This window comes from Pseudomonas sp. EB271-G4-1 (assembly GCF_058791355.1).
This window is the reverse complement of the sequence record NZ_JBYTEO010000002.1, coordinates 1-115,343: the sequence shown is the minus strand read 5'-3', so window position 1 is coordinate 115,343 and position 115,343 is coordinate 1. Positions and strand designations below refer to the sequence as shown.

95 protein-coding genes and 3 pseudogenes (1 of these 98 running past the window's edge) are annotated in these 115,343 nt (G+C 59.9%); 40 read left to right on the top strand and 58 right to left on the bottom strand.

All coding sequences use genetic code 11. The features are described from left to right. The 6 genes in view from AC3WWR_RS01555 to AC3WWR_RS01530 are tightly spaced (at most 46 nt apart) and all read left to right on the top strand, a layout consistent with a single transcriptional unit that may run on beyond the window. A protein-coding gene (locus AC3WWR_RS01555) for an NAD(P)/FAD-dependent oxidoreductase (RefSeq protein WP_020796179.1) crosses the window boundary here: on the top strand, positions 1–1,189 show its 3' portion. Its footprint begins 59 nt before the window's first position; 1,189 of the gene's 1,248 nt are visible here — the last part of the coding sequence; the start codon falls outside the window, past its left edge; the stop codon is at positions 1,187–1,189. Positions 1,190–1,235: 46 nt separating this feature from the next. Beyond that, complete coding sequence (locus AC3WWR_RS01550) at positions 1,236–1,718, top strand: hypothetical protein (protein ID WP_020796178.1); 483 nt, start codon at positions 1,236–1,238, stop codon at positions 1,716–1,718. Continuing rightward, positions 1,715–2,908 (top strand): beta-ketoacyl-[acyl-carrier-protein] synthase family protein, encoded by a 1,194-nt coding sequence (locus tag AC3WWR_RS01545; RefSeq protein ID WP_033044226.1) that lies wholly within the window; start codon positions 1,715–1,717, stop codon positions 2,906–2,908. The genes AC3WWR_RS01550 and AC3WWR_RS01545 overlap by 4 nt, the downstream gene beginning before the upstream one ends. Beyond that, positions 2,905–3,366 (top strand): hotdog family protein, encoded by a 462-nt coding sequence (locus tag AC3WWR_RS01540; protein ID WP_020796176.1) that lies wholly within the window; start codon positions 2,905–2,907, stop codon positions 3,364–3,366. The genes AC3WWR_RS01545 and AC3WWR_RS01540 overlap by 4 nt, the downstream gene beginning before the upstream one ends. After that, a complete protein-coding gene (gene fabG / locus AC3WWR_RS01535; RefSeq protein WP_020796175.1) occupies positions 3,363–4,091 on the top strand; it encodes a 3-oxoacyl-ACP reductase FabG in 729 nt (242 codons plus the stop codon). Before AC3WWR_RS01540 ends, fabG begins: the two co-directional genes overlap by 4 nt. Continuing rightward, positions 4,091–5,317 carry a beta-ketoacyl-ACP synthase gene (locus tag AC3WWR_RS01530; RefSeq protein ID WP_033044227.1) on the top strand — a complete coding sequence of 409 codons (1,227 nt, stop codon included), beginning with the start codon at positions 4,091–4,093 and terminating at the stop codon, positions 5,315–5,317. The genes fabG and AC3WWR_RS01530 overlap by 1 nt, the downstream gene beginning before the upstream one ends. 154 nt (positions 5,318–5,471) lie before the next feature. Here the strand turns inward: AC3WWR_RS01530 and AC3WWR_RS01525 are convergent, their stop codons facing one another. Together AC3WWR_RS01525 and AC3WWR_RS01520 are read right to left on the bottom strand one after the other, a co-directional pair. Then, complete coding sequence (locus AC3WWR_RS01525) at positions 5,472–5,735, bottom strand: DUF6124 family protein (protein WP_492598416.1); 264 nt, start codon at positions 5,733–5,735, stop codon at positions 5,472–5,474. A 475-nt stretch (positions 5,736–6,210) separates the two neighbouring features. Further along, entirely contained in the window at positions 6,211–7,113 is a 903-nt protein-coding gene (locus AC3WWR_RS01520) for a LysR family transcriptional regulator (protein ID WP_020796172.1), read from the bottom strand. Between the two features lie 119 nt (positions 7,114–7,232). Here AC3WWR_RS01520 and AC3WWR_RS01515 point away from each other — a divergent pair, with 119 nt between their 5' ends. After that, on the top strand, positions 7,233–8,513 hold the full coding sequence (locus AC3WWR_RS01515; RefSeq protein ID WP_033044055.1) for an MFS transporter: 1,281 nt from the start codon (positions 7,233–7,235) through the stop codon (positions 8,511–8,513). On the opposite strand, the gene AC3WWR_RS01510 is transcribed toward AC3WWR_RS01515, so the two are convergent. The 23 genes from AC3WWR_RS01510 to AC3WWR_RS01400 form a co-directional block, all read right to left on the bottom strand. Then, positions 8,506–8,967, bottom strand: coding sequence for a type II secretion system protein M (locus AC3WWR_RS01510; protein WP_020796170.1), 462 nt, complete (start codon positions 8,965–8,967; stop codon positions 8,506–8,508). The two genes, AC3WWR_RS01515 and AC3WWR_RS01510, sit on opposite strands and share 8 nt — an antisense overlap. After that, positions 8,964–10,070, bottom strand: coding sequence for a type II secretion system protein GspL (gspL, locus tag AC3WWR_RS01505; protein ID WP_033044052.1), 1,107 nt, complete (start codon positions 10,068–10,070; stop codon positions 8,964–8,966). The genes AC3WWR_RS01510 and gspL overlap by 4 nt, the downstream gene beginning before the upstream one ends. Continuing rightward, positions 10,067–10,897 (bottom strand): type II secretion system protein GspK, encoded by an 831-nt coding sequence (locus AC3WWR_RS01500; protein WP_033044050.1) that lies wholly within the window; start codon positions 10,895–10,897, stop codon positions 10,067–10,069. The genes gspL and AC3WWR_RS01500 overlap by 4 nt, the downstream gene beginning before the upstream one ends. After that, positions 10,894–11,436 carry a type II secretion system minor pseudopilin GspJ gene (gspJ, locus tag AC3WWR_RS01495; RefSeq protein ID WP_020796167.1) on the bottom strand — a complete coding sequence of 181 codons (543 nt, stop codon included), beginning with the start codon at positions 11,434–11,436 and terminating at the stop codon, positions 10,894–10,896. The genes AC3WWR_RS01500 and gspJ overlap by 4 nt, the downstream gene beginning before the upstream one ends. Further along, a complete protein-coding gene (gene gspI / locus AC3WWR_RS01490) occupies positions 11,429–11,812 on the bottom strand; it encodes a type II secretion system minor pseudopilin GspI (RefSeq protein ID WP_033044049.1) in 384 nt (127 codons plus the stop codon). Before gspI ends, gspJ begins: the two co-directional genes overlap by 8 nt. Beyond that, complete coding sequence (gene gspH / locus AC3WWR_RS01485; RefSeq protein WP_492598415.1) at positions 11,805–12,272, bottom strand: type II secretion system minor pseudopilin GspH; 468 nt, start codon at positions 12,270–12,272, stop codon at positions 11,805–11,807. The genes gspI and gspH overlap by 8 nt, the downstream gene beginning before the upstream one ends. A gap of 3 nt (positions 12,273–12,275) precedes the next feature. After that, on the bottom strand, positions 12,276–12,725 hold the full coding sequence (gene gspG, locus AC3WWR_RS01480; protein WP_020796164.1) for a type II secretion system major pseudopilin GspG: 450 nt from the start codon (positions 12,723–12,725) through the stop codon (positions 12,276–12,278). A gap of 2 nt (positions 12,726–12,727) precedes the next feature. Next, positions 12,728–13,936: a type II secretion system inner membrane protein GspF gene (gene gspF, locus AC3WWR_RS01475; protein WP_020796163.1), complete on the bottom strand. Its 1,209-nt coding sequence runs from the start codon at positions 13,934–13,936 to the stop codon at positions 12,728–12,730. A gap of 3 nt (positions 13,937–13,939) precedes the next feature. Beyond that, complete coding sequence (gene gspE, locus AC3WWR_RS01470; RefSeq protein ID WP_020796162.1) at positions 13,940–15,418, bottom strand: type II secretion system ATPase GspE; 1,479 nt, start codon at positions 15,416–15,418, stop codon at positions 13,940–13,942. Next, a complete protein-coding gene (gene gspD / locus AC3WWR_RS01465; protein ID WP_492598414.1) occupies positions 15,415–17,343 on the bottom strand; it encodes a type II secretion system secretin GspD in 1,929 nt (642 codons plus the stop codon). Before gspD ends, gspE begins: the two co-directional genes overlap by 4 nt. An 8-nt stretch (positions 17,344–17,351) precedes the next feature. After that, entirely contained in the window at positions 17,352–17,870 is a 519-nt protein-coding gene (locus AC3WWR_RS01460; protein ID WP_020796160.1) for a type II secretion system protein N, read from the bottom strand. A 109-nt stretch (positions 17,871–17,979) separates the two neighbouring features. Further along, positions 17,980–19,446: an N-acetylglucosamine-binding protein GbpA gene (gene gbpA / locus AC3WWR_RS01455; protein WP_033044044.1), complete on the bottom strand. Its 1,467-nt coding sequence runs from the start codon at positions 19,444–19,446 to the stop codon at positions 17,980–17,982. A gap of 287 nt (positions 19,447–19,733) precedes the next feature. Beyond that, on the bottom strand, positions 19,734–20,801 hold the full coding sequence (gene hemE, locus AC3WWR_RS01450) for a uroporphyrinogen decarboxylase (protein WP_432668899.1): 1,068 nt from the start codon (positions 20,799–20,801) through the stop codon (positions 19,734–19,736). Positions 20,802–21,053: 252 nt separating this feature from the next. After that, a complete protein-coding gene (locus AC3WWR_RS01445; RefSeq protein ID WP_020796157.1) occupies positions 21,054–22,472 on the bottom strand; it encodes an FAD-dependent oxidoreductase in 1,419 nt (472 codons plus the stop codon). 32 nt (positions 22,473–22,504) lie between these two features. Beyond that, positions 22,505–26,950, bottom strand: a complete 4,446-nt coding sequence (gene gltB / locus AC3WWR_RS01440; RefSeq protein WP_020796156.1) for a glutamate synthase large subunit — start codon at positions 26,948–26,950, stop codon at positions 22,505–22,507. Positions 26,951–27,300: 350 nt separating this feature from the next. Then, positions 27,301–28,890, bottom strand: a complete 1,590-nt coding sequence (locus AC3WWR_RS01435; protein ID WP_492598413.1) for an ExeA family protein — start codon at positions 28,888–28,890, stop codon at positions 27,301–27,303. Positions 28,891–28,900: 10 nt separating this feature from the next. Further along, entirely contained in the window at positions 28,901–30,001 is a 1,101-nt protein-coding gene (aroB, locus tag AC3WWR_RS01430; RefSeq protein WP_020796154.1) for a 3-dehydroquinate synthase, read from the bottom strand. Positions 30,002–30,152: 151 nt separating this feature from the next. Then, positions 30,153–30,671, bottom strand: a complete 519-nt coding sequence (gene aroK / locus AC3WWR_RS01425) for a shikimate kinase AroK (RefSeq protein WP_032831512.1) — start codon at positions 30,669–30,671, stop codon at positions 30,153–30,155. Between the two features lie 4 nt (positions 30,672–30,675). Then, the gene (locus AC3WWR_RS01420; RefSeq protein WP_432668897.1) at positions 30,676–32,727 is read right to left on the bottom strand and encodes a type IV pilus secretin PilQ; all 2,052 of its coding nucleotides are present in this window, start codon (positions 32,725–32,727) and stop codon (positions 30,676–30,678) included. Between the two features lie 13 nt (positions 32,728–32,740). Further along, on the bottom strand, positions 32,741–33,265 hold the full coding sequence (locus AC3WWR_RS01415; RefSeq protein ID WP_033042554.1) for a pilus assembly protein PilP: 525 nt from the start codon (positions 33,263–33,265) through the stop codon (positions 32,741–32,743). Beyond that, positions 33,265–33,885, bottom strand: coding sequence for a type IV pilus inner membrane component PilO (locus AC3WWR_RS01410; protein WP_033042556.1), 621 nt, complete (start codon positions 33,883–33,885; stop codon positions 33,265–33,267). The genes AC3WWR_RS01415 and AC3WWR_RS01410 overlap by 1 nt, the downstream gene beginning before the upstream one ends. Further along, a complete protein-coding gene (locus AC3WWR_RS01405; RefSeq protein WP_020796150.1) occupies positions 33,882–34,448 on the bottom strand; it encodes a PilN domain-containing protein in 567 nt (188 codons plus the stop codon). Before AC3WWR_RS01405 ends, AC3WWR_RS01410 begins: the two co-directional genes overlap by 4 nt. Further along, the gene (locus AC3WWR_RS01400) at positions 34,448–35,509 is read right to left on the bottom strand and encodes a pilus assembly protein PilM (RefSeq protein ID WP_020796149.1); all 1,062 of its coding nucleotides are present in this window, start codon (positions 35,507–35,509) and stop codon (positions 34,448–34,450) included. The genes AC3WWR_RS01405 and AC3WWR_RS01400 overlap by 1 nt, the downstream gene beginning before the upstream one ends. A 214-nt stretch (positions 35,510–35,723) precedes the next feature. On the opposite strand from AC3WWR_RS01400, the gene AC3WWR_RS01395 reads away from it, so the two are divergent. Further along, positions 35,724–38,165 carry a penicillin-binding protein 1A gene (locus tag AC3WWR_RS01395; protein ID WP_033042561.1) on the top strand — a complete coding sequence of 814 codons (2,442 nt, stop codon included), beginning with the start codon at positions 35,724–35,726 and terminating at the stop codon, positions 38,163–38,165. A gap of 241 nt (positions 38,166–38,406) precedes the next feature. On the opposite strand, the gene AC3WWR_RS01390 is transcribed toward AC3WWR_RS01395, so the two are convergent. Both AC3WWR_RS01390 and rpmE read right to left on the bottom strand, forming a co-directional pair. Further along, entirely contained in the window at positions 38,407–39,675 is a 1,269-nt protein-coding gene (locus AC3WWR_RS01390; protein WP_020796147.1) for a malic enzyme-like NAD(P)-binding protein, read from the bottom strand. Between the two features lie 286 nt (positions 39,676–39,961). Then, entirely contained in the window at positions 39,962–40,180 is a 219-nt protein-coding gene (gene rpmE / locus AC3WWR_RS01385; RefSeq protein WP_008047849.1) for a 50S ribosomal protein L31, read from the bottom strand. A gap of 175 nt (positions 40,181–40,355) precedes the next feature. Here rpmE and AC3WWR_RS01380 point away from each other — a divergent pair, with 175 nt between their 5' ends. The 10 genes from AC3WWR_RS01380 (at position 40,356) to AC3WWR_RS01335 (ending at position 53,345) form a co-directional block, all read left to right on the top strand. Further along, positions 40,356–42,575 carry a primosomal protein N' gene (locus AC3WWR_RS01380; protein WP_020801245.1) on the top strand — a complete coding sequence of 740 codons (2,220 nt, stop codon included), beginning with the start codon at positions 40,356–40,358 and terminating at the stop codon, positions 42,573–42,575. 236 nt (positions 42,576–42,811) lie between these two features. After that, complete coding sequence (gene argS / locus AC3WWR_RS01375) at positions 42,812–44,548, top strand: arginine--tRNA ligase (RefSeq protein ID WP_033044373.1); 1,737 nt, start codon at positions 42,812–42,814, stop codon at positions 44,546–44,548. A 1-nt stretch (position 44,549) separates the two neighbouring features. After that, a complete protein-coding gene (locus AC3WWR_RS01370) occupies positions 44,550–45,260 on the top strand; it encodes an SPOR domain-containing protein (RefSeq protein WP_008058118.1) in 711 nt (236 codons plus the stop codon). Between the two features lie 232 nt (positions 45,261–45,492). Continuing rightward, positions 45,493–46,023 (top strand): ATP-dependent protease subunit HslV, encoded by a 531-nt coding sequence (gene hslV, locus AC3WWR_RS01365; RefSeq protein ID WP_020801247.1) that lies wholly within the window; start codon positions 45,493–45,495, stop codon positions 46,021–46,023. Positions 46,024–46,077: 54 nt separating this feature from the next. Beyond that, positions 46,078–47,415, top strand: a complete 1,338-nt coding sequence (gene hslU / locus AC3WWR_RS01360; protein ID WP_020801248.1) for an ATP-dependent protease ATPase subunit HslU — start codon at positions 46,078–46,080, stop codon at positions 47,413–47,415. A gap of 115 nt (positions 47,416–47,530) precedes the next feature. Continuing rightward, positions 47,531–47,908 carry a gamma-butyrobetaine hydroxylase family protein gene (locus AC3WWR_RS01355; protein ID WP_008058116.1) on the top strand — a complete coding sequence of 126 codons (378 nt, stop codon included), beginning with the start codon at positions 47,531–47,533 and terminating at the stop codon, positions 47,906–47,908. A 258-nt stretch (positions 47,909–48,166) separates the two neighbouring features. Continuing rightward, positions 48,167–49,846 (top strand): class II poly(R)-hydroxyalkanoic acid synthase, encoded by a 1,680-nt coding sequence (phaC, locus tag AC3WWR_RS01350; protein WP_020801024.1) that lies wholly within the window; start codon positions 48,167–48,169, stop codon positions 49,844–49,846. Between the two features lie 158 nt (positions 49,847–50,004). After that, positions 50,005–50,859 (top strand): poly(3-hydroxyalkanoate) depolymerase, encoded by an 855-nt coding sequence (phaZ, locus tag AC3WWR_RS01345; RefSeq protein ID WP_020801023.1) that lies wholly within the window; start codon positions 50,005–50,007, stop codon positions 50,857–50,859. A 128-nt stretch (positions 50,860–50,987) separates the two neighbouring features. Continuing rightward, positions 50,988–52,670, top strand: coding sequence for a class II poly(R)-hydroxyalkanoic acid synthase (phaC, locus tag AC3WWR_RS01340; RefSeq protein ID WP_083350021.1), 1,683 nt, complete (start codon positions 50,988–50,990; stop codon positions 52,668–52,670). A 57-nt stretch (positions 52,671–52,727) separates the two neighbouring features. Next, a complete protein-coding gene (locus AC3WWR_RS01335; protein ID WP_020801021.1) occupies positions 52,728–53,345 on the top strand; it encodes a TetR/AcrR family transcriptional regulator in 618 nt (205 codons plus the stop codon). A 141-nt stretch (positions 53,346–53,486) separates the two neighbouring features. Here the strand turns inward: AC3WWR_RS01335 and AC3WWR_RS01330 are convergent, their stop codons facing one another. The 3 genes from AC3WWR_RS01330 to AC3WWR_RS01320 form a co-directional block, all read right to left on the bottom strand. Further along, positions 53,487–54,344, bottom strand: coding sequence for a phasin family protein (locus tag AC3WWR_RS01330; protein ID WP_020801020.1), 858 nt, complete (start codon positions 54,342–54,344; stop codon positions 53,487–53,489). Between the two features lie 10 nt (positions 54,345–54,354). Continuing rightward, positions 54,355–54,777: a phasin family protein gene (locus AC3WWR_RS01325; RefSeq protein WP_020801019.1), complete on the bottom strand. Its 423-nt coding sequence runs from the start codon at positions 54,775–54,777 to the stop codon at positions 54,355–54,357. A 245-nt stretch (positions 54,778–55,022) separates the two neighbouring features. Next, positions 55,023–55,298, bottom strand: coding sequence for a polyhydroxyalkanoic acid system family protein (locus AC3WWR_RS01320; protein ID WP_033045330.1), 276 nt, complete (start codon positions 55,296–55,298; stop codon positions 55,023–55,025). 155 nt (positions 55,299–55,453) lie between these two features. Between AC3WWR_RS01320 and ubiE the strand changes: the two genes are divergently transcribed. From ubiE to AC3WWR_RS01260, 12 genes and pseudogenes are all read left to right on the top strand, one after another. Then, positions 55,454–56,224: a bifunctional demethylmenaquinone methyltransferase/2-methoxy-6-polyprenyl-1,4-benzoquinol methylase UbiE gene (gene ubiE, locus AC3WWR_RS01315; RefSeq protein WP_007989286.1), complete on the top strand. Its 771-nt coding sequence runs from the start codon at positions 55,454–55,456 to the stop codon at positions 56,222–56,224. Further along, a complete protein-coding gene (locus AC3WWR_RS01310; protein WP_020801016.1) occupies positions 56,224–56,847 on the top strand; it encodes a ubiquinone biosynthesis accessory factor UbiJ in 624 nt (207 codons plus the stop codon). The genes ubiE and AC3WWR_RS01310 overlap by 1 nt, the downstream gene beginning before the upstream one ends. Further along, the gene (gene ubiB, locus AC3WWR_RS01305; protein WP_020801015.1) at positions 56,844–58,448 is read left to right on the top strand and encodes a ubiquinone biosynthesis regulatory protein kinase UbiB; all 1,605 of its coding nucleotides are present in this window, start codon (positions 56,844–56,846) and stop codon (positions 58,446–58,448) included. Before AC3WWR_RS01310 ends, ubiB begins: the two co-directional genes overlap by 4 nt. 80 nt (positions 58,449–58,528) lie before the next feature. Further along, a complete protein-coding gene (hisI, locus tag AC3WWR_RS01300; protein ID WP_033045332.1) occupies positions 58,529–58,930 on the top strand; it encodes a phosphoribosyl-AMP cyclohydrolase in 402 nt (133 codons plus the stop codon). Beyond that, positions 58,923–59,255: a phosphoribosyl-ATP diphosphatase gene (locus AC3WWR_RS01295; protein ID WP_020801013.1), complete on the top strand. Its 333-nt coding sequence runs from the start codon at positions 58,923–58,925 to the stop codon at positions 59,253–59,255. The genes hisI and AC3WWR_RS01295 overlap by 8 nt, the downstream gene beginning before the upstream one ends. A gap of 25 nt (positions 59,256–59,280) precedes the next feature. Beyond that, the gene (locus AC3WWR_RS01290; RefSeq protein WP_020801012.1) at positions 59,281–59,553 is read left to right on the top strand and encodes a twin-arginine translocase TatA/TatE family subunit; all 273 of its coding nucleotides are present in this window, start codon (positions 59,281–59,283) and stop codon (positions 59,551–59,553) included. A gap of 10 nt (positions 59,554–59,563) precedes the next feature. Further along, positions 59,564–59,989, top strand: coding sequence for a Sec-independent protein translocase protein TatB (gene tatB / locus AC3WWR_RS01285; protein ID WP_033045334.1), 426 nt, complete (start codon positions 59,564–59,566; stop codon positions 59,987–59,989). Continuing rightward, the gene (gene tatC / locus AC3WWR_RS01280; protein WP_008058092.1) at positions 59,986–60,780 is read left to right on the top strand and encodes a twin-arginine translocase subunit TatC; all 795 of its coding nucleotides are present in this window, start codon (positions 59,986–59,988) and stop codon (positions 60,778–60,780) included. The genes tatB and tatC overlap by 4 nt, the downstream gene beginning before the upstream one ends. Further along, positions 60,777–61,484 carry a 16S rRNA (uracil(1498)-N(3))-methyltransferase gene (locus AC3WWR_RS01275; protein WP_033045335.1) on the top strand — a complete coding sequence of 236 codons (708 nt, stop codon included), beginning with the start codon at positions 60,777–60,779 and terminating at the stop codon, positions 61,482–61,484. Before tatC ends, AC3WWR_RS01275 begins: the two co-directional genes overlap by 4 nt. A gap of 180 nt (positions 61,485–61,664) precedes the next feature. Continuing rightward, a pseudogene (locus tag AC3WWR_RS01270) lies at positions 61,665–62,726 on the top strand (methyl-accepting chemotaxis protein); the annotation flags it as partial. Then, on the top strand, positions 62,718–63,581 hold the full coding sequence (locus tag AC3WWR_RS01265; RefSeq protein ID WP_404821818.1) for a methyl-accepting chemotaxis protein: 864 nt from the start codon (positions 62,718–62,720) through the stop codon (positions 63,579–63,581). The pseudogene AC3WWR_RS01270 and the gene AC3WWR_RS01265, both read left to right, overlap by 9 nt. Before the next feature lie 228 nt (positions 63,582–63,809). Beyond that, on the top strand, positions 63,810–67,430 hold the full coding sequence (locus AC3WWR_RS01260) for a fibronectin type III domain-containing protein (protein ID WP_492598412.1): 3,621 nt from the start codon (positions 63,810–63,812) through the stop codon (positions 67,428–67,430). A gap of 122 nt (positions 67,431–67,552) precedes the next feature. Here AC3WWR_RS01260 and AC3WWR_RS01255 read toward each other — a convergent pair whose 3' ends face one another. From AC3WWR_RS01255 to hutC, 18 genes are all read right to left on the bottom strand, one after another. Then, positions 67,553–68,287 carry an amino acid ABC transporter ATP-binding protein gene (locus tag AC3WWR_RS01255; protein WP_020798521.1) on the bottom strand — a complete coding sequence of 245 codons (735 nt, stop codon included), beginning with the start codon at positions 68,285–68,287 and terminating at the stop codon, positions 67,553–67,555. Beyond that, positions 68,280–69,239, bottom strand: a complete 960-nt coding sequence (locus tag AC3WWR_RS01250; protein ID WP_033045447.1) for an amino acid ABC transporter permease — start codon at positions 69,237–69,239, stop codon at positions 68,280–68,282. Before AC3WWR_RS01250 ends, AC3WWR_RS01255 begins: the two co-directional genes overlap by 8 nt. Before the next feature lie 139 nt (positions 69,240–69,378). Beyond that, the gene (locus AC3WWR_RS01245) at positions 69,379–70,176 is read right to left on the bottom strand and encodes a transporter substrate-binding domain-containing protein (protein WP_020798519.1); all 798 of its coding nucleotides are present in this window, start codon (positions 70,174–70,176) and stop codon (positions 69,379–69,381) included. 242 nt (positions 70,177–70,418) lie between these two features. Next, the gene (gene mdoH / locus AC3WWR_RS01240) at positions 70,419–72,989 is read right to left on the bottom strand and encodes a glucans biosynthesis glucosyltransferase MdoH (RefSeq protein WP_492598411.1); all 2,571 of its coding nucleotides are present in this window, start codon (positions 72,987–72,989) and stop codon (positions 70,419–70,421) included. After that, positions 72,982–74,799, bottom strand: coding sequence for a glucan biosynthesis protein G (locus tag AC3WWR_RS01235; protein WP_432668891.1), 1,818 nt, complete (start codon positions 74,797–74,799; stop codon positions 72,982–72,984). The genes mdoH and AC3WWR_RS01235 overlap by 8 nt, the downstream gene beginning before the upstream one ends. A 320-nt stretch (positions 74,800–75,119) precedes the next feature. After that, complete coding sequence (dtd, locus tag AC3WWR_RS01230; RefSeq protein ID WP_020798516.1) at positions 75,120–75,557, bottom strand: D-aminoacyl-tRNA deacylase; 438 nt, start codon at positions 75,555–75,557, stop codon at positions 75,120–75,122. Further along, positions 75,554–76,525, bottom strand: coding sequence for a prolyl aminopeptidase (gene pip / locus AC3WWR_RS01225; RefSeq protein ID WP_033042745.1), 972 nt, complete (start codon positions 76,523–76,525; stop codon positions 75,554–75,556). Before pip ends, dtd begins: the two co-directional genes overlap by 4 nt. Before the next feature lie 221 nt (positions 76,526–76,746). Beyond that, positions 76,747–77,550 (bottom strand): N-formylglutamate deformylase, encoded by an 804-nt coding sequence (gene hutG, locus AC3WWR_RS01220; RefSeq protein WP_492598410.1) that lies wholly within the window; start codon positions 77,548–77,550, stop codon positions 76,747–76,749. Between the two features lie 10 nt (positions 77,551–77,560). Further along, positions 77,561–78,766, bottom strand: a complete 1,206-nt coding sequence (gene hutI / locus AC3WWR_RS01215) for an imidazolonepropionase (RefSeq protein ID WP_492598409.1) — start codon at positions 78,764–78,766, stop codon at positions 77,561–77,563. A gap of 62 nt (positions 78,767–78,828) precedes the next feature. Next, the gene (gene hutH / locus AC3WWR_RS01210; protein WP_492598408.1) at positions 78,829–80,361 is read right to left on the bottom strand and encodes a histidine ammonia-lyase; all 1,533 of its coding nucleotides are present in this window, start codon (positions 80,359–80,361) and stop codon (positions 78,829–78,831) included. A gap of 118 nt (positions 80,362–80,479) precedes the next feature. Beyond that, a complete protein-coding gene (hutH, locus tag AC3WWR_RS01205; protein WP_033042749.1) occupies positions 80,480–82,003 on the bottom strand; it encodes a histidine ammonia-lyase in 1,524 nt (507 codons plus the stop codon). 157 nt (positions 82,004–82,160) lie between these two features. Beyond that, a complete protein-coding gene (locus AC3WWR_RS01200; RefSeq protein ID WP_020798509.1) occupies positions 82,161–82,991 on the bottom strand; it encodes a quaternary amine ABC transporter ATP-binding protein in 831 nt (276 codons plus the stop codon). Continuing rightward, positions 82,988–83,839, bottom strand: a complete 852-nt coding sequence (locus AC3WWR_RS01195; RefSeq protein ID WP_008058061.1) for an ABC transporter permease — start codon at positions 83,837–83,839, stop codon at positions 82,988–82,990. The genes AC3WWR_RS01200 and AC3WWR_RS01195 overlap by 4 nt, the downstream gene beginning before the upstream one ends. 70 nt (positions 83,840–83,909) lie before the next feature. Further along, a complete protein-coding gene (locus AC3WWR_RS01190; protein ID WP_020798508.1) occupies positions 83,910–84,878 on the bottom strand; it encodes an ABC transporter substrate-binding protein in 969 nt (322 codons plus the stop codon). A gap of 69 nt (positions 84,879–84,947) precedes the next feature. Next, on the bottom strand, positions 84,948–86,420 hold the full coding sequence (locus tag AC3WWR_RS01185) for a purine-cytosine permease family protein (RefSeq protein ID WP_492598407.1): 1,473 nt from the start codon (positions 86,418–86,420) through the stop codon (positions 84,948–84,950). Between the two features lie 169 nt (positions 86,421–86,589). Next, positions 86,590–88,272, bottom strand: coding sequence for a urocanate hydratase (hutU, locus tag AC3WWR_RS01180; RefSeq protein ID WP_083350018.1), 1,683 nt, complete (start codon positions 88,270–88,272; stop codon positions 86,590–86,592). A 445-nt stretch (positions 88,273–88,717) separates the two neighbouring features. Then, positions 88,718–89,287, bottom strand: a complete 570-nt coding sequence (locus AC3WWR_RS01175) for a HutD/Ves family protein (RefSeq protein ID WP_492598406.1) — start codon at positions 89,285–89,287, stop codon at positions 88,718–88,720. Further along, positions 89,284–89,994, bottom strand: a complete 711-nt coding sequence (gene hutC, locus AC3WWR_RS01170) for a histidine utilization transcriptional repressor HutC (RefSeq protein WP_162135916.1) — start codon at positions 89,992–89,994, stop codon at positions 89,284–89,286. Before hutC ends, AC3WWR_RS01175 begins: the two co-directional genes overlap by 4 nt. Positions 89,995–90,140: 146 nt before the next feature. On the opposite strand from hutC, the gene AC3WWR_RS01165 reads away from it, so the two are divergent. Then, the gene (locus AC3WWR_RS01165; RefSeq protein ID WP_020797440.1) at positions 90,141–91,505 is read left to right on the top strand and encodes a formimidoylglutamate deiminase; all 1,365 of its coding nucleotides are present in this window, start codon (positions 90,141–90,143) and stop codon (positions 91,503–91,505) included. Between the two features lie 120 nt (positions 91,506–91,625). Here the strand turns inward: AC3WWR_RS01165 and AC3WWR_RS01160 are convergent, their stop codons facing one another. After that, the gene (locus tag AC3WWR_RS01160; RefSeq protein WP_492598405.1) at positions 91,626–92,195 is read right to left on the bottom strand and encodes a lipocalin family protein; all 570 of its coding nucleotides are present in this window, start codon (positions 92,193–92,195) and stop codon (positions 91,626–91,628) included. Positions 92,196–92,226: 31 nt separating this feature from the next. Continuing rightward, positions 92,227–92,481, bottom strand: a complete 255-nt coding sequence (locus AC3WWR_RS01155; protein WP_020797438.1) for a hypothetical protein — start codon at positions 92,479–92,481, stop codon at positions 92,227–92,229. 280 nt (positions 92,482–92,761) lie between these two features. Between AC3WWR_RS01155 and AC3WWR_RS01150 the strand changes: the two are divergent. Then, positions 92,762–93,796: pseudogene (locus AC3WWR_RS01150) on the top strand (HAMP domain-containing protein); the annotation flags it as partial. Positions 93,797–93,889: 93 nt separating this feature from the next. Next, positions 93,890–94,654: a methyl-accepting chemotaxis protein gene (locus AC3WWR_RS01145; protein WP_370628229.1), complete on the top strand. Its 765-nt coding sequence runs from the start codon at positions 93,890–93,892 to the stop codon at positions 94,652–94,654. 133 nt (positions 94,655–94,787) lie between these two features. Here the strand turns inward: AC3WWR_RS01145 and AC3WWR_RS01140 are convergent, their stop codons facing one another. The 5 genes and pseudogenes from AC3WWR_RS01140 to AC3WWR_RS01120 form a co-directional block, all read right to left on the bottom strand. Continuing rightward, a complete protein-coding gene (locus AC3WWR_RS01140; RefSeq protein WP_492598404.1) occupies positions 94,788–95,390 on the bottom strand; it encodes a DUF924 family protein in 603 nt (200 codons plus the stop codon). Between the two features lie 3 nt (positions 95,391–95,393). Continuing rightward, positions 95,394–96,404, bottom strand: coding sequence for a class 1 fructose-bisphosphatase (locus AC3WWR_RS01135; protein WP_020797435.1), 1,011 nt, complete (start codon positions 96,402–96,404; stop codon positions 95,394–95,396). A gap of 273 nt (positions 96,405–96,677) precedes the next feature. Next, positions 96,678–98,057, bottom strand: a complete 1,380-nt coding sequence (locus tag AC3WWR_RS01130) for a DUF3999 domain-containing protein (RefSeq protein WP_020797434.1) — start codon at positions 98,055–98,057, stop codon at positions 96,678–96,680. Then, a pseudogene (locus AC3WWR_RS01125) lies at positions 98,054–101,261 on the bottom strand (DUF2339 domain-containing protein). Before AC3WWR_RS01125 ends, AC3WWR_RS01130 begins: the two are co-directional and overlap by 4 nt. A 157-nt stretch (positions 101,262–101,418) precedes the next feature. Then, positions 101,419–103,869 (bottom strand): glycogen/starch/alpha-glucan phosphorylase, encoded by a 2,451-nt coding sequence (locus AC3WWR_RS01120; RefSeq protein ID WP_033042247.1) that lies wholly within the window; start codon positions 103,867–103,869, stop codon positions 101,419–101,421. 258 nt (positions 103,870–104,127) lie between these two features. Between AC3WWR_RS01120 and AC3WWR_RS01115 the strand changes: the two genes are divergently transcribed. Beyond that, complete coding sequence (locus AC3WWR_RS01115; RefSeq protein WP_008058557.1) at positions 104,128–104,565, top strand: YkgJ family cysteine cluster protein; 438 nt, start codon at positions 104,128–104,130, stop codon at positions 104,563–104,565. A gap of 196 nt (positions 104,566–104,761) precedes the next feature. Here the strand turns inward: AC3WWR_RS01115 and typA are convergent, their stop codons facing one another. Further along, positions 104,762–106,582, bottom strand: a complete 1,821-nt coding sequence (gene typA, locus AC3WWR_RS01110; protein WP_008058555.1) for a translational GTPase TypA — start codon at positions 106,580–106,582, stop codon at positions 104,762–104,764. Between the two features lie 139 nt (positions 106,583–106,721). Next, a complete protein-coding gene (gene thiI, locus AC3WWR_RS01105) occupies positions 106,722–108,176 on the bottom strand; it encodes a tRNA uracil 4-sulfurtransferase ThiI (RefSeq protein ID WP_020797429.1) in 1,455 nt (484 codons plus the stop codon). A 328-nt stretch (positions 108,177–108,504) separates the two neighbouring features. Between thiI and glnA the strand changes: the two genes are divergently transcribed. The 5 genes from glnA (at position 108,505) to ntrC (ending at position 113,821) form a co-directional block, all read left to right on the top strand. Beyond that, positions 108,505–109,911: a type I glutamate--ammonia ligase gene (gene glnA / locus AC3WWR_RS01100; protein WP_020797428.1), complete on the top strand. Its 1,407-nt coding sequence runs from the start codon at positions 108,505–108,507 to the stop codon at positions 109,909–109,911. A gap of 177 nt (positions 109,912–110,088) precedes the next feature. Further along, positions 110,089–110,511, top strand: a complete 423-nt coding sequence (locus AC3WWR_RS01095) for a cupin domain-containing protein (protein ID WP_020797427.1) — start codon at positions 110,089–110,091, stop codon at positions 110,509–110,511. A 26-nt stretch (positions 110,512–110,537) separates the two neighbouring features. Beyond that, positions 110,538–111,053: a DUF4124 domain-containing protein gene (locus AC3WWR_RS01090; protein ID WP_492598403.1), complete on the top strand. Its 516-nt coding sequence runs from the start codon at positions 110,538–110,540 to the stop codon at positions 111,051–111,053. A 249-nt stretch (positions 111,054–111,302) separates the two neighbouring features. Then, the gene (gene glnL, locus AC3WWR_RS01085) at positions 111,303–112,388 is read left to right on the top strand and encodes a nitrogen regulation protein NR(II) (RefSeq protein WP_020797424.1); all 1,086 of its coding nucleotides are present in this window, start codon (positions 111,303–111,305) and stop codon (positions 112,386–112,388) included. Then, positions 112,385–113,821 (top strand): nitrogen regulation protein NR(I), encoded by a 1,437-nt coding sequence (ntrC, locus tag AC3WWR_RS01080; RefSeq protein ID WP_033041319.1) that lies wholly within the window; start codon positions 112,385–112,387, stop codon positions 113,819–113,821. Before glnL ends, ntrC begins: the two co-directional genes overlap by 4 nt. A 551-nt stretch (positions 113,822–114,372) precedes the next feature. Here ntrC and AC3WWR_RS01075 read toward each other — a convergent pair. After that, positions 114,373–114,813 carry a hypothetical protein gene (locus AC3WWR_RS01075; RefSeq protein WP_033044422.1) on the bottom strand — a complete coding sequence of 147 codons (441 nt, stop codon included), beginning with the start codon at positions 114,811–114,813 and terminating at the stop codon, positions 114,373–114,375. Here AC3WWR_RS01075 and trmL point away from each other — a divergent pair. Beyond that, positions 114,812–115,267 carry a tRNA (uridine(34)/cytosine(34)/5-carboxymethylaminomethyluridine(34)-2'-O)-methyltransferase TrmL gene (gene trmL, locus AC3WWR_RS01070; protein ID WP_020797421.1) on the top strand — a complete coding sequence of 152 codons (456 nt, stop codon included), beginning with the start codon at positions 114,812–114,814 and terminating at the stop codon, positions 115,265–115,267. The two genes, AC3WWR_RS01075 and trmL, sit on opposite strands and share 2 nt — an antisense overlap. Positions 115,268–115,343 lie beyond the last annotated feature (76 nt).

Sequence of the window (115,343 nt, the reverse complement as noted above, 5' to 3'; positions counted from 1 at the left end):
CGCCATCGTCGCCGCGCTGCTCAAGCGCAAGGGACATGATGTACTGGTGATCGAGCGCCAGCATTTCCCGCGCTTTTCCATCGGCGAAAGCCTGCTGTCCCACTGCCTGGATTTCGTCGAAGAAGCGGGCATGCTCGATGCCGTCAATGCCGCGGGCTTCCAATTGAAAACCGGGGCCGCGTTTGCCTGGGGCGAGCGTTACAGCACGTTCGATTTCGGCGACACTTTCACTCAGGGCAAGCCGACGACTTTTCAGGTGCAGCGCGCGGATTTCGACAAACTGCTGGCCGATCAGGCCGCACTGCAAGGCGTTGAAATCCGCTATGGCGAAACCATCGTCAGCGTCGATATCGACCAGGCCAAACCGCTGCTTGGCGTACGTCGCGAAGACGGCAGCGAGTACCACATCGACGCTGACTTCATGCTCGACGCCAGCGGATACGGTCGCGTCCTCCCGCGCTTGCTCGACCTTGAAGCACCGTCGAATTTCCCGGTGCGCCAGGCGGTGTTCACCCATGTCGAAGACCGCATCGTCCACCCGAACTTCGATCGCACCAAGATCCTCATCACCACCCATCCTGTCCAGCGTGACATCTGGTTCTGGACCATTCCTTTCAGCGGCGGCCGCTGCTCGGTCGGCGTGGTGGCCGCCGCGGAACATTTCGAAGGTCGCAGCGATAACCTCGACGATTGCCTGCGCGGCTTCATTGCCGAGACGCCCAGCCTGGCCGGGGTACTGGACAACGCCGTATGGGACACGCCAGCACGCACCATCGGCGGTTACTCCGCCAACGTGAAAACCCTGCACGGGCCTGGTTTTGCGTTGCTGGGTAATGCGGCGGAATTCCTCGACCCGGTGTTTTCCTCTGGCGTGACCATCGCCATGCGCTCGGCGAGCATGGCCGCGGGGGTGCTGCACCGTCAGCTGCAAGGCGAGTCCGTGGACTGGCAGCGTGAATTCGCCGAACCGCTCAAGCGCGGGGTCGATACGTTCCGCTGCTACGTCGAGAGCTGGTACGCCGGGACTTTCCAGGACGTGATTTACTACCCGGATGGCAATGCGGAAATCCGCCGCATGATCAGCTCGATCCTCGCCGGCTATGCCTGGGACGAGCGCAATCCATTCGTCGCCGAACCGAAACGTCGCCTGCGGATGTTGTCAGAACTCTGTGCAAGGGATGCGACATGAGCGACTTGAGCAACGTGCTGCGCAAGCCCGTTGAAGGGTGTGCCTGATGATTCGAGTTCTGCTGCTCGGCTGCATCCTGCTGCTGAGCGCCTGCGCGAGCCAGGCGCCACTGCCCGCGCAGACCCCAAGCATGGCGTTGCCGCTGCAATTGCACATCCAGCGCCTGCAGGCCGAACAACGCCAGGACTGGGTACTGGTCATCCAGCGTGAAGGCCCTGCCATACGCTGGTCGATGATGGACTTGCTGGGTATTCCGCAGGCCCGCCAGAAACTGGTCGATAGCCATTGGCAAGCCGATGGCCTGTTGCCGCCTAACCCGGAAGCCCGTGAGCTGTTCGCCGCGTTGCTGTTTGCACTGACCCCCAGGGATGAACTGCCTGGCAACTATCCAAAGGCGTGGCAATACGGGGCGCAACGCTCGCTGCCAGCGCGCTGGGACGTCCGTTATTCACAACCATTGAGCTTCGAATTGAATTTGCCCAAAGGCCCGAAATATCTAATCACCCCCCTGAGCGGTGACGCACCATGACGGCTTACCTCAATGCCCTCGGGGTCGTCTGCGCCCTGGGCCGTGACAAACAAGAAGTCGCCCGCCACCTGTTCGCCGGCGATTGCTCAGGCATGCGCAGCGAAGCCGGCTGGGTGCCAGAGCGTTCATTACCGGTAGGCGCGGTGCGTGGCGATCTCGTGCCGATTCCCGCAGAACTGGCCTGCCAACGCAGTCGCAACAATCAATTGCTGATGGAGGCCACGCTGCAAATTCGCGGTGACATCGATCAGGCCATCCAGACCTACGGCCGCGATCGCATCGGCATCGTGCTGGGCACCAGTACGTCGGGCATCGACGAAGCCAGCCAGGGCCTGGCTCGCTACGTGCGCGAACAGCAATTTCCGGCGCAATACGACTATCAGCAACAGGAACTCGGCGCACCGGCAAACTTTCTCGCCGACTGGCTGCAAGTAAGCGGCCCGGCCTATGTGATTTCCACTGCCTGCACCTCCAGCGCACGCGCATTGATGAGTGCCCAGCGCCTGCTCGATCTGGGCATGTGCGATGTGGTGCTGTGCGGTGGAGTCGACACACTGTGCAAGCTGACGCTCAACGGCTTCTCGGCACTCGAAGCCGTGTCCGGGCAGCGCTGCAATCCGTTTTCAGTGAACCGCAACGGCATCAATATCGGCGAAGCAGCCGTGCTGTTCCTGATGAGCAAGCAGCCTGGCGACCAGCCGATTGCCCTGCTTGGCAGTGGCGCCAGTTCCGATGCGCACCACATTTCCGCGCCAGAACCCACCGGCCGCGGCGCCCAACAGGCAATGCGCAAGGCCTTGAGCCGGGCCAGACTGCGGCCTGAGCAAATCGCCTACCTGAACCTGCATGGCACCGCCACCCAACACAACGACGCCATGGAAAGCCACGCAGTGGCGGCGGTGTTCCCGGCCGGCGTGCCCTGTTCTTCGACCAAGCCCATGACCGGCCATACCCTTGGCGCGGCCGGCGCGCTGGAAGCCGCCTTCTGCTGGTTGAGCCTGAGTGACGACAACCGCGAGCACCTCCTGGCCCCGCATGTCTGGGACGGCCAAGCCGATCCCGAGCTGCCCACCCTCAAATGGGTGACTCCCGCCGATCGCCTGGCGTCCACTGGACCTCGCTACCTGATGAGCAACTCCTTCGCCTTCGGTGGCAACAACGTCAGCCTGATTATCGGAGACGCCCCATGATTGATTGGCCGCTCGCCGAACTGCTGCCCCATGCTGGCGACATGATTCTCATCGAGCAGATCCTGGCATTCGATGAAGAGCAGATTCATACACGCCTCAGGGTCAAGCCCGACGGTCTGTTCAATTTGCCCGACGGCAGCCTGCCGGCCTGGGTCGGGATTGAACTCATGGCCCAGAGCGTCGCGGCCTTCGCCGGTTGCCATGCGCGCCAGCGCGGCGATGCAACGCAGCTGGGCTTTTTGCTCGGCTCTCGCAAGTTCGAATGCAACGTCGACCGTTTTCCCGCCGGCACCGAACTGACCCTGCATGGCATCCGCTCCCTGGAAGATGACAACGGCATGGGCGTGTTCGAGTGCCACATCAACGCACCCGGCATTCACGCCAGCGCCCGCCTGAACGTGTATCGCCCGCCTCAGGCGGCTCAATATCTTGATGAATCCGAAGGAGTCCAGTCATGACTGAATTCGTACTGGTCACCGGTTCCAGCCGTGGCATCGGCCGCGCCATCGCCCTGCGCCTGGCCCAGGCCGGGCATGACATCGTGCTGCATTGCCGCAGTGGCCTGGCGGATGCCCAAGCCGTACAAGTCGAAATCGAGACCCTGGGTCGCACTGCGCGCATCCTGCAATTCGATGTGTCCGACCGCGCCGGCTGCAAAGCCATCCTTGAGGCCGACGTCGAAACCCATGGCGCCTACTACGGCGTGGTGCTCAACGCCGGGCTGACACGTGACGGTGCTTTTCCGGCGCTGAGCGAGGATGATTGGGATGTGGTGATGCGCACCAACCTCGACGGTTTCTACAACGTGCTGCACCCGGTGATGATGCCGATGATCCGTCGTCGCGCTGCCGGGCGAATCGTTTGCATCACGTCGGTGTCCGGCTTGATCGGCAATCGCGGCCAGGTCAACTACAGCGCCTCGAAGGCCGGGTTGATCGGCGCGGCGAAGGCGTTGGCGATCGAGTTGGGCAAGCGCAAGATCACCGTCAACTGTGTCGCACCCGGCCTGATCGACACAGCCATGCTCGATGAAAACGTGCCGGTGGAAGAACTGATGAAAATGATCCCCGCACAACGCATGGGCACCCCGGAAGAGGTGGCCGGCGCGGTGAATTTCCTGATGTCGGCGGAAGCCTCGTACATCACCCGGCAGGTGCTGGCCGTCAACGGAGGCCTGTGCTGATGAAACGTGTCGTCGTCACCGGCATGGCCGGCATCACCTCGCTGGGCAGCGATTGGGCAACCATCGCCGACCACTTCGCAGCCAACCGCAGCGGCATTCGCCGCATGGACGAATGGGACCGCTTCACTGAACTCAATACGCGCCTGGCCGGGCCCATCGATGACTTCATCGTGCCGAGCCACTGGACGCGCAAACAACTGCGCAGCATGGGCCGCGTTTCGCGACTGGCCGTCGGCGCAGCGGAGCGGGCGTTGGCCGATGCCGGATTGCTCGGTGACGAATCGATCAAGGACGGGCGCATGGGCGTTGCCTGCGGGTCCTCCACGGGCAGCACCGACGAGATCAAGGCCTTCGGCAACATGTTGCTGAACTCGGTGGCCGAAGGCCTGAACGCCAACTCCTACGTGCGCATGATGCCGCACACCACCGCGGCCAACATCAGCATCTTCTTCGGCCTCACCGGCCGCCTGATCCCCACCTCCAGCGCCTGCACCAGCGGCAGCCAAGGCATCGGCTACGCCTACGAAGCCATCAAGTTCGGCCGCCTGCCGTTGATGCTCGCTGGCGGTGCCGAGGAACTGTGCCCGACCGAAGCCATGGTGTTCGACGCACTCTACGCCACCAGCCTGAAAAACAACGCCCCGCACACTACCCCGCGTCCCTATGACAAAGGGCGCGACGGCCTGGTGATCGGTGAAGGCGGCGGCATGCTGGTGCTCGAAGAACTGGAACACGCGCTGGCGCGAGGTGCCCGTATTCATGCCGAACTCGTTGGTTTCGGCAGCAATGCCGACGGCCAGCACACCACCCGCCCGGAGCAAGTCACCATGCGCCGGGCCATGGAGTTGGCCCTGGAAGATGCGGGCTTGAGCCCTGCCGACATCGGCTACGTCAACGGTCACGGCACGGCCACCGAACAGGGCGACATCGCCGAAACCCTGGCCACCAGCAGCCTGTTTGGCGAACACATGCCGATCAGCTCACAAAAGAGCTTCCTCGGCCACACGCTCGGCGCCTGCGGTGCGCTGGAGTCCTGGTTCAGCATCGAAATGATGAACAGCGACCTGTACGCCCACACCTTGAACCTTGACGAAGTCGACCCGCATTGCGGCAAGCTCGACTACCTGCGCGGCGAGTTCCGGCAGATGAGCAATCAGTACGTGATGAACAATAATTTTGCGTTTGGCGGGGTGAATACGTCGTTGATTTTCAAACGCTGGGCGTAGGCGCTGCCGCAGGCGAGCGCACTTCAATCCCCTGTAGGAGCGAGCCTGCTCGCGATGGATGTCAACGATAACGCGTGCTGCCTGAACGAACGCGTTGTTCGGACGTTTTTCGCGAGCAGGCTCGCTCCCACAAGGTCCCTGCCTCCCGGACAGGTCATGGCGGATCGAGGTTATCCAGGACCCTATTGACCGCCAGTTCTCCCAGCATGATTGATTGCTGAATCCCCAGCATTGTGTAGCTCTGCACTCCGTTCAGGCTCCTCGCGAAGTCGCTCGCCATGACATTGGCTGACGCCAGTGAAACGCAGGCGTACTCCAGCAGGGTGTGGTTATCGGTTTCGGGGGCGATGAGGAAGAGGGTGCTGGGTTGGTGTGGCGCGTCTGGGTCGGTATCCGGAGAGTTTGAGGCATTGGTCATGATTCAGCGTCCTGACAATGGGGGCCACACCGAATCGCTACTGATCAAAGGGTGGCGGCTGTACGCAGGTTAGTAGACCGGGCAAACCGAAAACCGGCGCGCCCGAAGGCGCCCTGCGCACAGCCACCGTCAAGGGCAGGTACGGACATACCTGCCTATCAGGAGCGCCAATGCGCTTCGGTTTACTACGGGCTACTAAACCCGATCACTGACAATCAGTGACCCGGATCAAGCTACCGATGGCCCCCAAAGCGCACAAGCCGGCGGATTCTGGAGTAGTTGTAGGCAACGCCGCAAGGCGTTGTAGCCTCTCCGGGATAGTTCAGAAATATCCCACCAGCAGCGGCGAAAACTCTGACCTGTAGGAGCGAGCATGCTCGCGATGGACTAAAGAACGCCGCGTGTCACCAGGAAACAAGCGTCATCGTTGACGACCATCGCGAGCATGCTCGCTCCTACAGGGACGGTGCAGCCTTCATGACTTTAACGGCTCAACCTTCCTCGTCAACAACTCCACGAACGCCCGCGCCATCGGCGACTTCTGGTCCTTGCGCTGCACCAGCCACACCGCCGACACCGCCGCCGGGTCGAGCAACGGCCGATAGACCACCCCGTCGATGCGCATTCGCTGATAAGACGCCGGCAGCACCGACACACCCAATCCTGCGGCTACCAGGCCAATGATAGTCATCGCTTCGCCGGCCTCTTGGGCAAAGTGCGGACTGAAGCCGGCATCACGGGCCAGACTGAGTAATTGTGCGTACAGGCCACTGCCATAGCTACGGGGGAAAAATACGAAAGGCTCCAGTGCCAGGGCGGACAGGAACAGGCCTTCTTCACTGCCCTGCGCCAAAGGGTGCTTGGAACTGAGCACGGCCACTAACGGCTCACGCATCAACTCGACGACGCTCAAGCAATCCGGCAGCCCCAGCGGCCGCATGATCCCGACTTCGATCGACTCATCCACCAGCGCATCGGCCACCTGGGTGCTGCTCATTTCCCGCAAATTCAAATGCACTGCCGGAAAACGCTGGCGAAACGAAAAAATCGCCTGGGGAATCGTTGAGTTGAACGGTGCCGACGATGTGAAGCCGATTTTCAGTTCGCCCAACTCGCCCAACTGCGCCCGCCGCGCAACATCCGCCGCCTTGTCGACCTGCGCCAGCACCAGCCGTGCCTCTTCCAGGAACAGTCGACCGGCCTCGCTCAGCTCGACCCGACGATTGGTACGCTCGAACAATCGCGCACCCACTTCCTGCTCCAGGGCCTGGATCTGCTGGCTCAGCGGCGGCTGCGAGATACCAAGCGCCTGCGCAGCGCGGCCGAAGTGCAGTTCTTCGGCGACAGCGATGAAGTAACGCAGATGACGCAATTCCATGAAAACCCCATTAGGTCGTTAAAGCTATCAAACAGGTCGAACAATATATTGGATTGAATCATTAGCCAGCTATATGCTTTTTTCATTGCCTGACGGGCTGCGCTCCTCCGAGGTCCACCGTGAAAACTGCTGTCGCTCCACTTACCCATGAAGTTCCTCCCGCCACACCAGACGATGTGGCTGCCGAGCTGGAAGAGATCTACATCGAAAAAGGCACGCCAGCCTTCATGCGCACGGTGCTGGCGCTGTTCTGCGGCGGCTTCGCGACGTTCGCCCTGCTCTACTGCGTGCAACCGATGATGCCGCTGCTGTCCAACGAATACTCGATCAACGCGGCGCAGAGCAGCCTGATTCTCTCGGTAGCCACGGGCATGCTTGCCATTGGCCTGCTGATCACCGGCCCGATCTCCGATCGCGTCGGGCGCAAAACGGTGATGGTGGCGGCGCTGTTTGCCGCCGCACTGTGCACCATGGCCAGCGCGATGATGCCGAGCTGGCACGGTGTCCTGGCGATGCGCGCGCTGATTGGACTGTCGTTGAGCGGCCTGGCGGCGGTGGCGATGACCTATTTGAGCGAAGAGATTCACCCGCAGCACATCGGCCTCGCCATGGGTTTGTACATCGGCGGTAACGCCATCGGCGGGATGAGCGGGCGTCTTATCACCGGCGTCTTGATCGACTTCGTCAGCTGGCACACGGCAATGCTGGTGATCGGCGGCCTGGCACTGATTGCGGCAGCGGTATTCTGGAAAATCCTCCCCGAATCGCGCAACTTCCGTGCCCGCTCGTTGCACCCGCGCAGCCTGGTCGACGGTTTCACCATGCACTTTCGCGACGCCGGGCTGCCACTGCTGTTCCTCGAAGCCTTTGTGTTGATGGGGGCGTTCGTCACCCTGTTCAACTACATCGGCTACCGCCTGCTGGCCGAGCCTTACCACATGGAACAGGCCTTTGTCGGATTACTCTCGGTGGTGTATCTCTCGGGTATCTACAGTTCGGCGAAAATCGGCTCGCTGGCCGACAAAATCGGCCGCCGCAAAGTGCTCTGGAGCACTATCGCGCTGATGATCGGCGGTCTCGCCCTGACGATGTTTACGCCATTGCCGCTGGTCATCATCGGCATGCTGGTCTTCACCTTCGGTTTCTTCGGCGCCCACTCCGTCGCCAGCAGCTGGATCGGCCGTCGTGCCACCAAGGCCAAGGGCCAGGCATCGTCCTTGTACCTGTTCAGCTACTACGCAGGAGGAAGCATTGCTGGCACGGCGGGCGGCGTGTTCTGGCACTTGGCTGGCTGGAATGGAATCGGCTTGTTCATCGGTGGACTGCTGGCCGTGGCATTAATGGTCGCCTTGAAGCTTTCAAAGTTGCCGCCACTGCCAGGCACCGGTGCGACTATCTGAGCACTATCTGCGCCTCCAGTACCGCGTTGCGCTTTTCCAGGGTCAAGGATTGCAGCGCGGTGCCATCACGTTCGATGCGGTCCAACCATGCCAGTAATGCCTTGGCGTCACCGCTGAGGTTCAGGCGCAACTGATCACCGTCGGTGTTGACCTGATGCAGTTCGAGTCCGGCCTCGGTAGCACTTTCGCTGACGTGCAGTGACAGCGGCTGAGTGACAGGCTCGCGCATGCTGCGCGGACGCGCCAGCTGCAGTTGCGCCGTCAGTGCCAGCTGCTGCTGATACTGACGCTCGGCCGCTGCAAGACGCTGTTGCGTCGGTTGCCAGACCAGGCTGAATGCCGCTACACCAAAGACAAACGCGACCAACACCAGCAACAATCGTTGTTCGCGCAGCGACAGGCGCTGCCAGCGCTGCAGCAGCACCGGCCATGTGACCAACCCGCTCAGCTTCATGCGCCTTGCTCCAGGGTCAGGGTCGCCTGCACCCGATCGCCTTCCTTGCTCGCGCTGTCGAGTCGCACAGGCAAACCTTGCTGGCGGCCACGCTCACGCAGTAATTCCAGTTCGGTAAAACTATTGGCGGTCAGCCGGACTTTCCAACCATCGCTTTCGCGAAATTCAATGCGCTGGACATCGACATTGCTGGCGCCGATGACTTGTTCGACGAGTTTGACCAGCCCGGCGATATGGCCGTCCTGAGGGGCCGCATTTTGGCTTTGCATTACATTGAGTTGTAACGCCAGGTCAACGATGCGGGTCTGCTCCGGGTAAAGCCCTTTGAATTGCTCCACGTTGCGACTGTAGAGCTGGCGGGTCTGGTTTTCGAGAAAGCCGATACGTGCCGCGCTGGCACCCCAGTCGAGCAGCAGCAGCGACAACACGACCAGCCCGCCGAAACGCCAGGGCAGGCGCTTTCGAGGCGCCGCGAAATCGCCGTGCAACAGATTGATTGCCGGTCCATGCACCGGGATCAGCCACTGATCGATATCAGTGGCATCCTTACGCTCGTCACGCCACTGAACGTCCCTGGGCAAGCCTGGCTCGAGCGCCACCAGATCTTCATCCGACAACGTCAGGCGTGCAGGCAAGCCTCCACCGAGCAACCAGCGGCCAAACCACCAGATGCCGAGTGCCTGGTCACGAGGCAACACATCGGCATCGACGAACACAGATCGCACCTTAATACTCACTTCGGCCAGCAGCGCGAGGACAACGGCAAATCGTTCGCGGTCGATCACCATCACCGGATAGCGACCTTGTGGATCGCGCGCACCGGTACTCAGGTGCAGCTTTTCCAGGGCTTGGCTCAACTGCTCTTCGACAGCGTAAGCGATGGCCTGGGCATCAGGTTGGCGCCTGGATGGCCATGGATCGCTGAGCAACCAACTGCACAGTTCCATGGGCAACAGCACATCGACCGCCTGCCCAGCCAGTGACTGTGCCGCTTGATCCAAGGGCAAGCGCTGCCGTTCGCCGGTCGAAGTCCATAGACAACAAGGCCAGGCGAGCGTGGGCAGGCCCAAGCCTTCGGCTGTTAGATAAAGCCAGGTTTTCATTGCTGGATCTCGCTTGCATTCGAGGGGAGAACACGCCGTTGCAGGATCTTCAACTGACGCGTCTTGGGGTCGCGTTCGACATCGGTTGCCAGCCGCAGATGCCCCTGCCCCTGGGTTACTTGAACGGTGATCCGGTACCAGCGGCTATCAACGCCCAGGCCATGGCCGCTCAAGCCCAAACCGGATATCAGCGGGTCCTGGGTAAAGGCCTGAACGCTTGGCCAGCCTGCCGGGGAACGCTGGCGTACCAAGGTTTCGGCCGTGGTGCGCTCGATACCGTCGAGCGTACGCAATACCAGCGCTGGCGCTGTGTTGATGTTCATCGTGGCCTTTGCCGGCAACAGCGCGACCCAGGGCGCCAAACGACGCAACAGCTCAGCATCGACACCAGGAAGCAGTCGCAGCTGGCTGAGCTCGAGCAGCGGCCCTACTTGCTGCAGTTGCAACGACGGCAGTTCGAGCAGCGTCAGCAAACGCATCCAGCGCTTGAGCGTGACTTGATCGATCTGCCCCTGAATCAACAGGGTATTGAGATTGAAACGACCGGCCAGATCCTCGATCTCGACGCGTATCTGCGCATCTTCAATGGCAAAAGCGCTGGAAGGTTCGGCCATCGGCTCGCTGTCTTTTTGCTGAGCCTTGAGCAACACCAGGCCCCAGGTTTCCCCGGCTACACCGAGTTGCCGCAGGTGCATCTGCTGTAACTGCTGCCCGGTGCTTTGCAGCAATGCGCGATGGCTGCGCAGCATGCCGCCGATGATCAATAACGCCAGGCTCATGACCAGCAACACACTGATCAGAGCAACGCCGCGTTGACCGGCCCTCATGGCAGTGCTCCCGGCAATAACAGCACCCGACGGATCGCCTCGAAGCGCCCTGCCGACATTTGCATTTCCACCGCCAAGGGCGCCTTCGGGCTCTGCCCGGACGGCCAATCGCCGCGCCAACCAACCTGGCTGTCGTACAGACGCCAACGCACCTCTCGAACATCGTCGAGCAGTTTTTGCCGCTGCACGCTCTGCGCCCCTTCCGCCCGGCTGTCACGCCAAAGCGCGCCGTTGTCGAGTCGATAAGTCAGCAACTGCCGCTCACTGCGCGGTAAGTCCAGCGGATTACGCCAATTGCCGCGCAGCAGTTGCAACTGCGACGGGTCTTGCACGACAGGCGGCTGCGCGATGTGCATAAGGTCACGTTCGATTACTGCCACGGCGCGTTGCAGGTTCCTGAGTTCACGTTCGTGGCTCAGGGTGCCCCGCTGCACGCGCACCACACTGTCGAACAGCGTCCAGCTGGCCAGCCCCAGCAAGGCAAAAATCGAAATGGCAATAACCAGTTCGAGCAGGGTAAATCCGCCTTGCTCATTCATGACGATTGGCTATCCAACCGGTGGCGCGGAACAGGGTCTGGTCACGTCCGGCAAGGCCGACCTCGACTTCGACCAACAACCCGGGAGGATCGCGCGTCGGGTCGACGTTTTGACGTACAACCCAGTCGCGTTGACCCAGGCTCACCATCCGTTGTGGCTGCGCAAGCACGGGGGACGATTGCAGTCGCAGCTCGCTCAGCTGATTGTCTGCCACCCAGGCCGCGAGAAGACGCTCTTCGGCAGCGCCTGCCTGCCTGACCACGTATTGGCTTGCGGACAGCACCGCCGTCGCCAGGGTCGCGAAAATCGCCAGGGCCACCATGACTTCAAGCAAGGTGAATCCACTCATGCGAACAATGGCCGGTGGCTCACTCATCGATCATGAACTCGCCCATGCCATCACCGGACAGGGTCGCCCAAATCTTGTCTTTGCCAGCGAACGTCAGTGTGAAGTTGCTGGTTTCATCGCTGCTGTACAGCAGAATCTGCGGAGGGCCGACGTCAGCGCCCAGCCTCAGGGCATACCCCTCCTGCTCAAGGCTCAGTTGCAAGCTCTCGGGCCATCGGTTGAAGGCGGCCAGCGGTTCCCAGCCACGCCCATCCAGACGCATCGACCGGTACCCCAGGACGCTCAGCCGCAGACCGTATTCGCGCCCCTCCAGCACTGCCTGTTGCCGCAGCTGGCGGATGACGCCACCCAGGGCGCTCGCTTCCTGCCTCGCTTGCTGTGCCGGGTGGATGCCCGTGGCCAGACTCACCATGCCCAACAGCACGCCGATCAGGACGGTCACGATCATCATTTCCAGCAAGGTAAATCCCCGACTACGGCGCGGCATGGTTCAACTACCCCAATTGCCGATTTCCGCTGCGTGCCCTTCGCCACCCGCTACGCCATCGGACCCGAGGGAATACAAGTCATAGCCGCCATCCGCCGATTTAACACCGGGATTGAGGTACTGATAGGGCGTGCCCCACGGATCAACGGGCAAGGATTTCAGGTAACCCTGAGGGTTCCAGCTCCTCGCCGCCGGCATTCCGGAAGGTCGCTTGCTCAAGGCCTCCAGCCCCTGTTGCGTGGAGGGGTAGTGGAAGTTGTCGAGACGATACATTTCCAGGGCGGTGCCGATGGCCTGGAGATCGACTTTGGCCGCGGTGACTTTGGCCTGATCGGGGCGGCTCATGAACTGCGGCACCACGATTGCCCCCAAAATGCCGATGATGACTACCACCACCATGATCTCGATCAGGGTAAAGCCGTGCTGGGAAGTTCTGTGACGTAAAGCGTGCATGGTCAATTCACCAATTGGTTGAGGCTGAGAATCGGAAGCAGAATGGCCAGGACGATCAGCAACACGACGCCGCCCATCAGCACGAGCATCGCGGGCTCGAACAGACTCACCACCAGGGCAATTCGCGCCGCCAGGCTGCTTTCCTGTTGTTCGGCGGCGCGGGCCAGCATGCGATCGAGTTCGCCCGCCCGCTCGCCACTGGCGATCATGTGCAGCATCATCGGCGGGATATCGCCGCTCAATTCCAGGCCATGGGTCAGGGTTGCGCCTTCGCGGACCGAGCGGGCGACATCGGTCATTCGCGCACGGATGGTCAGGTTGCCGATCACGGCAGCGGCAATTTCCAATGCGTCGACCAAAGGCACGGCGCTTTTGCCGAGGATGGCCAGGGTGCTGGCAAATCGTGCGGCCTCCATTGCGCGCAGCACGTCGCCAAAAACCGGGACGTTCAACGCCAGGCGATGCCAGCGCAGGCGCCAGGCTCTTTGACTCAAGCTCCAGCGCCAGAGGGCGACCAGCAGCGCCAGCGCAGCTATCAACAACAAGCCATGGCTACGCAACCCGTCACTGGTACGTATCAATGCCCGCGTCAGCCACGGCAGCGGTTGGCCGCTGTCGACGAAAATCTTCACTACGTCGGGCACCACGTAACCGAGCAGAAAGCCGACGATGACCACGCTGGCCGACATCAGGATCAACGGATACACCAACGCCATCTGGATCTTTTGCCGTGAGGCCTGGCGAGCCTGGGTATACGCGGCCAATTGCTCCAGCACATGGCCCAGATGGCCGGAACGTTCGCCAGCGGCCACGGTGGCACGGAACAGGTCGGGAAACGCCTTGGGAAACTGCGCCAGCGCATCGGCGAGGGCATGCCCTTCCATGACCCGACTCCTGACCATCGACAGCAAACTGGCAACCCGACGCTTGGCACTCTGTTTCGCCACGGCCTCAAGAGATTCCTCCAAGGGCAATCCGGCCTGAACCAGCGTGGACAATTGCAGTGTCAGCAGTGCCAGGTCGGCGGCACTCAAACGCCCTGCGCTGCCTGGCTTGTTTGTGCCACCAACGACCCGGATTTCCTTCAAGTCCCGCGGCCACAACCCGCGCTCACGCAACAGTTGCCGAGCATGACGGGGGTTGTCTGCCTCCAGCCGTCCCTTGCAACGGCGACCCTGACCGTCATCGGCCCGGTAATCGAATGTCGGCATGACCTAGTCCTCCCGCGTCACGCGCAACAACTCGTCGAGACTGGTCAGCCCGTCCAGCACCCGTTGGCGGCCGTCCTGGAACAGACTGCGCGACATCTGGCGGGCCTCGTTGGCCAAGGCTTGTTCACTGGCCCCCTGGTGAATCAGCGATGCCAGTGACGGTGTCACGCAGATCAACTCATAGATGCCGACGCGCCCGCGATAGCCGTGCTGACACTGCTCACACCCCACGGCCCGGAACAGCTGCAGCGATGCGGTGCCGAGCCCCAGGCGCTGGCAAGCTGTTGCATCGGCGCTGTAGGGCACCTTGCAATGAGGGCACAAGGTGCGCAGCAATCGCTGGGCTAGAACACCCACCAGCGACGATGCCAACAGGTAGGCATCGACACCCATGTCCGCCAGGCGAGTCACCGCACCGACCGCACTGTTGGTGTGCAGCGTCGAGAGCACCAGGTGACCGGTCAGCGAAGCCTGGACGGCAATTTCAGCAGTCTCGCGGTCACGGATTTCGCCGACCATCACCACATCCGGATCCTGACGCAGGATCGCTCGCAACCCCCGGGCAAAAGTCATGTCCACTTTGGGGTTGACCGGCATCTGCCCCACGCCCGGCAGGTGGTATTCGATGGGATCTTCGACCGTAAGGATATTGCGGGTCTGGTCATTCAGACTGTTGAGCGCGGCGTAGAGGCTGGTGGTCTTGCCTGAGCCGGTGGGCCCGGTCACCAGCAAAATGCCGTGCGGTTTGCCCAGCAGGTGGCGCAGGTTCCGGAGGATGTCCTCCGGCATGCCCAGACGCGACAACTCAAGGCGCCCGGCCTGCTTGTCGAGCAAGCGCAGTACCACCCGTTCGCCGTGTGCCGAGGGTAGGGTCGAGACCCGCACATCGACTTCATGCCCGGCCAGGCGCAAGGCCATTCGACCATCCTGGGGCACACGCTTTTCAGCGATATCCAGGCGCGCCATGACCTTGATGCGCGATACCAGCAGCGTTGCCAATTCACGTCGGGGCCGGAGCATTTCGCGCAACTGCCCGTCGACCCGCATGCGCACCGACAGGTACTGCTCGAACGTTTCCAGATGCACGTCCGAGGCGTGTTCGCGCATGGCCTCGCTGAGTAATGCATTGATCAAACGGATGATCGGCGCATCGCCCTGCTGCTCCAGCAAATCGGCGGTTTGCGGTACCTTGTCCACCAGGCTGAGCAAGTCCAGTTCTTCGTCCAGCCCTTGGGCGACCTGCTCGGCGGCGCTCTGGCCTTCGCGGTAGGCGGCGGCCAGGCGGGTCGCAAAAATATCAGGGGTGAGCACCTGCAGCGACAGCTCGCGAGCGCATGTCCGGCGAGCTTCCGCCAGGGCGGTGAGCGGCGTATCGGCCCGCACCGCAAGGCTCGCCTTGTCGCCTTCGCTCTCCAGCAGCACGCCGAAACGACGGGCAAAACCGAAGGGCAGTGGTGGGCAACCATCGCTCGAATGGGTCATGGCGTCTGCGGTGCCGGCTTGCGCAGGTCGAACACGGGCGCCTTGGAAACCGGTTCGAACAGCTGACGCGAATCTGACGGCAGCAGCAACGAGTTGTTATCCCGCGCCCCCGCCTGGCTCAAGTCGCGCAGTGCGTTGTAACGCTGCTGGCTGATACCGTTCAGGTCTTCCTTGCTGCGTACAATCGTGGGCCGCAAGAACACCATGAGATTGCTTTTACTCTGGGTGTCTCGGTTCCAGCGAAACAGAGCACCCAGGTAAGGAATATCCCGCAGTAACGGCACCCCGCTTTTTTGTGTTCTTACGCTGTCTCTGATCAGCCCGCCAATGACGATGATTTCGCCATCGTCGGCCAGGATGGTGCTCTTGAGTGCACGCTTGTTAGTGATCAGGTCCGAAGAATCGATGCCTGATACCGACGGCGCGATGTCCGACACTTCCTGCTCAACCTCCAGCCGCAGCGTCGAGCCTTCGTTGATGTAGGGCTTTATCTTCAGGCTGATTCCCACGTCCTCGCGGGTGACTGTGGTAAACGGATTATCCGCCCCATTACTGTTTGTGGCGTAGGAGCCGGTCTTGAACGGGACGGTCTGGCCGACGATGATGTGCGCTTCCTGATTATCCAGCGTCAACAGGCTGGGCGTAGAAAGCAGGTTGCTGTGGGTATTGCTGGCCAGGGCCGAAATCAATGTGCCAAAGCGATCACTGCCCAGGCGTAACAGCGCGCCTTCGGGTGCGGATTTCTTCTCGTCGAAATCCAGGCCGCCGACAATCGGGATATCGGTGCCGGGGAAGTTGATGAAGCCTTTCGCGTCGCCGGTACTGAAGCCCCATTGCACGCCAACCGCTTCAGCGATGTCCCCGGAAATCTCGACGATGGCGGCATGGATCAGCACCTGCGCGCGCGGCTGGTCCAACTGACGCACGATGCTTTCAATGGTCCTGACCTGCTCCGACTCGGCGATCAGCACCAGCGCATTCTGGCTTTCGTCAGCCTTGATCATGAAGGCAGTCCCGGTTGGTGCGTCCTTATTGCTGCCAAGGGTTGGGGCCGTTTTTCGGCCCTGCCCCATGCTTTCCAGAATCTCGGCCAATTGCTTGGCGTCGCTGTGACGCAGGCGGATCACCCGAGCGTTGTCCGGAGCCGCCGTGGCAGGAACATCGAGACCGCGCGCCAGTTCGGCCAAGCGTTGGCGAACGGCTGACGGGCCAATCAGGATCAGCCGATTGGTTCTGCTGTCGGCCAATACCTGGACCGCGTTCTCGGCAGTGCGCTTGCCCAGGGAGGCTTCCATGACGGAGGCCACGTCACTGGCCTGGGCGTGACGTAACTGCACTACGGCGTGCATATTGTTTTGTCCAGAGTCCAGCTGGCGGATGACTTGGACGATGCGTTGCGCATTGGCTGCCGTTTCCGTGACCACCACTGCATTGGCCGACACGGACGGCCCGACATAGCCGTTGACCGAGACCAAAGGCCGGACCAGCCCGGCGATATCGGCGGCACTGCCATTGTTCAGCTCGATCACTCGAGTGACAAATTGCGAGGGCGTAGCGTTCTTTGCAGCGCTGCTGCCAGCGCGAGTCCTGGCTTCTGTCACTGGCGTGATCAGGATGCGGTCACCTTGGTCGATCACCGTGAAGTTGTGGGCGTCGAGCACCCCGTAGAACAAGCGGCGCACGCCTTCGCGATCAAGGGCTTGCCGAGACACAACGGTGATGCGTCCGGAGACCCTGGGATCGAGCACCACGGTGGTCCCCAGAATGCCGGAGATTTCTTCAACGATGTCGCGCAACTCAGCGTTGTTCATCGCCAGCTGCCACTTTTCCTCAGCTGCCTGCAACGCGCCCGGCAAAGCCAGACTCGCCAACACGACAAGGAAACGCATCGAGCGCAAGGCCTGCGCGCCAATGAAACTGTTCATTATGTTGATTACTCTGACGGCCCGGAAACCGGGCGTAGAAAACGCGTGGAAACAGCGGGAGCCTGTGTGTCGCCGGGTGACTCGAGCTTTCGCAGGAACCGCGCAACGGACGGTCGCAGCGTTAGTCGCTCTTCGCGCCCCTTGTTCCACAGCACCACTTGATTGGCCTCGACGCGACGCAGCACGCTGCCACCGGGCAAACGTTCGCCCACCTGATACACACGTGAACCTTGATCATCGGCGAGCAACGCTCTGGACACGCCGCCGCTCAAGACAAAACTGGCCTGCAAGGTCAGCGGTTCGGCACTGGCGAGCAATGAGGCTCCTTGGGTCAGGCCGAGCACCGACGCCACCGCACCAGCATCCAGCGGTACATGGGCGGGACCAGGGATTGGCGCCGCCATGGGTAGCGGCGGCGCGGCAAGGCGCTCCCGAAAGTGCCACTCCTGCCAGATCAGCAGCGCTGCATAACCCAACGGCATGACTACCAGGCCGAAACGGCTCAGCACCCGCCACGAATTCTTCATGAGTAGTTCACTCGAGCCGTTCGATAACCTGAATCCGTCATTTGCAACTCGAAAAAAAGAGAACCTCCAGGCGACCTTCACAGATCACCTGGAGTACTGCGCGATAGACTTAGAGTTTGTCCCAGGCCATGTGCCAATGCGCACCGATGCCAGGTTCAAAACCATTGGCAGTCGGGCTGTATTGCTTGCAATAACCGGACTCAGGGAATGGCTTGCACTCAAAGACTTCGTTGGTCTTCGGCTGCAGTACCTTGGTACCGGCGGTGTACTCGCCAAGGCCTTGCGGGAACACAAAGTCGTAATCGGCGCCCGCGCCTTCGCCGGTCAACTGGGTTACCTGGGTGTCCTGGCGGGTGGTCCGGCCATCCAGGGTGGTGCCGACCAGGGTCAGGGTGTGCTTGCCAGGATTGCTGCGAACATCCATCGCCAACCAGGTCGGGCCGCTGCCCACTTGTGTGGAAGTGGAGCCGACCGGCTTGTTGCTCTCATCGAACAGCGTCGCTTCGACGTTCATCTTGCGATTGGACAGGATGCTGAACTCGATCTTGGCCAAGCCTTTGTCCAATACGTACTCAGCTTGCTGGGAAGCTACCGACAGACGAGCCGCGGCATCTTCCTGCATGTTCAGTTGCACTTCGTAGCGTGTCACGCCGCTGTCTTTTTGCGCGTACACGCTGTTGTTGCCCTTGACCGGCTCGATCTTGCCGTTTTCATCTCGAACGCCCGCACGCACAAGTGTGTGCGCTTCATTGATGGCTTCTGCCAACTTGAACGACCAGTTGTTTGGCGAGCCTTCCTCGGCACTATTGATGGGGATCTCTATGCTGTATTCCGGGCTCTCGCCATTGGCGGAGAATGCACGGGCCCTGACCTTGTCACCGACCAGCAACGAAGTCGATGGGGCGATGCTGCCTACGGAAGACCAACCACCCGGAAGCTCCGGCTCTGCAAGGATGTTTACATCCCCCACGTTATAAAACGCTGCATCGGTATCACCGACCGTCCAGATCGCCAGGATGACATGCTGCCCGGATTTGTCCGCGGGGATGTTGCAGTTGTGTTTGGCTCCCGACTCCGGTTTCTGGTTGCCGCCGTCAATGGTGCAGAACGGCGCACTTTCAAAGGTGGCACGCTTGAGTGCTTCGTTCGGGTTCCAGCCGTTTCGGGTGATGAAATACTCATGTTTTGTGGCTGGATGCACAGCGGTGTAGCGCCACTGGAAATCGATGTTGCGTTCCTTGATTTCCGTCATATGCCAACGGGTGGCTGATTGCGCGTCCAGCGCGGAAAACAGCGAGTGACCGCCACTCGGGATCTTGCCATCCACCGGCCCTTGCAGAGGCGCGCCGCCCACTCCCGCTGGAAAACCCTTGAAGGTTTCACCAACGCTTTGCGGTTCGTATTGGGCGCCACCGCACTGGGTGTTCAAGCCTTTCTGGCAGGCTAATGCGCGCGAGGGTGGCACTTCCAGATAGCCATGCGCGGAAACACTTTGAGAGGCGAACATTGCCGATAACAGGATCATTGAAGAAGTGCAGGCGGCCAGCGCACTTCCCTTGTAGTAAGCATTTTTCATCCAATAAATTCCAGACTGCTTATCGAAATAAGGCGTGCATTGCAGACGCCTTTAATTGCAATTCTGCTCACCACGGGGGAGCACGAACCGTTCAATCTACTTGGATGAAAGAACTTTATATGTAGGGAAAATCTCTACTTCCTGCAGGATTAATCCGCTTAGACGTTATCTGATACAGAATGAGAAAAAACCTTACAGAGAAAATATTTAAACTAGTTACGAAACTAAAAGTATAAAAAAACCCGTCCTGCGCTAGGCCGGACGGGTTTTAAACAACTTAAACGCAGTTATTCGTGATACTGCGCCGACATCTCATGCACGGCGCGCAAGAACGCACCCGCATGTTCCGGATCGACTTCCGGAGTAATGCCATGGCCGAGGTTGAACACGTGGCCGCTGCCTTTGCCGTAGCTGGCCAGGATACGCCCGACCTCAGCGCGAATGGCTTCAGGCTTGGCGTAGAGCACGGTCGGGTCCATGTTGCCTTGCAGGGCAACTTTGCTGCCGACACGCTCACGGGCGCTGCCGAGGTCGCACGTCCAGTCCAGGCCCAGCGCGTCGGCGCCAGCGTCGGCAATGCTTTCCAGCCACAGGCCGCCGTTCTTGGTGAACAGGATGACCGGAACCTTGCGGCCTTCGTGCTCGCGGATCAGGCCGCTGACGATTTTGCGCATATAAGCCAGGGAGAATTCCTGGTACGCCGCCGCCGAGAGGCTGCCGCCCCAGCTGTCGAAGATCTGTACCGCTTGCGCGCCGGCCAGGATCTGGCCGTTGAGGTAGCTGGTGACCGTCTGCGCGAGCTTGTCCAGAAGCAGGTGCAAGGCTTGCGGGTTGTCGTAGAGCATGGTTTTGGTCTTGCGGTAGTCTTTCGACGACCCGCCTTCGACCATGTAGGTAGCCAGTGTCCATGGGCTGCCGGCGAAGCCGATCAGCGGCACGCGGCCGTTCAGTTCACGGCGAATGGTGCTGACCGCGTCCATCACATAACCCAGGTCTTTCTGCGGATCAGGAATCGGCAGGGCTTCGATGTCGGCCAGGGTGCTGACGACTTTCCTGAAGCGCGGGCCTTCGCCCGTTTCGAAATACAGGCCCTGGCCCATGGCATCGGGAATGGTCAGGATGTCGGAGAAGAGGATCGCCGCGTCCAGTTGCGGATAGCGGTCGAGCGGCTGCAGTGTGACTTCGCAAGCGAACGCCGGGTTCATGCACAGGCTCATGAAATCGCCGGCCTTGGCACGGCTGGCGCGGTATTCAGGCAGGTAGCGACCGGCCTGACGCATCATCCACACGGGAGTGACGTCTACGGGTTGCTTGAGCAGGGCGCGCAGGAAACGGTCGTTCTTCAGGGCAGTCATGTCGGCATCCGGAAAAAAAGTGCGGGCATTTTCTCAGAGCCGGACGCAAAAGGCACGAATGCACGTCAGCCTTTTGTCTATCGGGTCAATTTGTCGCGCTGAAACGCGACATTCGTATCACCACCAAACGACTGTGGGAGCGAGCCTGCTCGCGAAGGGGCCTGTAACATCCAACATTGATGTTGACTGACAGACCGCTTTCGCGAGCAGGCTCGCTCCCACAGGGGTATTGCTTTTGGCTCTAGAGCGGGCTTAGACGCCCAGGTAATCCAGGATCCCTTCGGCTGCATTACGGCCTTCGAAGATCGCCGTCACCACCAGGTCAGAGCCGCGAACCATATCGCCACCGGCGAAGATTTTCGGGTTGCTGGTCTGGTGCTTGTACTGACCCTGTTCCGGAGCTACTACACGGCCCTGGCTATCGGTCTGGATGCTGAACTGCTCGAACCACGGCGCAGGGCTCGGACGGAAACCGAAGGCGATGACCACGGCGTCGGCCGGGATGATCTCCTCGGAGCCCGGGATCGGCTCGGGGCTGCGACGGCCACGGGCGTCCGGCTCGCCGAGACGGGTCTCGACCACCTTCACGCCTTCGACCCTGTCTTCACCGACAATCGCGATCGGCTGGCGGTTGTAGAGGAATTTCACGCCTTCTTCCTTGGCGTTCTTCACCTCTTTGCGCGAGCCCGGCATGTTCGCTTCGTCACGACGATAGGCACAGGTCACCGACTTGGCGCCCTGGCGGATCGAAGTACGGTTGCAGTCCATCGCGGTGTCGCCACCGCCCAGTACCACGACCTTCTTGCCTTTCATGTCGACGAAATCTTCCGGCGACTTTTCGAAGCCCAGGTTGCGGTTGACGTTGGCAATCAGGAAGTCCAGGGCGTCGTACACGCCCGGCAGGTCTTCACCGGCAAAGCCGCCCTTCATGTAGGTGTAGGTGCCCATGCCCATGAATACGGCATCGTATTCTTCGAGCAGTTGCTCCATGGTCACGTCCTTGCCCACCTCGGTGTTGAGGCGGAACTGGATGCCCATGCCGGTGAAGACTTCGCGGCGATTGCTCAGCACGGTCTTTTCCAGCTTGAACTCGGGGATGCCGAAGGTCAGCAGGCCGCCGATTTCCGGGTTCTTGTCGAACACCACCGGCGTCACGCCACCGCGTACCAGCACGTCGGCACAGCCCAGGCCCGCCGGGCCCGCGCCGATGATCGCGACACGCTTGCCAGTCGGCTTGACCTTGGACATATCCGGGCGCCAGCCCATGGCGAACGCCGTGTCGGTGATGTACTTCTCCACCGAACCGATGGTGACCGCGCCGAAACCGTCGTTCAGGGTGCAGGCACCCTCGCACAGACGGTCTTGCGGGCACACGCGGCCGCAGACTTCCGGCAGGGTGTTGGTCTGGTGGGACAGCTCGGCGGCCTGGAGGATATTGCCCTCGGCCACCAGTTTCAGCCAGTTGGGAATGAAGTTGTGCACCGGGCACTTCCATTCACAATACGGGTTACCGCAACCCAGGCAGCGGTGGGCCTGGTCGGCCGACTGCTGGGGTTTGAACGGTTCGTAGATTTCCACGAACTCTTTCTTGCGTTGACGCAACAGTTTCTTCTTCGGATCCTTGCGCCCGACCTCGATGAACTGGAAGTCATTATTCAGACGTTCAGCCATTTTAAAACCTCATCAAACTCTTCAGGCGCATATCACTGCGGGTTGGCACGGGTGCTGGAAAGCAACGATTTCAGGGAGGCAGCCTTGGGCTTGACCAACCAGAAACGACGCACGTAATCATCGAGGTTCTCGGCGAGTTCACGACCCCACTCGCTGTCGGTTTCCTCAACGTACTCGTTCAGCACGCGTTGCAAATGGCTACGGTAGGCTTCCATCGCCTCGCCGCTGATCCGCTGGATTTCCACCAGTTCGTGGTTGACCCGGTCAACGAAGGTGTTGTCCTGGTCGAGCACGTAGGCGAAACCGCCGGTCATGCCAGAGCCGAAGTTATAACCGGTCTTGCCCAGGACGCAGACGAAACCACCGGTCATGTACTCGCAGCAGTGATCGCCAGTGCCTTCCACGACGGTGTGGGCACCGGAGTTACGCACGGCGAAACGCTCGCCCGCGGTACCGGCGGCGAACAACTTGCCGCCCGTGGCGCCGTACAGGCAGGTGTTGCCGATGATGGCACTGTCCTGGGTCTTGTAGATGCTGCCCTTTGGCGGAACGATCACCAGCTTGCCGCCGGTCATGCCCTTGCCGACGTAGTCGTTGGCGTCACCTTCCAGGTACATGTTCAGGCCGCCGGCGTTCCATACACCGAAGCTCTGGCCGGCCGTGCCCTTGAAGCGGAAGGTGATAGGCGCATTGGCCATGCCCTGGTTGCCGTGCTTACGGGCGATGTCGCCGGAGATCCGCGCGCCGATGGAACGGTCGCAGTTGCAGATATCCAGTTCGAACTCCGCGCCGCTCTTGTCGTTGATCGCCGAGGTGGCCATTTCGACCATTTTCTCGGCCAGCAGGCCTTTGTCGAACGGCGGGTTACGCTCCACACCGCAGAACTGTGGCTTGTCCGCCGGCACGTGGTCGCTGCCCAGCAACGGGGTCAGGTCGAGGTGATGCTGCTTGGCGGTCTGGCCTTCGAGGACTTCCAGCAGATCGGTACGACCGATCAGCTCTTCGAGGGAGCGCACGCCCAGCTTGGCCAGCCACTCACGGGTTTCTTCGGCGACGTAGGTGAAGAAATTCACCACCATGTCGACGGTACCGATGTAGTGATCCTTGCGCAGCTTCTCGTTCTGGGTCGCGACGCCGGTGGCGCAGTTGTTCAGGTGGCAGATGCGCAGGTATTTGCAGCCCAGGGCGATCATTGGTGCGGTGCCGAAGCCGAAACTTTCAGCGCCGAGGATGGCTGCCTTGATCACGTCGAGGCCGGTCTTCAGGCCGCCGTCGGTCTGCACCCGGACTTTGCCGCGCAGGTCGTTGCCGCGCAGGGTCTGGTGAGTTTCGGCCAGGCCGAGTTCCCACGGAGCGCCCGCGTATTTGATCGAGGTCAGTGGCGATGCGCCGGTGCCGCCGTCGTAGCCGGAGATGGTGATCAAGTCCGCGTAGGCCTTGGCCACACCGGCAGCGATGGTGCCGACGCCCGCTTCCGCTACCAGCTTCACCGAGACAAGCGCCTTCGGGTTGACCTGCTTGAGGTCGAAAATCAGCTGCGACAAGTCTTCGATCGAATAGATGTCGTGGTGCGGCGGTGGCGAAATCAGGGTCACGCCCGGCACTGCATAACGCAGCTTGGCGATCAGGCCGTTGACCTTGCCGCCTGGCAGTTGACCACCTTCGCCAGGCTTGGCGCCTTGGGCAACCTTGATCTGCAGCACTTCAGCGTTGACCAGGTACTCCGGGGTCACACCGAAACGGCCGGTCGCAACCTGCTTGATTTTCGAGCTCTTGATGGTGCCGTAGCGCGCCGGGTCTTCACCACCTTCACCGGAGTTGGAACGCGCACCGAGGCGGTTCATGGCTTCGGCCAGGGCTTCGTGAGCCTCAGGCGACAGGGCGCCCAGCGAGATACCGGCGGAGTCGAAGCGCTTGAGCACCGATTCCAGCGGTTCGATTTCGCTCATGTCCAGCGGGGTATCGAGGGTCTTGACCTTGAGCAGGTCACGGATCATCGACACCGGGCGGTTATCCACCAGCGAGGTGTATTCCTTGAACTTGCTGTAGTCGCCCTGCTGCACGGCGGCTTGCAGGGTGTTGACCACGTCCGGGTTGTACGCGTGATATTCGCCACCGTGGACGAACTTCAGCAGGCCGCCTTGCTGGATCGGCTTGCGCGGGCTCCAGGCTTCGGTGGCCAAGGCTTTCTGCTCGGCTTCGATGTCGACGAAACGCGCGCCCTTGATGCGGCTCGGCACGCCCTTGAAGCTCAGGTTGCAGACTTCCTCGGACAGGCCGATGGCTTCGAACAACTGTGCGCCACGGTACGAAGTGATGGTCGAGATGCCCATCTTCGAGAGGATCTTGAGCAGGCCCTTGGTGATGCCTTTACGGTAATTCTTGAACACCTCGTAGAGGTCGCCCAGCACTTCACCGGTACGGATCAGGTCGCCCAGCACTTCGTAGGCCAGGAACGGATAAACGGCAGAGGCACCGAAACCGATCAACACGGCGAAGTGATGCGGATCGCGAGCAGTCGCGGTTTCCACCAGGATGTTGGAGTCGCAACGCAGGCCCTTCTCGGTCAGGCGGTGGTGTACCGCGCCGGTGGCCAGGGAGGCGTGGATCGGCAACTTGCCCGGGGCAATGTGACGGTCACTCAGGACGATCTGCGTACGACCGGCGCGCACGGCTTCTTCAGCCTGATCGGCGACGTTGCGGATGGCTGCTTCGAGGCCGACGCTTTCGTCGTAGTTGAGGTCGATGATCTGGCGTTCGAAGCCTGGACGATCGAGGTTCATCAGCGAGCGCCACTTGGCCGGGGAAATGACCGGCGAGCTGAGGATCACGCGCGACGCGTGTTCCGGCGACTCCTGGAAGATGTTGCGCTCGGCACCGAGGCAGATCTCCAGCGACATGACGATGGCTTCACGCAGCGGGTCGATCGGCGGGTTGGTCACCTGCGCGAACTGCTGGCGGAAATAGTCGTAAGGCGTACGCACGCGCTGGGACAGCACGGCCATCGGCGTATCGTCGCCCATCGAGCCCACGGCTTCGTAGCCTTGCTCGCCAAGCGGGCGCAGCACCTGGTCGCGCTCTTCGAACGTGACCTGGTACATCTTCATGTATTGCTTGAGCTGATCGACGTCGTAGAACGCCGAACCGTGGTCGTTGTCTTCCATGGTCGCCTGGATGCGCAGGGCATTCTTGCGCAGCCATTGCTTGTACGGATGACGTGACTTGAGACGGTTGTCGATGGCATCGGTGTCGAGGATCTGACCGGTCTCGGTGTCCACGGCAAAGATCTGGCCAGGCCCCACTCGGCCCTTGGCGATCACGTCTTCAGGCTGGTAGTTCCAGACACCGATTTCCGAAGCCAGGGTGATGAAACCGTTCTTGGTGGTGACCCAACGCGCCGGACGCAGGCCGTTACGGTCGAGCAGGCACACCGCGTAGCGACCGTCGGTCATAACCACACCGGCCGGGCCATCCCACGGTTCCATGTGCATCGAGTTGTACTCGTAGAACGCACGCAGGTCCGGGTCCATGGTCTCGACGTTCTGCCACGCAGGCGGAATGATCATCCGCACGCCGCGGAACAGATCGATACCACCGGTGACCATCAGCTCGAGCATGTTGTCCATGCTCGATGAGTCGGAACCGACACGGTTGACCAGCGGGCCGAGTTCTTCCAGATCCATCAGATCGTTGGCGAACTTGGTGCGACGGGCCACGGCCCAGTTGCGGTTGCCGGTGATGGTGTTGATCTCGCCGTTGTGCGCCAGGAAGCGGAACGGTTGGGCCAGCGGCCATTTCGGCAGGGTGTTGGTGGAGAAGCGCTGGTGGAACACGCAAATCGAGGTTTGCAGGCGCTCATCGCTCAGGTCTGGATAGAAGGCGGTCAGGTCCGCCGGCATCATCAGGCCTTTATAGATAATGGTCTTGTGCGAAAAGCTGCAGACGTAGTGGTCGGTATCGGCGGCGTTGGCCACCGATGAACGACGACGGGAGGTGAACAGCTTGACGGCCATGTCCTGGTCGCTCAGGCCTTCGCCACCGATGAACACCTGCTCGATCTGTGGCAGGCGCTCAAGGGCCAGGCGGCCGAGGACGCTGGTATCGATCGGCACTTTGCGCCAGCCGACCAACTGCAGGCCGGCAGCCAGGATCTCGCGGTTCATGTTCTCGCGAGCGGCTTCAGCCTTGACCGGGTCCTGGTTGAAGAAAACCATGCCCACAGCGTATTGCTTGGGCAGTTCGACGCCGAAGGTTTCCTGGGCGATCGCTCGCAGGAACACGTCCGGCTTTTGAATCAGCAGACCGCAACCGTCACCGGTCTTGCCGTCAGCATTAATCCCACCGCGGTGGGTCATGCAGGTCAGGGCCTCGATGGCCGTTTGCAAAAGGGTATGACTGGGCTCGCCCTGCATATGGGCAATCAGGCCGAAACCGCAGTTATCCTTGAATTCATCTGGTTGGTACAGACCTGCTTTCATAGACACTTTCTCACCAGGCTGCCCCTTATCGAGGCAAATTTCTTTTCAATTCAACCACTTACCATCCGCACCGAACGTACGCCAGCTTTGCGGGGGCAAAAGGGAGGTCATTGTACACACCGACACTTGGCCTCACAAATTTGGCGACGAAATGTCGCAAATCTATGTCGCATTCGTGAAAGGTTTAAAGCGATCTGCTGTGCTAGTCAAAACTTTTTTTAATTTTGACCGCTACGACTCAAAGACTACTGTGACGCAGACACCACAAGGCACGCAGCCCGAAAGGTTGCGCGCACTTGTAGAAATTTTGAGGTGCTTGGAGAGGCGGCCTGGGTAAGGCCGCCGAATCTTCAGCGAGTTGTTGCCAGTTCCTGTTGGACGCTGGCGACAGTGCGAGGCCAAGGTTTACCAGCCTGGACCTTCGCTGGCAAGGCCTTGATGGCGGAAACGGCTGCATCACGATTGGCGAAGTTGCCGTAGGTGATCACGTAGAGCGGTTTGCCGTTGAGGACTTTCTTGAAATAACGGTACTCGCCGCCTTGCTCCTTGACGAAGTTTTGTGCGGCGGTTTCCGAGCTGGTGCCGAGGATCTGCACCACGTAATTACCCGGTGCCTGACCGGCGTACCAGGTGCCACCGGCAGCCTTGGCGACGGTCGCTGGCTTCTCGGCCGGCTTGGCAGCAGCGGCGGCTGGCTTGGCTGGCGCCGGAGCTGGAGCCGGCTTGGCAACCGGAGCAGGCGCTGGCTTGGCGGTAGCGACCTGGGTCGGTGCAGGCGTCGGCTTGGCGGTTGGCGTTGGCGTTGGCGCAGGACCAGCCGGAACGCCCGCTGGCGGTGCGATCGTAGTCACGGTCGGTGGCGTTGCGCTGGAACCCTCGACCGGCACGCCGTCATCGCCCTCGGTAATGCCACCCGCTGCTTCGGCCAATGGAGCACGCATGACCGGTTGCGAATTGCCGACCAACGGCAATGGCGTAGGCTGCGTGTTGCCGGCGAATTCGACGGCCGGAGCACCGCCCGCCGAGCCCTGGCCAAGCGGCAGTTGCGCCTGTTCGTTGGCAGGCGCACCGGTGGTCGGTGTCTTGCTGCGACCAGGCATCAACCAGGCGGCGGCTACCGCGACCACAACGACGGCGGAAATCGCCAATACGTGTTTCTTCGGCATATTGAACCCCATACTTGGACGCTTCACCGCTGAGCGGCTGGCAATCATGGCTTCGATCATCGCATCGCGGGCAGCCTGGTTGATGTTGCCAGGCCAACCCTCGGAGCTTTCGTGAATATCAGAGATCTGATTTACAGTGAAAAGTTCGATACCCCGGCCGGCGCCTTCAAGCCGCTGCTCCAGGTATTCACGCGTTTCCTCTTCGGTGTAAGGCTGCAGCTCGATGACGTGGAAGCGTTCTTCCTCGAGTTGCAAAGCCTCAAGCTGAGCGATCATCGAGGACTCGCCGAACAGGAACACATGCGGACGGCCTTCCGGCGCACCCGCGCCCAAGGCCATCAAGGCTTCAAGCGCGGACTCGTCGAGCTGCTCGGCATCATCGACCAGCAGATAGACTTCCTGCCCAGTCAGAGCAAGCTGCACCACCTGTTTCAGAATTGCCCCGATCTCAGCCTGGGCAACGTCCAGTGCCTGGGCAACCTGGCGCAACACGCCAGCCGAATCACCCGCACCACGGGCGGAAACCACCACGCTTTGCACGGTCTGCTTGTTGGTACTGGCCACCAGGGCCTGGCGCAGCAGGGTCTTGCCACTGCCATGCGGACCTGTGACCACCAACAGCAACTGGCTGTAACGCGCCAGATGGTGCAACTGCCCCAGCACCGGCTTGCGCTGGGCAGGGAAAAACTTGAAGCCAGGGACCCGTGGAGCAAAAGGGTCATGACTCAACTGGTAGTGGCCGAGGAAAGCCTCGTCGGCATGCAAACTAGTCATCGCGTTCTTATTAACCTTTAAGCTGAGCCAGGGCGCGGTAATCCGCTCCCAGCGTGGCCTGTAGAACCTCTTTCGGATAATCGTCGGTCACTACCGCTTCGCCCATGTGGCGCAGCAGCACCAGGCGCAAACGACCGTCGATCACTTTCTTGTCAATTGCCATGTGTTCGAGAAAATCGGCCGGGGTCATCTCTTCAGGCGGAATAACCGGCAGGCCGGCACGCTGGAACAGGCGAATGCCGCGGTCGCGCTCCTGTTCGCTGATCCAGCCCAGGCGCGCGGACATCTCCAAAGCCATGACAGTGCCAGCAGCCACCGCTTCACCATGTAGCCAGACACCATAGCCCATGTGGGTCTCGATGGCGTGACCGAAGGTGTGCCCCAGGTTGAGCGTTGCCCGTACACCAGTTTCTTTCTCGTCGGCGCCGACCACGGCCGCCTTGGCCGCACAGGAGCGCTCGATGGCATAGGTGAGGGCTTGCTGATCCAGGTTGCGCAGGCGGTCGACGTTGTCTTCGAGCCAGGTCAGGAACGGCTCATCGCAGATCAACCCATACTTGATGACTTCGGCCAGGCCGGCGGACAGCTCGCGGGCCGGCAGCGTATTGAGGGAGGCGGTGTCGATAAGCACGACGTTCGGCTGATAGAAGGCGCCGACCATGTTCTTGCCCAGCGGATGATTGATACCGGTCTTGCCACCCACCGAAGAGTCAACCTGCGACAGCAGCGTGGTCGGAACCTGGATAAAATCGACACCGCGCTGGTAGCAGGCTGCCGCAAAGCCGGCCATGTCGCCAATCACGCCGCCACCCAGGGCGATCACCGTGGTGCGCCGATCGTGCCGCGCGGTCAGCAGACCGTCGAAAATCAGTTGCAGGGTTTCCCAGGTCTTGAAGGCCTCGCCGTCGGGCAACACCACGGAAATCACCGAGAACTGCGCAAGGCTGCGGGTCAGGCGTTCGAGATAGAGAGGCGCAACGGTTTCATTGGAAATGATCGCCACTTGCCGTCCGCGAATGTGCGGGGCCAGCAGCTCAGGCTGGTCCAACAAACCTTCGCCAATATGAATCGGGTAGCTGCGCTCGCCTAGATCGACCTTGAGTGTCTGCATGTGTCCCCACAGTGAAGATGGAATCAGGCAACCTGCCTTGGGTTAACGAATGTCTACGGCCACCGCGGGTGTGACGTCGCTCGATGGCCATTCGCCACAACCTCGAGCGGTCATGGCAGGAGGCCGAGGATAGCGCATTTCGTGCGACGCTTTAACGGGGCGGCAATTGCTGCAAACGCTCCAGGATATCGAGCACGACCATTCGCGGCGGTCGTTCATCCGTTTCCACCACCAGATCGGCGATTTCCCGATAAAGAGGGTCGCGAATGGCCAAAAGGTCCCTGAGGGTCTTGGCCGGATCGGCTGTACGCAACAATGGCCGATTGCGGTCGCGTGAAGTGCGGCCGACCTGCTGCTCGACGGAGGCATGCAGATAGACCACACGTCCGCCAGCGCGCAGCGCCCGACGATTGGCCTCGCGCATGACCGCGCCACCGCCTGTCGCCAGCACCACGCCGTCGTAATCGCACAGCTCGGCAATCATTGCCTGCTCGCGCTCACGAAAGCCCGGTTCGCCTTCCTTGTCGAAGATCCATGGGATATTGGCGCCCGTGCGTAATTCAATTTCCTTATCGGAATCTTTGAATGGCAAGCGCAGCTCTTTGGCCAGCAATCGGCCGATGGTGCTTTTTCCAGCCCCCATCGGTCCTACAAGTATCAAATTTCGCACAGAATCAACGACTCACAGCAATCGCCTGGTTATTCATGATACGCGGTGTGAGAAACACCAACAGCTCGGATTTTTTCTCCGAAACCACGTCACGCCGGAAAAGGCGGCCAAGATACGGCACATCGCCAAGAAATGGCACCTTATCTACAACCTTGCTTTGAGTATTTGAGAAAACACCACCAATGACGATGGTCTCGCCATCGTTGACCAGGACCTTGGCATTGACTTCGTTTTTCTTGATCGGCGGCACATCCTGGACCTTGTTCAGGTAATCCGGCTCATCCTTGGTGACCTTGACCTCCATGATGATCCGGTTGTCCGGCGTGATCTGCGGCGTCACCTCCAGCGATAGCGAAGCCTCTTTGAACGAGACCGAAGTAGCGCCGCTGGAGCTGGCTTCCTGGTAGGGAATCTCGGTGCCCTTGAGGATCTTTGCGGTTTCCTTGTCGGAAGTGACGACCTTGGGTTGCGAGACGATTTCGCCATTGCCGGTCTTTTCCATGGCCGTCAATTCAAGGTCCAGCAAGACGTTGTCGGTGATGAAGGCGATGCCGATGCCCGATGTGTTGTTGGCGACCCCCAGGTCGACGAACGGCGAGCTGGTGCTACCGCCGTCGCTGGTGCCGTTACCGACTCCCGAGGCATTCCAGTTGCCTTTGTTCTGTATTGAGCCTCCCCAACGCACGCCAAGGCTCTTGTCGTAGTCAACGTTGGCTTCAACGATACGCGCCTCGATCATCACCTGACGTACCGGAATATCCAGCTGCGCAACGATGCGCCGCAGTTCGTCGAGCCGGTCCTGGGTCTGGTAGGCAATGATGTTGTTGGTGCGTTCATCGACCGTGATCGATCCCCGTTCGTCGGCTTTCGCCTCGGCGTTGGTCACCGACTGGAACAGTTTGGCGATATCGGCCGCCTTGGCGTAATTGACCTGCAACAGTTCCCGACGTAGTGGTGCCAGGTCGGCAATCTGCTTTTGCGACTCCAGCTCCTGGCGTTCACGGGCGGCAATTTCGTCGGCCGGAGCGACGAGCAACACATTACCCAGCTTGCGCTTGTCCAGGCCCTTGGTTTTCAGTACCAGGTCCAGCGCCTGGTCCCAGGGTACGTTTTGCAGGCGCAGGGTAATTCCCCCCTGGACCGTGTCACTGGCGACGAGATTGAGGTTGGTGAAATCGGCGATCAGTTGCAGTACCGAGCGCACGTCGATGTCCTGGAAATTCAGCGAAAGCTTTTCACCGCTGTAGGCATTGCGATCGGCGTTGCGCTTTTGCAGGTCGTCGACCGTCATCGGACGAATGCTGACAGTCAGCTTGTTGTCGGTCTGGTAGGTCGAATAGTCAAAGGCACCGTTGGGTTCTATGGTGATGGTCGCCTTGTCCCCCGTGGCACTGGCATTGACGAATTGCACCGGTGTGGCGAAATCCTTCACATCCAGGCGCACACGCAACGGCTCGGGCAATCGGGTCTTGTTGAAGCCGAGAACGATCTTGCCTTCGCGCTCCTGGATATCGGGTGCAATGGACGGATCCGACAAGTCGATCACGACATTGCCTTCGCCCTCGGTACCCCGCTGGAAATCCACCGCACGAATCGCTTTGCCTGTCGGTGCAACCGCGCGCGCCGGAACCGGGACCGGTACAGCAGCAGCGGCCGCTCTTGGCGCACGGCTTTTACCTCCCTGCCCGACGACCACAAACAGGTTATTGCCTTCGACCCGCATGTCGTAGGGGCTCAACTGGGTCAGGTTGATGATCAGCCGCGCACGATCCTTGGCCTCCACCACGGTCGCGCTGCGGGCATTGCCACTGCCCAGGTCGCGAGTTTTGCTCGCCAGCTGACTGACGACACCGGGCAAATCCAGGGCAATCCGGGCAGGAGAGTCCGTTGTATAACCACGGGGCGTCGGAGGCGGTTGGTCGAACACCAGCTTCAACTCGACGCGATCTCCCGGCAATGCGGCGACATCCAGCGCCTTGAGGTTGGCCGCTTGTACCATCGGTGACAGCAACGCTATCCATAGCGATACTCCGAGGGTGGAGAAAATCCTGTTCATTGTACGAGTTCCACTATGAGTGCTCTTTCAAAGGAAGGATCCGCGGCCGCTCCAGCCAGGCACCTTCGCCGTCAGGAACGATTTCTACCACTTCGACTTGCGAGCCACTGATGGCGACAATCCGGCCGTCGTTACGCCCCAGGTAATCACCGACTTTCAGCCGATGCACCCCACCAGCGCCGCGCAGCAGTGCAAAGGAGCCTGCCGCATTGGAAATCGTGCCGACCATTTCAAACTGCTCGATATTGAAACCCTCGAGGTACTGCTTGACCCGGCTGGGGTCAGGCTTGACGTTGCGCGCACCTTGTTGGTGTGCCAGATCGACCTTGACCTGCCGTGAAAACGGGCTACGCAAGTTGGCGGCGTTGTAGGTGAACGTCGGGTAAGACCGAAATGTCGGCGTTGGTTCAATTTTGCCCGGCGCCCGAAGGCGCATTTCGTTCATGTAGGCGTCCAGGTCGCTGAAATCATCGCCGCCGTCACAGCCAGCCAATAAGGCGACCAAAACCACTATCGAACAACCACGTAGCGGGCTCATCAATTCAGTCCCTTGTCGTTGTAGCGGTAAGTCCTGGCCAGGATGCTCATGCGCAATTTCGGTCCGTCGTCTGGATTGACCGGCGCGAGGTCGAAATCATGCAGGGTGACGATACGCGGCAACCCGGCCACGCCACTGACAAAAGTGGCCAGGTCGTGATAGGCACCGGTGACCGTGATCTTGATCGGCAGTTCGATGTAGAACGGCTGGGTGACCTCCGGCAACAGCTTGATCTCTTCGAACTCCAGGCCGCTGCCCAGCCCTGTTCGAGTGATATCTTCCAGCAGGCCTGGGACTTCAGTGTCGCTGGGGAGTTGCCGTAGCAGAACACCGAAGGCATTCTCCATCTCCTTCATCTGCTGGGAGTAAAGTTCCAGATTCGCCGCCATTTGGGATTTGCTGGCAAATTGCTCCTTGAGGGTCGACTCCTCCTCTCGCTTGAGCTCAAGCTGGTTTTCAAGCTCGCTCGTGGAAAAGTTGTAGCCGATCGACAGCACCAGGACCGCGACCACAATGCCCATCAGGACTTTAATCGCGGGTGGCCAGGCCCCCATGTTGTGAGTATCCAGATCGTTGATATCGATCCTGCGCAACCCGTCGAGCCATTCGGACGGACTCATTCGCCATCCTCCACGGCCGCGGTCCGGGTTTGACGAACGGTCAACTGAAAAACATTGGCCTGGTCCAGTTGGCCCGAGGTCGTCGCCTTGACTTCAGTCAGGCTGGGCGCATCGAACCAGTCGGACGCCTCCAGGTTTCGCATCAGGTCTGAAACACGGTTGTTCGATTGCGCCGCCCCAGTGATGGACAAGGTCTTGCCCGTCATTTTGACTTCGGTGAAATACACCCCATCGGGCAAGGTCCGCGCCAGTTGATCAAATATTCGCCCGCTGATCGGGCGATTACCTTGCAAGTCCTGGATGATGCTCATGCGCTCGACCAATTGTTGGCGACGAGCCTTGAGATCGCTGATCTGCTTGATCCGCTCGTCGACCATGGCGATCTGTCTGCCGATGTAGTCGTTACGTGCAATCTGCCGCTCGATAGCTCCGCCGATGACCTGGTTGAGCACGAGCAAGGCGCCTGCCGAACCCAGCACTACAGCTGCCAGCACCACGAGGAAGCGCTTGCGCCGCTCTTCCCGTCGCTCTTCGCGCCAGGGTAATAGATTGATCCGCGCCATCAGTCGAAACTCCTGAGGGCCAACCCGCAGGCAATCATCAGCGCCGGCGCATCGCTGGCCAGGGCCACGGCATTGACCTTGCTGCCCAACGTCATGTCGCAAAACGGGTTGGCCACCAGCGTTGGCGTTCCCAATTGCTGCTCGATCAACCGCTCCAGACCGGGGATTGACGCAGTACCGCCGGCCAGCAGAATCTGGTCGACCGCGCTGTACTGGCCCGAAGCGAAGAAGAACTGCAATGAGCGCGATACTTGCTGTACCAGCGCTTCGCGAAACGGCTGCAGCACTTCGCCGACATAATCATCCGGCAAGCCGCCTTGTCTCTTCGCCAAGCCGGCCTGCTCAACGGTCAGGCCATATCGGCGCTGAATTGCCTCGGTGAGCTGACGGCCGCCGAACAATTGCTCTCGGGTATAGATAATCCGCCCCTCAAGCAGCACGCTCAGGGTGGTCATGGTTGCTCCGACATCGACTACTGCCACCAAGCGCCCTTGAGCGCCTCCCTGCTGGATCTTGAGCAAACCGAACGAACGCTCCAGGGCATAGGCCTCCACGTCGACCACGCGCGCAGTCAAGCCCGCCAGGGCCAGTGCGGCCTCACGGACCTCGACATTTTCCTTGCGACAGGCGGCAAGTAACACGTTGACCCGCTCAGGATTGCGCGTGGAAGCGCCCTGGACTTCGAAATCGATGGCGACATCGTCCAGCGGATAAGGGATGTACTGGTCGGCCTCGATCTTCAACTGGTCTTCCATCTCGTCATCGGTAAGGCCGGCATCCATTTCAATGGTCTTGGTGATCACTGCAGAACCGGCCACGGCCACCGCTACGTACTTGAGGTCGGTCCTGGCCTTGACCAGCACGCGCGCCAGCGCCTGGCCCACCCCATCGAGCTCGGCGATATTTTTCTCGATGACCGCCTTGGCGGGCAACGGCTCGACTGCGTAGGCTTCGACCCGATAGCCATTGCCCTGGCGGCTCAGTTCCAGCAACTTCACCGAAGTGGAGCTGATATCGATTCCCAGGAGCGACCTGGCTTTTTTATTGAAGAGTCTTAGCACTACCAATTCCCTATGACTTTCCGTGAGTTACGGACTCCATAACGGGTGTTGCGTTCAATCCACCCGTCTTGACAGCTAGCGCAAATAACGCCTTGGACGGAAAAATGCTTATAATGCCCAGCGTTTTTTTCCGGTTTTTCTCAAGCGCGGGTCGTTCTCCTTTAGCCTGAACCCTGATGCCAAATTCATTTTTTGCCCTGGATGTCCAAAAGCCTTGATTCGTCTGCTGAAATTTTTCGGTTGGTCCATCGTCGCCGTATTCTGCGGACTGCTTCTGGGTCTGAGTGGGGCGTTTCTTTACCTTAGTCCTGGATTGCCCTCCGTTGAGGCACTGAGAAGCATCCAGTTGCAGATTCCCCTGCGGGTCTACAGCAGCGACAACAAGTTGATCGCAGAATTTGGCGAAATGCGCCGTACACCGATCCGTTTCGCCGACATTCCCCCCAACTTCATTAATGCGTTACTAAGTGCTGAAGACGATAACTTCGCCAATCACTACGGCGTCGATCCCAGCAGCCTGATGCGCGCTGCCACTCAACTGGTCAAAAGTGGCCATATCCAGTCCGGCGGCAGCACCATCACCATGCAGGTGGCAAAAAACTTCTTCCTGACCAGCGAACGCAGCTTCTCGCGTAAAACCACCGAAATCCTCTTGGCCCTGCAGATCGAACGGCAGCTGACCAAGGATGAAATCCTTGAGCTGTACGTCAACAAGATCTATCTGGGCAACCGCGCCTACGGCATCGAGGCAGCGGCGCAGGTGTATTACGGCAAGTCGATTCGCGACATCAGCCTGGCGCAGATGGCGATGATCGCCGGCTTGCCCAAAGCGCCTTCGCGATTCAACCCGCTGGCCAACCCGGCCCGTAGCAAGGAGCGTCGCGACTGGATCCTGGGGCGCATGTACAAGCTGGGCAAAATCAGCGAAGCCGACTACACCACTGCCGTCAACGAGCCGCTGAACGCCAGCTATCACGTACCGACTCCAGAAGTGAACGCGCCCTACATCGCCGAGATGGCCCGCGCCGAAATGGTTGGCCGCTATGGCAGCGATGCGTACACCGAAGGTTTCCGCGTCACCACCACGGTGCCGAGCAACCTTCAGGAAATGGCCAACACCGCCCTCCACGAAGGCTTGATGACCTATGACCAGCGTCACGGCTATCGGGGCCCCGAGTCTCGTCTGCCGGGCAAGACGCGCGAGGCGTGGGCGACCGAACTGACCAAGCAACGCACCATCAGCAGCCTTGAACCAGCCATCGTCACCCAGGTCGACAAGAGCGGCCTGCAGGTGCTGACCCGCACCGGCAGCGAACACGTTAGCTGGGACACCATGAAATGGGCTCGCCCATTCCTGAACACCAACAGCATGGGTCCAAACCCCAAGCAGCCTTCGGATGTGGCCCAGGTCGGCGATCTGATTCGCGTGCAACGCCAGGCGGACAATTCGCTGAAATTCAGCCAGATCCCGCAGGCTCAGGGCGCATTGGTCTCCCTTGATCCGCAAAACGGCGCCATCCGCGCGCTGGTCGGCGGTTTCGCCTTTGAGCAAAGTAACTACAACCGCGCCCTTCAAGCCAAGCGCCAGCCGGGTTCGAGCTTCAAGCCTTTCGTCTACAGTGCCGCACTGGATAACGGCTACACCGCGTCCAGCCTGGTGAACGACGCACCGATCGTGTTTGTCGACGAATACCTGGACAAAGTCTGGCGCCCGAAAAACGACACCAATACCTTCCTCGGCCCGATCCGCCTGCGTGAAGCGCTCTACAAGTCACGTAACCTGGTTTCGATTCGCCTGTTGCAAGCGATGGGCGTTGGCAAGACCATCGACTACATCTCCCGCTTTGGCTTTAACAAGCAGGATCTGCCACCCAACCTTTCCCTGGCCCTGGGTACCGCAACCCTGACACCAATGGAAATTGCCACGGGCTGGAGTACCTTTGCCAACGGTGGCTACAAGATCACCCCGTACATCATCGAAAAGATCGAAAGCCGCAATGGCGATACACTGTTCGTTGCGAACCCACCCAGCGTGCCAAAAGGCGCTGTCGCGACCGACGGTATCGCCGCACCCGCCGCCGAAGCCTTTACGGTCAATGCAACACCTGGCCAGGCACCGGGCGAGCAACCAGCACCACAAACACCTGCCGTGGCTGAACGCATTGTCGATGGACGAACCACCTACATCCTCAACAGCATGCTGGAGGACGTGATCAAGCTCGGTACCGGTCGTCGCGCGCTGGCCCTGGGCCGCAGCGACATTGCCGGCAAGACCGGCACCACCAACGAGTCCAAGGACGCCTGGTTCTCCGGCTACAACGCCGATTACGTCACCACCGTCTGGACAGGCTTCGACCAGCCCGAAAGCCTGGGTCGCAAGGAGTTTGGTGGCACCGTCGCCCTACCCATCTGGATGAACTTCATGGGTGCCGCGCTCAAAGACCTGCCGCCTCACACCCAGCCAGAGCCGGAAGGCATCCTGAGCCTGCGGGTAGATCCAATCAGCGGCCGTGCAGCCACTCCAGGCACGCCTGGGGCCTACTTCGAGCTGTTCAAGGTCGAAGATACGCCGCCGACGGGCAATGAGCTGGGCAACGGCAACGCTCCAGGCAGCCCGCTACCGGCGGATGAGGGCGCGCCGATCGATTTGTTCTGATCGCAAGCCACATCAAAGAGCCCTGCCCTCGTGAGAAGTGCAGGGCTTTTTATTGCCTGCCAGATTTGCATTTATTTAACTGCCGCCTTCGCGGGCAAGCCCGCTCCCACAGGAATCGCATAAACCCTGCGGGAGCGGGCTTGCCCGCGAAAAGGCCTGCACAATCGACGCAAAACTCACGGATGTAAAAAAGCCCCGGCTCAAAACGAGCCGGGGCTTTCGGTTGAAGCGCTACCACGACTTAGCCGTTGAACACGTCATCCACGCTTTTGAGCGGGTAGTTCTTCGGGTACGGCAGGGTCGCCACGCCGGTCTCGATCGCAGCCTTGGCCACAGCGTCAGAGATCAGGGTGATCAAGCGAGCATCCATTGGTTTCGGAATGATGTACTCACGACCGAATTCCAGCTTGATGCCACCGTAGGCATCGCACACTTCCTGAGGCACTGGCAGCTTGGCCAGTTCACGCAAGGCGTTGGCCGCAGCCACTTTCATTTCTTCGTTGATGCGCTTGGCGCGAACGTCAAGGGCACCACGGAAGATGAACGGGAAGCCCAGCACGTTGTTGACCTGGTTCGGGTAGTCCGAACGGCCGGTGGCCATGATCACGTCGCTACGGGTAGCGTGTGCCAGCTCCGGGGAGATCTCCGGATCAGGGTTGGAGCACGCGAACACGATCGGGTTAGGCGCCATGGACAGCAGGCCTTCAGCGCTCAGCAGGTTCGGGCCGGACAGGCCGACGAACACGTCTGCACCTTGCAGGGCGTCTGCCAGGGTGCGTTTGTCAGTCGCGTGAGCGAAGACGGCCTTGTACTGGTTCAGGTCGTCACGGCCGGAGTGGATCACACCGGTACGGTCAACCATGTAGATGTTTTCGATGTTGGCACCCATGCTCACCAGCAATTTCATGCAGGAGATGGCGGCAGCACCGGCACCCAGGCACACGATCTTGGCTTGCGGCAGGGTTTTGCCAGCGATTTCCAGGGCGTTGATCATGCCGGCTGCGGTCACGATCGCGGTACCGTGCTGGTCGTCGTGGAATACCGGGATGTCACACTGCTCGATCAGGGCGCGTTCAATTTCAAAGCACTCAGGCGCCTTGATGTCTTCCAGGTTGATGCCACCGAAAGTGATGGAGATCCGCTTGACGGTGTCGATGAAGGCCTGCGGGCTTTCAGAATCGACTTCGATGTCGAAAACGTCGATGCCGGCGAAGCGCTTGAACAGCACGCCTTTACCTTCCATCACTGGTTTGGAGGCCAATGGGCCGAGGTTACCCAGGCCCAGAATCGCGGTGCCATCGGAAATGACTGCAACCAGGTTGCCTTTGCCGGTGTATTTGTAGGCCAGCTCAGGATCGCGGGCGATCTCGCGTACTGGTTCAGCTACGCCGGGGCTGTACGCCAGCGACAGGTCGCGGGCGGTAGCAGTGGCCTTGGTGAGCTCGACACTCAGCTTCCCTGGACGAGGATTGGCGTGATATTCGAGAGCGGCAGTTTTCAGATCAGACATTTTGGCATTCCGCTTTTACTGTTGGACAGACTGGTCAGCGAGGATACGCGCCTGGCAAAATCCCCACAAGACTGACCGGTCACCCCTGTCAAGCGCCCGGCCCTACGACTTTGGGCCAAGAGCCGCGGAACACAAGGGATAGACTGTTCACAATCAAAGTAAAAAATGTCTACAATTATTTGAAAATGGCCATTGCAGCCAAATCACAGACACAAAAAAGGCGTCCCGAGGGACGCCTTTTTCATCAGCATTGGAAAACTGCAGCGTTTTCCCATGATGATCGGCCTTAGGCCTTTTTCGCACCGAAAGCACCGAAACGGTCTGCGAAGCGCTGAACGCGGCCGCCAGTGTCCAGAGTCTTCTGCTTACCGGTGTAGAACGGGTGGCATTCGTTGCAAACGTCGATCGCCAGGGCTTTGCCGAAGGTCGAACGAGTTTCGAACTTGTTGCCGCAGCTGCAGGTAACAGCAACTGCTGGGTATTCTGGATGGATATCAGCTTTCATGGTGTCTTCCTCGGGCTAGCGTGCCGCCACCCAACACTATTGTTGAATACCGCACGTAATTAGGCCGCGGATTCTACCAGACAATGCCAATCACGCAAGCTGTCCCTCAAACCGGTCGTCTGCTAGGCTCCCGGCCCTGAGTCATCCTTTGTACCGTCTATCGAGATCCCCCCGCGTGCCCGACGCCATTTTGCGCCTCGCCCTGCCTTCGCCCCTGCGCCGCCTGTTTGACTACCGGGCGCCGGCTGGCGTTCTGCGTGCGCAGTTGCACCCCGGTATGCGCTTGCGGGTGCCGTTCGGCCGGCGGGAGATGATCGGGATTCTGGTGGAGGTCGCCGACACCAGCGAAGTGCCGGCGGAAAAACTCAAACCCGCCCTCGCACTGCTTGACGCAACTTCGCCCTTGCCGCCCGCGCTGTTCAAGCTTTGCCTGTGGACCTCGCAGTATTACCAGCATAGCCTCGGCGACACCTTGAGCTGGGCACTGCCGGTATTGCTGCGCCAGGGCGAACTGGCTGAGGCGCGCCAGGAGCGCTTCTGGTCCGCTGCGCCGGGCGCCAGCCTCGATGACCCGCGCATCGCCCGCGCCCCGCGCCAGCGCGAAGCCCTGGCAACGCTGGCCCAGCACCCCCACGGCGTTGCCCATCAGCTATTGAGCAAGCTGATGCTGAGCAAGGACAGCCTCGACCTGTTGCTGGCCAAGGAACTGGTCCAGGTCGACATTCGCAGGCACGCCCCCGGAGCCCGGCATGATCACTGGCTGGCCCAACCGGAGCTGCCGCTCAACCCGGAGCAACGCGCCGCCTATGAAGCGATTCGCTCAGGGTTCGACAGTTATCATGCGTTTCTGTTGGCCGGTGTCACCGGCAGCGGCAAGACCGAAGTCTATCTGCAGCTGATTCGCGAAACCCTGGAGGCCGGCAAGCAAGCACTGGTACTGATCCCGGAAATCAACCTCGGCCCGCAGACCCTGGCGCGCTTCGAGCAACGTTTCAACGCGCGTATCGCGCTGATTCACTCGGCGGTCAATGATCGCGAACGTCTCGAGGCCTGGCTCGCCGCCCGCGATGGTGAAGCCGACATCATTATCGGCACCCGCTCGGCGCTGTTCACGCCGATGAAAAACCCGGGGCTGATCATCATCGACGAAGAACACGATGGTTCCTATAAACAGCAGGAAGGCTTGCGCTATCACGCCCGCGACCTGGCGCTGGTCAGGGCACGCCAGGAAAACATTCCGATTGTCCTGGGCTCTGCCACGCCCTCACTGGAAAGCCTGCACAACGCCTACACCGGCCGGTATGGCCTGCTGCGGCTGAACGAGCGTGCCGGCGGCGCCAAACAACCGCGCTTCCTACGCCTGGACGTGAAAAGCCGTCCACTGGACAGCGGCATTTCCGGGCCCATGCAACAAGCCATCGGCCAGACCCTCGCTGCCGGCCAGCAGGTGCTGGTGTTCCTCAACCGCCGCGGCTTTGCCCCAACCCTGCTGTGTCATGACTGCGGCTGGATGTCCGAGTGCCAACGCTGCGATGCGCGCATGACGGTGCACCAGCGCTACGGCGAACTGCGTTGCCATCATTGCGGCTACGTCGAACGCGTACCGCGCCAGTGCCCCAAGTGCAACAAGGTCGACCTGCGCCCCGTGGGGGCCGGCACCGAACGGGCCGAGGAACGCCTGGGAATCCTGTTCCCGGACTATCCGGTCTTGCGGGTCGACCGCGACAGCACGTCGCGCAAGGACGCGATGAACCAGTTGTTCGCCACCATCCACAAAGGGCAGCCGTGCATCCTGGTCGGCACGCAGATGCTTGCCAAGGGCCACCACTTCCCACGGGTCACCCTGGTGTCGATCCTGGATGCGGACGGCGGGCTGTTCTCCGGCGACTTCCGCGCCAGTGAGCGCATGGCGCAACTGATTGTCCAGGTCGCCGGTCGAGCAGGCCGGGCGGAAGAGCCGGGCAAGGTGATCATCCAGACACACCTGGCCGACCACCCGCTGCTGGTGCAGTTGACCGAACAGGGTTACTTCGCCTTTGCCGAGCAGGCCTTGAGTGAACGTCGCGCAGCCGGCTTGCCGCCGTTTGCGCATTTGGCATTGCTGCGCGCCGAGGCCCACAAGCCCGGACAGGCCGAAGGGTTCCTCGATGAGGCCTGCAGCGAGGCCGAGCGCTTGCTCGCCGAACAGAATCTGAGCGCAATCGAACTGCTCGGGCCGGTACCTGCACCGATGGAGCGACGCGCCGGGCGTTATCGTGCCCAGTTGTTGTTACAGGCTACGGCCCGGGCACCGCTGCACCGGTTGCTTGCCAGCTGGCTGTTGGTGCTGGAGCAGATGCCAAGCGGGCGGGCGGTGCGCTGGTCGCTGGATGTCGATCCCGTCGATTTGTATTGATCGCAAGTCGCCTTCGCGAGCAGGCTCGCTCCCACAGGGGTTAAGGTGAATGCAGAGTTTATGCACACCCTTGATCTACTGTGGGAGCGAGCCTGCTCGCGAAGGGGCCCGATTTGTCACCGCATATCCATAACCTGCCAGCTATGGTTGGCAAGGTCGCCTCGGCAACGGATAATGCCCAGTTTTTCCACCAGCGCATTGATGCGCCGCCGCGCCTGCGGTCGAAAGAGAAGACCATGAAAGACACCATTCGCCAGCTGATCCAACAAGCCATCACCCAACTCGTCAACGAAGGTGTGTTGCCTGAAGGCCTGTCGCCGGCGATCCAGGTTGAAAACTCTCGCGACAAGAAAAACGGCGACTTCGCCAGTAACATCGCCATGATGCTGGCCAAGCCTGCGGGCATGAAACCGCGCGACCTGGCGGAAAAAATCATCGCGGCCCTGCCGGCTGACGAGAACGTCTCGAAGGCCGAAATCGCCGGCCCTGGCTTCCTGAACTTCTTCCAGAACACCCAGGCCCTGGCCACTCGCCTGGACGCCGCCCTGGCCGATGAACACATCGGCGTACGCAAGGCTGGCCCGGTACAGCGCACCGTGGTCGACCTGTCGGCACCGAACCTGGCCAAAGAGATGCACGTCGGCCACTTGCGCTCGACCATCATTGGCGACGGCGTAGCCCGCGTATTGGAATTCCTCGGTGACGAAGTGATCCGGCAGAACCATGTCGGCGACTGGGGCACCCAGTTCGGCATGCTGATGGCTTACCTGCAGGAAAACCCGATCACCAGCGACGAACTGTCGGACTTGGAAAACTTCTATCGCGCCGCCAAAGGGCGCTTTGACGAATCCGAAGAGTTCGCCGACCGCGCCCGTGGCCTGGTGGTCAAGCTGCAGGCTGGCGATCCCGATTGCCTGGCACTGTGGACCAAGTTCAAGGACATCTCGCTGTCCCACTGCCAGAAAATCTACGAGCTGCTGAACGTCAAGCTGACCATGGCCGACGTGATGGGCGAAAGCGCCTACAACGACGACCTGATCAATGTGGTCAACGACCTGAAGGCCGCCGGCATGCTGGTCGAGAGCAACGGCGCCCAGTGCGTGTTCCTCGACGAGTTCAAGAACGCCGACGGCGACCCGCTGCCCGTGATCATCGTCAAGGCCGACGGAGGCTACCTGTACGCCACCACCGACCTGGCCGCCGTGCGCTACCGCAGCGGCACGCTCAAGGCCGATCGCGCCCTGTACTTCGTCGACCAGCGTCAAGCCCTGCACTTCCAGCAAGTGTTCGCAGTCGCCCGTAAAGCGGGCTTCGTGACGCACCCGATGGAAATGGAACACATGGGCTTCGGTACCATGAACGGCGCTGACGGTCGCCCGTTCAAGACCCGTGACGGCGGCACCGTGAAGCTGATCGACCTGCTGACAGAAGCCCAGGAGCGCGCCTACACACTGGTGAAGGACAAGAACCCGGAGCTGGCCGAAGCCGAGCTGCGCAACATCGCCAAGGTGGTGGGTATCGGTGCGGTGAAATATGCCGACCTGTCCAAGCACCGCACCAGCGACTACAGCTTCAACTTCGACCTGATGCTGAACTTCGAGGGCAACACCGCCCCGTACCTGCTGTACGCCTACACCCGCGTGGCTGGCGTGTTCCGCAAACTCGGCAAGGACTTCAGCGAAGTCGAAGGCCAGATCGTTCTCGAAGCCCCGCACGAACTTGAACTGGCGGCAAAACTCGCGCAGTTTGGCGAGGTGCTGAACAACGTTTCCGAGAAAGGCACCCCGCACATCCTCTGCACCTACCTGTATGACGTCGCCGGCCTGTTCTCCAGCTTCTACGAGAACTGCCCGATCCTCGCCGCCGATACCCCGGAACAAATGCAGAGCCGTCTGCGCCTCGCCGCGCTGACCGGACGCACTCTCAAACAAGGCCTGGAACTCTTGGGCCTGGAAACTCTGGAGCGTATGTAAGTTGGCTGCCAAGAAAAAACCTGCACCCAAGCGTGGCGCCAGCCGTTACCAAGCTCCAGCGAAGCAACCGATCCCGGGATGGCTGTGGATGGCCATCGGCCTGACGGTCGGTGCTTTCATCGTATTCCTGATGAAGCTGGAGCCCGGCAAGGGCAGCGACACGGTCAAGCGCGAGAAAGTCGAGCAGCAACAGAAAGCCACCAAGATCGCCGAGGCCAACAAGACCCCGCCGAGTCCGACGCAACCGGTGAAGCCGAAATACGACTTCTACACCCTGTTGCCGGAATCGGAAGTGATCGTGCCACCGGATGCCGTGCCGGAAAAAACCCTGCCGACGCCGCAGGTACCGGCCATTCCGACAACGCCGGTTACACCGGCGGAAGCGGCGAAGATCGATACCGCCCGTGCCCAGGCAGCGCTGGCGGGCATTACGCCGCCGCCAGCGCCACCGGTGGCCAAGGCCGCACCGGTGACCAAGTTCTTCCTGCAGGCCGGATCGTTCCGCAAGGAGGCTGACGCGGACAAGGTGCGGGCGCAAATCATCCTGCTTGGCCAGGCGGTGGCGGTTGAATCGGGTACGGTGAAGGACGAGACCTGGTATCGGGTATTAGTGGGTCCGTTCAGTAACCGTGAGCAACTGACCACGGCACAGAAACAACTGGCCGGCGCCGGCTTCAGCAATTTGTTGTTACAACAACGCCAGAATCGCTGATTCCACCAAGGCCGCTGATCGTTCCCATGCTCCGCGTGGGAATGCAGCCCGTGACGCTCCGCGTCACTGGACGCGGAGCGTCCCTTGAGGCGTTCCCACGCGGAGCGTGGGAACGATCACCGCTGCGCAACACCACTCGTCTCCTGCCAACACCCACAGTTGAAATCCACTCCACCACCCCCATATGAATGGGCATACGGCATTTTCGCCCCGCAGCGTGGAGACTCTTCCCTTGACCACCATCGTTTCAGTTCGCCGCCACGGCAAAGTCGTCATGGGCGGCGACGGCCAGGTTTCCCTTGGCAATACCGTGATGAAAGGCAACGCGAAAAAAGTTCGTCGCCTGTACCACGGCCAGGTCATTGCCGGTTTTGCCGGTGCCACCGCTGACGCCTTTACCCTCTTCGAACGCTTCGAAGGCCAACTTGAAAAGCATCAGGGTCACCTGGTACGCGCCGCTGTCGAGCTCGCAAAGGAATGGCGTACCGATCGTTCCCTGAGCCGCCTCGAAGCCATGCTCGCGGTTGCCAACAAAGACGCCTCCCTGATCATCACCGGTAACGGCGACGTGGTCGAACCCGAAGAAGGCCTGATCGCCATGGGTTCCGGCGGCGGTTACGCCCAGGCCGCCGCCAGCGCACTGCTGAAGAAAACCGACCTGTCGGCCCGGGAGATCGTCGAGACCGCTCTCGGCATTGCCGGCGACATCTGTGTATTCACCAACCACACCCAGACCATTGAGGAGCAGGACTGCGCCGAGTAAGCCTGATTTGGCCCCGCGCCACGGCTCATTCTTGCTTGAGGTCCATTAAATATTATGTCCATGACTCCCCGTGAAATCGTCCACGAACTCAATCGCCATATCATCGGCCAGGACGATGCCAAGCGCGCCGTCGCCATTGCCCTGCGCAATCGCTGGCGCCGCATGCAGTTGCCTGAAGAACTGCGAGTTGAAGTTACACCCAAGAATATCCTGATGATCGGCCCGACCGGTGTCGGCAAGACCGAGATCGCACGTCGCCTGGCGAAACTGGCCAACGCGCCTTTCATCAAGGTCGAAGCCACCAAGTTCACCGAAGTCGGCTACGTCGGCCGTGATGTCGAATCGATCATTCGTGACCTGGCCGATGCCGCGATCAAGCTGCTGCGCGAACAGGAAATCGTCAAAGTGCGCCACCGCGCCGAAGACGCTGCCGAAGAGCGCATCCTTGACGCCCTGCTGCCTCCTGCACGCATGGGCTTCAGCAGCGACGACGCCCCGACCCAGGACTCCAATACCCGCCAACTGTTCCGCAAGCGCCTGCGCGAAGGCCAGCTGGACGACAAGGAGATCGAAATCGAAGTCGCCGAAATGGCCGGCGTCGACATCTCCGCGCCACCGGGCATGGAAGAAATGACCAACCAGCTGCAGAGCCTGTTCGCCAACATGGGCAAGGGCAAGAAGAAAGCCCGCAAGCTCAAGGTCAAAGAAGCGCTGAAGATGGTGCGCGACGAAGAAGCCAGCCGCCTGGTCAACGATGATGAGTTGAAAGCCAAGGCCCTGGAAGCAGTCGAACAGCACGGCATCGTGTTCATCGACGAAATCGACAAGGTCGCCAAGCGCGGCAACTCCGGCGGTGTCGATGTATCCCGCGAAGGCGTGCAGCGCGACTTGCTGCCGCTGATCGAAGGCTGCACCGTCAACACCAAGCTGGGCATGGTCAAGACCGACCACATCCTGTTCATCGCCTCCGGCGCCTTCCACCTGAGCAAGCCAAGCGACCTGGTGCCGGAGCTGCAAGGTCGACTGCCGATCCGTGTCGAACTCAAGGCCCTGAGCCCGGAAGATTTCGAACGCATCCTCAGCGAGCCCCACGCCTCGCTCACCGAGCAATATTGCGCGCTACTGAAAACCGAAGGCCTGGGTATCGAATTCCTGCCGAGCGGGATCAAGCGCATTGCCGAGATCGCCTGGCAGGTCAACGAAAAAACCGAAAACATCGGTGCGCGTCGCCTGCACACCTTGCTTGAACGCCTGCTGGAAGAAGTGTCTTTCAGTGCCGGTGACCTGGCCAGCGTCCATGACGACAAGGTAATCCAGATCGACGCCGACTACGTCAACAGCCACCTGGGCGAATTGGCGCAGAACGAAGACCTGTCCCGTTATATCCTGTAGGTCATGTGATTCCTTGTAGGAGCCGGCTTGCTGGCGATGGCGTACCTGAGATCGCCATCGCCAGCAAGCCGGCTCCTACAAGGGTCAGGCCACACATACAAACGGACATCCGGTCATGACCCAACTCCCCACCGACATCAAGCTGCACAAAGCCTCGAAAACCCTGACGCTCAAATACGCGTCCGGCGAGGAATACACCCTGCCCGCCGAGTTCCTGCGCGTGCACTCTCCTTCCGCCGAGGTCCAGGGCCACGGCAAACCCATCCTGCAATTTGGCAAGATCAACGTAGGACTGAGCAAGATAGAACCCGCCGGTCAGTACGCACTGAAACTGACCTTTGACGATGGCCACGACAGCGGCCTGTTCACCTGGGAATACCTCTACGAACTGGGGCGACGTCATGACGCGCTTTGGGACGATTATCTTGCCGAGCTAAAAGCCGCAGGAAAAACCCGCGACCCGAACGAATCTGTCGTCAAGCTGATGCTCTAGCCTGCGCCTCTTGCTCTTTAGAGGGCATTTTCTAATTCCATCTGTTTGAATGCTCGGCTTCAGGGTCGACGCCTGGCCCGCTTGCGAAAAAAATTAAACTCGGGTAACCAATGGACTGGCAAGGTCCCTGCAGTGCTCTCTGAATTAAAAAAGCAGTGATGCAGAATCAAAGGTCACCCGAGCAGTAGTACCTGGCAATTGCTGTGTGACTACACAGCAGGACCAAGGTGCTCGTCTCAGGGCAATGGAGCGTCGTAGATGAGTAACAAGAGTAACGATGAGTTGAAGTATCAAGCCTCTGAAAACACCTTGGGGCTTAATCCTGTCGTTGGGCTGCGTGGAAAGGATCTACTGGCTTCTGCTCGAATGGTGCTTAGGCAGGCCATCAAGCAACCGGTGCACAGCGTCAAACATGTCGCGCACTTTGGTCTTGAACTCAAGAACGTACTGCTGGGTAAATCCGGGCTGCAACCGACCAGCGATGACCGTCGCTTCGCCGATCCGGCCTGGAGCCAGAACCCGCTCTATAAACGTTATTTGCAAACCTACCTGGCGTGGCGCAAGGAACTCCACGACTGGATCGATGAAAGTAACCTCGCCCCCAAGGATGTGGCGCGTGGGCACTTCGTGATCAACCTCATGACCGAAGCCATGGCGCCGACCAACACCGCGGCCAACCCGGCGGCAGTCAAACGCTTTTTCGAAACCGGTGGCAAAAGCCTGCTCGACGGCCTCTCGCACCTGGCCAAGGATCTGGTACACAACGGCGGCATGCCGAGCCAGGTCAACATGGGTGCATTCGAGGTCGGCAAGAGCCTGGGCGTGACCGAAGGCGCGGTGGTGTTTCGCAACGATGTGCTGGAACTGATCCAGTACAAGCCGACCACCGAGCAGGTATACGAACGCCCGCTGCTGGTGGTGCCGCCGCAGATCAACAAGTTCTACGTTTTCGACCTGAGCCCGGACAAGAGCCTGGCGCGGTTCTGCCTGCGCAACAACGTGCAAACGTTCATCGTCAGCTGGCGAAATCCCACCAAGGAACAGCGAGAGTGGGGCCTGTCGACCTACATCGAAGCCCTCAAGGAAGCGGTTGATGTCGTTACCGCGATCACCGGCAGCAAAGACGTGAACATGCTCGGCGCCTGCTCCGGCGGCATCACTTGCACCGCGCTGCTGGGCCATTACGCGGCGATTGGCGAAAACAAGGTCAACGCCCTGACCTTGCTGGTGAGCGTGCTTGATACCACCCTCGACAGCGACGTCGCCCTGTTCGTCAATGAACAGACCCTTGAAGCCGCAAAGCGCCACTCGTACCAGGCCGGCGTACTGGAAGGCCGCGACATGGCGAAGGTCTTCGCCTGGATGCGCCCCAACGATCTGATCTGGAACTACTGGGTCAACAATTACCTGCTAGGCAACGAACCGCCGGTGTTCGACATCCTGTTCTGGAACAACGACACCACACGGTTGCCCGCGGCGTTCCACGGCGACCTGATCGAACTGTTCAAAAATAACCCACTGATTCGCCCGAATGCACTGGAAGTGTGCGGCACCCCCATCGACCTCAAGCAGGTGACGGCCGACATCTTTTCCCTGGCCGGCACCAACGACCACATCACCCCGTGGAAGTCCTGCTACAAGTCGGCGCAACTGTTTGGCGGCAACGTTGAATTCGTGCTGTCGAGCAGCGGGCATATCCAGAGCATCCTGAACCCGCCGGGCAATCCGAAATCGCGCTACATGACCAGCACCGAAGTGGCGGAAAATGCCGATGAATGGCAAGCGAATGCCACCAAGCATACCGATTCCTGGTGGCTGCACTGGCAGGCCTGGCAGGCCCAACGCTCGGGCGAGCTGAAAAAGTCCCCGACAAAACTGGGCAGCAAGGCGTATCCGGCAGGTGAAGCGGCGCCAGGCACGTACGTGCACGAACGGTAACTGACACACCCCGCCTTCACCTGTAGGAGCGAGCCTGCTCGCGAAAAACGTGAGGACAACGCGTTAAATCAGACAGCACGCGTTATCGTTAACGTCCTTCGCGAGCAGGCTCGCTCCTACAGGGGTTCGGGGATGAATTCATAAACAGGGCTAGAAGCATGCCGCAACCGTTCATATTCCGCACCGTCGACCTGGATGGCCAGACCCTCCGCACGGCGGTGCGCCCCGGCAAGCCTCACTTGACGCCCTTGCTGATTTTCAACGGCATCGGCGCCAACCTGGAGCTGGTGTTTCCGTTCGTCGCAGCGCTGGACCCGGACCTCGAAGTCATCGCCTTCGACGTACCCGGTGTTGGCGGTTCATCGACGCCCAATCGTCCATATCGTTTCCCAGGCCTGGCAAAGCTCACGGCACGCATGCTCGACTACCTCGATTACGGGCGAGTCAACGTGATCGGCGTGTCATGGGGTGGCGCCCTTGCGCAACAGTTCGCCTATGACTATCCAGAGCGGTGCAAGAAGCTGGTCCTGGCAGCGACAGCCGCGGGTACGGTGATGGTGCCGGGCAAGCCGAAAGTCTTGTGGATGATGGCCAGCCCACGACGGTACATCCAGCCATCCCACGTGATCCGCATTGCGCCGATGATCTACGGCGGCTCGTTCCGTCGCGACCCGACGCTGGCTGCAAGCCATGCGGCAAAGGTCCGTTCGGCGGGCAAGCTCGGTTACTACTGGCAACTGTTCGCCGGCTTCGGCTGGACCAGCATCCACTGGCTGCACAAGATCAATCAGCCGACCCTGGTCCTGGCCGGCGACGACGACCCCTTGATTCCGTTGGTCAACATGCGCTTGCTGGCCTGGCGGATCCCCAATGCCCAACTGCACATCATCGACGACGGCCATCTGTTCTTGATCACCCGGGCCGAAGCGGTGGCACCGATCATCATGAAGTTCCTTGAAGAGGAGCGCCAGCGTGCGGTGATGCACCCGCATCCGGCGCCACTGGGTGGCTGAGCGGCTCATTTCTTGTATGGCAAAGAGGAGGTGGCAGGACATCGCACCGCGCAACAACCTGCTACAGCGTCTATGGTGTTCTGGTTCGGTGTTTTGTATTTAGCCTGAAGACGAAGGAGTGTTGAGACATGCGCGATAAACCTGCGAGGGAGTCACTACCCACCCCCGCCAAGTTCATCAACGCACAAAGTGCGATTACCGGCCTGCGTGGCCGGGATCTGGTTTCGACTTTGCGCAGTGTCGCCGCCCATGGCCTGCGCCACCCCGTGCACACCGCGCGACACGCCTTGAAACTGGGTGGTCAACTGGGACGCGTGTTGCTGGGCGACACCCTGCATCCCACCAACCCGCAAGACCGTCGCTTCGACGATCCGGCGTGGAGTCTCAATCCCTTTTATCGTCGCAGCCTGCAGGCGTACCTGAGCTGGCAGAAGCAGGTCAAGAGCTGGATCGACGAAAGCAACATGAGCCCGGATGACCGCGCCCGTGCGCACTTCGCGTTCGCCCTGCTCAACGATGCCGTGTCGCCGTCCAACAGCCTGCTCAATCCGCTGGCGATCAAGGAAATCTTCAACTCCGGCGGCAACAGCCTGGTGCGCGGGATCGGCCATCTGGTCGATGACCTCTTGCACAACGATGGCTTGCCCCGGCAAGTCACCAGGCATGCATTCGAGGTTGGCAAGACCGTCGCCACCACCACCGGCGCCGTGGTGTTTCGCAACGAGCTGCTGGAGCTGATCCAATACAAGCCGATGAGCGAAAAGCAGTATTCCAAACCGCTGCTGGTGGTGCCGCCACAGATCAACAAGTACTACATTTTTGACCTCAGCCCCCATAACAGCTTCGTCCAGTTCGCGCTCAAGAACGGCCTGCAAACCTTCGTCATCAGCTGGCGCAATCCGGATGTACGTCACCGCGAATGGGGCCTGTCGACCTACGTCGAAGCGGTGGAAGAAGCCATGAATGTCTGCCGGGCAATCACCGGCGCGCGCGAGGTCAACCTGATGGGCGCCTGCGCTGGCGGGCTGACCATTGCTGCCCTGCAGGGCCACTTGCAAGCCAAGCGACAGCTGCGCCGCATCTCCAGCGCGACGTACCTGGTGAGCCTGCTCGACAGCCAACTGGACAGCCCGGCCACACTCTTCGCCGACGAACAGACCCTGGAGGCGGCCAAGCGCCGCTCCTACCAGAAAGGTGTGCTGGAAGGCCGCGACATGGCCAAGGTTTTCGCCTGGATGCGCCCCAACGATTTGATCTGGAGCTACTTCGTCAACAATTACCTGATGGGCAAGGAGCCGCCGGCGTTCGACATTCTCTACTGGAACAATGACAACACACGCCTGCCGGCCGCCCTGCATGGTGACTTGCTGGACTTCTTCAAGCACAACCCACTGAGCCACCCGGGTGGCCTGGAAGTGTGCGGCACCCCGATCGACTTGCAGAAGGTCACCGTCGACAGCTTCAGCGTGGCCGGCATCAACGACCACATCACGCCGTGGGACGCGGTGTATCGCTCAACCCTGTTGCTCGGTGGCGAGCGCCGCTTTGTCCTGGCCAACAGCGGTCATGTGCAGAGCATTCTCAACCCGCCGAACAATCCGAAAGCCAACTACCTCGAAGGCGCAAAACTAAGCAGCGACCCCAGGGCCTGGTACTACGACGCCAAGCCCGTCGACGGTAGCTGGTGGACGCAATGGCTGGGCTGGATTCAGGAGCGCTCGGGCGCGCAAAAAGAAACCCACATGGCCCTCGGCAATCAGAATTATCCACCGATGGAGGCGGCGCCCGGGACTTACGTGCGCGTGCGCTGATGTTCAACGACCGCGGCCTTTAACGGCCGTGGCATGACCCGATCATAAGAAGACTGGATGAAAACCCGCGAACGGATACTCGAATGTGCCCTGCAGTTGTTCAATGAGAAGGGCGAACCGAATGTTTCCACCATGGAAGTCGCCAACGAAATGGGCATCAGCCCGGGCAATCTGTATTACCACTTCCACGGCAAGGAGCCGCTGATTCTCGGCCTGTTCGAACGTTTCCAGGCCGAACTGTCCCCGTTGCTCGATCCTCCGGCCGACGTCGAACTGGCTCCTGAGGATTACTGGCTGTTCCTGCACCTGATCGTCGAGCGCCTGTCACACTATCGCTTCCTGTTCCAGGACCTGTCGAATCTGGCCGGGCGCCTGCCGAAACTGGCCAAGGGTATTCGCAACTTGCTCAATGCGCTCAAGCGCACACTGGCGTCGCTGCTGGCTCGACTGAAGGCCTTGGGGCAATTGGTCAGCGACACCCAGGCGCTGGGGCAATTGGTGGAGCAGATCACCCTGACGCTGCTGTTCTCACTGGACTATCAGCGGATTCTGGGCCGTGAAGGCGAAGTTCGGTTGGTGGTCTACCAGATCATGATGCTGGTGGCGCCGCATCTGTTGCCCTCGATCAAGGCGGCGACTGAGCAGATGGCGATGCAGTACCTGGAGGAGCATTAAGATCAAAAGATCGCAGCCTGCGGCAGCTCCTACATTGGATCGCATTGACCTGTAGGAGCTGCCGCAGGCTGCGATCTATTCAAGCCTCAAACAAAAACGCCCGACCTTGGCAGGCCGGGCGTTTTTTTGAGCCCTGAACTATCAGGACTGACTGGTTGGCGTCGATGGAGCTGACGCGGCAGTCTGGGTTACAGCAGGGGTCGGCGCGGAAGCGGAGTTCGAAGTGCTTGCCACAGCTGCCGAAGTCACCGGAGTTGCCGGTTTGGCGGTAGCCTCTGCTGGTTTGGCTGCGGCAGCTTTCGGAGCCGCCGGTTTTTTCACTGCTGGTTTCTTCGCTGCAGCAGGTTTTGCCGCTGGCTTGGCTGCCGGTTTAGCGGCAGCGGTTTTCGCTGCAGGCTTGGCGGCGGTTTTAGCAGCTGCCGGTTTGGCCGCTGATTTTGCAGCTGGCTTGGCGGCGGCTGGCTTGGCGGCAGCAGTTTTTGCAGCCGGTTTGGCCGCCGCTTTGGCCAATGGCTTGGCTGCGGTTTTGGCAGCCGGTTTAGCGGCTGGTTTGGCTGCCGCGGTTTTCGCCGCAACAGGCGCAACCTTGGCACCGGTAAGTTTTTCGATTTGCTTGGTCAGGGTATCGACCTTGCTGTGCAGAGCCTTGACTTCATTGCGGCTCGGCACGCCCAGGCGCGAAATGGCGCTGTTCAGGCGCTTGTCGAAAGCCCCTTCCAGCTCATCCCACTTGCCCAGTGCACGATCTTTTACGCCGCTGATGCGCGACTTGGCCGACGATGCGGAGTCCTTGGCGGCGTCGACAGTCTTGCCAACAGCGCTCTTGGTCAGCTTCTCGGCTTTCTCGCCGTCCTTTACCAGCGAGTCGAAGAGTTTGCTGCCGTCAGTGTCGATCTTCGAGTACACGCCTAAACCAGCCAGCCAGATTTTGCGGGAGTAGTCTTCGACTTTTCCGATCCACGAGCTGCTTTCTTTTTCGGTGTTCTTTTTACCAGCCATCCCGTTCTCCTTAAGATTTACGCGCGACGCGTTCGAGCAGTGCCGTCAGCTCATCGAGCTTGGCAGAGAGTGTCTCAACGTCATGTTTAGACGGAATGCCGATGCGATTCAAGGTACTTGCGACACGCGTGTCGAACGCTCTCTCGACTTTGTCGAGCTGAACTTCGACCTTGCCTTTGAAAGTGCTCACTTCACTCTTGGCTTCGTCGATCTCGGCATTGGCTGCTTCAAGCTTCTGGGCAACTGCTTTTTTGCCTTTGGTTTCAACTGCTTGCCCAGCCTTGATCAGCTCTTGAAAGTACTCGCTACCCTCTTGGCCGACCTTGGTGTAGGCACCCAGGCCTGCCAGCCAGATCCTGCGGGCATACGATTTGACGTCATGCAGAGCGGTCGTCGATGCGTCGATTTTTTTCTTCAAAATAACTTTGGCCATGGTCCACCTCACGCGCAGAAGGTTTGAGGAATTGCCCGCGAAAGTGTCGGGCTCCGGCACAAAGTAGGGAGAAAAATTAGAAACGGCACCCTAACAACTGACATACATGCTTGGACGCACCGCAAATCAAACTGTGGGAGCGAGCCTGCTCGCGAAGGCGTCAGGCCAGTCAATATACATATCGAATGACACATGGCTTTCGCGAGCAGGCTCGCTCCCACAGGGGATCTCATTCCAACCAGAAATCAGACCAACGCTTTATCGAGCGCCTTTTCGATTTCCGCTTTGATCATGCCGCTCATGGCCGACATCATCAGGCCCAACTCCACATCGACCTTGATCGAGTCTTCAGTGACATGCACCGCACCTTTCACACCGGAGCGCTTGAGGTTCAAGGTGTCGCCAGACCACTGCGGTTCCAGGCCATACTGATCGGAAAGTTTCTGCGCCAGCTTGTCGGCCTTCTCGCGGGCCGCTTCCTTACCCAGGCCATGGGCACGTTCAACACTAATATGGGCCATCAAATGACTCCTGCTTTATGGGTGCGTTCCTGAGGCATCTTGACCTCTGCTGCGTCAAAACGTCCCGATGGTTGCCCATCTTACCTTCAGCCTTGCCAAGACAAAGCATGCCTTGGGGATTAGAATGTCGCGCATTCTCTTTTGGTGACAGCGATATGACTGATCAGCGCAAAGGCAGCGATGCCGAACCCACCACTCACTTCGGCTTCAAAAACGTTCCGGAAAGCCAGAAAGCGGAAAAAGTCGCTGAGGTTTTCCACTCCGTAGCCGCCAAGTATGACCTGATGAACGACCTCCTGTCGGGCGGCATGCACCGCCTGTGGAAGCGTTTCGCGATCGAGTTGTCGGGCGTGCGCACCGGTAACCGGGTGCTGGACATCGCCGGCGGCACGGGTGACCTGACCCGCAAGTTCTCGCACCTCGTTGGCCCGACTGGCCAGGTGGTGCTGGCCGACATCAACGAATCCATGCTCAAGGTCGGTCGTGACCGCCTGCTGGACCTGGGTGTGGCCGGCAATGTCGAATTCGTCCAGGCTGATGCGGAAAAACTGCCGTTCCCGGACAACCATTTCGACTGCGTGACCATCGCCTTCGGCCTGCGCAACGTCACGCACAAGGAAGACGCCCTGCGTTCGATGCTGCGCGTGCTCAAGCCTGGCGGTCGCCTGCTGGTGCTGGAGTTCTCCAAGCCGACCAACGCGCTGATGTCCAAGGCCTACGACGCCTACTCTTTCGCCTTCATGCCACTGATGGGCAAGCTGATCACCAACGACTCGGAAAGCTATCGCTACCTGGCCGAATCGATCCGCATGCACCCGAACCAGGAAACCCTGAAATCGATGATGGTCGAGGCCGGCTTCGACCGCGTGACCTATCACAACATGACCGCAGGCATCGTCGCCCTGCACCGTGGCATCAAGCCCTGATGCTGCTCGCCGGCCTGCTCGCCAGCGTTGAGCTCGGCCTGAACCGAGTGCTGCGTCTCGACAGCACGGCACTGCCGCGGCTGGCGCATTTGGCCGGCAAAGTGATTGCCGTGGACTGCCGCAGCCCGGCGCTGCAAGTGTTCATCCTGCCCAGCGATGAAGGCCTGATGCTCGCGTCCCAATGGGAAACCGGCGCCGACTGCACCCTGCGCGCACCGGCCTCGAGCCTGCTGAAACTGGCGATGAGCAAAGACAAGACTTCGGTACTGCATGCACCCGAAGTCGAGCTCGACGGCGACAGCGGTGTATTGCTGGAACTGGCGGCGATCCTCCAGGACCTCGAGCTGGATTGGGAGTACGAACTCTCGCGCTGGCTTGGCCCTGTCGCCACGCAATTGGTCGGCGGTCATCTGCGCAGCCGTGCCCGCTGGTATCAGCAAGGATTCGCCAGCCTCGGCCAGAACCTGGGCGAATACCTGGCTGAAGAATCACGTACCCTCGTCGGTCAGCGCGAAGCCGAAGCCCGATTCAGTGAACTGGACCAGATCAAACTCGATCTGGAACGTCTCGAGGCGCGTTTCGAGCGCCTTTCCCGATCCCTCGACCCAAGCGATAACGCATGAAGCTGCTTGCCGTCCGCCGTTTGTTGCGCATCCAGCGCGTCGTGATCCGCTACCGCCTCGATGACCTGCTGTTCGCCCTGCCGCTGCCCTGGTTTCTCCTGGTGCTGCGTTACGCCTTGCCGTGGCGCTGGTTCCCGCGCAAGACGCTGGACCTGAGTCGTGGCGCACGATTGCGCTTGGCGCTGCAGGACCTGGGGCCGATTTTCATCAAGTTCGGGCAGATCCTGTCCACCCGCCGCGACCTGCTGCCCGAAGACATCGCCGATGAGCTGATGATGCTGCAGGACCGCGTGCCGCCGTTCGACTCGCAAGTGTCGGTCAATCTGATCGAAGAGCAGCTGGGCAAGAAAATCAGCGAAGTGTTCAGCCGCTTCGACGTCGAACCACTGGCCTCGGCATCGGTGGCCCAAGTGCACGCTGCACAGCTGAAAACCGGCGAGGAAGTCGTGGTCAAGGTGATCCGGCCTGGCCTCAAACCAGTGATCGCGCAAGACCTGGCGTGGCTGTTCATCCTCGCCCGCGCCGCCGAAAAACTCTCGGCCGATGCGCGCCTGCTGCACCCGGTGGACGTGGTCCAGGACTACGAAAAAACCATCTACGACGAACTCGACCTGCTGCGCGAAGCGGCCAACGCCAGCCAGCTCAAGCGCAACTTCGAGGGTTCGCCACTGCTGTACGTACCACAAGTCTATTGGGACTGGTGCCGGCCGAAAGTGCTGGTGATGGAGCGTATCTACGGCATCCAGGTGACCGACCTCGCGACCCTGGCGGACCAACGCACCGACATGAAAATGCTCGCCGAACGCGGCGTGGAGATCTTCTTCACCCAAGTGTTTCGCGACAGCTTCTTCCATGCCGACATGCACCCCGGCAACATCTTCGTCAGCACGGTGCAGCCGTGGAGCCCGCAATACATCGCGATCGACTGCGGTATCGTCGGCAGCCTTACCCCCCAGGACCAGGATTACCTGGCGCGCAACCTGTTCGCGTTCTTCAAGCGCGATTACCGGCGAGTGGCACAGCTGCACATCGATTCGGGCTGGGTGCCGGCAGAAACCAAACTCAACGAATTCGAAGCGGCGATCCGGACGGTCTGCGAACCGATCTTCGAAAAACCGTTAAAAGATATTTCCTTCGGCCAAGTGCTGATGCGCCTGTTCCAGACAGCTCGTCGCTTCAACATGGAAGTGCAGCCGCAACTTGTCCTGTTGCAAAAAACCCTGTTGAACATCGAAGGCCTGGGCCGCCAGCTGTACCCGGACCTCGACCTGTGGAACACCGCGCAACCCTTCCTCGAGCGCTGGATGCGTGACCGCGTCAGTCCCAAAGCCTTGTTTGGCAACGTGCAATCCCAGATCGAACAGATCCCGCACTTGGCCAATATGACCCGTGACCTGCTCGAACGCCTGTCCCAGCCCCATGCCAACGATCCGCCGCCACCCTGGCATCGACGCCGCGACGACTGGTTCCTGCGCCTGCTCGGTACGGCCCATCTGGCCGGTGGCGCGATCCTCGCCGCGGGCGGGCCATTGAACGATCTGGCCTATTGGCCAGCGGGCATCATGATGGCGGTCGGCTTGTATCTGGTCGTTCGCCGATAGCCAGTTGTGCTGCGCACTGGCACACTGTTTCAACGTTGAGCCCGACTAATGATGTGTCGGGCTTGCTGTCGGAGTCGAAGATGAAAAACTGGCTGGACGAGATCAAATGGGACGCCGACGGCCTGGTGCCGGCGATTGCCCAGGACCACAAGACCGGGCGCGTCCTGATGATGGCCTGGATGAACCGCGAAGCACTGGAACTGACGGCTGCCGAGAACCGCGCCATCTACTGGTCGCGCTCGCGCGGCAAGCTGTGGCGCAAGGGCGAAGAGTCCGGTCATGTGCAGACCCTGCATGAGATGCGCCTGGACTGCGACGCCGACGTGATCATCCTGATGGTCGAGCAGATTGGCGACATTGCCTGTCATACCGGGCGCCAGAGCTGCTTCTACCGTGTTTTCGAGAACGGCGACTGGACGACTGTCGACCCGGTCCTGAAAGATCCGCACGCCATCTATTGCGCAGGACACAAACATGAGTGACACGTTGATCCGTCTGGCCCAGGTGCTGGAAGAGCGCAAAGGCGCCGCCGCCGACAGCTCGTACGTCGCCAGCCTGTACCACAAGGGCTTGAACAAGATTCTGGAAAAAGTTGGCGAAGAGTCAGTAGAGACCATCATTGCCGCCAAGGACGCCGCCATCAGCGGCGACTGCAGCGATGTGATCTACGAAACCGCCGATTTATGGTTCCACAGCATGGTCATGCTCGCCCAATTGGGGCAGCATCCCCAGGCTGTACTCGATGAACTGGACCGTCGCTTCGGTCTGTCCGGACACGCCGAGAAAGCCTCGCGCCCGTCCGCCTGAATAACTATTAGAGAGGAGCAGCAGCATGGGCATTTTTGACTGGAAACACTGGGTCGTCATTCTGGTTGTCGTGGTACTGGTATTCGGCACCAAGAAACTGAAAAACCTCGGCACCGACGTCGGCGAGTCCATCAAGGGCTTTCGCAAGGCCATGAACGACGACGAAAAACCGGCCGACCCGACCGCGACTCCGGCCCAACCGGTTCCACCGGTTCAGCCACAGGCCACTGTTAACCAGCCGCACACCATCGACGTGCAGGCGCAAAAAGTCGAAGAGCCGATCCGCAAAGACTCGTGAGCACTGACTAATGTTTGGTATCAGCTTCTCTGAACTGCTGCTCGTTGGCCTCGTCGCCCTGCTGGTGCTGGGCCCCGAGCGCCTGCCGGGCGCTGCGCGTACCGCCGGCCTGTGGGTTGGCCGCCTCAAGCGCAGCTTCAACGCAATCAAACAGGAAGTTGAACGTGAAATCGGTGCCGACGAGATTCGTCGGCAACTGCACAACGAGCACATCCTGTCGCTTGAGCAGGAGGCCCGCAAGATCTTCTCGCCGACCCAGCAGCAACCGACACCTGTCGAGCCTGCAGCGTCGCCGACGATTCATGCGCCTGTCGTTGAATCTGCGCCAGTCGAAGTTGTACCTGTCGCAACGACCCCGGTCGAACACGTTGCACCTGCGGCGGCGCCCGTTGCGCCGGCCCCTCAAGACCCAACATTGCCGCCGCGAGCCCCATGAGCGATCTTCCTGAAAACGACCAGCACATGCCGCTGGTTTCGCACCTCACTGAGTTGCGTACCCGCCTGCTGCGCTGCGTAGCGGCGATCTTCATCATCTTTGCCGGGCTGTTCGCCTTTACCCAGCAAATCTACACCTTCGTCTCGACACCGCTGCGGGCCTACCTGCCAGCCGGTGCGACGATGATTGCCACGGATGTGTCGTCGCCGTTCCTGACGCCACTGAAGCTGACCATGATGGTGTCGTTGTTCCTGGCGATTCCGGTGATCCTGCACCAGATCTGGGGCTTCATCGCACCGGGCCTGTACAAGCATGAGAAACGCATCGCCGTGCCCTTGCTGTGTTCGAGCATCGTGCTGTTCTACGCCGGCATGGCGTTCGCCTATTTCCTGGTGTTCCCGCTGATCTTCAAATTCTTCGCCGCCGCCACCCCGGCCGGCGTGGAAATGATGACCGACATCACCAGCTACCTCGATTTCGTCATGACGCTCTTCTTCGCCTTCGGCGTGGCGTTCGAAATCCCGGTGGCCGTGGTGCTGCTGGTGTGGATCGGCGTGGTCGACGTGAAGTACCTGAAGAAAATCCGTCCGTACGTGATCATCGGCTGCTTCGTCGTCGGCATGATCCTGACCCCGCCGGACATTTTCTCGCAGACCCTGCTGGCCGTACCGATGTGGCTGTTGTTCGAGATCGGCATCCTGTTCGGCAGCCTGATCAGCAAGCGTGGCGAGCATCCGGACGACCAGCCTGCCGACGATAACAACGACCAGCCGCCAGCGACCCAACCGTGAACCTGCTGCTCCTTGAAGAGGCTGACTTCATTGCGGCCGACCGGGTGGTTCTGCGCGATCGGCGGTTGACCCACATGCAGGAAGTCCACCGCTGCGAAGTGGGTGACAGCATGCGTGTCGGCCGCATCGACGGGCTGATGGGCTCGGCGGAGGTTCTGCGCCTGGACGCCAACGAGGCGGAACTGCGCGTCACCCTCGACCAGCCCCCACCCGCCAAGTTGCCGTTGACCCTGGTCCTGGCCCTGCCGCGGCCCAAGATGCTGCGCAGGGTGTTCCAGACCGTCGCGGCCATGGGTGTGCCACGGGTCGTGCTGGTGAACAGCTATCGCGTCGAGAAGAGCTTCTGGCAGACACCGTTCCTGGAGCCCGAGGCCATTCGCGAGCAATTGATCCTGGGCCTCGAACAAGCCAGGGACAGCGTGTTGCCGCAAGTCGTGATCGAGAAACGCTTCAAGCCGTTCGTCGAAGATCGCCTGCCTGCCATTACCGAGGGCACTCTCGGCCTGGTTGGTCATCCAGGCCAATACCCGCCCTGCCCCCGCGCCCTCACCGAGCCCGTGACCCTGGCCATCGGCCCGGAAGGTGGCTGGATCCCCTACGAGATCGACTTGCTGGGCAAGTCCGGCCTGCAACCGGTGCAGCTGGGCGAGCGCATCCTGCGCGTGGAAACTGCCGTTACCGCGCTGCTCGCCCGGCTCTTCTAACCAAACACCGCCCCCCTGTAGGAGCGAGCATGCTCGCGATGGCCAACAGAGCGCCGCAGGGTTTCAGGCAGCCAGCGTCATCGTTAACGACCTTCGCGAGCATGCTCGCTCCTACAGGATTTCCCCCGCCTGCCGATATACCTCCCATGAAACCAATGTTTGCTCCGGGAGAGTTGCAGCATGTACCAATCGCTAGCCGATAAACTGGGGAACGTAAGCGTAAACCGCAAGCTGGGCGTCGGCTTCGGTCTTGTGCTGCTGCTGACGATGCTGATCACCTTCACGGGCTGGACCGGCCTGAGCGACGTCACCCGTCGCGGTGATACGCTGGGGTTCATTTCCGATATCAACGGGATGACCAAAGACCTGCGCATCGCCCGCCTGGATTACGAAATGCGCCGCGGCGAACAAGGCCCTGGCGCCGTCAACGATTTGCTGGGCAAGCTCGACACCAGCCTGCAAGCGGCTCGCCGGATGATCGAGCAACCCGCCGACGTGACCATGGTCGACCAGCAATTGGCCGCCGTCAGCCAGTACAAGCAAGCTTTCGCGTCCATGACCCAGATCAGCGCCAGTCGCGAAGATGCTCGCAGCAAATTGGGCGCCACCGCCGACAATGCCGTGGCCAAAGTCGCCGAAGTCGAACAATCCCTGCTGCAAGGCGACAGCGTGGCGCAGTTCAACAGCGTGATCGACTTGAGCAAATTGATCCAGCAAGCGCGCTTTCAGGTGCGTGGCTACACCTATAGCGGCAAGGCCGAGGCAGAACAGCCAGCGCTGGACGCCATCGACAACGCCCTGAAATATCTGCAAAGCCTGCCGTCGAAGCTGCCAGAACAACACATCGCTAACTTGCAGCAAGCAACAGACTCGCTCAGGGCTTACCGCGCCGCGGTCATCCAATACCACGATTCCCAGACCGCCAGCGCCGATGCATTCAAACATATGGCTGCCCAAGGCGAGATTCTGCTCGACGTCAGCAAGAAGCTCACCGTCTCGCAAACCCTGGTGCGCGATACCGACGTAGCGCACGCCAAGAACATGCTGTTGCTGGCCACCCTCCTGGCCTTGGTCATAGGCCTGTTTGCCGCCTGGGCCATCACCCGGCAGATCGTGATTCCGCTGAACCAGACCCTCAAGGCGGCCGAACGCATCGCCGCCGGCGACCTGACCCACAACCTGGTGTCCCGTCGCCAGGATGAACTTGGCCAACTGCAGCGCGCCATTCAGAGCATGACCCAAGGCCTGCGCGAATTGATCGGCGGCATCAGCGACGGCGTCACGCAGATCGCCAGCGCCGCCGAGGAACTGTCGGCCGTCACCGAACAGACCAGCGCCGGGGTCAACAGCCAGAAGGTCGAGACCGATCAGGTGGCGACCGCCATGAACGAGATGACCGCAACGGTGCAGGAAGTCGCACGCAACGCTGAGGAAGCCTCGGAGGCCGCTGTAGCAGCCGACCAGCAGGCCCGCGAAGGTGACAAGGTAGTCGGCGAAGCCATCGCGCAGATCGAGCGCCTGGCCAAGGAAGTGGGTCACTCCACCGAGGCCATGGGCGAGCTCAAGCGCGAAAGCGACAAGATCGGCAGCGTGCTCGACGTGATCAAGTCGGTGGCCCAACAAACCAACCTGCTGGCGCTCAACGCGGCTATTGAAGCCGCCCGTGCCGGTGAGGCGGGGCGCGGTTTTGCCGTGGTCGCTGATGAAGTGCGCAGCCTGGCCCAGCGTACCCAGAAGTCCACCGAGGAAATCGAAGAGCTGATCGTCGGCCTGCAAGCCGGCACCCAGCAGGTGGCGACGATCATGGACAACAGCCGCAGCCTGACCGACAGCAGCGTCGAACTGACTCGCCGCGCAGGCGGCTCCCTGGAAAACATCACCCGCACGGTTTCAGCGATCCAGTCGATGAACCAGCAGATTGCTGCCGCCGCCGAGCAACAGAGCGCGGTGGCTGAAGAGATCAATCGAAGCGTGTTGAACGTGCGTGACGTGTCCGAGCAGACATCGGCTGCCAGTGAAGAGACTGCGGCGTCCAGTGTGGAACTGGCGCGATTGGGGACGCATCTGCAGATGCTGGTGGGTAAGTTCAGGGTTTGATTGAGAAGGCGGCTGCAGGAGCAAAGACAGCTCATGCTGTCTAAACCTCATGTCGCCGCCATAACTCATGGACCACTCATTATTGGCAACCACCATGAATTCAATTTAAAACAACAAATATTAAATTCTAGACTCTTTCTCGACACCCCTCCACTAACAGTTCAGATAGTGGTGAACTCCAGACTTCCTGTGCATTAATTACGCTAATTCCAGCGCAGGCCATCCATCATGTCGCCACAAGAGTTTACCCATCAGGCCGACTCCGAATACAGAAACGATCATCTCCCAAGGGTTTCTGTATCCAACACCGAAAATGACGTACTGAACTTCAGCGAACTGACTACTGACCCGATAGTCAGCGTTGATTCTTGGGCAGAGATAACCGGCCACACGAGACTGTGGCTTCATTGCAAGTGCACACTGACTGATAGAAGTCCGGGAACGATTAAGTTGGCGGAGTTTACGAGGGCAATCCATCAAACAGGGAAAGCTGCTTTCAGTTGCAAACTGCCCCTGGACGAACTTGCCAAGCTTGCCGATCAATCGCACATTATAATAACTCTTATGATCAGCACTGATGGCTCGCGTAAAAAACAATCACTTCGCTGCTCGCGCACCAGCCTGGTACTCCACCGCCCTGCAACCCTGAACAACTATAGCCGCTGGATGACAGATATAGGCCCTGATCTAGAAAGCCTCAAGATACATGATCTGATAATACCTCAAACGCATAATGCTGGTGTCGACCAGAAGGGCGCCGGATGGCCGGTGGATCAGTGGTGGGCTTGCCAAGATGACACTTTCTCCTATCAATTGAACAAAGGCGCTCGGGCTTTCGATTTGCGATTGCTCCACAAAGGTAGCAGGTACATGTTTCACCACAGTGGAGAGCACTCGAATCGCCACCTGGATCACTGCATTCAAGACGTTTTTCAGTTCGTACAACAAAACCCGGGGGAATTCGTAATTCTAGGTGTCCATGAAGCACAGAATCTCGACGACTTTAATAAACGTAGAGCCGCCCATGATATTGAAAGGATACTCGGAGCGCATTGCATTCCACCAGAAGCATCTCAGATGACGATCGCTCAAATTCGGAATCAATGGCCGGGCCGAAACGTCATTGTCGCCTGGGACTTTCCATATGGACTTCATTGGCCAAAAGTTCATCAAACCTGGACCGGAGACGATCTGAACAGCTCAGCCGAGCTTGCAGAACATATAAAATCCGTCTTTAAAGACCCCCCCACCAACAAGTTATGGTCGATGTTTGCCGCTGGTTACGATTGGCTGGGGCCAATCCGCTTCTCTCCCAACTCTGTGCTCTGGAAGCCTTTTTTTGAAGGCATTCACTCTGATCGCTACAGAATCCCCAGCAAAGGAAACATGATAAATGTAGATTTCATAGCGGGCACGGCAGTAGTCGACAAGTGCATCAACGCCACGCGCATGAGAGCCAATCGAGCCCGCCAATCCCGACCAGTGGGTCTTACTGTGGGCAGGACAACAACCGACTCAATTTTTTTGGAGTGGCAACGACCTTTCGACAGCGAACAACTTAACGCATATGTACTGTGCAAAGATGGCCAGTACGTTGCCACTAAATCAAACTCAACGCAATTTACATTCGATGGATTGAAAGACGGGACTAATTACCGACTCGGTGTATACGCACTATTCAACTCCGGCTACGGTGCTACAGCTGAAATCGTTGGACGCACTGTAGGAATACCAGACATCACAAAACCCACCCCACCGACTAATTTCAGACTCGACATGATCGGCGAGGTCGGTGCGGGCCTTCTTTCCTGGGATGCTGCCACCGACAACATAGGGGTCACTGGATATCAGGTTTATTGCGACGGCGTACCGTCTGGAGGGCTTTTACAACAAACCTTCAAATCAATATATCTAACTTCTGGCGCATCGTACAAAATCCGCGCCTTTGATGCAGCCGGAAACTTCGCCGATTCCGAATCACTAGTAGTGCCCCAAGACCAACTCCGCCCCAGCAAACCAACCAACGTTCGCCCCACCTCAATAACCGGCGACTCCGTCAGCCTGGAGTGGGATCCATCCAGAGACAATATCGGGGTTACCGGTTATCGAATCTACCGCGAAAACACTCCGCACGACACTGTAACCATCCCCTTTTTCATCGACCGGAATCTCAACGACGTTACAGCGTATACCTATAGCGTCACTGCGCTGGATGGTGCGAACAACGAATCTTACAGGTCAGAATCACTGACAGTTACCACGCTGGACATAACACCGCCGTCCAAGCCGAAAAACCTCAAGATTTATACTCAAGGAGAAGTGAGTGCTCTGATCTGCGACAGTTCAACCGACAATGTCAAAGTGATTAAATATGAATGTTATAGAAACGGTGTGCTCGTGAGCTTTTCTGAAGCCCCGACTTTCATAGTTCACGTTACCGAACCCTACTGGTTCAAGATACGCGCTCTTGATGCCGCCGGAAACTATACGGACTCGGACCTGCTGGCATCCGTAGACCTTCAGCCACCTAGCAAACCTGGCGGGTTGCGAGCCAGATACATTACCGACTACTCCGTCACTCTGGAGTGGCGTGCCTCCACTGACAACGTTGCAGTCATCGGCTATCAAGTATTGCGCAACAATATTCCACTCACTACTGTAGAAGATACCCTATATACCGTCACCGGCTTGGAGCCAGGGTCGAACCATGTATTCATGGTTCGAGCGTTGGACCCTGCTGGAAACTTTACTGACTCCGCTGAACTACCAGTCACCACCACCATACCTGACATTACACCGCCCTCCAAACCCACCAACCTAAGAGCTACAACAGTCACCCATACCTCCGTAACCCTGCAGTGGGATGCGTCCAGCGATAACGTGGGGGTTCTTGAATATGAGGTCTACATCGACGGCTGGTGGTTCACATACGTGCGTGGCACAACCCTTACCGTTGAAGGCATGACCGAGGGGGCGACTTATTTTTTCAAAGTGCGCGCGCTGGATGCCGCCGGAAACGGTACCGACTCCGACACCTTGCCAGTCACCACCACCAAACCAGACACAACAGCGCCCTCCAAACCTGAAAACCTGATCGCACGGTATTCCACTTCCAGCACCGCGCGCCTGCAGTGGGATGCAGCCAGTGATAACGTCGGAGTTGTTCTTTATGAGATCTTTGTAAACGGTAATTTCAGCCACACAGCATTCGGTACGATCGCTATTGCTAGCGGTCTGGCCGGTTCTACCGAATATTTATTCTCGGTACGGGCGATAGATGCCGCATCAAACGCCGGCAAGTTTGCGCATTTCGTCCATCACCATCTAGGTTCGGATTTAACGCCACCGAGTCCTCCGAGTAACTTAAGAGCCTTCGAGATCACCAGCAACTCCGCTCGCCTTTCGTGGTCCCCTTCGACAGACAATGTTGCGGTGACTGGGTATGAGATATGGCACTTGCAGGAGCGGATCGATACGGTGCCCGATCTGCAATATCTCATCACCAATCTGAACGCTTCCACCACCTACACCCTCAGGGTGTACGCTGTGGATTCTGCTGGGTACCGCTCGGAACCGAACAGGGTTGAAGTAACCACGCTTGCGAGCAATGGCCCGACCAATCTGACGTTCGAACGGTCCAGCGACATTGTCGGACTTCTCAATTGGGAACCTCCCGTTGATAGTATCGGCGTCACCGGTTATCAGCTTTCACGAGATCGAAACATCCTCGGAGATCTTCCCGATACCTACTACCTGTTCCTTAATTTGACGCCCGGTGTAACGCACTTGTTCGAGGTGCGAGCGAACCGCAATGGGACGTATTCGGATGCTGTCCACATCAGGGGCTGATCTGGGAATACCGACAGCAAGCTCCTGCGCCCACAGTGTCTTCGTCTAGTTGTACATCCTGTGGGCAGGAGGCGCCCAAGCGTTTTGCTGCGTGACGTACAACGCAAGACCAAGAAACCGGCTCACAACACCTGGCGTAAAAACGCCTGCGCCCGCGGATCCTTCGGCGCATCAAAGAACTCTGCCGGCGAAGCGTCTTCAAGCAGCTTGCCATGGTCAAAGAACAACACCCGGTCCGCCACTTCCCGCGCAAAGCCCATCTCGTGGGTCACGCAGACCATGGTCATGCCTTCCACGGCCAGTGTCTTCATCACATCCAGCACTTCGCCAACCATTTCCGGGTCGAGCGCCGAGGTCGGCTCATCGAACAGCATCACCTTCGGTTCCATCGCCAGCGCACGGGCAATCGCTACCCGCTGTTGCTGACCGCCGGACAGCCGCGACGGAAATTCGTTGGCTTTCTGCGCAATACCGACCTTTTCGAGCAGCACCATGGCCTTGGCCTCGCGCTCTTTCTTGCCGCGCTTGCGCACGACTTTCTGCGCCAGGCACAGGTTTTCCAGCACTGTCATGTGCGGGAACAGGTTGAAATGCTGGAATACCATGCCAACTTCACGGCGGTAGGCGTTCACGTCGGTTTTCGGATCGGCCAGTTGCAGGCCGTCGATGCTCACCGAGCCAGAATCAAACTCCTCCAGGCCGTTAAGGCAACGCAAGAAGGTCGACTTGCCGGAACCGGATGGACCGATCACAACCAGCACTTCCCCTTTGGCGACCGTTGTACTGACGTTATCCACGGCGCGTACCACTTGGCCACGGGTATCGAAGACTTTTACCAGATCGCGGACTTCAATCACTTTGCGCGAGCCTCCGCTCAAGCCGGCTGGCGATTTTCGACAGCGGCAGGTTAATCAACAGGTACAGGCCGGCGACGCAGAACAGGATTTCGAACGGCGAGAACGAGGTGGTGATGACTTCGCGACCGCTCTTGAGCAGTTCGGTAATCGCGATCACCGACACCAGCGACGTGTCTTTCACCAGACTGATGAATTGCCCGGCCAGCGGCGGCAGTACGCGCTTGAACGCTTGCGGCAGCACCACGTGGCGCATCGACTGACCCGCGCTCAAGCCGAGGGAGCGGGCCGCTTCGTTCTGGCCACGGGCGATCGACTGCACGCCGGAGCGGATGATCTCTGCGACGTAGGCGCCGGTGAACAGCGACAGCGCGGCGATCCCGGCGAATTCCCGGGACAGGTTCATTACGGTGCCGATGAAGAAGTAGAAAATGAAGATTTGCACCAGCAGCGGAGTACCGCGCACCAGTTCGACGTAGATGGTCGAGAGGTCGCGCAGGGTCGGGTTATTCGACAGCCGACACAGGCCCGTCGCCAAGCCAATCAACAGGCCGAGCACGCCGGACACCACGGACAGCCACAATGTGGTCCAGAGACCCCACAACAGCGGCCCGGCGGCCCAGTGGCGGGTTACGCCAATCACATCGCCTTCGGCCACATCATCGCCCTGGGCGACTTGCAGGCTGTTTTCGTCGACGATCAGGTGTTGTTCGTCGCCTGCGTCATTGCGCAGCGTGACCTCAGCTTTATCGCCCTTGCGCACTAACTCGCTGACGGTGGAGATGTCGGCGGCGCGCTGGGATTCTTCGGCGTGGTAGGCAAAGTACTGCGGTACGCGGTTCCAGCGCCATTCGTACGACATCAGCGAGGTGGCGTAATACAACGCGCCAGCCAGGCCGATCAGCACCAGCACGGTCAGGACGTGCCAGGGCCATTGGGCTTTTTTCTGTTTCATGAACGCTTCTCTGATTCGCTCGTTCCCACGCTCTGCGTGGGAATGCATCCTGTGACGCTCTGCGTCACGCTTGCGAAGGGACGCGGAGCGTCCCGGGCGGCATTCCCACGCAGAGCGTGGGAATGCTCAAGTAGAGGTGTTACTCCATATCCTTCTGCCAAGCGGTGTCTTTGAACCACTTGTCATGGATGCGATCGTAGGTGCCGTCTTCTTGGATCTGGTGCAGGAAGTTGTTGATGAAGTTGATGCTGTCGTAGTCACCCTTCTTCAGGCCGAAGGCCAGCGGCTCGTAGGTGAACGGCTTGTCGAGGAACACCAGCTTGCCGTTGCCGACCTTGTTCACGGCGACAACGTTGTAAGGGGCGTCGTAGATGAAGGCGTCGGCCTTGCCATTGACCACGTCGAGCACAGCTTCCTGCTCGTTGTCGTAGCCGTGGTACTTGGCTTTGGCAATGAGCTTTTTGGCGACCATCTCGCCGGTGGTGCCGAGTTTTGAGGTGATGCGGTAGTCAGCGGTGTTCAAGTCTTTGTAGGACTTGATGGTGCCTTCCAGCTCCTTGCGGATCAGCAGGGTCTGGCCGACCACGATGAACGGTTCGCTGAAGTTCAGGCGCAGGTTGCGCTCCTGGGTCAGGGTCATGCCGCTGCCGATCATGTCGAACTTGTCGGTCAGCAGGGCCGGGATGATGCCGTCGTAGCCGGTGGACACCAGCTCCAGCTTGACGCCCATGGCCTTGGACATGGCTTTGAGGATGTCGACTTCGAAACCGATGATTTCGCCGCGCTTGTTGGTCATTTCGAACGGCATGTAGGTCGGGTCCATGCCGACTTTCAACGTGCCGCGCTTGACCGCGTCATCAATGGCACCGGCCTGCGCCGCGCTGACTGCAACCAATGCCGTGACGCCGAGCAGCAGCATCGACAGATACTTCTTCATCTTCAAGTCCCCAAAACCATTGCGTTTGCGGCACGAAATCGACAGTTTTCCTGAGAAAACCGATAGATACGGACGCAAAACGGTCCGGGCGCACCAATTCGGGGACGGATGCTAACGCACCTGTCCAATTGCACAAGTTTTTTGGGCAATTGATCGTTCCCACGCTCTGCGTGGGAATGCAGCCAGGGACGCTCCGCGTCCCAACGATCAATAAAAAACCCGCTTTCGCGGGTTTTTTTTCGTTACGCCAACTGAGGCTGTGCGCTCAGCGGCTGAAGCGGCAACAGCGGTGCATGGGGGTCGGCCTGGACCGACTTGCGCCAAGCACCCAGCCACTCAGGGTGACCCTCGCTCCAGACCTGATCATGCAAACGAGCCAATGCAACCGGGTCGCTCAGCAACTGTACCCGCTCATTTTTGGTCAAGCCTTCAGGCCCGACTTTCATCGCGTGCCGGACCCGCTCCACCCGCAGCCATTCGATCGGCTCGGCCTCACGGTGCCGCGAGGTCGCCAGCGCACACGCCAGGGCGTTCTGCTGTGGATCGACCACCGCGCGGATGAAGCCTTCCTTGAGCGCGTGATAACGGTTTTCATGAGTGTACTGGTCAGTCGCCAGCAACGCCTGCGGTGGATTGTATTCCTCTGGAATCAGGAACAGGCTCTCGTCACGGGACTTGAGGCCCAGGCCGACGCGGCTGGAAATCACCGACACCGGGATCGACAACATCAGCGAACCGACGATCGGTACCAACCACCACAGGAAGCTTGGGTTCAGCCAGATCACCAGCAGTGCCCAGAAGAAACCGAGCAAGGTCTGCGGACCGTGGCGCTTGACCGCTTCGCTCCAGGGTGTGGAGTCGTCGTCACGCTGCGGCGAGTTCCAGGTCGCAGCCCAGCCGAGGAATGCGGCGAGCACGAAACGGGTGTGGAAAATCATCCGCACCGGCGCCAGCAGCATGGAGAACAGCATCTCCAGCAGCATCGACAGCGTGACCTTGAACTTGCCACCGAACTCTTTCGCGCCCTTGGCCCAGATCAGGATGATGCTCAACAGCTTCGGCAGGAACAGCAGCACGATGGTGGTCGAAAACAGCGCAATCGCCTTGTCCGGATGCCATTGTGGCCACAGCGGATAAAGCTGGCGCGGTTCAAGGAAGTATTGCGGCTCCATCAACGTATTGACCGCCAGCAGCGCCGTCGACAACACCAGGAAGAAGAACCACAGTGGCGCCGACAGGTAAGACATCACGCCAGTCAGGAACACGGCGCGGTGCACCGGGTGCATGCCCTTGACCAGGAACAGGCGGAAGTTCATCAGGTTACCGTGGCACCAGCGACGGTCACGCTTGAGTTCGTCCAGCAGGTTTGGCGGCAATTCTTCGTAGCTGCCTGGCAAGTCGTAGGCAATCCACACGCCCCAACCGGCACGGCGCATCAGCGCGGCTTCGACGAAGTCGTGGGACAGGATCGCACCGGCAAACGCGCCTTTACCCGGCAACGGCGCCAGGGCGCAGTGCTCGATGAACGGCTTCATGCGGATGATCGCGTTGTGGCCCCAATAGTGGGATTCGCCCAACTGCCAGAAGTGCAGGCCAGCGGTGAACAGCGGACCGTACACACGGGTGGCGAATTGCTGCATACGCGCATAAAGGGTGTCCATGCCCGACGCACGTGGCGCGGTCTGGATGATCCCGGCGTCCGGCGTGGCTTCCATCAGGCGCACCAGGCTGGTCAGGCACTCGCCGCTCATCACGGAGTCAGCATCGAGCACCACCATGTACTTGTAGTCACCCCCCCAGCGACGGCAGAAGTCGTCGAGGTTGCCGCTTTTACGTTTCACACGACGACGGCGGCGACGATAGAAGATCTTGCCGAAGCCACCGGCTTCGCGGCAGACGTCCAGCCAGGCTTGCTGTTCGGCGACGCAGATGTCGGCGTCGTTACTGTCACTGAGCACGAAGAAGTCAAAGCGATCCAGGTCACCTGTGGCGGCGACCGACTCGAACGTTGCACGCAAGCCGGCGAATACACGAGGCACGTCTTCGTTACAGATCGGCATCACCAGTGCGGTGCGCGCATCCTTCGGAATCGGCTCGTTGCCAGCGCTTTTGCCGGAGATACGATATTTATCGTGACCAGTGAGCAACTCGAGAAAGCCCATCAGTGCGGTCCAGAAACCGGCCGAGACCCAGCAGAACAAAATTCCGAACAGGATCAGGATGCTGGTCTGCAACGCGTACGGCAGCACTTGCGTGGCGGTCTGCAACAGCGGTTGGTGCAGGACTTCATCAAGGTCGACGAACGACCAGCCCTGGTACGGCATGATGCCTTTCATGTACCAGCCGGCGACGATGGTTTGGCCGAGCATCAGCACCAACAGAATGTAGCGACGGATCGAACCGACCGTGCGCCAGCGCGCCGCCGGCAGCACGTTCTCGTCTTTCGGTGGTTTCGGCGGGTTGGTGCGACCGGTTAGACGTCGCCAGCCGCGCACCAGGATATTGGTACGCCATGGCTCCGGCACGACCTTGGTCCGACGAATCGGCGGGGTCGCCTTCAGGCAGACGCGACCGCTGGCGTCGAGCGCCAGCATTTCAGCGTCCTGCAACTCTTCGGCGGTGCTCAGGGTCAGGCGCTTGCCAACCGATGCCTGGGCGGCCTCGGTCGGGGCGTCAAATGTCGAAGACGACAAACGCTCGTGCAATTCGCTGAAGGACTTACAGCCCGCGAGTTCCGCGCGCTGCTGGTCGGTCATCGGCAGATGTGCCAGGTACTCGGACAGAGTCTCTGGCTGTACTTGAGAATTACTCATCGGCAGGCAACTGGTAGCTCCAGGTCTCGGTCAGGACTTCTTCAGTCGATGCCGATTCCGGTGTGGCTGGGGCCGCGTCGGCAGCAGCAGGCTGCTTGGCGTCATTGTTGTTCGCCTTGTCCTTGGCATCTGCGACTGGCTTGGCTTCGGCCTGCTTGGCCTCGGCGGCCTTCGCTTCCTTGTCCGCTTTCTCCGCTTGCTTGGCGGCAACTTTGTCGGCCTTGGCAACGGAAGAAGTGGATGCTGGAATCGAAGTCTTGGCCAGATCGGCAGGCACGATGTTCTGCACCAGTGCAGCACGCATCTCGGTGGACTTGCCCGGGTCCTTGATCTTCATCCGCAGAGTCAGGCGCCAGCCCTTGGTTTCAGGGTTGTAGCGCACGCTGTTCTCGACCAGTTCGGCGTTTTCGCCGACGCTGACCTGGCTGCGAACATCCGTATCCGGGGCCAAAGCTGCCAGGGACGGACCTTCGAAGTCCACCAGATAGGCAACGCTGCCGTCCGGCTGACGAATCAGGTTGGACTGCTTGACGTCACCGGTGGATTTGAGGGTCTGACTGACCCAGGCACTGTCCGGTGCGTGCAGCGCCGCTTCGTCCATGGTCCAGTGCATGCGATAAGCGAAGTCCAGCGGCTGGCCTGGCTCCGGCATCTTTTCCGGGCTCCAGAACGCCACGATATTGTCGTTGGTTTCGTCGGCGGTCGGAATCTCGACCAGATCGACGGTGCCCTTGCCCCAATCGCCCTTCGGTTCGATCCAGGCGCTTGGGCGCTTGTCGTAGCGATCGTCGAGGTCTTCGTAGTGGCTGAAATCACGACCGCGTTGCAGCAAGCCGAAGCCACGCGGGTTCTCGACGGAGAAGTTGCTCACCGCCAGGTGTTTCGGGTTGTTCAGCGGACGCCAGATCCACTCGCCGTTGCCGGCATGGATCGCCAGACCGCTGGAATCGTGCAGCTCACGACGGTAGTTCAGCACTTTCGACGGCTGGTTGGCGCCGAACAGGAACATGCTGGTCAGTGGCGCGATGCCCAGTTTGCCAACCTTGTCGCGCAGGAACATCTGCGCCTTGACGTCGACAATGGTGTCGCTGCCCGGACGCAGGGTCAGGCGGTAGGCGCCGGTCGCCCGTGGCGAATCCAGCAGGGCGAAGATCACCAGGTGCTTGTCGCCCGGTTTCGGCTGTTGAATCCAGAACTCGCGAAAACGCGGGAACTCTTCGCCGGACGGCAGTGCGGTATCGATCGCCATGCCGCGAGCGGACAAGCCGTAGACGTGACCCTTGCCGACCACGCGGAAGTAACTCGCGCCCAGCATGGTCATGATTTCGTCTTGCTTGTCAGCCTTGTTGACCGGGTACAGGACGCGGAAACCGGCGTAACCCAGTTGCTCGGTGGCCTTGGGATCGAACTTGACGTCGCCGAAATCGAAACGACTCGGGTCGTACTTGATCTCTTCGACGGTGTTCGCCGTGATTTCGTTGATTTTCACCGGCGTATCGAAATGCATGCCCTGGTGATAGAACGACAGCTTGAATGGGGTCTTCTGATCGGCCCATTCGGCTTTTTCAGTCAGGAAGCGAATTTTCTGATAATCGGCGAATTTCATCTCGCGGAATTCGTTCGGCAGGTTACTGCGCGGAGCTTCGTACTTTTGCCCGGCCAGCTCTTTTGCCTTGACCGATACATCATCCAGACTGAATGCCCAAAGCTGGCCGGCGCTGAGCAGGCACAGCAGTGCCGAGCCCGCTACCAATGCGCTACGAAACCGTTTGGCAGTCAATTTTGGTGCGTTACAGGGACTAACAATCACGAGCAACCCTCGCCGAAAACAGATCAAAAAACCAACGGCCAGTTAAAGGGCCAGCAGGTATCCGGCGCGAAAAAGCCGACCCTGCAGACCACTCTTGCCAAGTTGGCGAGCATTGTTCCGACTCCGCTGGGGCAAAATGATTCCCCAATCGGATCCGGACAAGTCTCTACCTAAGTCAAAATGGACCAACGAACGCTGATCCCCGTAGCGCGCGATTATCTAGTAGGCCGCGTTACAACGCATCAGGGGTAACAAAGTATTTATCGGGATAAACGCCTGTTTTCGACCGAAAAGCGCTTAAAAAGATGTTTCAAGCGCTTTCAGGTCTGTAACAGAAAGGTAACCGGGCCATCATTGACCAGGTGCACCTGCATATCCGCGCCGAATCTACCTGATGCCACAGTGCCATGCACCTGTTTCGCTTTGCTTAATAGATAGCCGAAAAGCTCCTCGCCCAAGGCCGGGGGGGCCGCGGTCGAGAAACTCGGTCGCAGCCCGCTCTTGGTGTCGGCGGCCAGGGTGAACTGCGAGACCAGCAACAACCCGCCACCCACATCCGCCAGGGACAGGTTCATCTTGCCCTCAGCGTCGCTGAACACACGATAGTTAAGCAGCTTATTGAGAAGTTTGTCGGCGCTGGCCCGCGTGTCGTCGGGCTCGACGGCTACCAGCACCAGCAAACCCTGGTCGATTGCGCCGACCACCTGCCCCGCTACCTCGACCCGCGCGCCGCGCACGCGTTGCAGCAAGCCCTTCATGCTTCTTCAGGCGACAGGTCGAGCAAGCGCCGGGCCATTCGGTCGGCAGCGCGTACCAATGCATCGGTAATCCCCGGCTCAGCGGCGGCATGGCCCGCGTCCCGGATTATTTGCAATTCGCTATTGGGCCAGGCCTGGTGCAGCTCCCAGGCGTTATCCAATGGACAGATGACGTCATAGCGACCATGGACGATCACGCCAGGCAAATGGGCGATCTTGCCCATGTCGCGAATCAGCTGATTCGGTTCGAGGAAGGCGTTATTGGTGAAGTAGTGGCACTCGATGCGGGCGATCGACAACGCACGCTGCGGCTCGGAGAAACGATCGACCACCAGCGGGTTCGGACGCAGCGTCGCGGTCCGGCCTTCCCACGTGGACCAGGCTTTGGCCGCGTGCATCTGGGCGATCTGGTCGTTGCCGGTGAGTCGTTTATGGAAGGCGTTGAGCAAATCGCCGCGCTCGTCCATCGGGATCGGCGCAACGTAGTCCTGCCAGTAATCGGGGAACAGACGGCTGGCACCCGCCTGATAAAACCATTCGATTTCCTGCGGGCGGCAGAGAAAAATCCCGCGCAGGATCAGCCCGTGCACACGTTCCGGATGGGTTTGCGCGTAGGCCAGCGCCAAAGTCGAACCCCAGGAGCCGCCGAACAGCACCCACTTGTCGATGCCCAAGTGCTCGCGGATTCGCTCAAGGTCGGCGACCAGGTCCCAGGTGGTGTTGTTTTCGAGGCTGGCGTGGGGGGTGGAACGACCGCAACCGCGTTGGTCGAAGGTGACGATGCGGTACAGGTTTGGATCGAAGTAGCATCGGCTCGCAGCATCACACCCGGCACCGGGACCGCCGTGAATGAACACCACCGGCAAACCTTGCGGTGAACCGCTTTCGTCGACATACAGCGTGTGGGTTTCATCGACGGCCAGATCGTGCCGGGCGTGGGGTTTGATCTGCGGGTACAAAGTCTGCATTGCGCACTCCGTAAGGGGTCGAGGTCATCCCTGGGGGGACTTCTATTATTCTGCCGTTGGGCATCATAAACCCGATTTACGTCAATGAGCATGCACTTGCTGGATTGTAAATTTGCCGCCGGAAAACCTGTGGGAGCGAGCCTGCTCGCGAAGAGGGCGTGTCAGGCGCTATCCATGTTGACTGACCCACCGCATTCGCGAGCAGGCTCGCTCCCACAAGGTTACGCGTTGTAATGCTTTTCGCCCCAGGCCAGCAGGCCTTGCAGCAATTCTTTCAATACCACCTGCGTCGGCCCGGCCAGGTCCGGCCGATAACGGAACGGTTCGAACTCTTCCATATAGGTGCACTGGCCCAGCTCCAGTTGCACGGCATGAATGCTTTCCGCCGGATTGCCGTAGTGACGGGTGATGTGCCCGCCCTTGAAGCGCCCGTTCAGCACATGGCTGTAGTCCGGGTGGCGGTCGCAGATCGCTTCCAGTTGAGTTGCAAGCTGTGGATCGCAACTGGCGCCGTTGAAGGTGCCGAGGTTGAAATCCGGCAGTTTGCCGTCGAACAGGTGCGGGATGATCGAGCGAATCGAGTGGGCATCAAACAACAGTGCATAGCCGAACTCGGCTTTCAGTCGCGCCAGCTCGTTGTGCAAGGTGCTGTGGTATGGCGTCCAGATCTGCTCCAGATAGGTAGCGCGCTCTTCTTTCGAAGGCTCCATTCCCTCATGGAACAACGCAGTACCGTCGAACAGCGTTGCCGGGTACAGGCCGGTGGTGGCGCCGACATACAAAGGCTTGTCGTCGGATGGCCGGTTCAGGTCGATGACAAACCGCGAGTATTCGGCGGCCAGGGTACTGGCACCCAGTTCGGCGGCGAAATCGTACAGCTGCGGGATGTGCCAATCGGTGTCCGGCAGGCTTTTCGCTGCGGGGATCAACCCGGCTTCGACCGCAGGGGTCAGGCGCACACCGGCGTGGGGCATGCTGATCAGCAGCGGCACGCGGCCTTGTTTGAAGTTCAGAACCTTATCCACAACTGTTCTCCTAAACGCTCGTCTCGACGCCGTGACGCACGACGCGTTTTTCCAGGTCGCCGCCCAGCCAGTAGCACAGGTCGGCCGGACGATCGATTTGCCATGCAACAAAATCGGCTACCTTGCCCGCCTCCAGCGAACCGTGGGTAGCGGCCATGCCCAATGCCGTCGCGGCATGAATCGTCGCGCCAGCCAGGGCCTCTTCCGGGGTCATACGGAAACAGGTGCAGGCCATGTTCAACATCAGGCGCAACGACAGCGCCGGCGAGGTGCCGGGGTTGAGGTCGCTGGCGATGGCGATTTTCACGCCGTGTTTGCGCAAGGCCTCCATCGGTGGCAATTGGGTCTCGCGCAGGAAGTAGAAAGCGCCGGGCAGTAACACGGCCACTGTGCCGGACTTGGCCATGGCGATGGCGTCGTCTTCGGTCATGAATTCCAGGTGGTCGGCCGACAGTGCGTGGTAACGCGCCGCGAGGCTCGATCCGTGCAGGGAAGAAAGCTGCTCGGCGTGCAGCTTCACCGGCAAGCCCAGTTCCCGGGCAGTGACGAATACGCGCTCAACCTGGGCAGGGGAAAACGCCAGGTATTCGCAAAAGGCATCCACCGCGTCCACCAGCCCTTCGGCGGCCAGGGCCGGGAGCATTTCGCAGCAGACGTGATCGATGTAATCGTCGGCGCGATCGGTGTACTCCGGCGGCAAGGCGTGAGCCGCCAGGCAGGTGCTGCGTACGCTGACCGGCAGCTCGGCACCGAGGCGACGGGCGACCCGCAGCATCTTGCGTTCGTTGGCCAGGTCGAGGCCGTACCCGGATTTGATTTCGATGCTGGTGACACCGTCGCGCATCAGGCTTTTCAGGCGCTTGGCGGCGCTGGCGAACAGTTCATCTTCACTGGCTGCGCGAGTGGCACGCACGGTGCTGGCGATACCCCCGCCGCTGGCGGCGATTTGCGCGTAGCTAACGCCTTGTAGACGCTGCTCGAATTCACCGCTGCGGTTACCGCCGAACACCGTGTGGGTATGGCAGTCGATCAGGCCCGGCGTGACCCAGGCCCCGTTCAAATCATTGACCACCGGGTACTCGCCGGACGGCAGTTCGCTGCGCGGGCCGACCCATTCGATGAGTGCACCGGCCGTCACGATGGCCGCATCCTCGATGATCGAGTAGACGCCCTGGGCCATGGTTGCGACGTGGCAGTGTTGCCAGAGGGTTTTCATTCGGTTCCTCCGATGGTTGATCGTTCCCACGCTCTGCGTGGGAACGATCGGTTGGGGGCGGGTTAGAGGCTAGGCAGCAACTTCGCCGCGACCAATTCATTCAAGCAACGCGAAGCCAACAACTCAGTCGCCGCATTGATGTCCGGCGCAAAGAAGCGGTCCTTCTCATAGAACGGCACTTCCTTACGCAGGATGGCCCGAGCCTTTTCCAGCTTCGGCGACGTCTTCAGGCCATTGCGCAGGTCCAGGCCCTGAGCGGCGGCCAGCCATTCCACAGCCAGGATGCCACGGGTGTTCTCGGCCATTTCCCACAAACGCTTGCCTGCGGCCGGAGCCATGGACACGTGATCTTCCTGGTTGGCGGAAGTCGGCAGGCTGTCCACCGAATGCGGATGGGACAGCGCCTTGTTCTCGCTGGCCAGCGCCGCTGCGGTCACTTGGGCGATCATGAAGCCGGAATTGACGCCGCCATTGGCCACCAGGAACGGCGGCAGTTGCGACATGTGCTTGTCCATCATCAACGAAATGCGACGCTCGCTCAGGGAGCCGATTTCAGCAATGGCCAAGGCCATGTTGTCAGCGGCCATGGCCACCGGTTCTGCGTGGAAGTTGCCGCCGGAAATCACGTCACCTTCTGCGGCAAATACCAGCGGGTTGTCGGATACTGCGTTGGCTTCGATCGCCAGCACTTCGGCAGCCTGGCGGAACTGGGTCAGGCAGGCGCCCATGACTTGCGGCTGGCAGCGCAGGGAGTACGGGTCCTGGACCTTTTCGCAGTTCTGGTGAGAATCAGAAACTTCACTGCGCTCGCCCAGCAGGTCGCGGTAGGCGGCAGCGGCATCGATCTGGCCTTTCTGGCCACGGGCGGCGTGAATGCGTGCGTCGAATGGCGAGCGCGAACCCAGGACCGCTTCAACGGTCAGGCCACCCAGAGCCAGGGCTCCAGCGAACAGGTCCTCACCTTCGAACAGACCGCGCAAGGCGAAAGCCGTGGATACTTGCGTGCCATTGAGCAATGCCAGGCCTTCTTTCGCAGCCAGGGTCAGCGGAGTCAGGCCAGCGACTTTCAGCGCTTCGCTCGCTTCCATCCACTCGCCTTTGTAGCGCGCCTTGCCTTCACCCAGCAGTACCAGCGACATGTGCGCCAACGGGGCCAGGTCGCCGGACGCTCCGACCGAACCTTTCAGCGGAATGTGCGGATACACCTCGGCGTTGATCAGGGCGATCAGCGCGTCGATGACTACACGACGAATACCGGAGAAACCACGGCTCAGGCTGTTGACCTTGAGCACCATGACCAGGCGCACCAGCGCGTCGCTAATCGGCTCGCCGACACCAGCAGCGTGGGACAGCACCAGCGAGCGCTGCAGGTTTTCCAGGTCTTCGCTGGCAATGCGGGTCGAGGCCAGCAGGCCGAAACCGGTGTTGATACCGTAGGCGGTGCGGTTTTCGGCGAGGATCTGCTCCACGCAGGCGACGCTGGCTTCGATCTGGGCCGCGGCGCTGTGGTCGAGGGTGATTTTGACCGGTTGCTGATAAACATCACGCAATTGGGCAAGGCTCAGTTGGCCAGGAATCAAGTTAAGCGCAGTCATTTCATGCTCCTTTTGAGAGTTTGTTATTAACTACCAGACGCTCCGGATTGATCCGTTGTCCGTCGCTTCCCTCTTTTTGAAAGGGCTGGCGCCTTGGCACGCTGGTTTGGTATGGAAATCAGTTCAGATTCGGTAAAGCCTTTTGCAACAAAGCCGGGTCTTTCAATACGCCGGCAGCGGCGGCGATGTCCGGCGCCAGCCAGCGGTCCTGATCGTAGGCCGGAACGCGTTCGCGCAGCAGGCGCCACGCGGCATCGGTGCCGGCCCCGAAACGCTGTTCTTTCAGGAACTCGAAAGCCTGGGCCGCCAGCAAGTACTCGATGGCGAGAATCTGCGTGCAGTTTTCCAACGCGCGGTGCAGCTTCAATGCGGCGTTGGTGCCCATGCTCAGGTGGTCTTCCTGCAAGCCCGAGGTGACGTAGTTGTCGAGCACCGCCGGTTGCGCCAGTTGGCGATTTTCCGCACACAGCGACGCAGCGACGTACTGCACGATCATCATCCCGGAGTTCACCCCCGGGTTGGCCACCAGGAACGCCGGCAGGCCGCTGACGTGCGGGTTGATCAAACGGTCCAGGCGACGCTCGGCGATGGAGCCGATTTCGGCCATGGCAATCGCCAGCAGGTCTGCCGCCATTGCCACGGACTGGCCGTGTGGATTGGCTTGGGACATGACGCGGAAGTTGTCCGGCGTACCCAGCAACAACGGGTTATCCGTGCAGCCATTGAGTTCGGTTTCGATTTGCTTGATCGCGTGCTCAAGCTGATCGCGAGCGGCGCCGTGCACTTGCGGAATCGAGCGGATACTCAATGCATCCTGCGTACGAATGCCTTTGCTTTGGGCAATCACTTCACTGCCATCGAGCAGCGCCCGCAAGTTGATCCCGACCTGTTGCATGCCCGGATGCGGCTTGAGGGCGATGATCTCGGCATCGAACGCTGCAATCTGGCCACGCTGGGCCTCGAAGCTCATGGCGCTGATCACATCGGCCCATTGCAGCAGGCGCGTGGCGTCGGCAATGGCCAGGCAACTGAGGCCGCTCATGCACGGCGTACCGTTGACCAGGCACAGGCCGTCCTTGGCGCCGAGTTGAACCGGTTGCAGGCCCTCTTCGGCCAACGCTTGTTGCGCCGAGACGACTTGCCCGCGATAGCTGACGTTGCCGACACCCAGCAGGGCGATGCTGATGTGGGCCATGTGGGTCAGGTAGCCCACCGAACCCTGAGACGGCACTTGCGGAGTGATGCCGCGATTGAGCAACGCCAGCAAGGCTTCGACCACTCGGCGATGAATGCCGGATTTGCCGTGGGAATAGTTGCGGATCGCCGCGCACATGATCGCGCGAGTCTGCTCGTCGGCCAGTGGAGCACCCACGCCACAGGCGTGACTGAGCAAGGTATTGCGCGACAGTTGGCTGAGTTGTTCGTCTTTGAGCGAGACGTTGCACAAAGCGCCCAGCCCGGTATTCACGCCATAGGCGCGTTCGCCGCTGGTGACGATGCGCTGGACGATCGCCTGGGCATTTTCGATGCGTGCCCAGGCCTGCTCCGACAGCTCAAGCTGTGCGCCATGGCGGGCTACGGCAACCACATCCTGCCAACGCAACGGGGCATCGGCGATAACGATTTTTTCAGCCTGGGACATCTTCAACCTCTTGATCCTGATCGTTCCCACGCTCTGCGTGGGAATTCCGCCTGGGACGCTCCGCGTCCCGAAATCAACGTAAGGCTCGAGCCCTGCGCATGGGTGACGCAGAGCGTCACGGGATGCGTTTCCACGCAGAGCGTGGGAACGATCATCTTTAAACCACCGCCGCCCGTCGCTGCACGAACCGGTCGACATACTCATCCGCTGGCGAATGCAGGATCTCTCGCGGCGTGCCGACCTGGATCAGGCGGCCGTCCTTGAGGATCGCGATGCGGTTGCCGATGCGCACAGCCTCGTCGAGGTCGTGGGTGATGAAGACGATGGTCTTGTGCAGGGTCTTCTGCAGTTCCAGCAACTGGTCCTGCATCTCGGCGCGAATCAGCGGGTCGAGGGCACTGAAGGCTTCGTCCATCAGGATGATGTCGGTGTCCGCCGCCAAAGCACGGGCCAAACCCACACGTTGACGCATGCCGCCGGAGAGCTGGTGCGGGTATTTGTTCTCGTAGCCCTTGAGGCCCACGGTGTTGATCCAGTGCAGCGCGCGCTCGGCGCACATCTGCTTGCTTTCGCCACGGATTTTCAAGCCGTAGGCGACGTTGTCCAGCACGCTCTTGTGCGGCAGCAGGCCGAAGCTCTGGAACACCATGCTGATCTTGCGCCGGCGAAATTCGCGCAGGGCTTCCATGTCGTATTGCAGGATGTCCACACCGTCCACCAGGATCGCGCCGCTGGTCGGGTCGATCAGGCGGTTGAAGTGACGTACCAGGGTGGATTTTCCGGAACCCGACAGGCCCATGATCACGAAGATCTCGCCGCTGCCGATGCTCAGGGACAAATCGTTTACCCCGACCACGCAGCCGGTTTCGGCCAGCACCTGATCCTTGGTCTTACCCTGGCCAACCATCGCCAGGGCATCCTTGGCGCGGTTGCCGAAAATCTTGAAGACGTTCTTGACTTCAATCTTGCTCACGGTTGCGTTGTTCATTTGCTCACCTCATGCCGTGCGCGACCGTACGCTTGTGTTATGCGGTCGATCACCACTGCCAGAATCACGATCGCCAGACCGGCTTCCAGGCCGCGTCCAACGTTGAGGGTCTGAATCCCCACCAACACGTCTTCGCCCAAGCCACGGGCACCGATCATCGAGGCGATCACCACCATCGACAGGGCCATCATGGTGGTCTGGTTGATCCCGGCCATGATGCTCGGCAGGGCCAGCGGCAGTTGCACGCCGAACAGTTGCTGCCAACGGTTGGCACCGAAGGCGTTGATCGCTTCCATCACCTCGCCGTCAACCTGGCGAATACCCAGGTCGGTCAAACGGATCAGCGGTGGCGCGGCGTAGATCACGGTCGCGAAAATCGCCGGAACCTTGCCCAGGCCGAACAGCATCAGCACCGGGATCAGGTACACGAAGCTCGGCATGGTCTGCATGATGTCCAGCAACGGCATCAGTACCGAACGCAGGCGATTGCTGCGCGCCGAGAGGATGCCCAACGGGATGCCGATCAGCACCGAAATGACCGTGGCCACCATCATTAGCGCCAGGGTCTGCATGAGCTTGTCCCAGAGGCCAACCGCGCCCACCAGGAACAGTAAGCCGACGATCACGGCGGTGGTCACGACTTTGCGGGTGGCATGCCAGGCAACGCCCGCCACGATTGCCAGCATCAGCCACCAGGGCGCCGCACGCAGCAGCCCTTCAAGATTGACGATGGCCCACAACAGGGTGTCGGAGATGCTGCGGAACACATCGCCGTAGTTGGTGACCAGCGAATCGACCCAACCGTTGACCCAGTCGGCGATGGAAAAGGTAAAGCTTTCGGGAAACATAAGAGACTCTCAATCAAGGGGTTGCGATCAAGCATCCGACAGCCGTTACCGACCGCCGGAGAAGCCCAACCTACAAGGCCGCGTCGATTTTCTTGGCTGCGTCTTCACTTACCCAGGCGTGCCAGACTTCAGGATGTTCCTTCAAGAAGATCTTGGCCAGTTTTGGCGACTCGATCCGCTCTTTGGTCATGCGACCCAGATTCTGGTTCAGCAGGTCGATCGGAATGTTGACCTTGTCCAGCACGGCCACCAGTTCCGGTGCTTCGTCGTGGAAAGTCTTGGACAGGCCGACCTTGATGGTCACGGTCTTGTTCACACCGGGTTTCTCTTCGAGCTTCACTACGTCGACCTGGCCCATCAACGGCGTTGGCGACCAGTAGTAGAAAAGGATCGGCTCGCCGCGCTTGTAGCTAGACAGTACGGCGGCATCCAGCGCCGGGCCGGTGCCAGGGCGGAAGTTGGTGTAGGTGCTTTCCAGGCCGTAGCTCTTGAGCATTTCGCTGTTGTCCAGCTCACAGGTCCAGCCGGCCGGGCAGTTGTAGAAACGCCCTTTGGATGGCTCTTCAGCGTCCTTGAACACGGCGGAGTATTTGCCCAGGTCAGCGATGTTTTTCAGGTCCGGGGCCTTGGCTTCCAGCTTGCGCTTGGCATCGCCTTCGATCACGTAGCGCGGCACGTACCAGCCTTCGATCGCGCCGACGACGGGAGCGCCGACACCGACGACCTTGCCAGCCTTCTCTGCCTTGTTCCAGACCTCGCTGCGGCCGACCCACTCTTCGGCGAACACCTGGATATCGTTGCTGCTCAGGGCGTTTTCCATGGTGATGGAGTTGCCCGGCAGGCTGTCGGTCTTGCAGTCGTAGCCTTTTTCCAACACGACTTGCATCACGTCGGTCAGCAACATGGCGCTTTCCCAGTTCAGGCCGGCGAATTTCACCGGTTTGCCCGACTCGCACCAACCCGCCGCCTGAGTGGCGCCGGCACTGGCGAGCAGGCCCATGGAAAGCAATGTGGTCAGCAGGGTCTTGTTCGATTTCATTGTAATGACGCTCCTAATCATGAATTGGCTTACGGCAGTCAAGAGGCATCCAGCCCTGTCCACGTCCAATCAGGCCTGCGCCGCAGCACGACCGGCCCTGCTTGTTATAGGTTTTACAACGCTGTCCTGCTCGACCGGCAGGATCAGGTGATCGGGCACTGAGCCGTGCCATTTTTTCGCACACACGTAGTACAGGGCTGCAGGGATCACCAGACCGATGATCCAGGAGATATCCACCCCTCCGAGGGCATTCACCAGCGGACCGGTATAGAACTTGGTGGCGATGAACGGCAGCTGCACCAGCACACCGAAAACATAGACGCTGATACCAAGGGCGTTCCAACGACCGTAGCGACCGTTCGGATCGGCCAGCGCAGGCACGTCATAACGCTCGCGGGTGATGCAGTAGTAGTCCACCAGGTTGATCGCGCTCCATGGCGTGAAGAACGCCAGCAGGAACAGGATGAAGGACTTGAACGCACCAAGGAACGAGTGCTGGCCGAGCAATGCCATCAGGGTCGCAGCACCGACGATGCCCAGCACGAACACCAGACGCTGCAAGCGCGTTACTTTCAGCTCACCACGGAAACCGCTGATGATGGTCGCGATGCACATGAAGCTGCCGTATGAGTTCAGTGTGGAAATGGTGACCTTGCCGAACGCGATGCTGAAGTACAGCAGCGCAGCAGTGGCACCGGTACCGCCCAGGCCGACGATGTAGGCCACTTCGTGACCGGCGAATTGCCCGTTGGCCGAAGCGGCAGCGAACACGCCGAGGATCATCGCCACCTGTGCACCAATCACCGAACCTGCGCCAGCGGCAAAAAAGGTTTTCACCGAGGAAGTCTTGCTCGGCAGGTAACGTGAATAGTCGGCCACGTAAGGGCCGAAAGCGATTTGCCAGGACGCCGCAAGCGACACCGCGAGCAAGAAACTGCTCCAGCTGAAGTGGCGGATCTGCAACAGTGCGCCAACGTCAACCTGGCTCATCAGACGGCTGAACAGGTAAACAAAGGCAATCACACCAATGACACTGGCAACACGGCCGATCCAATGGATCACCCGATAACCGAGCACCGTGACCAGCACGATGACACTGGCGAAGATGAGGATCCCGACGCTGTCGCTGACGCCAAACAACTGGCCCAGCGCCTGGCCGGAAAGCACGGTCCCTGTTGCGGTGAAACCGAGGTACATCAGGCACACCAGCACGATCGGGATCGCCGCACCATACACGCCGAACTGCACGCGGCTGGAGATCATTTGCGGCAGGCCAAGCTTGGGGCCTTGCGCGGCATGCAACGCCATTACGCCGCCGCCGAGCACTTGCCCGATCAGCAAACCGATGAACGACCAGAACACGTCACCACCCAGCACCACGGCCAGGGCCCCGGTGACAATCGCGGTGATTTGCAGGTTGGCACCCATCCACAGGGTGAACTGGCTAAACAGACGACCGTGTCTTTCCGCTTCCGGGATGTAGTCGATCGAACGTTTCTCGATCAACGGTTTGTTGCCTGCACGCTCGCTGCTGACAGCCATGATTCAACCTCTGTGGATTGTTTGTCGATGTCGTTTTTGTTCTATGTAGGAGCTGCCGCAGGCTGCGATCTTTTGATCTTCGGCGTCACTGATGACGCCAAAAGATCGCAGTCTGCGGCAGCTCCTACAGGTTATGCGTCGGGCCACCCATTACAGGCGGCCCGCATTTTTATTTACCGGTGATCATCGGCAGGTTCAGCCCCTGCTCCTTCGCGCAGTCGATCGCGATCTGGTAACCGGCATCGGCGTGGCGCATGACGCCCGTCGCCGGGTCGTTGTGCAGGACGCGGGCGATACGCTCGGCCGCTTCATCGGTGCCGTCGCAGACAATCACCATGCCCGAGTGCTGGGAGAAGCCCATGCCGACGCCGCCGCCGTGGTGCAGGGAAACCCAGGTCGCGCCGCTTGCGGTGTTGAGCAGGGCGTTGAGCAGTGGCCAGTCGGACACGGCATCGGAACCGTCCTGCATCGATTCGGTTTCGCGGTTCGGGCTGGCAACAGAACCGGAATCCAGGTGGTCGCGACCGATCACGATGGGCGCCGACAGCTCACCGCTACGCACCATTTCGTTGAACGCCAGGCCCAGCTTGGCGCGCAGGCCCAGGCCAACCCAGCAGATACGTGCCGGCAGGCCCTGGAAGCTGATGCGCTCGCGCGCCATGTCCAGCCAGTTGTGCAGGTGGGCGTCGTCCGGAATCAGCTCTTTTACCTTGGCGTCGGTCTTATAGATGTCTTCAGCGTTGCCCGACAGCGCAGCCCAACGGAACGGGCCGATGCCACGGCAGAACAGCGGACGGATGTAGGCCGGTACGAAACCCGGGAAGTCGAATGCGTTTTCCACGCCTTCTTCCTGGGCCATCTGACGGATGTTGTTGCCGTAGTCGAAGGTCGGGATGCCTTGTTTTTGGAAGGCGAGCATCGCCTTGACGTGCACGGCCATCGATTGCTTGGCGGCCTTGATCACCGCAGCCGGTTCGGTCTTGGCGCGGGCGCGATACTCGTCCCAGGTCCAGCCAGCTGGCAGGTAACCGTTGAGCGGGTCGTGGGCGCTGGTCTGGTCGGTGACCATGTCCGGGCGCACGCCGCGCTTGACCAGTTCCGGCAGGATTTCAGCGGCGTTACCCAACAGGGCGATGGAGATCGCCTTGCCTTCCTTGGTGTATTTGGCGATGCGCGCCAGAGCGTCGTCGAGGTCTTTGGCTTGCTCGTCGACGTAACGGCTTTTCAGGCGAAAATCGATGCTGACCTGCTGGCATTCGATGTTCAGCGAGCATGCACCGGCCAAGGTGGCAGCCAGAGGCTGCGCACCACCCATGCCGCCCAGTCCGGCGGTCAGTACCCACTTGCCTTTAAGATCATCGTTGTAGTGTTGGCGACCGGCTTCGACGAAGGTTTCGTAGGTGCCCTGGACGATGCCCTGGCTGCCGATGTAGATCCAGCTGCCGGCGGTCATCTGGCCATACATGGCCAGGCCTTTGGCGTCGAGCTCGTTGAAGTGCTCCCAGCTCGCCCAGTGCGGTACCAGGTTGGAGTTGGCGATCAGGACGCGCGGGGCGTTGGCGTGGGTCTTGAACACGCCGACCGGCTTGCCGGATTGCACCAGCAGGGTCTCGTCGTCATTCAGGTTGGTCAGGCTCTCGACGATCTTGTCGTAGCACTCCCAGTTACGTGCCGCACGACCGATACCACCGTACACCACCAGTTCCTTGGGGTTCTCGGCGACTTCCGGGTCGAGGTTGTTCATCAGCATGCGCAGCGGCGCTTCGGTCAGCCAGCTCTTGGCGGTCAGCTTGTTACCGCGGGCAGCGCGGATTTCAACGTCACGAAACTTGGTAGTTTTATTGTCAGTCACGAAAAAGACTCCTCAGCGATCAATCCAAACCAACCCTGGCGGTGGGTAAGCCAGCCTGTGCGCGTCAACGCGCCACAAGCGAATCAGTGGACGTTGCGGGGAGTCTCGACCGACTCATACGCATACGTCTTTACTTGTACATACAAGCATATGCAATCAAGCGGCCAACTTGTTGGATGAGCATTCAAGAAAAATTCTGAAATGGCTGGAGAGCGCCTGGATCAAGGGCTGCGGCGTAGATGAAAATTTTCGAGGGGATTTTTTGAAGAGGGGTGGCGTTGTTACTTGAACGTGGTTTTGCGCCACGCTGGGGCGTTCGGTAACAAAGTGGTGCGCGTTCGGGAACGCTGGAAAGCAAAAGATCGCAGCCTTCGGCAGCTCCTACAGGGTTTACACCATTCAATGTAGGAGCTGCCGAAGGCTGCGATCTTTTAAGGATTTTGAATCAGCGTGCGGTGAGCTCGATCACGCAGCAGGCACCATTACTGGAGACTTCCAGCAGGCCGGTGTTACCGATGAGTTGCAGGCAATCATGACGACCGAGTTGCGAAGCAGCGTTACCGACCTTCACCTCAAGCGCATCGCTGACGCTGAACACCAGCACAATCCCCGCCTCACTGAAAAACCGTTGCTCACCGCTCAGCCATTGCAGCCGTGCGCTGTAACATTGCGGCGCGTATATCAGGTTGAAATCGCGGATCGGCCCACCCAGCAAGGTGCACGACACCTGGCTCTCGCCGCTGAAGGCAAATGGATCGATCGGTAACAATGGCCGCGTGACCTGACCGTCGACCGACAGGGTCATGCCATCGCCCTGCAACACGGTGATGATTCGCTCATAGCCGGCGAAGGTGGAAAACCCGCCCGACTCGCCAATGTCGGCGATCGACAGGCGCCAGCCGAAACCGTCCAGGCCAGTCCCGGCATCACGGGTGATCTCTTCGGTGCTGCCGCCGCCGTTTTTCCACGGCATGCGCGGGTAATCTTTGGCGCGTAAAACTTTCAAACTGCTCATTTATGAAAGCGTCCTTCCAGACGATGACGGGAACCGGGGTGGATCAGGCGGGCGGCGGTCACCGGCTGACGGCCGGACCAGGTGCGGCGACGGATCAGCAGGCACGGCTCGCCTTTTTCAATCTGCAGCAACTTGCATTCGGACGGCTCGGCCAGAATCGCCTCGACCACGTGTTCGCCTTCGGTCAGCGGCGCGACCTGGTTCAGATAGGCGTACGGCGTTTGCAAGGTGAAGTCCTGCTTGAGGTAGTCAGGCGCCACCAGTGCGTTGACGAAACGGTCTTCGATTTGCACCGGGATATCGTTTTCGAAATGCACGATCAACGAGTGGAACACTTTCTGCCCTTCACGCATGTCCAGCGCCAGGGCACGTTCGGAGCCTGCGGCCTCTTCTTCAAGAGTGATCACCTTGCAGGTGTGGCGATGGCCACGGGAGGCGATTTCGTCGGCAATGTTGTGCACTTCAAACAGCGCGGACTGGCTTTTTGGCTCGGCGACGAACGTGCCGACACCCTGCATGCGCACCAACAGACCGTCGGCGGTCATTTCGCGCAACGCGCGGTTGATGGTCATGCGGCTGAAACCCAGCTGGCTGACCAACTCGCTTTCCGACGGAACGCGGTAATGCGGCGGCCAGTTACCGCTGTCGATTTGCTGGGTGATCATCTGTTTGACGCGGGCGTACAAGGGCGCCGGACTGTCGCCCATGTTCGCGGCCAACGGAGAGACTGGAGGCGGAGTCGGCACGGTTAATCCTTGGTCGTTTGATTGATATCGCTAGCTTGCCGGAGTTTACCGGGCAGGCAAACGTCTGTATATGTATATACAAATAACACACGATGGGGTGCTGAACCATGTCCGCCTTCTTTGCCGAACGCGCGCTGCTGCCTAACGGATGGGCCAACAATGTACGTCTTGAGGTCAGCGCCGATGGCGTCCTGACCCATATCCAGGCCGACTCCCATGCAGATGACGCCGAACGGTTGAGCGGTCCGCTGCTGCCAGGCATGCCGAACCTGCACTCCCACGCCTTCCAGCGGGCCATGGCCGGGCTGGCGGAAGTGGCAGGCAACCCGAATGACAGTTTCTGGACCTGGCGCGACCTGATGTATCGCCTCGTCGGAAAAATCAGCCCGGAACAACTCGGCGTCATTGCCCGCCAGCTGTACATCGAAATGCTCAAGGCAGGCTACACCTCGGTGGCCGAATTTCATTACGTGCACCACGACACCCACGGCCAGCCTTACGCGGATCCCGCCGAACTGGCGCTGCGCATCAGCCAGGCCGCCAGCGCCGCCGGTATCGGCCTGACCCTGCTGCCAGTGCTCTACAGCCACTCAGGTTTCGGTGGCCAGACGCCAAACGACGGTCAGCGTCGCTTTATCAACAGCACCGAGAACTACCTCAAGCTGCAATCGCGACTGCAGCCGATACTGGCGCAACAACCCGCACAGTCCCTGGGTTTGTGTTTCCACTCATTGCGTGCGGTCACACCGCAGCAGATCAGCGAAGTGCTGGCGGCCAGCGACAAGCAATGCCCGGTGCACATTCACATTGCCGAACAGCAAAAGGAAGTGGACGACTGCTTGAGCTGGAGCGGTCGTCGTCCACTGCAATGGCTGTATGAAAATACCGAAGTCGATCAACGCTGGTGCCTGGTCCACGCCACCCACGCCAACCCGGAAGAAGTCACGCTGATGGCCAAGAGCCGGGCCATTGCCGGCTTGTGCCTGACCACCGAAGCCAACTTGGGCGACGGGATATTCCCGGCGGTGGATTTTCTTGCTCAGGGCGGGCGCATGGGCATTGGTTCCGATAGCCATGTGTCGTTGAGCGTTGTGGAAGAACTGCGTTGGCTGGAATACGGGCAACGCCTGCGTGATCAACGGCGCAATCGCTTGTATGGCGCGGATCAGCCGATGGTCGGCCGCACGCTATTTGATGCTGCACTGGACGGCGGTGCGCAGGCGTTGGGGCAACCGATAGGTGCATTGGAGGTTGGCAAGCGTGCGGACTGGCTGGTACTGGACGGCAGTGATCCATACCTGGCCACTGCGAGCGGCGATGGAATCCTGAATCGCTGGTTGTTTGCCGGTGGAGATCGTCAGGTGCGTGATGTGCTGGTCAATGGCCAGTGGGTCGTGCGTGACGGACGTCATGCCGGGGAAGAGGAAAGCAGCCGCGCCTTCACTCAAGTCCTGCGCGAACTCCTGGGCTGACCCCAAAACAACTGTGGGAGCGAGCCTGCTCGCGAAAGCGGTGTCTCAGTCAACAGCTCTGTCAACTGACACGCCCTCTTCGCGAGCAGGCTCGCTCCCACAATGATTATGCGCTAACCGTCAGTGGGAGGTCTTGGCCATCTGCGTATCCGACGCTCGCCAGATCAGCCGCGTGGTGTCGTAACCCTGCTGACGCGCCTTGCTCAGCAACTCTTCACGCACCACACCGTTGACGGTCGGGGTGCGCGCTAACAACCACAGGTAACGGCGGCTAGGATCGCCAACGATGGCAGTCTTGTAGTCATCGCTGACGTACAACACCCAGTATTCGCCCTTCGCCACACCCGGTATCAACCTTGAAAACCAGGTATCGAATTCAACCCACAATTTGTCGGTCTTGCCTGGCACCTGTGGATAAGCCGTGCCCCTGACCTCTTCCCATTCCCACTGCGGGGTCAAGCAGCGATTCAACACCGCGACGTTACCGTCAGGCTTGAGTGTGTAGTGGGCTTCGGACTGCGCACAGTCGCGCTGGAAGTACATCGGCAGTCGCGCCAACTCGTACCAGGTACCTTGATAGCGCTTGAGATTGACACTGTTGGCGGTTTTGGGCGCCAACGGGTCCTGGCCAGAACTGGCACAGCCGGCCAACACCAGGCCGGCAAAAAGCATGATCAATAACCGCTTCATTGTTTTTCTCCCGCGGGCACGTGGCCCCGGTTTACTTCAGGCCTTGGCCGGAAAACATCAACACTTTGTCACCGGCGAACTGCACGCTGATAAAGCTCTTCTGGTCGCCCCATGTGCAACTGGACATTCCAAGCGCGCCTGAGCAATCGGTAGGTTTGCCCAAGAGGGTCTCGACCTCGGCCTTGGCCATTCCTGACGACAGCTTTGAGTAGTTTTCCTGATTGACCTTGCTGCACGCAGCCAACAACACGCAAAACGATAGCAGGGCGATGGATCGCAGCGACATGTGAAACTCCACGGACGAGGGTATTGGCATGACTGCCAAGCTGAACCTTAGAAGAGAAAAGCCCTATCTGGTTCCCTGCCCGACGGGCTATTTATCAGGCCGCTCGTCTGTCTTTTCACAAAAATTAGGAACTTCGTCCCGCCGTCCGGGTATTTCATCGGTTTTTGCATAAAGCGTCTAATCTTTGGCGCCGTTCTGTCGACATACAAGCAACGCTAAGCCACGCCCGTGGCATTTGCTTCCCCTTTTGTAGACCCGATCTCCTGCGGTAGCTCATCCAATGACCAGAAACATGAAATTCAGCCACAAGATCTTGTTGGCTGCCGCCCTCGTGGTGGCCGTCGCATTCGCTTGTTTCATCCTGTTCAACGACTATCGCCAGCGCCAGACCTTGCGCAGCAGCACCGAAGCCTCGATGCAGGAACTTGGCAGCCTGACCACCAGCAATATCCAGACCTGGCTGGAAAGCCGCATGCAATTGCTGCAATCAATGGCCCAGCAGGTCAGTGCCGACGGTAACGCCCCCGCCAGCCTGAAACGAATCATCGACCTGCCCGCCTACACCGGCAACTTTCAGTTGAGTTACTTCGGTGGCGCCGATGGCGTGATGTTCTCGGTCCCGGCGGGCAATCGCGCGCCGGATTACGACCCGCGCACCCGCGGCTGGTACAAGGCTGCGAACAGCGCGCAACAGACCATCGTCACCGAACCGTACATCGCCGCCTCTTCCGGCAAGCTGGTGATCACGGTGGCAACCCCGGTTCAGCGCCAGGGCCAGATGATTGGCGTTGCCGGCGCCGACATCGACCTGTCGAGCGTCAGTGCGATCATCAACTCGCTGAACTTCGGCGGCCACGGCCATGCCTTCATCGTGGGTGCCGACGGCAAGATCCTGATTCACCCGGACAGCAAATGGGTACTCAAGAACCTCACCGACGCTTACCCTAACGGTGCGCCGACGGTCAGCCCGGGCATGAAAGAAGTCGAGATCGACGGCAAAAGCCAGTTCATCTCCTTCACCCATGTCAACGGGGTGCCGTCTGCAGACTGGTACGTGGCACTGGTGCTGGACCAGGACACCGCGTTCTCGATGCTGAGCGAATTCCGCACCTCGGCGATCATTGCCATGGTGATTGCAGTGGTGATCATCATCACGTTGCTGGGCATGTTGATCAGTTTCCTGATGCAGCCGTTGCTGACCATGGGCCGTGCCATGCACGACATCGCCGAGGGCGAAGGTGACCTGACCAAACGCCTGACCATCCACGGCCATGACGAATTCGGTGCACTGGGGCTGTCATTCAACCGTTTCGTTGAACGCATCCACACCTCGATCAGCGAAGTGTCCTCGGCCACGGGCCAAGTCAACGAAGTGGCCCTGCGCGTTGTCGCCGCGTCCAATTCGTCGATGTTCAACTCCGATCAGCAAGCCTCCCGCACCAGCAGCGTCGCCGCCGCGATCAATCAGCTCGGCGCCGCCGCCCAGGAGATCGCCCAGAACGCCGCCCTCGCCTCACAGCACTCGAGCGATGCGCGCGCGCTGGCCGAAGAGGGCCAGCAGGTGGTGGATAAAACCATCTCGGCGATGCACCAGCTGTCGGCAAAGATCAGCGACTCGTGCGGCAACATCGAGACGCTAAACAGCAACACCGTCAACATCGGGCAGATTCTGGAGGTGATCACCAGCATCTCCCAGCAAACCAACCTGCTGGCGCTCAACGCGGCGATTGAAGCCGCGCGCGCCGGTGAAGCCGGACGTGGTTTTGCGGTGGTCGCCGACGAAGTGCGCAACCTCGCCCACCGCACACAGGACTCGGCGCAGCAAGTGCAGAAGATGATCGAGGAACTGCAAGTCGGCGCCCGGGAAGCGGTCACCATCATGACCGACAGCCAGCGTCAGAGCGAAAGCAGCGTCGGTATCGCCAACCAGGCCGGCGAGCGCCTGGGCAGCGTGACCCAGCGCATCGGCGAAATCGATGGAATGAACCAATCCGTTGCGACCGCAACGGAAGAACAGACAGCCGTGGTGGAATCGATCAACGTCGACATCACCGAGATCAACACGCTGAACCAGGAAGGCGTGGAGAACCTGCAGTCGACCTTGCGTGCATGTGCTGATCTTGAACAGCAGGCGGCGCGGTTGAAGCAGTTGGTGGGTAGTTTCAGAATCTAAGGCGATCTCACCGGCCTCATCGCGGGCAAGCCCGCTCCCACAGGTATCCTGGTGTCCACACTATTTGTGTTACACCACAAAACACTGTGGGAGCTGGCTTGCCAGCGAAGGCGATATCAGCAACAGCGAAAAACTAGAACCTTGAACCGGGTTTCGACAGAAACTCCAATTCCTCAGCCGTAGACTCCCGCCCCAACACCGAATTGCGATGCGGAAACCGTCCAAACTGCGCAATCACCTTCTGATGCCGCTCGGCAAAATCCAGATAATCGGCAAACAATGCCCGATCACTCTCCGGCTGTTGCGCAACCAGTTCGATATGACGCGAAACGCCTTCGTTCTGCACCGCAAGGTTCTCGCTGTGCTCGAATACCAGCAGGATGAACACTCGCTGAATCGGTAATAACTGCCGGTCAAAATCCGCAGCAATGCCTTGGGCGACCAGTTTCTGGGCCCGTAGATCACCGGAAAAGGCTTTGGGGGTCTCGCGAAAGATCATGCGGGGGAGTTGATCAAGCAACAGCACCAGTGCCAGCCAACCTTCGGGACATTGCATCCACTCGGTCAATCCGCCGGCCAGTGCCTGCTCGACCTGGTCCCCGAAACGCTCTCGCGCTTCGAGGTCCTGGCTGTCACGCTTGCCGAACCACAACTTGCCCTTGTCAGCCGCGATTGCCCTGGCTTCTTCGGCTGTACCGAACCACCAATCGAGCAACGGCTGCCAGGGCGCGTTCATGGTTTATTCCTTGTGGTAAGCCGTAACGCGTGCAACTTCTTCTTTCGAACCGAGGAACACCGCTACGCGCTGGTGCAGACCTTCAGGCTGGATGTCGAGAATACGTTGGTGACCATCGGTGGACGCGCCGCCCGCCTGCTCCACCAGGAACGACATCGGGTTGGCTTCGTACATCAGGCGCAATTTGCCTGGCTTGGACGGCTCGCGGTTGTCGCGCGGGTACATGAACAAGCCACCACGGGTCAGGATGCGATGCACGTCGGCGACCATGGCCGCGACCCAACGCATGTTGTAGTTCTTTTTCAACGGGCCTTCATCGCCTGCCAGCAACTCGCCAACGTAGCGCTGTACCGGTGCTTCCCAGTGACGCTGGTTGGACGCGTTGATGGCAAATTCCTGGGTCGCTTCAGGAATGGTGATGTTTTCGTGGGTCAGTACGAAGCTGCCCATTTCACGATCCAGGGTGAAACCTTTCACGCCGTCGCCCAGGGTCAGGATCAACATGGTCTGAGGACCATAGATCGCGTAACCGGCGGCCACTTGCTGGGTGCCTGGCTGCAGGAAAGCCTTTTCATTCAAGGGCTCGTTCTGGCTCAGGTATTCGTTCGGACAACGCAGTACCGAGAAGATAGTGCCGACCGGGGCATTGATGTCGATGTTCGACGAACCGTCCAGCGGGTCGAACACCAACAGGTAGGCGCCTTTCGGGTATTTGCCCGGGATCTGGTAGGCGTTGTCCATTTCTTCGGACGCCATGCCAGCCAGGTGACCGCCCCATTCGTTGGCTTCCAGCAGGATCTCGTTGGAGATCACGTCGAGCTTCTTCTGCACTTCGCCTTGGACGTTTTCAGTGCCCATGCTGCCCAGAACGCCACCCAGGGCGCCCTTGGACACGGCGTGGTTGATCTCCTTGCAGGCACGCGCCACCACTTCGATCAGGAAGCGCAGATCGGCAGGAGTGTTGTTGCTGCGGGTCTGCTCAATCAAATAGCGACTCAAGGTAACGCGGGACATGGAAGGCTCCGGAGGAATGGGGGGACTAAAAACCCGCGCAGTTTAACGCGAGTCGGGGCGCATTTCCTCCTATCAGACGTGATCGGCTGAAGAGAGTTCATGCGCGGGGTTCAGCGTAGTAGGAAATGGGCTGGATGTGAGCAGGAAAGTGGCGATCAAATCAGCATTTTTATTGACTGATCGACCGCCTTCGCGAGCAGGCTCGCTCCCACATGAAACGCATAACCTGTGGGAGCGAGCCTGCTCGCGAATGGTGCGTAGCGCCAGCCATTCTCAGGTATTGGCGGGCGGCTTGCGCAGCAGGCTGAATGCCATAGCCGCCAGAAACAAAACCCCAAGCAGCAACACCGCCCACAGGCCAAACTTCTTCCAGTCGGTGCCCACCGCCGCCGGCAGTGTCGAAACAGCCGGCGTCGTCACCACCCCACCATCAACCGACGCCTGACCCAACGTCGCCAGCTTAGCCGGGCTGTAATCCGGAATCAGCGTCGACAATGGCAAGTTCGCCGCCTTAACCGTCGCATTGCCCAGTACCAGCGTATAGGGCTCTGACCCGCGCGCCAGAAACACCAGTTGCGTGGCCCGCACGGCAAACTTCACGGTTGGCGCCTGTGCGCCCAGGCCACCACCGCGCTCGTCCACGGTCAGTTTCAACTGTTGTATGGCTTGCCCCGGCAACTGCAACTCGTTCTGCACCACGTCCTCGCCATTCTGGGTCAGGCGATAGAGCAAGCCACTGCTCAACGGTTGCCACGGCAAGCTGCTGTCGCGCCGTCCAGACAGGATGACCGGCGCCAGGCTGTTAGGTTGACTCAATTCAACCTGCACTCGCTCGACATTCAGCCCCCTCGGTAATTGCCAGGTGTATTCACCTGCCTTCACGCTATTGCCGTCCAACGCGTGGGACCAGGTCAACGGCAGCGGTAAGCTACGCACGCTTTGCAACTGCGCCGATGTCAGTATCGGCGCCGATTGCGGCGAGTCCCACAGCAAGCGCAGATAGCGTGCAGACTGCCCCGGCAGGCTGACCTCATGCTGCTCGACCCGCTCATCGGCAAACGTCAGCCGCGCCAGTTGCCCCTCGCCCCAAGACTGCCAATGCTGCAAATCGTCGCTGGCCTCGATGCTGAACCGCTGGAAGCCATCACGCTCACTGGTCCAGTCGAGGATCAACTGCTGCAGCGGCGCCTTGATCGCGCTGGCATCCAGTAGCCAGCCACGTAACGCTTCCTCCCCCACCTCCAACTCAGTGGAAGGCTGCACCTGGACCAGGGTGCCATTGGCGCTCGCTTGCACGCGAACGCTCGGGGCATGCCCGGTGGCATCCGCCGAGTCATAAAGCGGGAACCATTTGACGTCAGTCAACGTAGGGTTGTCGTCAGCTTGTGCGTTTGCCCGTGACAGGGCATAGGCTTGCGGTTCGCCAGCGGCGTTGAACACGCGCACATCACTGAGGTCGGTCTGGCGTGCGCTCAGTTGCACAGCCAGGGGCAGCTCAACGCGATACCACGGACCTTCACCGCTCACGGACAACGGCACATGCGTGGCAAAGTCCGCCGGTGATTCCTGGGCCCACGTTTCCTGGAAAGAGACAGAGAGTGCCATGCCCATTGCAAAGATACCCAACCAGGCCCGGTTCAGCTTTTGACTCAAGACGACACTCCTTCGGTTTGCGGCGCCGGCTTTTCGGGGGCCCCGGCAGTTTCGACGCGCCTGGGTGGCAACGGGGCGAAATAGCCCACTACCAGCAGCAGCACGCCCACGCCGATAAACGACACGATCCGCGCCAACCCGCCACGGTTGCTCAATTCGACGAAGAACAGTTTCGCTACCACCACGCCAATCAGGGCCGCACCGATCAACCAGACTTCACGCCGATGACGCAAATGGCCACCAATCATCAAACCCAGCGCCATCAAGGTCCAGACGATGGACAGGCCGGCCTGGACCCGCATCGACTCGAGCAAGGCGGGCAGCTCGAACGGTACGCCGCCCCAATGGTGAGCCGTGCGCATCACCAGGGCAGTGAAGAACGTGAACAGCGAAGCGCCGACGATCGCTTGCACAGCGGCCGCCACAGCAGCGCTGTAGCTCCCGGGAATCACCTGTTGCGCTGCCTCACTGCGGGACCAGGCGTAGACACCGAACAACGCAAACAGCAGGCCCAATTCCAGCGGGTTGACCAGCGGTAAATAGGGCAAGGGATCAGCCTTGCCATCACTGACCGTATTGGCCAGCCAGAACCAGCCCAGCATCAACAATGCCAAAGGCGCGGCGGCATACACACGGTATTCGCGAGCGTAGACCGACACCGGCCAGGGCCAGGCACGCGGTGCCGCCATCAGCACCAGGTACAAGCTCGGCAGCAGCGCCCAGCCCAGCCAGCGCCAGGCGTTGTAGTGCTCGGACAACAGCAGCAAGCCATAACGCAGCTCCAGGGCCAGCACACCGATCAGCAACCAACAACCGAGTACGTGAGCGCTGCTCAGGGCAGCGCTCGGCAGGATCGGCGCCAAGCGTCGCAAGGACAGGAAATGCACGATGAACACCACGGCCCACAGCAGCCAGCCGGCGTTGGCGGCCGGATGAAAGCGCGGATGCCAAGCGGCGAGCAACACCAGGCCGGCAGCCGGGATCAGCAAGGTGCAGAGCACGCCCAGCGCGGGCCACGCCAGGCGCAGCGCCAACATGGCCCACAGCGCCACACTGGTTGCCGCGGCTGCCAGCAGCAATGTCGCCTGCAGGGGCAACGGTGCAAACAGCAGCACTTCACTGACCCAGGCCAGCGCCCACCACCCTGCTCCCCACGCCAGCAACACCCGCGACAAACGCTGCAGGTTCACACCATCGATCACCGTGACAGCAAAGCCGACTTGCAAACGCCACGCCCCGATCAATGCGACCAGGCCCAGCATCAGCGGTGACCAGAAGCCAGCATGAGCCAACGGCCGCACGCCTTCGCTGACCAGAGGTTCAGCCACCAGGAACAGCACGGCGCCCAGCAGCTGAACGACAAACGCGCTCAGCAGGAATGTAGCCGAGCGCAGGTGCAGACCGACGAACAAAGTCAGCAGCCCGGCCATTGCCCAACTGATTGACGTGCCATGGGCGAAAAAGAACATCGGCGCCAGCAAGTAGACAAATGCCAGGCCGAAAGCGGCCAGAACCGGCAAGACATGACGCTCCCAGGACGACACCTGCCCAGGCAAGGCCTTGTGCAACTGATGGAAACTGAACAGCAGTGCGCCGCCGAGCAACAACGCTCCCAGCGGCGTGCCATCAAGCAGGCTATTCTCACCGCTGCGCAATTCACTGAGAAACACCAGCGCCGCGCCCGCTTGCAACAACAAGGCAAATGCACGAGCGAGCGAGCGAGCGCTGCTGACGCAGGCCCAGCCAGAAAATCCCCGCGCCTTCCACCGCCCAGGCGCCACTCGTCCACCGCGCATCCAGCCCCAAGGGAATCGCCAGGCTGGCGAAAATAACGCCCAGCGCCAGGCAGGTTTCCCCCAACAGCAATGCTCGTCCCATCAGCATCCGAGCCAAGCCCATGTAGATCATGCCGAGCGCCAGGGCGCTGAACGCGGCAGCGAACTCCAGATGCTGAACCACGGCGAACTGCAATCCAAAGCCAACCAGAGGCGGACCGAACAGCAGTGTGCCGTCGACGTAATCACCCTTGCGCGCGGACCAGCGCAACAGCGCCTCACGGCTGTCATCCTCGGGCGCGCCCCCCAAATGCAGCAATTTACGTCGGGAGAACAACAAGCCAATGGCCAGGTACATCACGAAGAAAAGAATCAGGAACGGCTCGGTGCTCCACAGCAACTCTGGCGTATAGGAGCGCAAACCCCAGGCGAACCCGATACCGAAGGTGCCGGTGAAGCCGATCACGTTGAGCAAGCGCCAGGCCTTGAACCAGGCGATAACGAGGATGCCGGCGTTGAGCAAGGCGAAGTAACTGAACAACGCGACGTGACTGCCAGCCCCCGTGGAAGCCAGCAGAGGCGCGGCAAATCCGCCCAGCGCGGCGGCGGCGGCCAGGCCCAGTGCGTCCTGCGTAATGGCCAGGATCGCCGAAAACACCGTCACCGCCACCAACAGGCCAAATGCCGCTGTGGGATCGAGCAACGGATGCAGGCGCATCGCGGCAAACACCGTCAGGTACAGTACGGCAATGGCGGCGCCTTGCAGCATCAAGGCGTAAGCACTGTTACGCGTTCGCAGCCACCAGCCCAGGCCCAGCAGGCCCATTGCTACCGCCGCGACACCGGCATAGCGCAATTCGATCGGCACCACCATGCCCTCGGTGGCGTAGCGCAGCAGGAAAGCCAGACCGAGGAACAACAGCATCACACCGACCCGCAGCACGGTGTTGCCACCCAATAACCACGCACGCGCCGCGTTGATGGCGCGCTCGACGAGGCTTGGTTCGGGGGGATTGGCGCGTTCGCGGTCGGCTGGCGCGGGTTTCCATGCATCGAAGGGCTGTGTATGGCTGGACTGGGTAGCCGCAGCGGTGGCCGTCTCCAGATCGGGCGGCAGTTCCCAGATCAGCTCAGGGGTTTCGACGGGGGCCTGAGTGACCGCGATGTCAGCAACTGGAGCGGCAGCGCTGGCTTCAGGCACCTTGATCCCGGGCCCCTCAAGCAAAGCCAAGCGTTGCTCGACCGCGCGCAGTGCAAGTTGCGCCTGTTCGAGCAGGCGACGCTGCTCAATGGCCTGCGATCCCAGCCTGCCAATGTGAACGGCCTGCCCGATACCCAACCCGAGTAACGCGCCCAGCAACGCATCGCTGAACGACTCGTCGAGTATCCAGCCCAGCACCAGGCCCACAAGCATGAACATCCATTGCATGGTCGATATCCCTAAGCGCAATCCAGGAAGATTAGCGCAGCCAGCTCCAAAAAGATCGCAGCCTCCGGCAGCCCTTACAAGGACATACAAATCCCTGTAGGAGCTGCCGGAGGCTGCGATCTTTTACGGCTGCCAGTATATCGACCCGCTGGAAAAGTTACTCCAACGCCTTCCAGATATCCGTGGCGTACTCGCGAATCGTCCGGTCAGAAGAAAACCAGCCCATGCGCGAGGTGTTCAACACCGCCGATCGCCACCATTCCTGGGAATCGTGCCAAAGGGCTTCGACGCGCATCTGCGCATTCCAGTAGGAGTCGAAATCGGCGCAGACAAGGAAGCGGTCGTAATCCACCAACGAATCGATCAAGCCGGTGTAACGGGACGGATCATCCGGCGAGAACACCCCGCCGCGAATGGCTTGCAATACATCATTGAGTCGATGGGACGCGGCAATGTCCGGCACTGCGCTGAACTCGTGGTTCTGCTTGCGCGCTTCGACCTGCTGGGCACTGAGACCAAAGATGAACATGTTCTCCGCGCCGATGCGCTCGGACATCTCCACGTTGGCACCGTCCAGCGTGCCGATGGTCAATGCACCGTTGAGGCCGAATTTCATGTTGCTGGTCCCCGAGGCTTCAAAGCCGGCAGTGGAGATCTGCTCGGACAGATCCGCCGCCGGAATAATGCTCTCCGCCAGGCTGACGTTGTAGTTGGGCAGGAACACGACCTTGAGCAATCCGCGTACAGTCGGGTCGTTGTTCACCACCCGGGCGATGTCGTTGGTCAGCTTGATGATCAACTTGGCCTGGTGATAACTGGCCGCCGCTTTACCGGCGAAGATCTTCACCCGTGGCACCCAGTCGATTTCAGGTTCCGCACGAATCGCCTGGTACAACGCCACGGTGTGCATCAGGTTGAGCAGTTGGCGCTTGTATTCGTGGATCCGCTTGACCTGCACGTCGAACATCGCCGCCGGGTTGACCGCCACCCCCAAACGTTCGTGAATCAGGTAGGCCAGGGCCTTTTTGCTGTGCAGACGCTGTTCGGCGAAGGCCTTGCGGAACGCAGGCTTGTCGGCGAATGGCTGCAGGTCGAGCAGTCGCTCCTCGGGCTTGTCCAGCAAGTCCGGGCCCAGGGCATCGACCAGCATCGAGGTCAGCTCCGGGTTGGCCTGGTACAGCCAGCGGCGGAACGTGATGCCATTGGTCTTGTTGTTGATCCGTTGCGGATAGAGCTTGTGCAGCTCGGAGAACACCGTCTTGCGCATCAGTTGCGTGTGCAAGCCGGATACGCCGTTGACACTGTGGGAACCGAGGAACGCCAGGTTGCCCATGCGCACACGTCGACCGTTGTCTTCCTCAATCAAGGACACCGCGCGCAACACATCGAAATCATGGATGCCCTTGGCCCGCAGCGAGTCGATGTGCTGGGCATTGATCAGGTAAATGATCTGCATGTGCCGTGGCAGCATGCGCTCCATCAGGCCTACCGGCCAGGTTTCCAGCGCCTCGGGCAGCAACGTGTGGTTGGTGTAGGAAAGCGTGTCGACCGTCACCTGCCAGGCCGCGTCCCACGCCACGTCATAGACATCCACCAATTGGCGCATTAACTCGGCCACGGCAATCGAGGGGTGGGTATCGTTGAGCTGGATCGCTGCGTGATCGCCCAGGGTCAGGACGGAGGTGTGCATGTTGCGATGACGGCGCAGCAAGTCCTGCAGGGAGGCGGCAACGAAGAAGTATTCCTGGCGCAACCGCAGTTCCTGGCCGGCCTCGGTGCTGTCTGCCGGGTACAGTACTCGAGAGATACTTTCGGCCCGGGCCACTTCCGCCACCGCTCCCAGGTGATCGCCGGCATTGAAGCGTTCCAGGTGCAAATCTTCCATAGCCCGCGCGCGCCACAGCCGCAACGTGTTCACGCTTGCCCCGCGCCAACCGACCACGGGTGTGTCATAGGCAATGGCTCGTACGGTTTCCGCCGGGTGCCAGACTTGCTTGGATTTGCCTTCGCTGTCGGTCACGGTCTCGACGCCGCCACCGAAGCCGATCGGGTAAACCACTTCTGGGCGCTCGAACTCCCACGGATTGCCGAAGTCCAGCCAGTGCTCGGTCTGTTCCTGTTGCCAACCGTCGACGATGGCCTGACGAAACAGGCCGTGCTCGTAACGAATGCCGTAGCCATGACCCGCGATGCCCAGGGTCGACATGCTTTCCATGAAGCATGCAGCCAGTCGTCCAAGACCACCGTTGCCCAACGCCGCATCAGGCTCCAGCAGGCGTATGCGTTCAAGATCGACGCCGAGTTCGGTCAGGGCTTCGCGTGCCACGTCGAGCAGGCCGAGATTGCTCAGGCTGTCGTAAAGCAGTCGGCCGATCAGAAATTCCAGGGAGAGGTAATAAACCCGTTTCTGTCCTTTGCGGTAAATCTGCCGAGTGTGGTCCATCCAGTGCTCGACCATGTGATCACGCGCTGCCAGGGCAATGGCTTCGAACCAGTCATGATCGAAGGCGTGATCCGGGTCTTTGCCCACCGCGTAGGTGAGTTTGGTCAAGACGGCGTCGCGGAATGCGGCCACCTCTGCTTCGCGAACAAGTGGTTCTTGAGTCATCGATAGGACCTCGAGCGAGCTTGGAGTTGTCTGAGACTAGACGGTCTGACAAACGGTATAGACTCTGGTTCGGCAGTTTTTCCTGTTAATGCGCATCAAGCCGGCAATACATTGTCATGTACCTGATTCAATGCAGGGGCCGTGCCGGATTAGTGGTGCTGCGTGGATGCCCATGAAAAAAAACTGGCGAAAGGTTGTTCAAAAATCCACCAGTCCCGGTATGATCGCGCGCCCTGATGCACACGCTGGTAACAACCGATGATGAAGCCCAACCTGATCGCCGCCGCGGAGATCGACCGACTCGACACCTGGGCCAAGTACTCTGCCCCAATGTGCGGCTCCTGCCTATCGAGCTGCTGCACCCTGCCGGTCGAGGTCAAGATCAAGGACCTGATCCGCATCGGCATCGTCGACGAGTTCGAACGCGGCGACCCGCCAAAGAACATCGCCAAGCGCCTGCAGAAGGAAGGGATCGTCGAGCGCTATAACCAGAAGTCCGAGATCTTCACCCTCCAGCGCATGAGCAACAACGATTGCCTTTATCTGGATCGTAAGAGCCGTCTGTGCACTATTTATGAAAAGCGCCCGGATACGTGCCGCAACCACCCGAAAATCGGCCCGCGGCCGGGGTATTGCGCGTACAAGCCCAAGGAAGTGGTGCGTGAAACCAATTCCCGGAGTATCGAGCGGTTCTGATCTGATCGTTCCCACGCTCCGCGTGGGAATGCAGCCAGGGACGCTCCGCGCCCCAAAAGCGTGACGCAGAGCGTCACAAGAGGCGTTCCCACGCAGAGCGTGGGAACGATCAACCTGGCACCGCACAAATCGCAGACAAACAAAAACGCCCCCGATCTCTCGACCGGGGGCGTTTTCGTTCAGCCGGGGCTAAATCTTATGCCTTGGCTTTCTTGGCAGCGCGGGTACGCTCGCTTTCGTCCAGGATCTTCTTGCGAAGACGGATGGACTTAGGAGTCACTTCACACAGCTCGTCGTCCTGGATGAATTCCAGGGCCTGTTCCAGGGTGAAGCGAACAGGTGGAACCAGGGCGATGGTTTCGTCTTTACCCGAAGCACGCATGTTGTCGAGCTTCTTGCCCTTGGTAGGGTTGACGCCCAGGTCGTTGTCACGGCTGTTCAGACCAACGATCTGACCGTTGTAGATTTCCTGACCGTGTTCAACGAACAGCTTGCCACGCGCCTGCAGGGTTTCCAGGGAGTAGGTCAGTGCCTTGCCGGTTTCAACCGAAACCAGAACGCCGTTCTGACGGCCGGACATGTCGCCGGACTTCATCACGTCGTAACGGTCGAAGATCGAGGTCAGGATGCCAGCACCGTTGGTCAGGGTCAGGAACTGGTTACGGAAACCGATCAGACCACGAGCAGGGATGTTGTATTCCAGACGCACACGGCCCTTGCCATCCGGCACCATGTTGGTCAGGTCACCCTTACGCAGGCCCATCTCTTCCATCACCTTGCCTTGGGATTCTTCCGGCAGGTCGATGGTGACGTTTTCGTACGGTTCGTGCTTCACGCCGTCAACCAGACGGATGATCACTTCCGGACGGCCTACAGCCATTTCGAAACCTTCGCGACGCATGGTTTCGATCAGAACCGAGAGGTGCAGTTCGCCACGGCCCGATACCTTGAACTTGTCAGCCGAGTCGCCTTCTTCAACGCGCAGTGCAACGTTGTACAGCAGCTCTTTGTCCAGACGTTCCTTGATGTTACGGGAAGTCACGAACTTGCCTTCTTTACCGCAGAATGGCGAGTCGTTTACCTGGAAGGTCATGGAAACGGTTGGCTCGTCGACGGTCAACGGCTTCATCGCTTCGACGTTGTCCGGGGTGCACAGGGTGTCGGAGATGAACAGCGATTCCATACCGCTGATGCACACGATGTCGCCTGCAGCAGCTTCTTCAACGTCTACACGGTGCAGACCGTGGTGACCCATCAGCTTCAGGATACGACCGTTACGCTTCTTGCCGTCGGCGCCGATAGCCACAACCGGGGTGTTCGGCTTGACGCGACCACGAGCGATACGGCCAACACCGATAACACCCAGGAAGCTGTTGTAGTCCAGTGCGGAGATCTGCATCTGGAACGGACCGTCACGGTCAACAGCCGGCGCTGGTACGTTGTCGACGATCGACTGGTACAGCGGGGTCATGTCTTCAGCCATTTCGTTGTGGTCCAGACCGGCAATACCGTTCAGGGCCGAGGCGTAGACGACTTTGAAGTCCAGCTGTTCTTCGGTGGCACCCAGGTTGTCGAACAGGTCGAAGATCTGGTCCAGAACCCAATCCGGACGCGCGCCTGGACGGTCAACCTTGTTGATGCACACGATCGGACGCAGGCCGGCTTCGAAAGCCTTCTTGGTCACGAAACGGGTTTGCGGCATAGGGCCGTCTTGAGCGTCAACCAGCAGCAGAACGGAGTCGACCATCGACATTACGCGTTCTACTTCGCCGCCGAAGTCGGCGTGGCCCGGGGTGTCCACGATGTTGATGTGGTAGCCGTTCCAGTTGATGGCGGTGTTTTTCGCCAGAATGGTAATACCGCGCTCTTTCTCCTGGTCGTTGGAGTCCATCACGCGCTCGTCGTTGAGCTCGTTGCGCTCCAGGGTGCCGGATTGACGCAGGAGTTTGTCTACCAGGGTGGTTTTACCATGGTCAACGTGAGCAATGATGGCGATGTTACGTAGATTTTCGATCACTTGTGTATCTCGATCAGAGGATTCGGTGCGCTGACAAGTCTTGGCAGCGATTTACAGTAGAGTCAGGCCTTGCCGTTACAGCTTGACGGCGGCGTCGGGGGGCCGGTGACGCAAGCCACAGGCAAACAGCCCCGGGCACTTAGCTCGGTCGATAAACGCGCACATTGGCATGTCCCTCACTGAGCAAATGGTGGGCATGCAGGCGACTCATCACGCCTTTGTCGCAATAAAGCAGGTACTGGCGAGTAGGGTCCAGTTCCTTGAAACGAGCGTTCAGTGCATAAAACGGCATCGTTTGTACCTCGATGCCAGCAAGGTCCAGCGGGTCGTCTTCAGCGGCATCCGGGTGACGGATGTCGATCACGATCTGACCGGCCAGCGCTTCGCTGACTTCTTCAATTTGAAGGTCCTGGCCCAATTCGTCGATCACGCGATCGATCGGTACCAGTTTGGCGTTCTCGAGCGCACGCTCAAGGACTGCCATGTCGAATTCTTTCTCTTCGTGCTCCACCCGATGGCGCTTGGCAGCAGTCTTGGGGTTCACCGAGATGACCCCGCAGTACTCCGGCATGTGCCTGGCGAAGTCGGCGGTGCCGATTTCGTTGGCCAGGTCGATGATGTCCTGCTTGTGGCTGGCGATCAGCGGACGCAAGACCAGCTTGTCGGTCACGCAATCGATCACGGACAGGTTCGGCAGGGTCTGGCTCGATACCTGGGAGATCGCCTCTCCGGTGACCAACGCGTCGATGTGCAGTCGATCGGCAATTTGGGAGGAAGCGCGCAACATCATACGCTTCAATACTACGCCCATATGACTGTTATCGACTTTGCCGAGAATTTCTCCCAGCACTTCTTCGAACGGCACACTGACAAATAACACGCGTTGCGAGCTGCCGTACTTCTTCCAGATGAAATGCGCGACTTCCATGACGCCCAATTCGTGTGCACGCCCACCCAGGTTGAAGAAGCAGAAATGCGCCATCAGGCCGCGGCGCATGATCTGGTAGGCGGCGACGGTGGAATCGAAGCCGCCGGACATCAGCACCAGCGTCTGCTCCAGCGCACCCAGCGGATATCCGCCAATACCGTTGTGTTGGCTATGGATCACGAACAACCGTTGGTCGCGAACTTCGATGCGCACTTCGATTTCAGGCTTTTTCAGGTCAATCCCGGCGGCACCGCACTGTCGGCGCAACTGGCTGCCGACATATTTCTCGATGTCAATCGAGCTGAACGGGTGCTTGCCGGCACGCTTGCAACGCACCGAAAAAATCTTCCCGGCCAGCGCATCACCGTAGTGCTGCTTGCACTTCTCGACGATGTCATCGAAGTCACCCAGCGGGTACTCGTCGATTTGCAGGAAATGCGCAATGCCCGGCATGCAGCTCAGGCGCTCACCCATCTCCTTCAGGGCCTTGGGCTCGCTGACACGGGTCTCCAGCTCGAGATTGTCCCACACGCCGTTCACCACCACAGCCGGGTCCAGATCGCGGAGCACGGCACGGATGTTCTTGGCCAACTGGCGGATAAAACGCATCCGTACCGGGCGGCTCTTGATGGTGATCTCTGGAAAGACTTTTACGATTAATTTCATGGAAACAGCGCGCGCGAGGCCTGCCGAAAAAGGGGGGCGCGGATTATAGCGGAAATTGCTCAAGGTTTAACCAGTTAATATGCAGAAGGTTTTGCGCGCACCAAAACGGGTCATTTATTGAAACGAGCGCCACATTGTAGGGCGGTATTTTCCGCATTAAGGTGCTTTACCGCCTTAAAAGCGTGAATTCGGGGCAAAAATCCCATGGTGGGGCACTGGCATGCAATTTGCTCCCTTGTGAGGCAGGTTGCCTTGGCAGAGTATTCGCGCCGGCATCACAAACATCTAAGGGCATCCACTACCAGCCCTAATCCACCCGGAGGACACTATGTCGAAGTCGGTTCAACTCATCAAAGATCATGACGTCAAGTGGATTGATCTGCGCTTCACAGACACCAAGGGCACTCAGCACCACGTGACCATGCCGGCTCGCGACGGGCTGGATGAAGACTTCTTCGAAGTCGGCAAGATGTTCGACGGCTCCTCCATCGCTGGCTGGAAAGGCATTGAAGCTTCCGACATGATCCTCATGCCGGACGACAGCACTGCCGTACTGGACCCGTTCACCGAAGAGCCGACCCTGATCCTGACCTGCGACATCGTCGATCCTTCGAGCATGCAAGGCTACGATCGCGACCCACGTGCGATCGCCAAGCGCGCTGAAGAACACCTGAAAGCCTCCGGCATTGGCGACACCGTATTCTGCGGCCCGGAGCCAGAGTTCTTCATCTTCGACCAGGTGAAGTTCAAGTCCGACATTTCCGGTTCCATGTTCAAGATCTACTCCGAACAAGGTTCGTGGATGTCTGACCAGGACATCGAAGGCGGTAACAAAGGTCACCGTCCAGGCGTCAAAGGCGGCTACTTCCCGGTTCCACCGTTCGACCACGACCACGAAATCCGTACCTCCATGTGCAACGCACTGGAAGAAATGGGCCTGACCGTCGAAGTTCACCACCACGAAGTGGCAACTGCCGGCCAGAACGAAATCGGCGTCAAGTTCAACACCCTGGTGAAGAAAGCCGACGAAACCCAAACCCTGAAGTACGTCGTGCACAACGTAGCCGATGCCTACGGCCGCACCGCTACCTTCATGCCTAAGCCCCTGTACGGCGACAACGGTTCGGGTATGCACGTTCACATGTCCATCTGGAAAGATGGCAAGAACACCTTCGCAGGCGAAGGTTATGCCGGCCTGTCCGATACCGCCCTGTACTTCATCGGCGGCATCATCAAGCACGGTAAGGCCCTGAACGGCTTCACCAACCCGGCGACCAACTCCTACAAGCGTCTGGTTCCAGGCTTCGAAGCTCCGGTCATGCTGGCCTACTCGGCCCGTAACCGTTCCGCCTCGATCCGTATTCCTTACGTGTCGAGCCCGAAAGCCCGCCGTATCGAAGCGCGTTTCCCGGATCCGGCTGCCAACCCGTACCTGTGCTTCGCCGCACTGATGATGGCTGGCCTGGACGGCATCCAGAACAAGATCCACCCTGGCGACGCAGCTGACAAAAACCTGTACGACCTGCCGCCTGAAGAGGCGAAAGAGATCCCACAAGTTTGCGGCAGCCTGAAAGAAGCCCTGGAAGAGCTGGACAAAGGTCGTGCGTTCCTGACCAAAGGCGGCGTTTTCAGCGACGACTTCATCGACGCCTACATCGCCCTGAAAAGCGAAGAAGAAATCAAGGTTCGTACCTTCGTACACCCACTGGAATACGAGCTGTACTACAGCTGCTGATCCGGTAGCGCCTGCGCAAGCGGCGTGACAAAGAGGCCTCCTTCGGGAGGCCTTTTTTTTGTAGGCAACTTCTCACGCAGGGGGTCCATGTTTCCCCGGGCATTCACGGCAACGTCCGGCATAAAAAAATATCGGCTAACCGTAGCCTGTACCGTCTTGAACTCAAAGGACGGCAACATGAAACCCTCCATGCTCACCCCCCTATTTACCGCCCTCATCGCCCTTGCCCTACAGGGCTGTAGCAACTCAGCGTCCACAGTAGCGATCGAACGCAAAGTCCTGTTGCAAAGCAGCGCCTCCTGGGACAGCACGCCTTACACCCATTACCCTTACGCCGAACCACAACTCTCGGTGCTTAAACTGAAAATTCCGGCCAATACGCAACTTCCATGGCATCGCCACGCCATGCCAAATGCGGCGTATGTCCTCAGCGGGGAGCTGACGATAGAAAGCAAGGAAAGCGGCCAGGTTCGACGCGTCAAGCAAGGCGAAGCGGTGGCCGAAATGGTCAATATCACCCACCGCGGAGTCACCGGCGAGGAACCGGTAGAACTTATCGTGTTCTATGCTGGCAGCGAGGGTATTCCTTTGTCGGAGTAATTTTTTGCTGCTCACAGGGAGCCTGAATGCGACCATTCTTATTATTTCTTGGGCTTTTATCAGGCTTCCCTGCAACGGCCCAGATCTACAAATACACCGATGCTGCCGGCAACACGGCCTACAGCAATCAACCACCCGATGGAGTAAGCGCTCAGACGGTTGATTTACCCCCGCTTAACAGCGTCGATCGTCAACCGCCCAACGAACCTCCTGCGCCCACCCCCATCCGCAACCGCGAGCAGATAAACAGCACCTACGAGACTCTTGAGCTGACTGGCGTGCCCAACGACGGGGCCTTGCGCGCCAACAACGGCACCTTCACGGTCAACGTGCTGATCAAACCACGCCTGCAAGGCTCGCATCTGTTCAGGTTGTTACTGGACGAGCAACCCTATGGCCAGCCAGGCAACGTTCCGAGCCTTCAACTGGTAAACATCGATCGCGGCCTGCACAGGCTCGCCGTTCAAGTGATCGACGGCGACACGGTCATACAACAAAGTCCCACCTTGACCTTTACCTTGCAGCGGGTGCACAAGCGTTGAAAGCCTGGCAGCGTTTTCGCTTCTTTTAACCTTGCACAGGTTTACGCACTATATTGGTGCGATTAGTTGCACGACGTTCCAATCACAGCCCATTTTGGTTCGAAACTACCCGCGAAAGCTGGCAGAACGCCACGCAATCGAGCGTCAAACGCCTGTTTCAGGGGTTTAGCGCTTCTTTTCGGAGCCTTGGTTTGGTTTTTGCATTTTCCTCGCATCAGCTCTTTATTCATGCGCCAAAAGAGGTCCTGAATGACCATCAGCGACGCACTACACCGCTTGCTGCTCGACAACCTGACCACCGCCACCATCCTGCTCAACGCCGAGTTGCGCCTTGAGTACATGAACCCCGCGGCGGAGATGCTCCTGGCCATCAGCGGCCAGCGCAGCCATGGGCAGTTCATCAGCGAGCTGTTTACCGAATCCACCGAAGCGCTCAACTCTTTGCGCCAGGCGGTCCAGCAGGCGCACCCGTTCACAAAACGCGAAGCAATGCTCACTGCCCTCACCGGCCAGACCTTGACGGTCGATTACGCGGTAACACCGATCCTGAGCAATGGCGACACGCTGCTTCTGCTCGAAGTCCATCCCCGCGACCGCTTGCTGCGCATCACCAAGGAAGAGGCCCAGCTGTCGAAGCAGGAAACCAGCAAGATGCTGGTGCGGGGCCTGGCCCATGAAATCAAGAATCCGCTGGGCGGTATTCGCGGCGCGGCACAGCTGCTGGCCCGCGAACTGCCGGAAGAAAGCCTGCGTGACTACACCAACGTCATCATTGAAGAGGCCGACCGCCTGCGCAACCTGGTCGATCGCATGCTCGGCTCGAACAAGTTGCCATCACTGGCCATGTGCAACATTCACGAAGTGCTGGAACGCGTCTGCCATCTGGTCGAGGCCGAGAGCCAGGGCTGCATCACGTTGGTGCGCGACTACGATCCGAGCATTCCAGACGTCCTGATCGATCGTGAACAAATGATCCAGGCCGTGCTGAATATCGTGCGCAATGCGATGCAGGCCATCAGCAGCCAGAATGAGCTGCGCCTGGGCCGCATCAGCCTGCGCACCCGCGCCATGCGCCAGTTCACCATTGGCCACGTGCGCCACCGCCTGGTGACCAAGATCGAAATCATCGACAACGGCCCGGGCATTCCTGCGGACCTTCAGGAAACCATCTTTTTCCCCATGGTCAGCGGCCGTCCGGACGGTACCGGGCTGGGCCTGGCCATTACCCAGAACATCATCAGCCAGCACCAGGGCTTGATCGAATGTGACAGCCACCCCGGCCACACCACATTCTCGATCTTTCTGCCACTGGAACAAGGAGCCACATCGACATGAGCCGTAGTGAAACCGTGTGGATCGTCGATGACGACCGTTCTATCCGTTGGGTCCTGGAAAAAGCCTTGCAGCAGGAAGGCATGACCACGCAAAGCTTCGACAGCGCCGATGGCGTGATGAGCCGCCTGGCGCGCCAGCAGCCGGACGTGATCATCTCCGACATCCGCATGCCCGGCGCCAGCGGCCTGGACCTTCTGGCGCGGATTCGCGAGCAACACCCACGGCTGCCAGTGATCATCATGACAGCGCACTCCGATCTGGACAGCGCTGTCGCGTCCTATCAAGGCGGAGCGTTTGAATACCTGCCCAAGCCGTTCGATGTCGACGAAGCGGTTTCCCTGGTCAAGCGTGCCAACCAGCACGCTCAGGAACAACAAGGCCTGGAAGTGCCGGTCGCATTGACCCGCACCCCGGAAATCATCGGCGAAGCACCCGCGATGCAGGAAGTGTTTCGCGCCATCGGGCGCTTGAGCCACTCCAACATCACCGTGCTGATCAACGGCGAATCCGGCACCGGTAAAGAACTGGTGGCGCACGCCCTGCACCGCCACAGCCCGCGCGCCGCTTCGCCATTCATTGCACTGAACATGGCAGCGATCCCCAAGGACCTGATGGAATCCGAGTTGTTCGGCCATGAAAAAGGCGCGTTCACCGGTGCCGCCAACCTGCGCCGCGGTCGATTCGAACAGGCGGATGGGGGCACGCTGTTCCTCGATGAAATCGGCGACATGCCGGCCGACACCCAGACTCGCTTGCTGCGGGTCCTGGCCGATGGCGAGTTTTACCGCGTCGGTGGTCATGTCCCCGTCAAAGTCGATGTGCGGATCATTGCCGCCACGCACCAGAACCTGGAAACCCTGGTGAATGCCGGGAAATTCCGTGAAGACTTGTTCCACCGCCTCAACGTGATCCGCATCCACATACCGCGCCTGTCGGACCGTCGCGAAGACATCCCGACCCTGGCCAAGCACTTCCTCAGCCGTGCAGCGCAGGAACTGGCGGTCGAGCCGAAGCTGCTGAAAAACGAAACCGAGGAGTATCTGAAAAACCTGCCATGGCCGGGCAACGTGCGCCAACTGGAGAACACTTGCCGCTGGATCACCGTGATGGCCTCGGGTCGCGAAGTGCATATCGGCGATTTGCCACCGGAGTTGCTGAGCCTTCCGCAGGATTCGGCCCCGGTGACCAACTGGGAACAGGCGCTACGCCAGTGGGCCGACCAGGCACTGGCTCGCGGTCAATCCAGCCTGCTGGATAGCGCCGTACCGACTTTCGAGCGGATCATGATCGAAACTGCCCTCAAGCACACCGCCGGCCGCCGCCGCGATGCCGCCGTGTTGCTGGGCTGGGGGCGAAACACCCTGACTCGCAAGATCAAGGAACTGGGGATGAAGGTTGATGGTGGGGATGATGATGAGGGGGATGAGGGTTAATCAGCCTTAGTTCTTCCCTGACCGTCACACCCAATTCGCGAGCAGGCTCGCTCCCACAGTGGATTTGTAGTGTTCTCACTATCGAGTGAACGCTACCGAACCTTGTGGGAGCGAGCCTGCTCGCGAAGCTTTTTGGGCTCACGTGCACCGCCGGAAGGCACCGTGAACCGCAATCGCGCACGGCAACTGCTCCTAAATCCCGCCTCCGTTCGCAATCGAACCCCTATCGAAGAAACACGAAAACCCCGGATTACGGGGCTTTCAGCTTTACTACGCGACTTTCTGTTTCAACTTGTTAAAACCTGGCACGCCCCCTGCAATAGTCTCATCAGTGATGCAGATCACCACCCAGTTTCGGGGACCTTGGTACAGGCAGGCCGGGGATTCCCCTCTTTACACCGGGCTCATACCGCACAAGCGACGAGCCTCCCAGTTTTGGGGTCCTTGGTACAGGCAGGCCGGGGATTCCCTCTTTACACCGGGTTCAAGCGCAATGCGCGAGCCCTCCCGTTTTGGGGACCTTGGTACAGGCAGGCCGGGGATTCCCTCTTTTATTGCTCCCGGAGATGGATCTCCAGCCGCCAGCGGTCATCGACCTCGCTACCGGCCCACTCACCCTGAAGGGGACGGGCCGCCACCAGCGTCAACAACAATCCCCCGTCACTCAAGCGCACCCGCCAGTTCACATCCTTGCCATTGAGCTTGAGCTGGCCTTTTTGCGCCTTGCCTTGAGCTTCGAACAACAACGCAACACTGCCTTCCACGATCTCGCCGTGGGTCTTGGGCTCATTGTTGAACCACACCACCAAGCCGTCGCTGGTCACTTCGATCTGTTGCAATTCGCTGGGGTCTGGGGTGGTCAGACGACCGATCATCAACCCCACCATGACCCCCACAATTGCCAGCGAAGCCATCACACGCGGGAATAGTTTCGAACGAGGGTCGGCTTGCGGCGTAGAATGCCGCTCATCTCTACCTTCGGAGCCGTGCATGTTTCACGTCATCCTTTTCCAACCAGAAATTCCGCCGAACACCGGCAACGTTATCAGGCTGTGCGCCAACAGTGGCTGCCACCTGCATTTGATCGAACCGCTGGGCTTTGAGATGGACGACAAGCGCCTGCGCCGGGCGGGCCTCGACTACCACGAGTATGCCACCTTGCAACGTCACGCGGACCTGGCCAGCTGCCTGGAAAGCCTCGGTCATCCACGTTTGTTCGCCTTCACCACAAAGGGCTCGCGGCCGTTTCACGACGCCAGCTTCACCCCTGGTGACGCCTTCCTGTTCGGTCCGGAAAGCCGCGGCCTGCCAGCCGAGGTGCTCGACGCTTTGCCCGCTGAACAACGCCTGCGCCTGCCGATGCGCGAAGGCTGCCGTAGCCTGAACCTGTCCAATACCGTGGCCGTCGCCGTGTACGAAGCCTGGCGGCAGAACGACTTCAAGTAACACCACGCCCCCCTGTAGGAGCTGCCGAAGGCTGCGATCTTTTGATTTTTAAGATCAAAAGATCGCAGCCTTCGGC

What these genes read in the sequence shown, in the direction of transcription:
- hslU (WP_020801248.1), top strand. Translation starts at nt 46,078, where the DNA reads ATGTCCATGACTCCCCGTGAAATCGTCCACGAACTCAATCGCCATATC.
- ubiE (WP_007989286.1), top strand. Translation starts at nt 55,454, where the DNA reads ATGACTGATCAGCGCAAAGGCAGCGATGCCGAACCCACCACTCACTTC.
- AC3WWR_RS01265 (WP_404821818.1), top strand. Translation starts at nt 62,718, where the DNA reads ATGACCCAAGGCCTGCGCGAATTGATCGGCGGCATCAGCGACGGCGTC.
- AC3WWR_RS01405 (WP_020796150.1), bottom strand. Translation starts at nt 34,448, where the DNA reads ATGGCGCGGATCAATCTATTACCCTGGCGCGAAGAGCGACGGGAAGAG.
- ntrC (WP_033041319.1), top strand. Translation starts at nt 112,385, where the DNA reads ATGAGCCGTAGTGAAACCGTGTGGATCGTCGATGACGACCGTTCTATC.
- hutH (WP_033042749.1), bottom strand. Translation starts at nt 82,003, where the DNA reads ATGTCCCAGGCTGAAAAAATCGTTATCGCCGATGCCCCGTTGCGTTGG.
- AC3WWR_RS01540 (WP_020796176.1), top strand. Translation starts at nt 2,905, where the DNA reads ATGATTGATTGGCCGCTCGCCGAACTGCTGCCCCATGCTGGCGACATG.
- AC3WWR_RS01190 (WP_020798508.1), bottom strand. Translation starts at nt 84,878, where the DNA reads ATGAAATCGAACAAGACCCTGCTGACCACATTGCTTTCCATGGGCCTG.
- gspI (WP_033044049.1), bottom strand. Translation starts at nt 11,812, where the DNA reads ATGAGTGAGCCACCGGCCATTGTTCGCATGAGTGGATTCACCTTGCTT.
- hutH (WP_492598408.1), bottom strand. Translation starts at nt 80,361, where the DNA reads ATGACTGCGCTTAACTTGATTCCTGGCCAACTGAGCCTTGCCCAATTG.
- AC3WWR_RS01545 (WP_033044226.1), top strand. Translation starts at nt 1,715, where the DNA reads ATGACGGCTTACCTCAATGCCCTCGGGGTCGTCTGCGCCCTGGGCCGT.
- AC3WWR_RS01410 (WP_033042556.1), bottom strand. Translation starts at nt 33,885, where the DNA reads ATGAGTCCGTCCGAATGGCTCGACGGGTTGCGCAGGATCGATATCAAC.
- AC3WWR_RS01420 (WP_432668897.1), bottom strand. Translation starts at nt 32,727, where the DNA reads ATGAACAGGATTTTCTCCACCCTCGGAGTATCGCTATGGATAGCGTTG.
- AC3WWR_RS01090 (WP_492598403.1), top strand. Translation starts at nt 110,538, where the DNA reads ATGCGACCATTCTTATTATTTCTTGGGCTTTTATCAGGCTTCCCTGCA.
- mdoH (WP_492598411.1), bottom strand. Translation starts at nt 72,989, where the DNA reads ATGAGTAATTCTCAAGTACAGCCAGAGACTCTGTCCGAGTACCTGGCA.
- AC3WWR_RS01095 (WP_020797427.1), top strand. Translation starts at nt 110,089, where the DNA reads ATGAAACCCTCCATGCTCACCCCCCTATTTACCGCCCTCATCGCCCTT.
- AC3WWR_RS01320 (WP_033045330.1), bottom strand. Translation starts at nt 55,298, where the DNA reads ATGGCCCATATTAGTGTTGAACGTGCCCATGGCCTGGGTAAGGAAGCG.
- phaZ (WP_020801023.1), top strand. Translation starts at nt 50,005, where the DNA reads ATGCCGCAACCGTTCATATTCCGCACCGTCGACCTGGATGGCCAGACC.
- glnA (WP_020797428.1), top strand. Translation starts at nt 108,505, where the DNA reads ATGTCGAAGTCGGTTCAACTCATCAAAGATCATGACGTCAAGTGGATT.
- AC3WWR_RS01145 (WP_370628229.1), top strand. Translation starts at nt 93,890, where the DNA reads ATGTTCAACTCCGATCAGCAAGCCTCCCGCACCAGCAGCGTCGCCGCC.
- hemE (WP_432668899.1), bottom strand. Translation starts at nt 20,801, where the DNA reads ATGACTGCCCTGAAGAACGACCGTTTCCTGCGCGCCCTGCTCAAGCAA.
- aroB (WP_020796154.1), bottom strand. Translation starts at nt 30,001, where the DNA reads ATGCAGACACTCAAGGTCGATCTAGGCGAGCGCAGCTACCCGATTCAT.
- phaC (WP_083350021.1), top strand. Translation starts at nt 50,988, where the DNA reads ATGCGCGATAAACCTGCGAGGGAGTCACTACCCACCCCCGCCAAGTTC.
- gspG (WP_020796164.1), bottom strand. Translation starts at nt 12,725, where the DNA reads ATGCACGCTTTACGTCACAGAACTTCCCAGCACGGCTTTACCCTGATC.
- gspL (WP_033044052.1), bottom strand. Translation starts at nt 10,070, where the DNA reads ATGAAAACCTGGCTTTATCTAACAGCCGAAGGCTTGGGCCTGCCCACG.
- AC3WWR_RS01435 (WP_492598413.1), bottom strand. Translation starts at nt 28,890, where the DNA reads ATGACTAGTTTGCATGCCGACGAGGCTTTCCTCGGCCACTACCAGTTG.
- gspJ (WP_020796167.1), bottom strand. Translation starts at nt 11,436, where the DNA reads ATGAATGAGCAAGGCGGATTTACCCTGCTCGAACTGGTTATTGCCATT.
- AC3WWR_RS01135 (WP_020797435.1), bottom strand. Translation starts at nt 96,404, where the DNA reads ATGTCCCGCGTTACCTTGAGTCGCTATTTGATTGAGCAGACCCGCAGC.
- AC3WWR_RS01500 (WP_033044050.1), bottom strand. Translation starts at nt 10,897, where the DNA reads ATGAGGGCCGGTCAACGCGGCGTTGCTCTGATCAGTGTGTTGCTGGTC.
- hutC (WP_162135916.1), bottom strand. Translation starts at nt 89,994, where the DNA reads ATGGGCGACAGTCCGGCGCCCTTGTACGCCCGCGTCAAACAGATGATC.
- ubiB (WP_020801015.1), top strand. Translation starts at nt 56,844, where the DNA reads ATGAAGCTGCTTGCCGTCCGCCGTTTGTTGCGCATCCAGCGCGTCGTG.
- AC3WWR_RS01295 (WP_020801013.1), top strand. Translation starts at nt 58,923, where the DNA reads ATGAGTGACACGTTGATCCGTCTGGCCCAGGTGCTGGAAGAGCGCAAA.
- AC3WWR_RS01155 (WP_020797438.1), bottom strand. Translation starts at nt 92,481, where the DNA reads ATGTCGCTGCGATCCATCGCCCTGCTATCGTTTTGCGTGTTGTTGGCT.
- gspH (WP_492598415.1), bottom strand. Translation starts at nt 12,272, where the DNA reads ATGCCGCGCCGTAGTCGGGGATTTACCTTGCTGGAAATGATGATCGTG.
- AC3WWR_RS01175 (WP_492598406.1), bottom strand. Translation starts at nt 89,287, where the DNA reads ATGAGCAGTTTGAAAGTTTTACGCGCCAAAGATTACCCGCGCATGCCG.
- AC3WWR_RS01525 (WP_492598416.1), bottom strand. Translation starts at nt 5,735, where the DNA reads ATGACCAATGCCTCAAACTCTCCGGATACCGACCCAGACGCGCCACAC.
- gltB (WP_020796156.1), bottom strand. Translation starts at nt 26,950, where the DNA reads ATGAAAGCAGGTCTGTACCAACCAGATGAATTCAAGGATAACTGCGGT.
- gbpA (WP_033044044.1), bottom strand. Translation starts at nt 19,446, where the DNA reads ATGAAAAATGCTTACTACAAGGGAAGTGCGCTGGCCGCCTGCACTTCT.
- AC3WWR_RS01445 (WP_020796157.1), bottom strand. Translation starts at nt 22,472, where the DNA reads ATGGCTGAACGTCTGAATAATGACTTCCAGTTCATCGAGGTCGGGCGC.
- AC3WWR_RS01290 (WP_020801012.1), top strand. Translation starts at nt 59,281, where the DNA reads ATGGGCATTTTTGACTGGAAACACTGGGTCGTCATTCTGGTTGTCGTG.
- argS (WP_033044373.1), top strand. Translation starts at nt 42,812, where the DNA reads ATGAAAGACACCATTCGCCAGCTGATCCAACAAGCCATCACCCAACTC.
- tatC (WP_008058092.1), top strand. Translation starts at nt 59,986, where the DNA reads ATGAGCGATCTTCCTGAAAACGACCAGCACATGCCGCTGGTTTCGCAC.
- thiI (WP_020797429.1), bottom strand. Translation starts at nt 108,176, where the DNA reads ATGAAATTAATCGTAAAAGTCTTTCCAGAGATCACCATCAAGAGCCGC.
- AC3WWR_RS01115 (WP_008058557.1), top strand. Translation starts at nt 104,128, where the DNA reads ATGATGAAGCCCAACCTGATCGCCGCCGCGGAGATCGACCGACTCGAC.
- glnL (WP_020797424.1), top strand. Translation starts at nt 111,303, where the DNA reads ATGACCATCAGCGACGCACTACACCGCTTGCTGCTCGACAACCTGACC.
- AC3WWR_RS01200 (WP_020798509.1), bottom strand. Translation starts at nt 82,991, where the DNA reads ATGAACAACGCAACCGTGAGCAAGATTGAAGTCAAGAACGTCTTCAAG.
- trmL (WP_020797421.1), top strand. Translation starts at nt 114,812, where the DNA reads ATGTTTCACGTCATCCTTTTCCAACCAGAAATTCCGCCGAACACCGGC.
- AC3WWR_RS01325 (WP_020801019.1), bottom strand. Translation starts at nt 54,777, where the DNA reads ATGGCCAAAGTTATTTTGAAGAAAAAAATCGACGCATCGACGACCGCT.
- AC3WWR_RS01310 (WP_020801016.1), top strand. Translation starts at nt 56,224, where the DNA reads ATGCTGCTCGCCGGCCTGCTCGCCAGCGTTGAGCTCGGCCTGAACCGA.
- gspF (WP_020796163.1), bottom strand. Translation starts at nt 13,936, where the DNA reads ATGCCGACATTCGATTACCGGGCCGATGACGGTCAGGGTCGCCGTTGC.
- dtd (WP_020798516.1), bottom strand. Translation starts at nt 75,557, where the DNA reads ATGAAGGGCTTGCTGCAACGCGTGCGCGGCGCGCGGGTCGAGGTAGCG.
- AC3WWR_RS01335 (WP_020801021.1), top strand. Translation starts at nt 52,728, where the DNA reads ATGAAAACCCGCGAACGGATACTCGAATGTGCCCTGCAGTTGTTCAAT.
- hutI (WP_492598409.1), bottom strand. Translation starts at nt 78,766, where the DNA reads ATGAAAACCCTCTGGCAACACTGCCACGTCGCAACCATGGCCCAGGGC.
- AC3WWR_RS01075 (WP_033044422.1), bottom strand. Translation starts at nt 114,813, where the DNA reads ATGCACGGCTCCGAAGGTAGAGATGAGCGGCATTCTACGCCGCAAGCC.
- AC3WWR_RS01195 (WP_008058061.1), bottom strand. Translation starts at nt 83,839, where the DNA reads ATGTTTCCCGAAAGCTTTACCTTTTCCATCGCCGACTGGGTCAACGGT.
- AC3WWR_RS01245 (WP_020798519.1), bottom strand. Translation starts at nt 70,176, where the DNA reads ATGAAGAAGTATCTGTCGATGCTGCTGCTCGGCGTCACGGCATTGGTT.
- AC3WWR_RS01530 (WP_033044227.1), top strand. Translation starts at nt 4,091, where the DNA reads ATGAAACGTGTCGTCGTCACCGGCATGGCCGGCATCACCTCGCTGGGC.
- AC3WWR_RS01520 (WP_020796172.1), bottom strand. Translation starts at nt 7,113, where the DNA reads ATGGAATTGCGTCATCTGCGTTACTTCATCGCTGTCGCCGAAGAACTG.
- AC3WWR_RS01510 (WP_020796170.1), bottom strand. Translation starts at nt 8,967, where the DNA reads ATGAAGCTGAGCGGGTTGGTCACATGGCCGGTGCTGCTGCAGCGCTGG.
- AC3WWR_RS01185 (WP_492598407.1), bottom strand. Translation starts at nt 86,420, where the DNA reads ATGGCTGTCAGCAGCGAGCGTGCAGGCAACAAACCGTTGATCGAGAAA.
- AC3WWR_RS01330 (WP_020801020.1), bottom strand. Translation starts at nt 54,344, where the DNA reads ATGGCTGGTAAAAAGAACACCGAAAAAGAAAGCAGCTCGTGGATCGGA.
- pip (WP_033042745.1), bottom strand. Translation starts at nt 76,525, where the DNA reads ATGCAGACTTTGTACCCGCAGATCAAACCCCACGCCCGGCACGATCTG.
- rpmE (WP_008047849.1), bottom strand. Translation starts at nt 40,180, where the DNA reads ATGAAAGCTGATATCCATCCAGAATACCCAGCAGTTGCTGTTACCTGC.
- AC3WWR_RS01355 (WP_008058116.1), top strand. Translation starts at nt 47,531, where the DNA reads ATGACCCAACTCCCCACCGACATCAAGCTGCACAAAGCCTCGAAAACC.
- tatB (WP_033045334.1), top strand. Translation starts at nt 59,564, where the DNA reads ATGTTTGGTATCAGCTTCTCTGAACTGCTGCTCGTTGGCCTCGTCGCC.
- AC3WWR_RS01260 (WP_492598412.1), top strand. Translation starts at nt 63,810, where the DNA reads ATGTCGCCACAAGAGTTTACCCATCAGGCCGACTCCGAATACAGAAAC.
- AC3WWR_RS01250 (WP_033045447.1), bottom strand. Translation starts at nt 69,239, where the DNA reads ATGAAACAGAAAAAAGCCCAATGGCCCTGGCACGTCCTGACCGTGCTG.
- AC3WWR_RS01415 (WP_033042554.1), bottom strand. Translation starts at nt 33,265, where the DNA reads ATGAGCCCGCTACGTGGTTGTTCGATAGTGGTTTTGGTCGCCTTATTG.
- gspE (WP_020796162.1), bottom strand. Translation starts at nt 15,418, where the DNA reads ATGACCCATTCGAGCGATGGTTGCCCACCACTGCCCTTCGGTTTTGCC.
- AC3WWR_RS01160 (WP_492598405.1), bottom strand. Translation starts at nt 92,195, where the DNA reads ATGAAGCGGTTATTGATCATGCTTTTTGCCGGCCTGGTGTTGGCCGGC.
- fabG (WP_020796175.1), top strand. Translation starts at nt 3,363, where the DNA reads ATGACTGAATTCGTACTGGTCACCGGTTCCAGCCGTGGCATCGGCCGC.
- hisI (WP_033045332.1), top strand. Translation starts at nt 58,529, where the DNA reads ATGAAAAACTGGCTGGACGAGATCAAATGGGACGCCGACGGCCTGGTG.
- phaC (WP_020801024.1), top strand. Translation starts at nt 48,167, where the DNA reads ATGAGTAACAAGAGTAACGATGAGTTGAAGTATCAAGCCTCTGAAAAC.
- AC3WWR_RS01120 (WP_033042247.1), bottom strand. Translation starts at nt 103,869, where the DNA reads ATGACTCAAGAACCACTTGTTCGCGAAGCAGAGGTGGCCGCATTCCGC.
- AC3WWR_RS01390 (WP_020796147.1), bottom strand. Translation starts at nt 39,675, where the DNA reads ATGTCTGATCTGAAAACTGCCGCTCTCGAATATCACGCCAATCCTCGT.
- AC3WWR_RS01140 (WP_492598404.1), bottom strand. Translation starts at nt 95,390, where the DNA reads ATGAACGCGCCCTGGCAGCCGTTGCTCGATTGGTGGTTCGGTACAGCC.
- AC3WWR_RS01550 (WP_020796178.1), top strand. Translation starts at nt 1,236, where the DNA reads ATGATTCGAGTTCTGCTGCTCGGCTGCATCCTGCTGCTGAGCGCCTGC.
- gspD (WP_492598414.1), bottom strand. Translation starts at nt 17,343, where the DNA reads ATGAACAGTTTCATTGGCGCGCAGGCCTTGCGCTCGATGCGTTTCCTT.
- AC3WWR_RS01165 (WP_020797440.1), top strand. Translation starts at nt 90,141, where the DNA reads ATGTCCGCCTTCTTTGCCGAACGCGCGCTGCTGCCTAACGGATGGGCC.
- AC3WWR_RS01460 (WP_020796160.1), bottom strand. Translation starts at nt 17,870, where the DNA reads ATGAAGAATTCGTGGCGGGTGCTGAGCCGTTTCGGCCTGGTAGTCATG.